The sequence below is a fragment of the Parasaccharibacter sp. TMW2.1890 genome, assembly GCF_023337645.1.
GTDB classification, from domain to species: Bacteria; Pseudomonadota; Alphaproteobacteria; order Acetobacterales; family Acetobacteraceae; genus Bombella; species Bombella apis.
Window position 1 is genome coordinate 230,687 of record NZ_NWUV01000002.1, and the last position, 114,382, is coordinate 345,068.

The 114,382-nt window shown below is 59.5% G+C and carries 110 protein-coding genes and 4 tRNA genes (1 of these 114 only partly in view); 44 read left to right on the top strand and 70 right to left on the bottom strand.

The features are described from left to right. A protein-coding gene (locus tag CPA54_RS05795) for a hypothetical protein (RefSeq protein ID WP_249085812.1) crosses the window boundary here: on the bottom strand, positions 1–1,223 show its start. The gene continues 1,531 nt to the left of window position 1, outside the view; the window shows 1,223 of its 2,754 coding nt (coding positions 1–1,223); it begins with the start codon at positions 1,221–1,223; its stop codon lies off the left edge, out of view. Between the two features lie 126 nt (positions 1,224–1,349). Then, positions 1,350–1,592 carry a hypothetical protein gene (locus CPA54_RS05800; RefSeq protein ID WP_081562777.1) on the bottom strand — a complete coding sequence of 81 codons (243 nt, stop codon included), beginning with the start codon at positions 1,590–1,592 and terminating at the stop codon, positions 1,350–1,352. Between the two features lie 214 nt (positions 1,593–1,806). On the opposite strand from CPA54_RS05800, the gene fliE reads away from it, so the two are divergent. The 5 genes from fliE to CPA54_RS05825 all read left to right on the top strand — a co-directional run bounded on the left by fliE (position 1,807) and on the right by CPA54_RS05825 (position 6,298). Continuing rightward, complete coding sequence (gene fliE, locus CPA54_RS05805) at positions 1,807–2,163, top strand: flagellar hook-basal body complex protein FliE (RefSeq protein WP_043558205.1); 357 nt, start codon at positions 1,807–1,809, stop codon at positions 2,161–2,163. A 29-nt stretch (positions 2,164–2,192) separates the two neighbouring features. Beyond that, complete coding sequence (locus tag CPA54_RS05810) at positions 2,193–2,468, top strand: EscS/YscS/HrcS family type III secretion system export apparatus protein (protein ID WP_043558202.1); 276 nt, start codon at positions 2,193–2,195, stop codon at positions 2,466–2,468. Continuing rightward, on the top strand, positions 2,469–3,314 hold the full coding sequence (locus CPA54_RS05815; RefSeq protein ID WP_227449682.1) for a flagellar biosynthetic protein FliR: 846 nt from the start codon (positions 2,469–2,471) through the stop codon (positions 3,312–3,314). 6 nt (positions 3,315–3,320) lie between these two features. Next, positions 3,321–4,427, top strand: a complete 1,107-nt coding sequence (locus CPA54_RS05820) for a flagellar biosynthesis protein FlhB (protein ID WP_081562778.1) — start codon at positions 3,321–3,323, stop codon at positions 4,425–4,427. 113 nt (positions 4,428–4,540) lie between these two features. Further along, entirely contained in the window at positions 4,541–6,298 is a 1,758-nt protein-coding gene (locus tag CPA54_RS05825) for a flagellar hook-basal body complex protein (protein WP_043558197.1), read from the top strand. 82 nt (positions 6,299–6,380) lie between these two features. On the opposite strand, the gene CPA54_RS05830 is transcribed toward CPA54_RS05825, so the two are convergent. Both CPA54_RS05830 and CPA54_RS05835 read right to left on the bottom strand, forming a co-directional pair. Beyond that, a complete protein-coding gene (locus CPA54_RS05830; protein ID WP_154981157.1) occupies positions 6,381–7,091 on the bottom strand; it encodes a MucR family transcriptional regulator in 711 nt (236 codons plus the stop codon). Positions 7,092–7,426: 335 nt separating this feature from the next. Then, positions 7,427–7,687 (bottom strand): hypothetical protein, encoded by a 261-nt coding sequence (locus CPA54_RS05835; protein ID WP_143539915.1) that lies wholly within the window; start codon positions 7,685–7,687, stop codon positions 7,427–7,429. Between the two features lie 332 nt (positions 7,688–8,019). Here CPA54_RS05835 and CPA54_RS05840 point away from each other — a divergent pair, with 332 nt between their 5' ends. Then, positions 8,020–8,442, top strand: a complete 423-nt coding sequence (locus CPA54_RS05840; protein ID WP_043558192.1) for a hypothetical protein — start codon at positions 8,020–8,022, stop codon at positions 8,440–8,442. A gap of 12 nt (positions 8,443–8,454) precedes the next feature. Then, entirely contained in the window at positions 8,455–9,609 is a 1,155-nt protein-coding gene (gene glf, locus CPA54_RS05845; RefSeq protein ID WP_043558188.1) for a UDP-galactopyranose mutase, read from the top strand. Between the two features lie 16 nt (positions 9,610–9,625). Here the strand turns inward: glf and CPA54_RS05850 are convergent, their stop codons facing one another. The 9 genes from CPA54_RS05850 to CPA54_RS05890 all read right to left on the bottom strand — a co-directional run bounded on the left by CPA54_RS05850 (position 9,626) and on the right by CPA54_RS05890 (position 18,736). Further along, entirely contained in the window at positions 9,626–9,979 is a 354-nt protein-coding gene (locus CPA54_RS05850; RefSeq protein ID WP_052348933.1) for a flagellar biosynthesis regulator FlaF, read from the bottom strand. Positions 9,980–10,081: 102 nt separating this feature from the next. Then, positions 10,082–10,807: a flagellar hook assembly protein FlgD gene (locus CPA54_RS05855; protein WP_086431291.1), complete on the bottom strand. Its 726-nt coding sequence runs from the start codon at positions 10,805–10,807 to the stop codon at positions 10,082–10,084. A gap of 27 nt (positions 10,808–10,834) precedes the next feature. After that, positions 10,835–12,772, bottom strand: a complete 1,938-nt coding sequence (locus tag CPA54_RS05860) for a hypothetical protein (protein ID WP_249085814.1) — start codon at positions 12,770–12,772, stop codon at positions 10,835–10,837. 36 nt (positions 12,773–12,808) lie between these two features. Then, a complete protein-coding gene (gene motA / locus CPA54_RS05865) occupies positions 12,809–13,669 on the bottom strand; it encodes a flagellar motor stator protein MotA (RefSeq protein ID WP_043558177.1) in 861 nt (286 codons plus the stop codon). A 60-nt stretch (positions 13,670–13,729) separates the two neighbouring features. Continuing rightward, the gene (locus tag CPA54_RS05870; protein WP_143539865.1) at positions 13,730–14,932 is read right to left on the bottom strand and encodes a flagellar motor protein MotB; all 1,203 of its coding nucleotides are present in this window, start codon (positions 14,930–14,932) and stop codon (positions 13,730–13,732) included. A 63-nt stretch (positions 14,933–14,995) separates the two neighbouring features. Then, entirely contained in the window at positions 14,996–15,778 is a 783-nt protein-coding gene (locus CPA54_RS05875; protein WP_227449683.1) for a hypothetical protein, read from the bottom strand. 180 nt (positions 15,779–15,958) lie between these two features. Continuing rightward, a complete protein-coding gene (locus CPA54_RS05880) occupies positions 15,959–16,417 on the bottom strand; it encodes a hypothetical protein (protein WP_043558171.1) in 459 nt (152 codons plus the stop codon). A 19-nt stretch (positions 16,418–16,436) separates the two neighbouring features. After that, the gene (gene fliI, locus CPA54_RS05885) at positions 16,437–17,822 is read right to left on the bottom strand and encodes a flagellar protein export ATPase FliI (protein WP_052348932.1); all 1,386 of its coding nucleotides are present in this window, start codon (positions 17,820–17,822) and stop codon (positions 16,437–16,439) included. 101 nt (positions 17,823–17,923) lie between these two features. Further along, on the bottom strand, positions 17,924–18,736 hold the full coding sequence (locus CPA54_RS05890; RefSeq protein ID WP_249085815.1) for a DUF1217 domain-containing protein: 813 nt from the start codon (positions 18,734–18,736) through the stop codon (positions 17,924–17,926). Positions 18,737–18,953: 217 nt separating this feature from the next. On the opposite strand from CPA54_RS05890, the gene CPA54_RS05895 reads away from it, so the two are divergent. Both CPA54_RS05895 and CPA54_RS05900 read left to right on the top strand, forming a co-directional pair. Then, positions 18,954–19,679 (top strand): glycosyltransferase family 25 protein, encoded by a 726-nt coding sequence (locus CPA54_RS05895; RefSeq protein WP_043558168.1) that lies wholly within the window; start codon positions 18,954–18,956, stop codon positions 19,677–19,679. 5 nt (positions 19,680–19,684) lie between these two features. Continuing rightward, positions 19,685–20,173, top strand: a complete 489-nt coding sequence (locus tag CPA54_RS05900) for a hypothetical protein (RefSeq protein WP_086431294.1) — start codon at positions 19,685–19,687, stop codon at positions 20,171–20,173. 30 nt (positions 20,174–20,203) lie between these two features. On the opposite strand, the gene CPA54_RS05905 is transcribed toward CPA54_RS05900, so the two are convergent. From CPA54_RS05905 to CPA54_RS05915, 3 genes are read right to left on the bottom strand one after another with little or no spacing between them, the layout of a single operon-like run. Then, entirely contained in the window at positions 20,204–20,683 is a 480-nt protein-coding gene (locus CPA54_RS05905) for a hypothetical protein (protein ID WP_143539866.1), read from the bottom strand. Further along, positions 20,680–21,066, bottom strand: a complete 387-nt coding sequence (locus tag CPA54_RS05910; protein WP_081562786.1) for a rod-binding protein — start codon at positions 21,064–21,066, stop codon at positions 20,680–20,682. The genes CPA54_RS05905 and CPA54_RS05910 overlap by 4 nt, the downstream gene beginning before the upstream one ends. A gap of 56 nt (positions 21,067–21,122) precedes the next feature. Further along, entirely contained in the window at positions 21,123–22,226 is a 1,104-nt protein-coding gene (locus CPA54_RS05915) for a flagellar basal body P-ring protein FlgI (RefSeq protein ID WP_052348903.1), read from the bottom strand. Positions 22,227–22,412: 186 nt separating this feature from the next. Between CPA54_RS05915 and CPA54_RS05920 the strand changes: the two genes are divergently transcribed. Beyond that, positions 22,413–23,465, top strand: a complete 1,053-nt coding sequence (locus tag CPA54_RS05920) for a transglycosylase SLT domain-containing protein (protein WP_249085817.1) — start codon at positions 22,413–22,415, stop codon at positions 23,463–23,465. 21 nt (positions 23,466–23,486) lie between these two features. On the opposite strand, the gene CPA54_RS05925 is transcribed toward CPA54_RS05920, so the two are convergent. Continuing rightward, positions 23,487–24,404, bottom strand: a complete 918-nt coding sequence (locus CPA54_RS05925; protein WP_249085819.1) for a glycosyltransferase — start codon at positions 24,402–24,404, stop codon at positions 23,487–23,489. Between the two features lie 3 nt (positions 24,405–24,407). Beyond that, positions 24,408–26,039, bottom strand: a complete 1,632-nt coding sequence (locus CPA54_RS05930; protein ID WP_249085821.1) for a tetratricopeptide repeat protein — start codon at positions 26,037–26,039, stop codon at positions 24,408–24,410. A 205-nt stretch (positions 26,040–26,244) separates the two neighbouring features. Between CPA54_RS05930 and flhA the strand changes: the two genes are divergently transcribed. After that, the gene (flhA, locus tag CPA54_RS05935; protein WP_081847639.1) at positions 26,245–28,446 is read left to right on the top strand and encodes a flagellar biosynthesis protein FlhA; all 2,202 of its coding nucleotides are present in this window, start codon (positions 26,245–26,247) and stop codon (positions 28,444–28,446) included. A gap of 44 nt (positions 28,447–28,490) precedes the next feature. Then, positions 28,491–29,303, top strand: coding sequence for a hypothetical protein (locus tag CPA54_RS05940; RefSeq protein WP_043558159.1), 813 nt, complete (start codon positions 28,491–28,493; stop codon positions 29,301–29,303). 12 nt (positions 29,304–29,315) lie between these two features. Here CPA54_RS05940 and fliP read toward each other — a convergent pair whose 3' ends face one another. The 12 genes from fliP to flgG all read right to left on the bottom strand — a co-directional run bounded on the left by fliP (position 29,316) and on the right by flgG (position 38,925). Further along, complete coding sequence (fliP, locus tag CPA54_RS05945; RefSeq protein ID WP_086431366.1) at positions 29,316–30,098, bottom strand: flagellar type III secretion system pore protein FliP; 783 nt, start codon at positions 30,096–30,098, stop codon at positions 29,316–29,318. Positions 30,099–30,181: 83 nt separating this feature from the next. Then, positions 30,182–30,580: a hypothetical protein gene (locus CPA54_RS05950; protein ID WP_143539868.1), complete on the bottom strand. Its 399-nt coding sequence runs from the start codon at positions 30,578–30,580 to the stop codon at positions 30,182–30,184. Further along, the gene (fliN, locus tag CPA54_RS05955; RefSeq protein WP_227431519.1) at positions 30,577–30,963 is read right to left on the bottom strand and encodes a flagellar motor switch protein FliN; all 387 of its coding nucleotides are present in this window, start codon (positions 30,961–30,963) and stop codon (positions 30,577–30,579) included. The genes CPA54_RS05950 and fliN overlap by 4 nt, the downstream gene beginning before the upstream one ends. 2 nt (positions 30,964–30,965) lie before the next feature. Further along, positions 30,966–31,727 carry a hypothetical protein gene (locus CPA54_RS05960; RefSeq protein WP_043558152.1) on the bottom strand — a complete coding sequence of 254 codons (762 nt, stop codon included), beginning with the start codon at positions 31,725–31,727 and terminating at the stop codon, positions 30,966–30,968. A gap of 5 nt (positions 31,728–31,732) precedes the next feature. Next, complete coding sequence (locus tag CPA54_RS05965) at positions 31,733–32,821, bottom strand: flagellar motor switch protein FliG (RefSeq protein ID WP_181005179.1); 1,089 nt, start codon at positions 32,819–32,821, stop codon at positions 31,733–31,735. 12 nt (positions 32,822–32,833) lie between these two features. Next, positions 32,834–34,468 (bottom strand): flagellar basal-body MS-ring/collar protein FliF, encoded by a 1,635-nt coding sequence (gene fliF, locus CPA54_RS05970; protein WP_227449685.1) that lies wholly within the window; start codon positions 34,466–34,468, stop codon positions 32,834–32,836. 178 nt (positions 34,469–34,646) lie between these two features. Then, a complete protein-coding gene (locus CPA54_RS05975) occupies positions 34,647–35,030 on the bottom strand; it encodes a hypothetical protein (RefSeq protein WP_227449686.1) in 384 nt (127 codons plus the stop codon). A 10-nt stretch (positions 35,031–35,040) separates the two neighbouring features. Next, the gene (locus CPA54_RS05980) at positions 35,041–35,658 is read right to left on the bottom strand and encodes a MotE family protein (protein ID WP_249085823.1); all 618 of its coding nucleotides are present in this window, start codon (positions 35,656–35,658) and stop codon (positions 35,041–35,043) included. Further along, entirely contained in the window at positions 35,658–36,188 is a 531-nt protein-coding gene (locus CPA54_RS05985; protein WP_249085825.1) for a polymer-forming cytoskeletal protein, read from the bottom strand. The genes CPA54_RS05980 and CPA54_RS05985 overlap by 1 nt, the downstream gene beginning before the upstream one ends. Before the next feature lie 126 nt (positions 36,189–36,314). After that, positions 36,315–37,031: a flagellar basal body L-ring protein FlgH gene (flgH, locus tag CPA54_RS05990; protein ID WP_227449687.1), complete on the bottom strand. Its 717-nt coding sequence runs from the start codon at positions 37,029–37,031 to the stop codon at positions 36,315–36,317. Positions 37,032–37,057: 26 nt separating this feature from the next. Next, complete coding sequence (gene flgA / locus CPA54_RS05995; RefSeq protein ID WP_052348899.1) at positions 37,058–38,125, bottom strand: flagellar basal body P-ring formation chaperone FlgA; 1,068 nt, start codon at positions 38,123–38,125, stop codon at positions 37,058–37,060. Positions 38,126–38,136: 11 nt separating this feature from the next. Then, positions 38,137–38,925 carry a flagellar basal-body rod protein FlgG gene (gene flgG / locus CPA54_RS06000; protein ID WP_043558144.1) on the bottom strand — a complete coding sequence of 263 codons (789 nt, stop codon included), beginning with the start codon at positions 38,923–38,925 and terminating at the stop codon, positions 38,137–38,139. Between the two features lie 256 nt (positions 38,926–39,181). Here flgG and flgF point away from each other — a divergent pair, with 256 nt between their 5' ends. The 8 genes from flgF (at position 39,182) to CPA54_RS06040 (ending at position 47,629) form a co-directional block, all read left to right on the top strand. Next, positions 39,182–39,937, top strand: a complete 756-nt coding sequence (gene flgF, locus CPA54_RS06005) for a flagellar basal-body rod protein FlgF (RefSeq protein WP_249085828.1) — start codon at positions 39,182–39,184, stop codon at positions 39,935–39,937. 162 nt (positions 39,938–40,099) lie between these two features. After that, positions 40,100–41,647: a flagellar hook-associated protein FlgK gene (gene flgK, locus CPA54_RS06010; RefSeq protein WP_103765255.1), complete on the top strand. Its 1,548-nt coding sequence runs from the start codon at positions 40,100–40,102 to the stop codon at positions 41,645–41,647. Positions 41,648–41,747: 100 nt separating this feature from the next. Continuing rightward, positions 41,748–42,833, top strand: a complete 1,086-nt coding sequence (locus CPA54_RS06015) for a hypothetical protein (protein WP_043558137.1) — start codon at positions 41,748–41,750, stop codon at positions 42,831–42,833. A 225-nt stretch (positions 42,834–43,058) separates the two neighbouring features. Next, positions 43,059–44,033: a thiamine pyrophosphate-dependent dehydrogenase E1 component subunit alpha gene (locus tag CPA54_RS06020; RefSeq protein WP_249085831.1), complete on the top strand. Its 975-nt coding sequence runs from the start codon at positions 43,059–43,061 to the stop codon at positions 44,031–44,033. 26 nt (positions 44,034–44,059) lie between these two features. Beyond that, a complete protein-coding gene (locus CPA54_RS06025) occupies positions 44,060–45,064 on the top strand; it encodes an alpha-ketoacid dehydrogenase subunit beta (protein WP_043558134.1) in 1,005 nt (334 codons plus the stop codon). Between the two features lie 39 nt (positions 45,065–45,103). Further along, positions 45,104–45,535, top strand: a complete 432-nt coding sequence (locus CPA54_RS06030) for a heme-binding protein (protein ID WP_043558496.1) — start codon at positions 45,104–45,106, stop codon at positions 45,533–45,535. A 210-nt stretch (positions 45,536–45,745) separates the two neighbouring features. After that, on the top strand, positions 45,746–46,624 hold the full coding sequence (locus CPA54_RS06035; protein ID WP_249085832.1) for a glycosyltransferase: 879 nt from the start codon (positions 45,746–45,748) through the stop codon (positions 46,622–46,624). 51 nt (positions 46,625–46,675) lie between these two features. Then, complete coding sequence (locus CPA54_RS06040) at positions 46,676–47,629, top strand: glycosyltransferase (RefSeq protein WP_249085834.1); 954 nt, start codon at positions 46,676–46,678, stop codon at positions 47,627–47,629. Positions 47,630–47,714: 85 nt separating this feature from the next. Here CPA54_RS06040 and CPA54_RS06045 read toward each other — a convergent pair whose 3' ends face one another. From CPA54_RS06045 to CPA54_RS06065, 5 genes are all read right to left on the bottom strand, one after another. Further along, positions 47,715–48,677: a flagellin gene (locus CPA54_RS06045; protein WP_249085835.1), complete on the bottom strand. Its 963-nt coding sequence runs from the start codon at positions 48,675–48,677 to the stop codon at positions 47,715–47,717. Positions 48,678–48,807: 130 nt separating this feature from the next. Beyond that, complete coding sequence (locus tag CPA54_RS06050) at positions 48,808–49,371, bottom strand: hypothetical protein (RefSeq protein WP_043558125.1); 564 nt, start codon at positions 49,369–49,371, stop codon at positions 48,808–48,810. After that, positions 49,355–50,587: a flagellar motor switch protein FliM gene (fliM, locus tag CPA54_RS06055; protein WP_052348898.1), complete on the bottom strand. Its 1,233-nt coding sequence runs from the start codon at positions 50,585–50,587 to the stop codon at positions 49,355–49,357. The genes CPA54_RS06050 and fliM overlap by 17 nt, the downstream gene beginning before the upstream one ends. A 16-nt stretch (positions 50,588–50,603) precedes the next feature. Further along, positions 50,604–51,128, bottom strand: a complete 525-nt coding sequence (locus CPA54_RS06060) for a flagellar basal body-associated FliL family protein (RefSeq protein WP_081562799.1) — start codon at positions 51,126–51,128, stop codon at positions 50,604–50,606. A gap of 17 nt (positions 51,129–51,145) precedes the next feature. After that, entirely contained in the window at positions 51,146–51,961 is an 816-nt protein-coding gene (locus tag CPA54_RS06065) for a response regulator transcription factor (protein WP_052348896.1), read from the bottom strand. Between the two features lie 293 nt (positions 51,962–52,254). On the opposite strand from CPA54_RS06065, the gene CPA54_RS06070 reads away from it, so the two are divergent. The 3 genes from CPA54_RS06070 (at position 52,255) to CPA54_RS06080 (ending at position 55,015) form a co-directional block, all read left to right on the top strand. Next, complete coding sequence (locus CPA54_RS06070) at positions 52,255–52,842, top strand: NAD(P)H-dependent oxidoreductase (protein ID WP_043558122.1); 588 nt, start codon at positions 52,255–52,257, stop codon at positions 52,840–52,842. 46 nt (positions 52,843–52,888) lie between these two features. Beyond that, positions 52,889–53,845, top strand: coding sequence for an AraC family transcriptional regulator (locus CPA54_RS06075; protein WP_249085837.1), 957 nt, complete (start codon positions 52,889–52,891; stop codon positions 53,843–53,845). A gap of 102 nt (positions 53,846–53,947) precedes the next feature. Beyond that, on the top strand, positions 53,948–55,015 hold the full coding sequence (locus tag CPA54_RS06080; RefSeq protein WP_249085839.1) for an NAD(P)-dependent alcohol dehydrogenase: 1,068 nt from the start codon (positions 53,948–53,950) through the stop codon (positions 55,013–55,015). A gap of 43 nt (positions 55,016–55,058) precedes the next feature. Here CPA54_RS06080 and CPA54_RS06085 read toward each other — a convergent pair whose 3' ends face one another. Then, positions 55,059–57,617, bottom strand: a complete 2,559-nt coding sequence (locus tag CPA54_RS06085; RefSeq protein ID WP_408902146.1) for an excinuclease ABC subunit A — start codon at positions 57,615–57,617, stop codon at positions 55,059–55,061. 161 nt (positions 57,618–57,778) lie between these two features. Between CPA54_RS06085 and CPA54_RS06090 the strand changes: the two genes are divergently transcribed. Next, complete coding sequence (locus CPA54_RS06090; protein WP_249085841.1) at positions 57,779–59,686, top strand: P-loop NTPase fold protein; 1,908 nt, start codon at positions 57,779–57,781, stop codon at positions 59,684–59,686. Between the two features lie 68 nt (positions 59,687–59,754). Here the strand turns inward: CPA54_RS06090 and CPA54_RS06095 are convergent. Then, positions 59,755–59,840 (bottom strand) — tRNA-Tyr (locus CPA54_RS06095). 75 nt (positions 59,841–59,915) lie between these two features. Between CPA54_RS06095 and rlmB the strand changes: the two genes are divergently transcribed. Then, the gene (rlmB, locus tag CPA54_RS06100; protein ID WP_249085843.1) at positions 59,916–60,719 is read left to right on the top strand and encodes a 23S rRNA (guanosine(2251)-2'-O)-methyltransferase RlmB; all 804 of its coding nucleotides are present in this window, start codon (positions 59,916–59,918) and stop codon (positions 60,717–60,719) included. 72 nt (positions 60,720–60,791) lie between these two features. Here rlmB and CPA54_RS06105 read toward each other — a convergent pair whose 3' ends face one another. Then, positions 60,792–61,877: an alkene reductase gene (locus CPA54_RS06105; protein WP_249085845.1), complete on the bottom strand. Its 1,086-nt coding sequence runs from the start codon at positions 61,875–61,877 to the stop codon at positions 60,792–60,794. A 154-nt stretch (positions 61,878–62,031) separates the two neighbouring features. On the opposite strand from CPA54_RS06105, the gene CPA54_RS06110 reads away from it, so the two are divergent. Continuing rightward, entirely contained in the window at positions 62,032–62,358 is a 327-nt protein-coding gene (locus CPA54_RS06110; protein WP_249085847.1) for a helix-turn-helix transcriptional regulator, read from the top strand. Positions 62,359–62,381: 23 nt separating this feature from the next. Here CPA54_RS06110 and CPA54_RS06115 read toward each other — a convergent pair whose 3' ends face one another. Then, on the bottom strand, positions 62,382–62,807 hold the full coding sequence (locus tag CPA54_RS06115; protein ID WP_232086369.1) for a DUF6476 family protein: 426 nt from the start codon (positions 62,805–62,807) through the stop codon (positions 62,382–62,384). Here CPA54_RS06115 and CPA54_RS06120 point away from each other — a divergent pair. Continuing rightward, positions 62,791–63,792 carry an RluA family pseudouridine synthase gene (locus CPA54_RS06120; RefSeq protein WP_081562808.1) on the top strand — a complete coding sequence of 334 codons (1,002 nt, stop codon included), beginning with the start codon at positions 62,791–62,793 and terminating at the stop codon, positions 63,790–63,792. The two genes, CPA54_RS06115 and CPA54_RS06120, sit on opposite strands and share 17 nt — an antisense overlap. A 227-nt stretch (positions 63,793–64,019) precedes the next feature. Further along, a complete protein-coding gene (gene rpoH / locus CPA54_RS06125) occupies positions 64,020–64,943 on the top strand; it encodes an RNA polymerase sigma factor RpoH (RefSeq protein WP_043558106.1) in 924 nt (307 codons plus the stop codon). Between the two features lie 152 nt (positions 64,944–65,095). On the opposite strand, the gene CPA54_RS06130 is transcribed toward rpoH, so the two are convergent. Both CPA54_RS06130 and gap read right to left on the bottom strand, forming a co-directional pair. Beyond that, positions 65,096–66,289 (bottom strand): phosphoglycerate kinase, encoded by a 1,194-nt coding sequence (locus tag CPA54_RS06130; RefSeq protein ID WP_043558103.1) that lies wholly within the window; start codon positions 66,287–66,289, stop codon positions 65,096–65,098. A gap of 2 nt (positions 66,290–66,291) precedes the next feature. Further along, positions 66,292–67,314 (bottom strand): type I glyceraldehyde-3-phosphate dehydrogenase, encoded by a 1,023-nt coding sequence (gene gap / locus CPA54_RS06135; RefSeq protein ID WP_103765262.1) that lies wholly within the window; start codon positions 67,312–67,314, stop codon positions 66,292–66,294. Between the two features lie 143 nt (positions 67,315–67,457). On the opposite strand from gap, the gene CPA54_RS06140 reads away from it, so the two are divergent. Then, positions 67,458–67,931: a hypothetical protein gene (locus tag CPA54_RS06140; protein WP_249085849.1), complete on the top strand. Its 474-nt coding sequence runs from the start codon at positions 67,458–67,460 to the stop codon at positions 67,929–67,931. Continuing rightward, the gene (locus CPA54_RS06145; RefSeq protein ID WP_043558094.1) at positions 67,921–69,471 is read left to right on the top strand and encodes a glycosyltransferase family 2 protein; all 1,551 of its coding nucleotides are present in this window, start codon (positions 67,921–67,923) and stop codon (positions 69,469–69,471) included. The genes CPA54_RS06140 and CPA54_RS06145 overlap by 11 nt, the downstream gene beginning before the upstream one ends. Positions 69,472–69,492: 21 nt before the next feature. Here the strand turns inward: CPA54_RS06145 and CPA54_RS06150 are convergent, their stop codons facing one another. The 6 genes from CPA54_RS06150 to hpnH form a co-directional block, all read right to left on the bottom strand. Further along, entirely contained in the window at positions 69,493–70,473 is a 981-nt protein-coding gene (locus tag CPA54_RS06150; RefSeq protein WP_143539921.1) for a hypothetical protein, read from the bottom strand. Positions 70,474–70,645: 172 nt separating this feature from the next. Then, complete coding sequence (locus CPA54_RS06155) at positions 70,646–71,008, bottom strand: arsenate reductase (protein WP_043558089.1); 363 nt, start codon at positions 71,006–71,008, stop codon at positions 70,646–70,648. Between the two features lie 93 nt (positions 71,009–71,101). Beyond that, a tRNA-Thr gene (locus CPA54_RS06160) sits at positions 71,102–71,176 on the bottom strand. Between the two features lie 56 nt (positions 71,177–71,232). Next, positions 71,233–71,646 (bottom strand): RNA polymerase-binding protein DksA, encoded by a 414-nt coding sequence (dksA, locus tag CPA54_RS06165; protein ID WP_043558086.1) that lies wholly within the window; start codon positions 71,644–71,646, stop codon positions 71,233–71,235. A gap of 286 nt (positions 71,647–71,932) precedes the next feature. Further along, on the bottom strand, positions 71,933–73,225 hold the full coding sequence (locus tag CPA54_RS06170) for a hemolysin family protein (RefSeq protein ID WP_043558084.1): 1,293 nt from the start codon (positions 73,223–73,225) through the stop codon (positions 71,933–71,935). Positions 73,226–73,299: 74 nt separating this feature from the next. Beyond that, positions 73,300–74,499 carry an adenosyl-hopene transferase HpnH gene (hpnH, locus tag CPA54_RS06175; protein WP_043558082.1) on the bottom strand — a complete coding sequence of 400 codons (1,200 nt, stop codon included), beginning with the start codon at positions 74,497–74,499 and terminating at the stop codon, positions 73,300–73,302. A 357-nt stretch (positions 74,500–74,856) separates the two neighbouring features. Here hpnH and CPA54_RS06180 point away from each other — a divergent pair, with 357 nt between their 5' ends. From CPA54_RS06180 to hpnK, 4 genes are all read left to right on the top strand, one after another. Next, positions 74,857–75,513 carry an ABC transporter substrate-binding protein gene (locus CPA54_RS06180; protein ID WP_181005180.1) on the top strand — a complete coding sequence of 219 codons (657 nt, stop codon included), beginning with the start codon at positions 74,857–74,859 and terminating at the stop codon, positions 75,511–75,513. 172 nt (positions 75,514–75,685) lie between these two features. Next, positions 75,686–76,861, top strand: coding sequence for a bacteriohopanetetrol glucosamine biosynthesis glycosyltransferase HpnI (gene hpnI / locus CPA54_RS06185; protein ID WP_249085851.1), 1,176 nt, complete (start codon positions 75,686–75,688; stop codon positions 76,859–76,861). 83 nt (positions 76,862–76,944) lie between these two features. Continuing rightward, positions 76,945–78,369, top strand: coding sequence for a hopanoid biosynthesis associated radical SAM protein HpnJ (hpnJ, locus tag CPA54_RS06190; protein ID WP_043558074.1), 1,425 nt, complete (start codon positions 76,945–76,947; stop codon positions 78,367–78,369). A 158-nt stretch (positions 78,370–78,527) separates the two neighbouring features. Next, positions 78,528–79,364 (top strand): hopanoid biosynthesis-associated protein HpnK, encoded by an 837-nt coding sequence (gene hpnK, locus CPA54_RS06195; RefSeq protein WP_043558072.1) that lies wholly within the window; start codon positions 78,528–78,530, stop codon positions 79,362–79,364. Positions 79,365–79,445: 81 nt separating this feature from the next. Here hpnK and CPA54_RS06200 read toward each other — a convergent pair whose 3' ends face one another. After that, on the bottom strand, positions 79,446–80,432 hold the full coding sequence (locus tag CPA54_RS06200) for an adenosine kinase (RefSeq protein ID WP_043558069.1): 987 nt from the start codon (positions 80,430–80,432) through the stop codon (positions 79,446–79,448). Positions 80,433–80,683: 251 nt separating this feature from the next. Here CPA54_RS06200 and CPA54_RS06205 point away from each other — a divergent pair, with 251 nt between their 5' ends. Beyond that, on the top strand, positions 80,684–81,184 hold the full coding sequence (locus tag CPA54_RS06205; RefSeq protein ID WP_043558067.1) for a polymer-forming cytoskeletal protein: 501 nt from the start codon (positions 80,684–80,686) through the stop codon (positions 81,182–81,184). Positions 81,185–81,278: 94 nt separating this feature from the next. Here CPA54_RS06205 and CPA54_RS06210 read toward each other — a convergent pair whose 3' ends face one another. The 6 genes from CPA54_RS06210 to tsaE form a co-directional block, all read right to left on the bottom strand. Next, complete coding sequence (locus tag CPA54_RS06210; protein WP_192848392.1) at positions 81,279–81,965, bottom strand: GcrA family cell cycle regulator; 687 nt, start codon at positions 81,963–81,965, stop codon at positions 81,279–81,281. Positions 81,966–82,111: 146 nt separating this feature from the next. After that, complete coding sequence (gene rnd / locus CPA54_RS06215; protein ID WP_081562814.1) at positions 82,112–83,302, bottom strand: ribonuclease D; 1,191 nt, start codon at positions 83,300–83,302, stop codon at positions 82,112–82,114. A 121-nt stretch (positions 83,303–83,423) separates the two neighbouring features. After that, positions 83,424–83,753, bottom strand: coding sequence for a thioredoxin TrxA (trxA, locus tag CPA54_RS06220; RefSeq protein WP_043558061.1), 330 nt, complete (start codon positions 83,751–83,753; stop codon positions 83,424–83,426). Between the two features lie 243 nt (positions 83,754–83,996). Next, the gene (gene addA, locus CPA54_RS06225) at positions 83,997–87,710 is read right to left on the bottom strand and encodes a double-strand break repair helicase AddA (RefSeq protein ID WP_249085853.1); all 3,714 of its coding nucleotides are present in this window, start codon (positions 87,708–87,710) and stop codon (positions 83,997–83,999) included. Positions 87,711–87,712: 2 nt separating this feature from the next. Further along, on the bottom strand, positions 87,713–90,784 hold the full coding sequence (gene addB / locus CPA54_RS06230) for a double-strand break repair protein AddB (RefSeq protein ID WP_249085855.1): 3,072 nt from the start codon (positions 90,782–90,784) through the stop codon (positions 87,713–87,715). Beyond that, entirely contained in the window at positions 90,784–91,254 is a 471-nt protein-coding gene (gene tsaE, locus CPA54_RS06235) for a tRNA (adenosine(37)-N6)-threonylcarbamoyltransferase complex ATPase subunit type 1 TsaE (RefSeq protein ID WP_043558472.1), read from the bottom strand. Before tsaE ends, addB begins: the two co-directional genes overlap by 1 nt. 190 nt (positions 91,255–91,444) lie before the next feature. On the opposite strand from tsaE, the gene CPA54_RS06240 reads away from it, so the two are divergent. Next, positions 91,445–92,473, top strand: a complete 1,029-nt coding sequence (locus tag CPA54_RS06240) for an NAD(P)/FAD-dependent oxidoreductase (RefSeq protein WP_043558469.1) — start codon at positions 91,445–91,447, stop codon at positions 92,471–92,473. 87 nt (positions 92,474–92,560) lie between these two features. Here the strand turns inward: CPA54_RS06240 and CPA54_RS06245 are convergent, their stop codons facing one another. Together CPA54_RS06245 and typA are read right to left on the bottom strand one after the other, a co-directional pair. Then, on the bottom strand, positions 92,561–92,854 hold the full coding sequence (locus CPA54_RS06245; protein ID WP_043558466.1) for a putative quinol monooxygenase: 294 nt from the start codon (positions 92,852–92,854) through the stop codon (positions 92,561–92,563). A gap of 135 nt (positions 92,855–92,989) precedes the next feature. Further along, a complete protein-coding gene (gene typA, locus CPA54_RS06250; protein WP_043558056.1) occupies positions 92,990–94,810 on the bottom strand; it encodes a translational GTPase TypA in 1,821 nt (606 codons plus the stop codon). A 153-nt stretch (positions 94,811–94,963) separates the two neighbouring features. On the opposite strand from typA, the gene queF reads away from it, so the two are divergent. Continuing rightward, complete coding sequence (gene queF, locus CPA54_RS06255) at positions 94,964–95,452, top strand: preQ(1) synthase (RefSeq protein WP_043558053.1); 489 nt, start codon at positions 94,964–94,966, stop codon at positions 95,450–95,452. 9 nt (positions 95,453–95,461) lie between these two features. Here the strand turns inward: queF and CPA54_RS06260 are convergent, their stop codons facing one another. The 6 genes from CPA54_RS06260 to CPA54_RS06285 form a co-directional block, all read right to left on the bottom strand. Next, positions 95,462–96,811: an outer membrane beta-barrel protein gene (locus CPA54_RS06260; protein WP_086431320.1), complete on the bottom strand. Its 1,350-nt coding sequence runs from the start codon at positions 96,809–96,811 to the stop codon at positions 95,462–95,464. 168 nt (positions 96,812–96,979) lie between these two features. Beyond that, entirely contained in the window at positions 96,980–98,563 is a 1,584-nt protein-coding gene (locus CPA54_RS06265; RefSeq protein ID WP_249085857.1) for a carbohydrate porin, read from the bottom strand. Positions 98,564–98,764: 201 nt separating this feature from the next. Continuing rightward, complete coding sequence (locus CPA54_RS06270) at positions 98,765–100,330, bottom strand: peptide MFS transporter (RefSeq protein ID WP_081562820.1); 1,566 nt, start codon at positions 100,328–100,330, stop codon at positions 98,765–98,767. A gap of 58 nt (positions 100,331–100,388) precedes the next feature. Then, positions 100,389–100,535, bottom strand: a complete 147-nt coding sequence (locus CPA54_RS06275) for a hypothetical protein (protein WP_156878828.1) — start codon at positions 100,533–100,535, stop codon at positions 100,389–100,391. A 153-nt stretch (positions 100,536–100,688) separates the two neighbouring features. Further along, on the bottom strand, positions 100,689–101,618 hold the full coding sequence (locus CPA54_RS06280) for a DnaJ C-terminal domain-containing protein (protein ID WP_043558046.1): 930 nt from the start codon (positions 101,616–101,618) through the stop codon (positions 100,689–100,691). Further along, positions 101,618–101,776 (bottom strand): hypothetical protein, encoded by a 159-nt coding sequence (locus CPA54_RS06285; protein ID WP_166651579.1) that lies wholly within the window; start codon positions 101,774–101,776, stop codon positions 101,618–101,620. Before CPA54_RS06285 ends, CPA54_RS06280 begins: the two co-directional genes overlap by 1 nt. 119 nt (positions 101,777–101,895) lie before the next feature. Here CPA54_RS06285 and CPA54_RS06290 point away from each other — a divergent pair, with 119 nt between their 5' ends. Continuing rightward, complete coding sequence (locus CPA54_RS06290) at positions 101,896–102,858, top strand: glycosyl transferase (protein ID WP_249085859.1); 963 nt, start codon at positions 101,896–101,898, stop codon at positions 102,856–102,858. Here the strand turns inward: CPA54_RS06290 and CPA54_RS06295 are convergent. The 4 genes from CPA54_RS06295 to CPA54_RS06310 form a co-directional block, all read right to left on the bottom strand. Next, positions 102,855–104,363 carry an efflux transporter outer membrane subunit gene (locus tag CPA54_RS06295; protein WP_249085860.1) on the bottom strand — a complete coding sequence of 503 codons (1,509 nt, stop codon included), beginning with the start codon at positions 104,361–104,363 and terminating at the stop codon, positions 102,855–102,857. The two genes, CPA54_RS06290 and CPA54_RS06295, sit on opposite strands and share 4 nt — an antisense overlap. 1 nt (position 104,364) lies before the next feature. Further along, on the bottom strand, positions 104,365–105,276 hold the full coding sequence (locus tag CPA54_RS06300) for an HlyD family secretion protein (RefSeq protein WP_043558041.1): 912 nt from the start codon (positions 105,274–105,276) through the stop codon (positions 104,365–104,367). 14 nt (positions 105,277–105,290) lie between these two features. After that, positions 105,291–105,485, bottom strand: a complete 195-nt coding sequence (locus CPA54_RS06305) for a DUF1656 domain-containing protein (protein WP_043558458.1) — start codon at positions 105,483–105,485, stop codon at positions 105,291–105,293. A gap of 348 nt (positions 105,486–105,833) precedes the next feature. Beyond that, positions 105,834–106,277 (bottom strand): hypothetical protein, encoded by a 444-nt coding sequence (locus CPA54_RS06310; RefSeq protein ID WP_043558039.1) that lies wholly within the window; start codon positions 106,275–106,277, stop codon positions 105,834–105,836. Positions 106,278–106,631: 354 nt separating this feature from the next. Here CPA54_RS06310 and CPA54_RS06315 point away from each other — a divergent pair, with 354 nt between their 5' ends. The 5 genes from CPA54_RS06315 to CPA54_RS06335 all read left to right on the top strand — a co-directional run bounded on the left by CPA54_RS06315 (position 106,632) and on the right by CPA54_RS06335 (position 109,897). Continuing rightward, complete coding sequence (locus tag CPA54_RS06315) at positions 106,632–107,750, top strand: extracellular solute-binding protein (RefSeq protein ID WP_227449690.1); 1,119 nt, start codon at positions 106,632–106,634, stop codon at positions 107,748–107,750. Then, positions 107,747–108,241, top strand: a complete 495-nt coding sequence (locus CPA54_RS06320; RefSeq protein ID WP_043558037.1) for a YcgN family cysteine cluster protein — start codon at positions 107,747–107,749, stop codon at positions 108,239–108,241. Before CPA54_RS06315 ends, CPA54_RS06320 begins: the two co-directional genes overlap by 4 nt. Positions 108,242–108,248: 7 nt before the next feature. Next, a complete protein-coding gene (locus tag CPA54_RS06325; RefSeq protein WP_249085862.1) occupies positions 108,249–108,920 on the top strand; it encodes a SprT family zinc-dependent metalloprotease in 672 nt (223 codons plus the stop codon). A gap of 16 nt (positions 108,921–108,936) precedes the next feature. Beyond that, positions 108,937–109,023 (top strand) — tRNA-Leu (locus CPA54_RS06330). Between the two features lie 118 nt (positions 109,024–109,141). Further along, a complete protein-coding gene (locus CPA54_RS06335) occupies positions 109,142–109,897 on the top strand; it encodes a tetratricopeptide repeat protein (RefSeq protein WP_043558452.1) in 756 nt (251 codons plus the stop codon). Positions 109,898–109,921: 24 nt separating this feature from the next. On the opposite strand, the gene CPA54_RS06340 is transcribed toward CPA54_RS06335, so the two are convergent. From CPA54_RS06340 to rplM, 3 genes are all read right to left on the bottom strand, one after another. Then, entirely contained in the window at positions 109,922–111,007 is a 1,086-nt protein-coding gene (locus CPA54_RS06340) for a branched-chain amino acid aminotransferase (RefSeq protein ID WP_043558032.1), read from the bottom strand. 214 nt (positions 111,008–111,221) lie between these two features. After that, complete coding sequence (gene rpsI, locus CPA54_RS06345) at positions 111,222–111,725, bottom strand: 30S ribosomal protein S9 (protein WP_043558030.1); 504 nt, start codon at positions 111,723–111,725, stop codon at positions 111,222–111,224. A gap of 11 nt (positions 111,726–111,736) precedes the next feature. Continuing rightward, complete coding sequence (gene rplM, locus CPA54_RS06350; protein ID WP_043558027.1) at positions 111,737–112,207, bottom strand: 50S ribosomal protein L13; 471 nt, start codon at positions 112,205–112,207, stop codon at positions 111,737–111,739. Positions 112,208–112,562: 355 nt separating this feature from the next. Here rplM and CPA54_RS06355 point away from each other — a divergent pair, with 355 nt between their 5' ends. Beyond that, positions 112,563–114,218 (top strand): hypothetical protein, encoded by a 1,656-nt coding sequence (locus tag CPA54_RS06355; protein ID WP_249085863.1) that lies wholly within the window; start codon positions 112,563–112,565, stop codon positions 114,216–114,218. A gap of 53 nt (positions 114,219–114,271) precedes the next feature. On the opposite strand, the gene CPA54_RS06360 is transcribed toward CPA54_RS06355, so the two are convergent. Further along, a tRNA-His gene (locus tag CPA54_RS06360) sits at positions 114,272–114,347 on the bottom strand. Positions 114,348–114,382: the final 35 nt, after the last annotated feature.

Sequence of the window (114,382 nt, forward strand, 5' to 3'; positions counted from 1 at the left end):
TGACGATAACGCTCCTGCGCCTGTGGAGCGGCAAGATGTTTCAGGCCAAGCCAGTTCAGGTCCACATCACTGGCGTAAACGGCCCGGTCCATATCAGCCAGAGGGCGGTCATCAGCCCGCTGGAGCAGGTCTCCCTGCATGATGGCCCGCATGACCACCTGCGGCGGCTCATGCTGGGCAATCACCACGCCTTCCATGGAAGGCCAGACATCATAATCCCTGCCCTTGCGCAGGGAGAGCAGGCCGCCATCATCCAGTGTCGTGGTCCCCACGACCAGAGACGTGCCTGATGCCGGGTCCTTGATGGAAAAGACACGTCCCGGCCGCCGCATGGGGAACAGGAGGCCATCCCCCCGTAACCGGGGCGTGATCTCCGGCCTGTCCGTATAATCCATGCCCGGCGGTGGCTGATCCCCTAGCACCCATCCATCACTCTGCTGGGAAAGGTAAAGCTGGCGCGTATCAGGCACTGGCAGGCTGATCATTGTCAGGTCAGGCAAGGTTGTCACACCTAGGCGGCTGAACATGCCATCCCCACGCAGGGCAGAGACATCCATGGGCTGACGGGCATCCACCAGAATGATGAAGCGGTCTCCACTCTGATAAGCCGCAATGCCCATCTGCCCGGGCACGGGAATCAGAATCCTGTTGCGGGACGGCGCAGATACAGCCGGTTCGTTTCCCGCTGGCTGGGAAGGCACAGCCAGCCCCGGTTTTGCAGCATCTGCCTCACGCCCCTCCGCCTGTAAAAATTGATGAAGGGACTGATCCCTGTGCTCCGCCCTGTGATCAGCTGAAAGCGCCTCTGGAGGTGTTTTCTGCGGGGGCGCCCCACCCTGGGCAGCGCCAACACCAAGCACATGCGCCCCCCACCCCGCAGGAACCCCCTGCAAAAGCGGATCGCCTGCTTTCACATGGTCCTGCACCTGCAGGGGCGGCGGCACGGCAGGGCGCCCCCGCACCTGATGATGCGGAGAAACGGGACGGGGATGGCCATGATGGGGATTCGCCTGGGACTGCCTGTGCTCCGATGCTGGCTGAGAGTGTGACGGACCAGCTCCAGCCGAGGCCTCATCCATGAAGGGTGAAGACGTCCTGGCGGGCCCCTGCGCAGCCAGCGCCGTACCCGACAGCCACATCTGGCTGCCCACCACAGGCCCACCCAGCATGATGAGACCGGCAACACCACAGCCGGCCCTGCGCCAGATTCCATCGCCTGCCATGGCTTTAGAGACAGCCTTATGAACAGCGCATAGCATGGTGCTGCACCCCTTCATGCTCCTTGATCCGTTCCCGCATCCCCTATTTTCACGCAGAGCGGAGACCTCCCCGCATGACATGACCGGCCATCAGGCCAGAAGATTGACGAAGCTGGCCGTGGCAGAGTTTTTACGGACTCCTTTGGCACTGGGCACGACCTGACCCGTAGCATCGAACTGCATGGAGGCCTCCGCCCCATTGCTGCGCTGGGAAGAAACCTGCACACGGCCTGCCTTCTCCGACATGGCAGCTTTACGCATCTCATTGGCCTGCTGGGCTGTCTTGACCCGCATGGCTGAAGCGATTTCGGAAGCCACTGATGCGTCTGACATGATTCTTTTCTCCCTGATATTTCATTCTGCAACACTCAGATGGCCATTCTGATACCGAATACAGAAGGAAAAACAAAGCCATTTGCAGACGTATATATGAAAATAACCTTACATAAACCTTCTGTTAAAAGAAAAAACATGGCGTTATGCCGCAATGGCTATTACAAACAGGCCACCATCATACCCATGACGGAAAGGAGGCCATAACCAGCCCATGTCCCTATCCAGCATTGCCAGTTCCGCAGCACAGAGCTTCGATGCCGGGCAGGCCTATGGCCGGGCACAGCAGCTCAGCCAGACCAGCAGCCCCGCCAGCGCAGGCCCTGCCGACGAAACAGAAAGCACCGATGCCGTTTCCAGCTTCAGCCACGTGCTGGACAACGCCATCCGGGGTGCCATCAACACAGGCAAGGTCGCCGAGAGCCAGACCGCCCAGGCACTTTCCGGCAAAGGCAACATGTCCGATGTCGTCGCCTCTGTCGAAGAAGCCAAACTGACACTCCAGACGGTCACCACCCTGCGGGACCGCTTTGTCAGCGCCTATCAGGATGTCATGCGGATGTCCGTCTGACCGGCACGGCAGGAAACAGGAGGACACCCATGGGTCACGCTGTTGATGTTCAGGAGATCCTGCGTCAGACACTGCTGGTTGCTGTCAAGCTGGGAGCTCCTTCTCTTCTGGCGTCCCTCCTGGCCGGGCTCTGTGTTTCACTGTTCCAGGCCATGACACAGGTCAGTGAGGCCACGCTGTCCTTCGTGCCGAAATTCATCGCCGCCATGGCCACGCTGATCCTGACAGCTTCCTTCATGCATGCCACCATCCATGCCTATGCGGAAATGATCTTCGACCAGCTCATCAAGGCCGGGGGAGTGTGAATGCTGTCCCTCTCCGACTTTTTCGGCTCGCCTGACCTCGCTGCCCCTCACGGATCGCTGGCCGTACTGACGGGCATGTTTGCCATCATTCTCTGCCGTGTCAGTGCGGTTGTCATGCTAGCACCAGGGCTGGGTGAAAGCGGAGCACCAGCACGGGTACGGGCCGGCCTCTGCCTGGTAATCACGCTGGCGCTTCTGCCCGTCCTCCAGCAGCGCCTGGTAGCCGTGTCAGGGGAGGCCCTGCGGATGCCCGCCATGGCTCTCCGACTGATTGCCGGGGAGCTCCTCTGTGGCTTCTTCCTCGGGATGCTGGCCCGGCTGCTGACCATGTCGCTTGCCATTGCCGGGCAGATCATTGCCGTCTTCACCGGCATGGCCAGTGTCATCCAGACAGACAGCCAGCTTGGGGCCTCCAGCACAGCCGTCAGCCACATGACAAGCGCTCTGGCGCCCATCATTCTCTTTTCCACCGGTCTGTACGCCCTGCCCCTGCTGGCGCTGTCCGGTTCCTACACGCTTTTCCCGGCGGGGCATGTCACAGCCATGATCGTCGGAGACATGGCCACCGACATGACACGGGCTGTCAGCACCAGCTTTCTCATTGCCATGCAGCTGGCAGCCCCCTATCTGCTGTTGGGCACCCTCTGGCCAGCCATGCTGGGCGTGCTGAACCGCCTCATGCCCTCCATACAGGTCTATTCCCTGGCCATTCCGGCCCAGATTCTGGGAGGCATCCTGCTCCTGGCCCTGCTGATCCAGATTCTGACAGGCACATGGGCCGAAAAGATGCAGCTCCACCTCTCCACCCTGCCAGGTCTCATCGCTCCCGCCAGTCCTCCGGTCTGACCTCCCATGGCGGAAGAGAATGGCAGTGGCGGTGGTGAAAAGTCACAAGCCCCAACAGAAAAGCGCCTCCAGAAAGCCCGTGAGGAAGGCAATGTTGCCCAGTCCAAGGAACTGCTGATCCTTGTGGCCCTGGGGACGTTTCTCCTCGTATTCGCCCTGAGCATTCCGGCCTCGGCACGCCAGTTCATGCATGAGATGAACGGCCTTCTTCTCAATTTCGGCCTTGTCCCCAACGACCCGGCTGCCCTGTATGGTTTCACCCTCCACGCCATCATGGCGGGCCTGCACCTCATCGCCCCGCTCATGGGCACAGGGGCCTGCGCCATCCTGATGGGCGGCGTGCTCCAGACAGGGTTCCTCTTCCGCCCCGCCGCCCTGAAGCCGGATATCAGCCGTCTTTCTCCCCTGAAAGGCATCAAGCGGATTGTCGGCCTCAATAATCTGATCGAGCTGCTCAAGACCATTGCCAAGATCACCGTATTCAGCCTGATTCTCTACAAGGTTGCCCTTCAGACCGTGTCTCTGGCCCCACAGACAGAACGATGGACAACCTGGCAGCTCGTCAACGCCATGAAGTCATGGTTCATCTATGCAGGTTTCATGGTGCTGGCCATACAGTGCATCATCACCGGGCTGGATGAGGTCTGGTCCCGCTATCACCGCTTTTCCAAACTGCGGATGAGCCTTCAGGACATCAAGGATGAGATGAAGCAGAGCGAGGGTGACCCGCAGATGAAAGCCCGCCTCCGGCAGCTCCGGCTGAGCCGCTCCCGCCGCCACATGAAAAAAGCCGTGCAGGAAGCCACGGTCATCGTGGTCAACCCGACCCATTATGCAGTTGCCATACGCTATGACCAGCATGACGGGACGGCTCCGCAGATCGTTGCCAAGGGAACGGACGAACTGGCATTCCGCATCCGTGACATCGCCCGGGAGGCGAAGATTCCTGTCATGTCCAACCCGCCACTGGCACGGGCCCTGCATGCCTTGCCGCTGGACAGTGAAATCCCCGAAGAATTCTGGAAACCTGTCGCCACCATCATTGCCTACGTCGTACGGCTCAAAACCCCTGGTGCCCGTGCAGCACGCCCTGCAGAAGCAGGCCCTTCCTGACTTTAACAGCCTGTTCATGAAATAAGCAGGTTATATTTGCTTTTATAAAAAGCGTTTTCTAGGGTTTGCCTACAAATAGCCTTAATCATCAGGTCACAGACAAGGATAGAATCATGTCCGGTGTGTTCAATGCACTTACGACGGCTGTCAGCGGCATCAATGCCCAGTCAGACGCCTTTACCAACCTGAGCAACAACATCGCCAACAGCCAGACCGTCGGCTACAAGGCCGACACGACATCCTTTGCCGACTTCGTGGCCGGCAACATCACCGGCAATTCCGCCTCGCAGGCGGAATCCAACACTGTCCAGGCCATTACTGTCCAGCATGTCGACAATTCCGGCACGGCCACCAGCAGCACCAATGGTCTGGCCATGGACATTTCCGGCAGTGGGATGTTCGTCACCTCCAAGCCGACAGGCGCCGGGACGGCCAATGCCGGTGTCACCAACTTCTCCGAACAGAAATTCTACACGAGGAATGGCGACTTCCAGCAGGACAAGAAAGGCTATCTGGTCAACACATCAGGCTATTACCTTGATGGCTACATGGCAGATTCCACCGGTACGCTGAACAATACCCTCACACCCATCAATGTCAGCAACATCGGCTTCAAGCCCACGGCCACAACAACCATGACACTGAATGCGGCCGTCGGGAAGCTGCCGGCCGATTCCACAAACTACACGCCGCAGAGCTATACCACCGCTCCCACCACGACATACGACTCCAGCTCCAATCCACACAAGATCGCCGTGCAATGGCAGGAGAGCGACACCAATCCGCTCATCTGGACCGTCTCTGCCTATGATGCTGATGGCAACGGGACCGTCTCTCCGAACAGCTACCAGGTCGCTTTCGACCATTCCGGCTCCCTGGCCTCCATCACCGACATGCAGACAGGCAAGGCCGTTGGCTCCACCACGGCGGGATCCGCTGCGGAAATCCCCGTCACCGCCCATTACGCCAACAATGAAGAGCAGACCATGACGCTCTCTCTCGGCACGATTGGCGGAACCAGCGGTACGACCATGGTGACATCCAACAATTCGGCTGCAACCAACCAGGCCAACCCCCTCACCCTTTCCGGCACGAAACTCACCATGCCGGCCACCACGCTCGGCACCACCACCGACAGCCGACAGAGCTACATGAGCTCCCCCTTGACGGTGAGCAGCACGGACAAGAACGGCACGGCCACCAACACGCCTGTTGCCGTGAAATGGACACAGACAGCCGCCTCCCCGCCCACATGGTCCGTGCAGGCTGTAAATCCCTATGACGGCTCCGCCTCCTCTGCCGTGCAGATGGACAAAGCCCATTCCGTCATCTTCAACAAGGATGGCACGATGCAGAGCTTTGATGGCCAGCCTGTCAGCAAGGGCAGCCCGGTCACGGCAAATCTGACCATCAATGGCAGCAGCTACAGCCTGGACCTTTCCAACGCTTCTCTGACAACCGGCACTTCCACCGGAGCCGATACCAGTGCCCTGAGCAACGACAGCATCACCTCCGGGACCTACAAGGGTGCGGAGATTGAAAGCGATGGTTCTGTCATGGCGCAGTTCGACAACGGTTACAGCCAGCTGATCGGCAAGGTGGCTCTGACGAATTTCAACAACGTCAACGGGCTTCAGGCCGTCGATGGTCAGGCCTATCTGGCCACGGCACGGTCTGGCACACCCAAGACCGGTTTTGTTGGCGAAAATGGAACGGGCTCACTCGCCGTCGGGTATGTGGAATCCTCCACAACAAACCTGACAGGCGATCTTTCTGCCCTCATCGTGGCGCAGGAAGCCTACAGCGCCAATACGAAAACCGTCACGACGGCAGACAATCTGCTCCAGCAGACCATCGCCATGAAGCAGTAACATCTGCAAGACTTCACACAGGAAAAGGGCGCAGAGGGTTCATCCCCCTGCGCCCTTTCTGCATGGCCTTGGCGTGGCATCCTCATGCCTTGATGCGGGAGCGGCCTTTCTTCTTGCGGTCATAATGGCCAAGACCGGTCCTGGAGGCCTCCAGCTTCTTCATGGCCGAATAGCTCTCACAGGCCATGGGATAATCCGGGGACAGCCCCCAATAGACACGATAGCCATCCGGACTCTGGCGATGCTGCCGCTCGATATGGCGCTTCAGCATGCTGAAGGCCCCACCACAATGCAGACAGATGATCTCGTCACTGAAAATGGATTCTTCCGGGGCACAGTAAGGTTCATCACGGCTTGCGATCCACTGGCCGGGCTTTTCTTTCACTTCCGGGGACATGCCCTGCACGAAATGACCACCAAACCCGTTCACACCGTGGCCTTCATGCTGTGCAGCCAGAGCGGAAAAACCGGCGAAAGAATGGCTGCCTTCCCGCTTCTCCGACGCCAGCCCTGCCTCCATCTTGCGGGCAATGATGGCAATCTCATCTGCGGCACTGGCCATGTCATGGATGATACCGACATCTGCAAGGCCAGAAAGGACATTCAGCACGGCACCCGCCCGGTCCGGATAATGGTGGGACAGTTCCAGCAAGGTTTCTGTCATCCCACGCAGACGCTCTGCCTGCCCAACAATATCGCTTAATGTCTGGGAAGGAGAAAACTCCTGCTGAAACCGTGACAGCAGGCGCCCAATCCCTTTTTCAATAAACGTACTGGCTGGTTGTGATGTCATATCCCACTCCCTTCTCCGGCCTATTCCTTAACGCCACATTAAATGATTGTTGCAGCCTTGCCTACAAGACCTTTCATAAGGCCATCACATTAATAAGATCAATACGATCCTATTTCAAACAGACAATGCCCATCAATCGGACAGTCATGACCATACTGCCGGAAAAAGCCAAAAAAATGGCCATATGAACATTTTCCGAAAATGGCCTTTAAAAAAATAAGACCTGCCGGAACAATCCCCCGGCAGGTCTCCCCGTAACAGATTGAAAAAAGTAGCCTCCCATGACCATTCACCCCCAAACAGGGATGATGCCACTCACAAAGGCAAATACAAGGTCATCCCCCCATGCCATCCACACTGAAGGCCACCATGCCTGCCAGCCCCAGCCCAGCATCCAGAGCCCGCTCATAAAGGCCCCTGTCCTGCTCATACCCTGCAACACACATGGCCGGAGGGCCGCAGCGTCTCAGCCTTCTGCCCTGCCGGTCAGCTGAATCCACCATGCTCCCTTCAGCAAGCGCACGTATATCGGCAAGAAAATCCTTCATACGTCCCTCGGTTTCCGCAGGACAGGAAGAACCAGCTATACGAGGCATCAGGTAATCCTTCTCCAAAGTTTTGTCATGGCAGACCTTGTCCTCATATCACGTTGCCAAGAACACGGTACATAGGTCGATCATGTCACAGAAATCAGCAAAACCAGCCAGAAGTCTTTGCGTGCAAAGATAACCGGAGCGCTCATATACATTACTATCGTTAAATATATATTAAACAGCACTCACAGTAAGCATCACATAACCATCACAAAAGGCCAGAACAAAAATAACACCATGATTTCCCAGCATTTAATACTTTCTAAGCTATCATGACATGAGAAGGTCATAGACTGGCTGCCAGCAAAGTGGCCACATGATGCAGGAACCGTGAGATGACCCGTTTGCACTGTCCATCCATTGCCATCATTCTTCTTGCCCTGGCCGGCGGGGGCATCCTGCCTGCCAGAGCCCAGGGATTCTACGGCGGCAGTGAATACCTGCTCAGCCCGCCCCCTCCTCCACCGCCGCCCACCGGGGAATTCACCCATCTGCCACCGCCCCCACCGCCACCGCCATCCTTTTCCGGCACATGGCAGCAGGACCAGTACCGCCAGCAGGGCATACCGGCACCGTGGGCAGCGCCGCTCTGGGGAACGTACCAGACACCCCGTTACTCCCGCCAGAATGGCTGGGACGAACCCGGCTTCATGCCATGGAACACCTACATCCAGACCCAGGCCCCCTATCCCGGCCTGCCCTATCCGCCAGCCCCACCAAGCCGGAGCTGCATAGACCAGAACTGTACTGGCCCCTGAGACCAGCCTGCCATGCATTTCTGTATCGTCGGTGCCGGATTCAGCGGGGCGGTCACGGCCCGTCATCTGGCTGAGCGAGGCCACCGCATCACTGTCATTGATGAACGCCCACACAATGGTGGCAACTGCCATACAGCCCGGGACCCGCAGACGGGCATCATGCTTCACCATTATGGGCCCCATATCTTCCATACCGCACAGGAAACGGTCTGGCAGTATGTGCAGCGCTTCGGACGGTTTGCCCCCTACATCAATCGGGTCAAGGCCATCAGCCAGGGGCGGGTTTACACCCTTCCCATCACCCTGCTGACCATCAACCAGTTTTTCGGCAAGACCATGCAGCCCGCAGAAGCCCGGGAATTCATCCGGCAGCAGGCCGTGCAGGACATGGCTTCACCCCGCAATTTCGAGGAGCAGGCCCTGCACATGATCGGCCCTGCCCTCTATGAGGCCTTCTTCAAAGGTTACACGACCAAACAGTGGGGCCTGCCCCCGGCGAACCTTCCCGCCGCCATCCTGAAGAGACTGCCGGTACGCTTCAATTACGATGACAACTATTTCAGTCATCCCTATCAGGGCATTCCGGTGGAAGGCTATACCACCCTGATCGAAACGATTCTCACCCATCCCCGCATCACCGTACGGCTGAACACGTCTTTCGAAACATTCCAGTCCTGCAACAGCATGGACCATACACTCTATACTGGCCCGCTGGACCGCTATTTCAGCTTCTGCCATGGCCGTCTTGGCTATCGCACGCTGAATTTTGAACGGATCGATGCGAAAGGTGACTATCAGGGGACGGCGGTCATCAATTACTGCGACGAATCCATCCCCTATACCCGCATCAGCGAGCACAAGCACTTCGCCCCTTGGGAGGCCGCACGCTTCAGCAGGACAGTCTGCTTCCGTGAATATAGCCGCCTGGCCGGGCCGGAAGATGCCCCCTATTACCCCATAAGGCTGGCAGGCGAGACAGCCATGCTGGACCGCTATGTCCGCACGGCCATGACTGCCCGAAACGTCTCTTTCCTCGGGCGGCTAGGGACCTACCGTTATCTGGACATGGATGTCACCATTGGTGAGGCTCTTGCGGCCTGCCAGATCATGGACGACCATCTCGCCGAGGGCAGGCCACTGCCAGTCTTTTTCACCAATCCGCTCTGAAGGGCGGGAAGGCGTTTCAGCCCTCCTGAATGGCCATTTCCAGCCCGTCCAGCACGTTGCGGGCTGTCTCTATGAGGGGAGCAAGGCTGAGCGTGGGGTCCAGCATGGCCCGTATGCCATACTTCTGGGCCTGATCGGCCATCCGGGCAAAAAGAAGCCTGTCTTCCGTCTCGACCATGCCAGCTTCCACCGCATTGGCACGCTGGATGAGCGACCAGAGACGCTGATTCTTCGCGATGACCTGATTCCGCGTGATGACATCCGTCTCATGGGCCACGCTTTCCAGCATGGCAATCAGCCTGCGGAAACATTCCGCATCCGCTTCCCTGTCCGACAGAGACGAACTGGCCGCCATACGATAAGCATTCATGGCGTTGTTCTGATACATGCTCCCTCACAACCTCCCATTCCATCCGGCAGGCAGCCAATACGTCGTGGCTGCCTGCCCTGTTCATGCATCATCAGGCGTGGTTCAGCTTGTGGCCTGCACGCTGGAGAGCGGAACCTCAGCCCCACCCATCATGACATTCATGCCCGTGCTGGTCTTCTTCATCCCCGTGACCGTGCCACGCACGGTAAAGGGCACGTCAGCCGTATTGCCCCGGCTGTCCACACTCTTCACCGCCACGCTATAGGCCCCATCACTGAGGGTCGTGCCATTGTCGTCCTTGCCATCCCAGTTCCAGGATGTCTGGCCGCCATCCGCCCGCACCACGTCGTGATAGACCACCTGCCCGGCACTGTTGGCCACGGAAATGCCAACCATCTGGCCCGCTCCTGCCTGGAAGGACAGACCAGCCGAACCGGACTGCAGGGGCAGCGTGGACCCGGAAGCACTGACCTGCCGCCCGACCAGCCCCTTGTCCTGCGTCAACTGGGCTGTCTCATTCAGAGAAATGAGGGTGTTGAGGTTGCTGTTTGTCTGGACCTGCTGCTCCACACTGGAGAACTGCGCCAACTGGGCTGCCATGTTCTCCGTATTCATCGGGCTGCTGGGGTCCTGATGCTTCAGCTGGGCTGTCAGAAGGGTCAGGAAGTTGTTTTCATTCTTTGCCATCGAGGCAAAGGCACCTTCCGTGGTCCCTGCGGATGACCCGCTCTGCCCGGCGCCGGAGAGGGACGCTGCCCCACTGCGGGCGGCGCTGTCTGTCGCCTGCTGCAAGGCCAGAAGATTGTTGGAAGACAGTGAATTCACCATGTGGTTCTCCTTCCGAGATGATGCATGTCAGACTGAAATATTGAGATGGCCCATCCGTGCGGGCCTGACCGTGGCGGGGGTGACGGCGCTCTCCTCTGCCTGAAGAGACGGTTCCTGCCGGGCTGGAACAGGCACATCATCTCCCGAGCGGGAGCGCTGTTCCTGGGAGCTGCCGCCTTGCCCTCCAGAGAAAAAGGCACCGGCCTGCTGCCCTGAAGACTGATGCCCCCCCTGCCACTGATGCTGCGGCATGTTCTGCTCCTGGCCTCCGGCCATATGGCCGGCATCGGCAGGCAGGACATCAATCTTCATCAGGCTGGCATGAAGGCCTGCCTCATCCAGCTCTCTGGCCAGAACATGATGTGTTTTCTGAAGGGCCTCGGTCGTGCCATCATCCTGGCCCTGCAAGGAAAGGGCCGACAGACCTGCTGCGGAGCGGTCCAGCTGCACATGAACCGGCGTTGAATCCGCTGTCATGACGGTCATGGTCAGCGTCCCGGCCTGCCCGGCAGTCGCCCGCCCTGCCAGCACACCAGCTGCGGAACCACCTGTCTGAAGGGCAGAAAGACCTGTTTCTGCAGCGGCCTGCCGTGCTTCATGCGATGTCACGCCCGCTGTCACGCCACGGGTTTCCGGCTGGATGATGTGCCCCTCGGAGGATGTCACAAGGCCAGCGAAGGACGACAGGCTGCCCTGCACCTCCTGCCCGCCATCCCCACCAGAGCCTCCCGTCACCCCGGCACTCTCATGCCCGGGCATGTCCTGCCCCTCACCGGAAGCGCCCTGGTCGCCATGACCAGCAGAAAACGCCTCCGATTCTCCAGACGAAGCCTTCACCATAAGGCTGAACAGACTGTCTGTTGTCTGGCCCTCAGGCCCGCTGCGCAAATCCCCCTGCCGGGAGGCAGTCACCGTGTTTCCTGCCATGGAAGACGGACCGGACAGGACACCCGCCATGCCGGACTGGAAATTCATCGCCTGCACAGCCGACAGTGCCCTGTCTTTCGGGCCCTGTGTGGCGGCATTCACCATTGTGGGAACCTGTGTGGACTGCCGGGCCAGCAGGGCTGCATCCATCATCCGTCCGGCGGCAGCATGACGGGACGACACGTCATCACGCACCCCGGTATCCTGCCCATGAGAAGACGCCGTATCACCGGACCTGCTGACGAGGCGCATCAGATCCGATGTCGAAACCATGGCAGAACTTCCAGCAGTGCCCGCCGCAGCAGAAGCCTGGGAAAGATGCTCCATGGATGAGAAAGAGGAAATGGCTGTGGCACTGGCCGTAGCATGAGCTGACGCCATGGAAGCCTCACCACCAGCCGGAACCGTACCCAGCCCCGCAAGCGCTGCCACTCCGGCATCACTCCGCCCGCCGGTCATCTGCCCAAGGCTGGAAGACGGCATGGCCGTGGCCGTCCCACCACCCGCCGGGCCAGACTGGGGCTGTCCCGCTTCCATCGTGACCATAGACACCTGAGGGGACGCCATGAGCGCTGCCAGAGACAGACTCTGCGTGGCCAGCCCCTCTGGCGCTACCCCATCATGGGACGACTGATCCCCTGTCATCTGCCGGTCAGCATGAGGCGCTGCCTTTGCGGATGTATCGGCCTTCTGCGACCCGTCCGCTCCGTCCCCCCTGTCGGCGGGAGAAGAAGCCGTCTGATCATCGTGAGCCCCGGCGGCCGGAGCAGATGACCTGCCCTGCGACCTGTCTCCACGATCTGTCCCATCCGTCCCGCCTGTATGAGGGGCGGCCGCCTTGGGCTGGTCCTGATCAGAAGACGGCACATCCGCCCCGTCATGATCGGACGGTGTCTGCCCTGCCAGAACTCCGGCAAAGCCTTTCCCGCCCGATGAAGAGCGCACGGCGCCCCTCCCAGCGGACATGGCCGCCGAAGACCGGCTGCCACCAGCAGAAGGCAGGGGAAGGCTGGAGAGTGAAGGACGGGGCATTACCATGGCGTTCTCACATTCATTCAGGCAGCATCATGTCTGTCAGGTCAGCTCACTCAACATGCTGTCGACTTCTGCAAAGCCGGGCATGAATTCTTCCGGGATGTCCTTGCGGCCAATCTCGATGCACACCTGCGGCGGCTGCCCCTGCAGGTACGCCACCAGCACGGTGCGGATCGTTTCATAATAACGATTGTCCATCTTCACGATGGCCTGCATCCGCGAGGCCAGCGGCCCGACCACACCATAGGCCAGCAGCACCCCGAGAAAGGTTCCCACAAGGGCACCGGCAATCATTTCCCCCAGCACGGCAGGCGGCTTGCTGATGGCAGCCATGGTCTTCACCACACCCAGCACGGCCGCCACAATGCCAAGAGCAGGCAGGGCATCGGAAATGCCGGAAAGTGATTCGGCAACGTGAAGATCCTCATGCAGGTTCTTCTTCAGCTCCCTGCCCATGATCTCGTCCAGCTGGTGGCTTTCATCCAGATTCATGCTGATGAGCCGCAGGTAGTCGCAGATCATGTCACGGGTCTTCTCATCCTGCTTGATGCGTGGAGACGTGGCAAAAATGCTGCTTTCCTGCGGCTCTTCAAAATCGTTTTCCAGAGAGGCGATGCCTTTCATGTTGGCCTGCCGCAGCAGGCGGTACATGAGGGCCAGAAGGTCCATGTAGCTCTGCTGACTGTGCCGGGGGCCTTTCACGACCAGCATCAGGTAGCCGAAAACCGACTTCAGCGCTGCCATGCTGTTGCTCATGACAAACACGCCCACGGCAGCCCCCAGGATGGTCAGCAGCTCAAACGGCATGGATGCCAGAAGCGGAGCCAGTGCCCCGCCCGAAGCCGCAAAGGAACCAAACACGCAGAGCAACGCAAAAATCAGCCCACCGATATACAGCATCCTATTGTTCCCCTCTCAAAACGGCTCTGACATCATGACCTATCATCTCTTCCTGCCTGTTCATCGTGCTGCCCCCTGCGGGGGGGCCTGCTGTGTACCGGCCTGAAAGGATGCCGGCAGCGGATGCAGACGATGGATGAGCAGAACAATCCGCCGGTTCTCCGGTGCCTCCGGGTGGGCGGGGTTGGCCAGACTGCGGTCCGCACGCCCTTCCACGCTCCTTATCCGCCGGTCTGGATAACCCGCCCGGACCAGAAGCTCCCTCACACGGTCGGCCCGCATCTCGGAGAGTGTCCAGTTGGACAGGCCATGTGGATTGACCTGCCGCAGATGGTACGGAACACCATCCGTCTCCCCGATGATGGAGATATCTTCCGGCAGGCTGCCAAGCCAGGAACCGATCTGCCCGAGCAGGGCCATGCCTTCCCTGTTGGGCATGGTCTCGCCATTATCGAACATCGGCCTGTGGGCCGTATCCTGCACCTCGATGCGGATTTCATCCGCCCCCATCCTGAAGCCGAGATTATCCTTCAGCTCATTCAGTCCGGCCTGATGGGCCAGGCTGGCCTTCAGCCCTTCCACGGTCTGACGGAGATGGGCATCCTCCTGGGCGGCCTGATGCAGACCTGCCGCCACGCCTTCCGTACCAGCTTCATGGCTGCTCTCATGGTCGGCAGAAGCCCCGGTGGACTGAGCAGCAGAGGCTGGTCCCCCGGCACTGCCATCAGCAGCGGCATTGCCCTGGCCAACCTGGCCAACATTCTCTGCCGCCCCACTCTTCGGCCCTCCGAGAGGAATGATCTCGGGACGGCCGACACTGGCTTCATCCTCATCCGGACGGTCCGCCATACCGGGCGGAAGGATGCTGACGCCACTGGCGGTCAGGATACCCTCACTTGCCCGGCCGCCTCTTGAGCCCTGATCCTCTGGGTGAGTCTCCGAGGAATCCGGCTTCGGCGGCGGCTCATGATCGGAATTGTGCACCGTACGCAGGGAGGAAGGTGCCGAAAGGGGCGAGGTTTCCAGCAGCGCCTGGTCTGATGTCGCCTTGCCCGTCCTGTCCGCCATCGGATTGAAGAACAGGGCAATGCCACGCTTCTGCTCATCCGTGGTGATGTTCAGCAGCCACATGAGAAGGAAGAATGCCATCATGGCTGTCATGAAGTCGGCATAAGCGACCTTCCAGGCACCGCCATGATGCCCTGCCTCCACAACCTCTTCCCGCTTGATGATGATGGGTCGGGCATTCTTCCGGTCAGCCATGGCAGCACCACCACGCCCCCGGGCCACCCATCACCGGCAGGCCACCAACGGTCCTGGCCATCATCAACGGCCCCTGTTATGGGCGATGCCCACACGTACGGACGGCATGCCGGAGAAAGACGCCGTGCCGGTGTGGGTCAACTCAATGGACGTATCCAGCCAGACCTCTCCACCAATCTCCCGCCAGCGTTTGCAGAACGTGTAATCTTCACTGAGATAGGTACCGCTCTCGGTATCCACGCTGCCCTCGAACAGGGCAAACCGTCGGCCATCCTCACCCTCGGGGGCATCAATGCGCCTGTATTCCAGCTCGGGATAGGCCTTGATCATGCGGCTGACCGCATGACGGCTGATCATCATGAATCCCGTCCCGGCATAGGCGGTCTGCAACAGCGGGCCACGTTCATAGGTCTCATGCATGGCCGCCGTCTCGCCCACATAACGCAAAGAGGCTGTCTGCTGGCGTTCCCCGGCAAGAATGTTGTGTTTTGTTTCTTCGTCCCAGAACCGCTCACGCAGTGGGTACATCCCGGCCACCACATCTTTCCCTGTTTCAAACAGACGTGTCGGGGCATTGGCGGGGAAGCTGATGTCAGCATCGACAAAAAGGATGTGCGAACAGTCTGACCGGAAATAGAAATTGGAAAGCAGTGTATTGCGTGCCCGTGTCACGAGGGCATCATCACCGACATGCATGACCGTCATGGGGATGCTCTGACCGCTGGAGGCATAACCGATGACGGACAGCATGTAGCCTGTCGTCACCATCCCGCCAAAGCAGGGCGTCGCCAGCATGATCTTGCCTGAAGGCGTGGTCCCCATCTGCATCGTTGCGATTCCCTCCATGAAGTATGCCCATGCGAAAAGGACATGAAAAAATAAGTTTAATCATGGAAATACCGCAGCGAATTGTTGAGTCTCAAGGATTTTATAAGGAATAATATTAAATGATTGCCAAAACCACGCCCATGTAATCCTGATGGAACCAGATGGAAGCCTTTTCGTCATGGGAAGGAAATGTTCTGTTTACAGTTCCAGCTCTTCCAACATCTTCTGATGCTGCGCCCGTTCATCAAGAGCCACCTGTTCCTGCTGTCGCAGCCTGTCTGCCTGCTCCAGCCTGTCCTGCCGCAGCAGGCCATCCGTCGCCTCCTGTGCACGCACGCAGTCCATCACCCGGCCACGGGCTGCAGTACTTACCGCCCTGGCATTGTCCAGCGCCTGTTCCAGACGGTCCATCTCTTCCTGTGCGATGGGCAGCCAGTACCGGTATCCGTTCCACAGGGTCAGGTCCTGCGCTTCTTCCTCCCGGGCCTGACTGACAAGAATCCGGTTCTCCTGCATCTGGGCCTTCAGCTCGCTTATGCTGTTCTCAAGGCGTTTTTCCTCGGCCAGACAGTGGGCCAGCTCTGTACGGGCCAAAGTCGTGTTACGCTTCTGGAGGGTAAGCAGAGATGTCAGGGCCTTGAGCCGTGCCGGTTTCATGACGTTCCCTCCTCACACGTCAGGCGGGGTGCGCTTCTACACGCTCACCCTGTGAGAGAAGCTCCCGCAGACCGGCAAAAGAGTCCTCAAGGGAGACACGCTCCGTCTTTTTCTGGATGAGGAATTCTTCCAGCTGGGGGCCAAGCTGTACGGCCAGATCGGCTTCCGGATCATTCCCAGCCTTGTAGGCGCCCAGCCGGACAAGGTCCCGCACCTCATCCCACTGGGACAGAAGACGCCGTGCCCGGACTGTCAGCTCATTTTCACTCTCGCTGTTGCAACCCGGTACGGAACGGGACAATGACCGCAGAACATTGATGGCCGGATACCGGCCCGATTCAGCAATGGAGCGTTCCAGCACCACATGACCATCAAGAATCCCCCGTACCGTGTCCGTCACCGGTTCGTTCTGGTCATCCCCTTCCACGAGAACGGAGAAGAAAGCCGTCATCTGGCCTGCCTGGCCCTGTTCATCCAATGCACCGGGGCCAGCACGCTCCAGCAGGCGAGGCAGAGTTGCAAACACGCTGGGCGGATAACCACGGGTAGCAGGCACCTCTCCGGCTGAAAGACCTATCTCCCGCAGGGCCTGACAGAAGCGGGTCACACTGTCCATCAACAGCAGGACGGACTTGCCCTGATTGCGGAAATGCTCCGCCACGGCCATGGCGCTATAGGCAGCCTCCCGCCGCATGAGGGCGGAACTGTCCGAAGTAGCGACAACAAGCACGGACTTGGCCAACCCCTCCGGCCCCAGGTCATCCTCCATGAACTCCCGGACTTCCCGGCCCCGTTCCCCCACGAGAGAAATGACCGTGACATCGCAGGCCGTCTCCCGGGCCAGCATCCCCATGAGCGTGGATTTGCCCACACCGGAGCCCGCAAAAAGCCCCAGGCGCTGCCCCTGCCGACAGGTCGTGAAGAGGTTCAGGGCCTTGATTCCCAGATCAATCCTTGCCCCCAGCCGGGCCCGTCCGGCGGCTTCCGGCGGGCGGGCATGACGCTGCTGCCGGGCTGCCGATGGCAGAAGAGGCCCTCTACCGTCCAGCGGCTGCCCCATCGGGTCCACAACACGGCCAATCCATGATTCATTGACCGCCAGCCCGCCAGACAGACCCTGCCGCCCCTGGCCGTGAAGTTCATGAAAGACCGGACAGCCGGCCCCGATTCCTTCTATGGATTCGTAGGTCATCGCCAGTGCCTGACCATGGCGGAAGGCAATGATTTCCGCCAGAATGTCCCGGCCATCCAGCGTCCTGATGCGTATCTGGTCCCCTACGGCCGTAAAGGACGCCAGACCATCCACCGTCACGCACAAGCCAGAGACATCCACCACATGCCCGGTCAGCTCCCCTATGGGGGCATCCTCCGCAGCGGGGCGGATGGTCCCTGTCAGGGTCTCCATGAGATCCTTCTGCCGGGCAAGCTGGACGGAGAGCATCACATGGCGTTCCCGCACGGCCCGGCACTGGATTTCAATATCCGGCAGGGTGAGGGCTCCGGGCATCAGAAGAGACCGGAGGACGAAGTCCCGCCATCACCGCTACCCCCAAACAGGGCGAGGATGCCGTCTCCACCATCATCCCCACCAAAAAGATCGATCATGCTGGCCGGCTTGTCATCACTGTTATAGCTGGGGTGAATCTGCAACTGCGTCAGGTACCGTTCGGCATAGCGCTGGACATTCTCCGGCTGCGAGAAGGTCTTCATGTCAACCTTGTTGCTGATGATGCGCTTCTGCTGGTCGAAATCCAGAGCCCCGAACTGGTCCGGATCATACCCGCTGACAACCTCTGCCACACGCAGCAGGGTCGGGTCCGCCATGAGGTCATCCACCGTCTTGATCTTGCCGGACTGCATCCTCCGGGTGAAATAGAGCGCATCCCCCACGCCATTCTTCTGCTGGGCATCGCTTGTCTCGTACTGGCGCTGCTCGTAGGCACTCACCGTCGATGCCATCATGTCTGAAGTAAAAGGCGTTGCACTGGCCGTGCCATGCCCCGCCCCCATGCTGGCGAAGGCATCAGCAAAAGCCAGCCAGCTGGCATTCCGGGAGGTCTGGGCCAGAGAAGAGGAGGAGGTGGGGTCCTGCGTCAGCAGGGCCTTTTCCACAGCCTGCTGCCCGCTGAGGGAACTGAGATTATAGGCCTTCAGCACCACCTGATTGGCAGAGTAGTTGCTCATGAGCTGCTTGGCCGTGGTGATGGATGGTGCCTTGTCCTGGAAGTCCGACACCATGCGTTTGGCCGTAGTGTCGCCCTTCACGCTGTCAGCTGCTGTCTGGACCTCATTTTTCTGGGCCATAAGAAACTGTGCCACGGGTGAAATGCCACCAAGCCCCATAAGCCGCCTCCTCCATAAAACCATAAGGCTGGCACGACATCTGCCAGCATCTGGCCTCACATTAAAACACGAATGATTAATGCAAGGATAAAATGATCATGTTTTAACCATAACAGATATGGCATGACCTGGAAACATGCCATATCTTCGCAACACGACATGAAACAGGCCTGTCATGACAAGAAGGATATTCATGAAACATTACGTCATCAGCCTCGCCCGAACACCAGACCGGCTTGAGAGGTTCCGGCGGGTCAACCGGCATGGCCCTGACATCACTCATGCGCCCGGCATTGATGGCAAAACGCTGGACAAACAGGATGCCATACAGGCCGGCCTTCTGGCACAGGACTGCCACTTCACGGCCGGAGCCATTGGCTCGGGGCTGACCCATGTTGCCCTGTGGGGAACAGTCGCCCAGAGCGGAGAGCCTGCCAACATCTTTGAAGATGACGCTTTTCTCTGCCAGAATTTTGAACAGAAGAGCCAGCAGATCATCCAACAGCTGCCGGAAGACTGGGAGATCATCCTGTGGGGACAGAATTCGGATGCCCCTCTCCATTATGAGGTTCTGCCGGGGCAGACAGACTGTTTCGCCTATTTCAACCAGGATGATGTTCGCTGCGGCATTGAGGAATTCCGGCACCAGACGGTCGAGACACTTCCTTTCCGCCTGAAGCAGGCCTTTGGCATCTGTGGTTACGCCCTGTCTCCCCGTGGGGCCGTCTCCCTCATGAAACGCTGCCTGCCCATGACCACACTGCCCATCAATTACCCTTCACTGGGCAACAGGACCCTGATGAGCACCAGTGTCGACCATCTCATGAACCGCCATTATGCCGACATGAAGGCCTATTGCTGTGTGCCGCCCCTGGTTCTGACGGACAATCAGACAGCCAAAAGCCTGAACCGGGAGTGACAACCATGGCCCTGACCATCCCCTCACCCTCTGCCATGGCGAGACATGCCTGCACGGCCCTGCTCGGCCTGGCTCTGGCTGGCTGCGTACGACCGGCCGCCCCCTATCTGGAGAAAGGCAGCCTGCTCAGCCATGCCGGATTTGTCGCCCACCCGGCCAACACGACCGCCCGTTTTGCCCTCATGAACAGCCTGCCACCTGGTAGCCTGACCTACCGCATGGCCCCGAGCGGGCAGCGCATCTACCTCTATGCTGACCCACTGGCCTGTGGCTGTGTGTATATGGGGGATGAAACCGCCTATGGCACCCTTCAGGCCCACATGCAGGCCATCATGCAGCGCAAACACGCCCATCATCCACCGCAGGACCCGCCCCTGCCCGCCATGACGGCTGAAAATTACCGGGATACAACCTCATGGGACTGGACCGTCTGGAGCCCGGCCGCAGACCCGGACAACAACCAGCCACGCCACATGATCGGCGGATACTGGTAAAAGAGACGCAACGGGCCTTTGGCCCGTTGCTCAGGCCCGGTCATTCAGTGAAAGTGACCCGCAGGACGTATCAGATCCCACCTCGCCCGTCCGGCCATAGCCATGACGGTTGGCCTCCACCGCACTTTCAATGAGCAGCTTCATCACGGCCTCCTGCGTGACAAGAGCCTGCTGCAACAGCTCCCCATTCTGGGCAGCAATTTCAGTAAAACGCCTCTGCACCTGCCGAAAGGCAGGAGAAAGATTCTCCACCCGTACATCATGCTTCCGTGCCCTGGCCACAAGGGCTGTCAGCTCTTCCATGGTCGCTGTCTTTTCAGGCAGAAGTGCTGCAGCAGCTGACACGTCATTATCCTGAAGAAAGCGGTTTTCCTGCGCCATGATGTCCGCGGCCCGGGCAAAACTGCCCATCAGATGGGGCAGGAAAGAGCCGTCCAGTTCATCCTCGTCCCGTCTGGAAAAATGCCCGGCAAGCCGACGTGCGGCTTTGCCAAGCCTCTGCAATGTCACGGTCTGTATCCTCCTGTCCTGTTGCTGGGATGTATGCTGCTGGCCTGGGCGGCCTGCTCCTGCATGGCCTTCATCCGGCCATAAACCTGATGGGCAATCCCTATCCCCCCGCTACGGGCAACCTCCTTGCCCAGTTCCAGCACCTGCATGGAGCGGAACTGCTTCTCGGCATTGCCTCCCCCAAAGGGCGCTGCGGAATTGTCCACCGTATCGAACATGGGCTGAAGCATTTCTCCCAGCGCCATGGCCTCAAAATCCCGGGCCGTTTTACGGACCCTGTTTTCATCCTGCGGAGACATGGGATGGCTCCGGTCTGCCTGCTTTCCGGCAGACGGGGCCGCCACATGCGCAGACGCCGCATGTGAGACTGACGAAATACTCATGAACCGGTATTTTCTCCTGTAAAAGACAGACAGTCAGACTGGATTCATCCCTGCGATCAGCGCACTTCCAGCTCAGCCTGCAAGGCACCGTCCGCCTTGATGGCCTGGAGAATACTGATCATGTCTCTGGGGCCAACCCCAAGGGCATTCAGGCCCGTTACAAGATTGGCCAGGGAGGGGCCATCAGAGAGAATGCCCATCCTGTGTTCACGATCGGTCGTGGCATTGATCTGCGTCCTGGGCACGACAGCAGTCTGCCCTGCACCAAAGGCGTTGGGCTGGACAACTTCAGGGCTGTTGGTCACCTGCACGGTCAGGTTCCCCTGGGCAATGGCCACCGTGGTGATACGGACATTATCCCCGATGACGATGGTCCCAGCGGCTTCATCCACGATGACCTTGGCCATCGTGTCCGGCGTGACGGTCAGATCCCCGATCTCATACAGGGCCTCGGAGACGTTGCGCCCGGCCAGGTTGACGGCCACCGTCCTGGGATCATCCACCCGGGCTGTCCCCCGGCCCATGTGCCGGTTGATGACATCGGCAATGCGAACCGCCGTCGTGTAATTCGAATTCTTGAGAGACAGATGGATCACCCCACCAGCCCCCAGCAGAACGGGCACTTCCCGCTCCACCACGGCACCATTGGCGATGTGCCCACTGGTTGGCACATTACGGGTGGCGACGGCCCCCGGCCCTCTGGCCGTGAAGGCGTTCGTCACCAGCGACCCCTGCGCCACGGCATAAACCTCACCATCTGCAGCCTGAAGAGGCGTCACGATCAGCGTACCGCCTGTCAGGCTCTGGGCATCACCCACGGCAGAAACCGTTACGTCAATCCGGCTGCCACCATGCGAGAACGGCGGCAGACTGGCTGTCACCATGACAGCGGCCGTGTTGTGTGTCTGCAGCTGGATGGCCTTGTCCCGGATATTGACACCAAGACGGTTGAGCATGCCGACCAGGGTTTCACGGGTAAAAAGCGTATTGGTCAGCCGGTCCCCGGTGCCGTTCAGACCGACAACAAGCCCATAACCGACGAGCTGGTTGTCCCGGATTCCTTCATAATCCACAATATCCTTGATACGGACCGCAGAGGCATGGGCTGAGCCACCCGAAAACATGCCAGACAGCACGCATCCGAAGATCGCCAGCATCATACAGCGACAGGCAGGCCGAATCCCATCCAGACTTCGGGACAGCCAGGCGCAACAGCTCTTCAAAAACATCAAGCATAGTCTCCTACGCTCCAACTTAACCTTATATATGGATTATACAAGGAAAATTATTTAATGGTATTCCTTGGTTACCCTGAAAGTCCGTCAAAAGAAAGCCTTGAGAGACCCATGACCTCCATCTTTCAGCATGACAAACCCGGGCGCTGGCTCCACCTCGCCCTCTGGCGGGTCCCGGGGCTTCTTCTGGGCATGTTCCTGACCCCGCCTGCCATGGCCCAGATTTCACTCCCCCCCATGGACCCCACCCAGTCCCGCCTCTGCCGCACTGCCACGGAGCAGGTAGAACGGGCCCTGCGACTGCCGGATGGTTTCCTTTCGGCCATCAGCCGGGTGGAAACAGGCCGCCCGGATGGCAATGGCACCCTCACCCCATGGCCATGGAGCATCAATGTTGCCGGGACAGGTCACTATTATGCCTCACGCCAGGAAGCGGTAGAGGCTGTAAAAGCCTTCCAGCAGCAGGGCATACAGTCCATTGATGTCGGCTGCCTTCAGGTCAATCTCCTCCACCATCCAACAGCCTTCCCCTCTCTGGATACAGCCTTCGACCCCTACAGCAATGCCCGCTATGCTGGCCTGTTTCTCCAGAAAATGAAGGACCAGACCGGCAGCTGGCCACGGGCCGCTGCTGCTTATCATTCACAGACAGGCACCCTGGGCACGACCTACCTGCAACAGGTTCTCCAGCAATGGGCCACACCGCTGGACACGCCTCTGCCACACCCCCCTCTTTCCACATCGCCACATCCCGCTGTGGCGGCTGTCATGACTGGCGATCATTCTGGCGCTGGTCAGAACCACCCGGTGCAGACGACCAGGCCGTACCGGCCCTTCGTCATCAGGCCGGCATCAGCCTCCCCATCAGGGACCGGCATAACCCACGCCACTACAGGGCCCGCCAGTTTTCTGGCCGCTCTCCGCCATCGGGAAACAACACGCCCCCTGCCCCCTGTGGCGCAGCCTGCTGCTGCGGCCACACCGGGACAGGCTCCCTCACAGGGGCATCGTCCTTTCCGTCCCTTCCGGGGTTATTTCCGCCCTGCCATGCCCCCACCACCGCACCAGCGAATGAAAAGCTCACAGAATGGCCGGAGTCTTGCCGCCTACCGGGCCATGCCCGTCCACGCTGCCAGCAATGTCCCTTACGCCACGGCCTACTGACCATTCCGACAGAAGTGGCCCTCAGCGTCTGATATGACCAAGCAGCTCCACCATCACCTGTGACAGGCTGGCAAAGCCCTCCTGAAGCTGTGCCACCTGCCGGGACAGCTGCCCAAGCTGGGAACGCCCCAGATGATTCCCCTGGATGAAACCGGCCTGCATCTGTCTCAGGCGGTCTCCCCCCTGCATGGCCTTCCGGATGATGTCGTTCTTGTAGGCCAGCACGTAATCATGGGTCACCTCATGCTGGCTGGCATCATTGGCGTCACCAGTCGCAAGACGGTGATGGTATGAACAAAGGCACTCTTCCAGAATCCCGACCTCACCCGCCATCATGACACGCAGGAAGAGATCGTGGTCCTCGACGTAATCCAGCCGCGTTTCCACTCCACCCGCCACCGCCAGGGCCGCCCGGCGGAACAGGAAGGTGATCGGCATGATGACATACATGTGGGAGAGATACAGGCCGTAATCCACCAGCGAGCCACTCTTGCGGCCAAACTGGTCCGTCTTCCTATCCGTGATGATCCGTCCATCCTCGATACGTTCATACACGTCATAATTGCTGGTCGTGACACCAGCATAGAAACCCGTCCCGTCCCGCTCCAGAAAGGCGACCGTCTCTGCCAGGAAAGAAGACTCCAGCGTGTCATCATCATCATGGATGAGAATATAAGGCTCGTCGGACACGGCCAAGGCAAGGGCCAGTGCCTTGCTGCGTCCGACAGACCGGGGCAGGTCCACGCAGGAAAGGCGCTCCCCCCATGATGGGCCACACTCTGCAACGCAGGCCCGCAGGGCGGCCATGTCTCCCCCGTCATTGATGATATGGATACGGAAGTCCTGAAAGCTCTGCGCCCTCAGTGTTTCCAGAGCCCGACGCAGAAAAACGGGACGGTTTTTCGTGCGCAGCAGGATGGCTACCTTATAAGATGACATGGCTCAGCCCTCCGCAATCCGCCGTCTCAGGGAGACGGCCACATCCTTCAGAACAGGGGCAAGAGACAGCTCCTGCGCCCGGAAAATATGCATGGTCGGGTACCACGGGGTGCGGTCACCTTCATCACCCCACCGCCAGCAGGCATCCCATCGACTGACCAGCCAGACTTCCCGGCCCAGTGCCCCAGCCAGATGCAGCGGGGCCGTATCAACGGAAATGACAAGGTCCAGACTTTCCATCAGGGCAGCCGTATCCGCCATGTCCTGCACGTGTCCCATCAGATCATGCACGACCGCTCCCTGCCTCTCCACTGGCTCCAGCTCTCCCCGCCGGTCGCCATACTGAAGGCTGAACAGATCAGCCTCCACCGGCCCGAGGGCCTCCATCATCTCCGCAAAGCTGCTGGAACGCCGCCTGTCTGCAGCCACATCCTGTGCGCTGGACCGAGAATCCCCTGCCCAGACGAGCCCTACACGCAGGCGCCGCCCGGCGGGGCTGTGCCCCCCTGCCCGGCCACCCTGTGCCACGGCCTGCTCCACAAGTCGGGCAAAATGCTCCCGCCGCCGCACCGGAACTTCCAGATAGGGACTGAAAGCCGGAATATCAGCCACGTGCCTGAGATGACAGAGATAGGGAAGGTCCGGTATCGGGCAGGAAAAATCATACTCTGCCACGCGCTCCGGATGGTCCAGAAGCTCCGTGATAAGACAGACCTGCACCATGGGGTAGCTTTCCCTCAGCAGCCGGGCCAACGATGGCAGAACGGCCAGCGTGACCCGCCCTGCCCGGCGGACGATCTCCGGCAGGAAGCGGATGAACTGGATCGTATCGCCAAGCCCCTGCTCCTGATAGAAAAGAAGGTGGCGCCCTTCCAGCGGAACATCGTTCGTCAGTCTGGGCAGGTCCTGATAGAACCAGCAGTTCAGGCTCGGAATACGGGGCACACGCCTTACATAGCGGGCAAAGCCCTCCTCATACTCACCGGCTTTCAACAGGGCGATGGCATAGCCGAAGGAAACAGCCTCATGCCGGGAGGACAGCTCCATTCCCCGGCGATAATAGGCCAGGGCATCCCGGGAGCGGTTCAGCCGTCCCAGAGCGCAACCCATGTTGTTGTACAGCGAGACGGAGGGCGGTCCATCCGCAAGCCAGGCCAACAGCACCTGCTCAGCCTGATCCGCCAGCCCCGCCTCCAGCAGGGCCATTGAAAGATGCTCCCCGACAAGCACCCGATGTTCTGGCAGAGTCCGGGCAACATCCATGAAGAGGGCCATGGCCTCTTCCCGTTCGCCCGCCACCATGAGCGCCCCTGCCAGAAAAATCTTCACCTCGCCCCGCATGGAGGCCATGGCGGGTTCCGCCTCCGGCATCAAAAGCAGAGCCTTGCGGAAGACGGCAATCACCACCTCATGCCGAGGGGTGAAACGGACAAGAAAAAGGCCCGCCGCAAGAATGAGCGCCACATCCTGCGTCCCCTGGGCAATCTGTATGGCCAGACTGACAGCCTGGTCTCCCTCACCACGGGCAACAAGCTGCTGGCAGCAGGCTGTCACTTCCTGCGGGGTCAGCGCAGTCTGACCAGCCTCATGACTGCCATCTTCCACCCTGCCATGCTGCTCTGCTCCTGCCATCATGCTGCCTTTCTTCATGCCTTGAACCATCAATGACCTGACAGGTCATGTTCATGGCAAAACAACATGTCCCCATAAACCTTGATGGGCAAGACTTTAATGGCTAAATTGCAAACTCATAGATAACAGGCCTTAATAAACCTTGTTGCCACCTTCCCTACCCGTCACCCAAGCCGGGGAAGGCAGCACATCATCAGTCAGGATGACAATGCCCGCTCCTTCTTCTTCCCCGCAACGGTCAGGTTCTCCCGCCCCCAAGGCGGCTCCCGGTGCAGGGGGAGCTGGCGGACTGGGCGGAAGGCTGGGCACGCTGATACGGAACCCGGCAGACCTCTTCACACCCAACGGAGCGGCCTCCCGTCTTGCCGCCCGCCTGCCCGGCACCGACATCCTGCTGGCGCTGGGCGTGATCCTGCTCATCTCCATCCTCATCGTACCGCTCCCCACGCTGATCCTGGATGTCGGGCTTTCACTGTCCATCACCTCATCCGTGCTGATCCTCATGGTGGCGCTGTTTCTGGAACGGCCTCTGGACTTCACGTCTTTCCCCACATTGCTGCTGCTGACGACCATGTTCCGTCTCTCGCTGGAAGTGGCGACAACACGGCTCATCCTCAGCCATGGCAATGAAGGTGCCTATGCAGCCGGGCATGTTGTCGCCTCCTTTGGCGGCTTTCTCATGGGCAATGATGTGGTGATCGGCGGGATCGTCTTCTGCATCCTGCTGGTGGTGAACTTCATGGTCATCACCAAGGGGTCGGGCCGCATTGCGGAGGTCTCGGCCCGCTTCTTCCTCGATGCCATGCCCGGCAAACAGATGGCCATTGATGCCGACCTCGCCTCAGGGGCCATCAATGAGCGTGGTGCCCGCTCCAAACGCAAGGAACTGGAAGAGGAAAGCTCCTTCTACGGAGCCATGGATGGTGCTGCCAAATTTGTCCGCAATGATGCCATTGCCGGAATCCTCATCACCGCCATCAACATTCTGGGCGGTCTGACCATCGGCGTGCTGCGCCATGGCATGCCCATCAGTGAGGCGGCACAGACCTTCACCACCCTGACCATCGGTGATGGTCTCGTCTCCCAGATTCCCGCCCTGCTGGTCTCGCTGGCCGCCGGTATCGTCGTCACGAAGGGCGGTACGGATGGCTCGGCAGACGTAACACTTTTCCGCCAGCTGGCGGGCAATGCCAAGCCGCTGGCCATTGCGGCCACCCTGTCAGCCCTGTTTGCCGTCATGCCCGGCCTGCCGGCTTTCCCCTTCCTCATGATTGCCGCCGTGGCCGGGATCGGGGCGTGGATCCGCTACAGGACTCCCCGGCAGGATGAAGGTGAGGAAGCCCTCACCCAGCCCGCCGCTCCCACCACGCAACCCATTTCCGACCTTCTGAAAATCGACCTCCTGCGGCTGGAAATCGGTTATGGCCTGCTCCCGCTGGCCAGCGGGGACAATGCCCAGATCACCAAACAGATCAAGGCCCTGCGCCGCAAGATGGCAGCGGACATGGGCTTCATTACGCCATCCGTGCGGATTCAGGACAACATCCAGCTGCCGACGGACCGTTACGTCATCAAGCTCAAGGAAATCGACATTGCCTCGGGTGAGGTCAGGCCCAACCACCTGCTGGCCATATGCCCGTCCCACAAGAATGGGCAGGCCCCCCTGCCGGGTGAGAAGACAACCGAACCCTCCTTCAACCTGCCTGCCATATGGATTGATCCCGACCTGAAGAAACAGGCCACAGACCAGGGATACACAGTGGTGGACCCGGTCACTGTCATCATCACCCACCTGACGGAATCCATCAGCCAGAATCTGGGCGATCTGCTGACCTATGCCGCCACGCAGTCCCTGCTGGATGATCTGCCACAGGAAGAGCAGAAGCTCGTCAACGACCTCATCCCCTCACAGGTGTCCCTCAGCACGGTCCAGCGTGTTCTCCAGTCCCTGTTGCAGGAGCGCATCTCCATCCGTGACCTGCCCACCATTCTTGAAAGCATACAGGAAGGCCACGCCCTGGCCGCCAAGGGCATCAAGGCCCTGACAGCCCATGTCCGCATCCGCCTCGCCCGACAGATATGCAACAGCTATGTCGGGCCCTCTGGCTGCATTTCCATGATCACCCTCTCTGCAGACTGGGAGAGCAACATCCTCAACAACACGGTCGGACAGGGGGATGACCGCACGCTGGCCATGCCCCCAGCCATGCTGGACCGCTTCGTCACGGCCCTGCGCCGTGCCTTCGACCAGACAGCCACGCTGGGGGAAATGCCCGTCATTGTCACGACCTCCGCCACACGGGATTCCGTGCGTATGATCGTGGACCGAATCCGCCCTTCGGTTGCCGTCATGGCACAGGCGGAAATCTATCCCCGGACCCGCATCCGTACCGTCGCCACAGTGAACTGACTGGCCCCGACAGACTGAAACCCCTCCAACACCGGACCTGACCCATGACCAGCTTTTCCTCCACCCAGACATCTCCCCAGCATCACACCGCCACAGGTGCTTCCGGCATGGCTGGCGGAGATGTCGCCCTGCCCGCCAATGCCCTGAGCATACCGGAGATTCTGGCGTGGCATTCCATCCCGCAGGAACTGATCAATGCCATGGCAGGCAGCAGCCTGGCGGCAGGGCTGGAACGTGTGATCAACTTTTCCCCTTTCCCGCTACGGCTGGGCGTGCCCATGGCACTGGGCGGGGCCTCTGGCTCTGGCAAGTCCCTGACACTGGCCAAACTGGCCGCCCGCTATGCCCGACAGGCCCGGCAGTCCGGCGGGAGGATCAGACGGCCGCTCGTCCTGGCCTGCGACAGCACGCCGGGCAGCTACATCAAGCTGGCCTCCATCCTGCGAGGCTGCGACATTGATCTGATGAAAGCCTATGGCGGCATCAACCCCCGCTTCATCGACAGCTACAACCGCATCATTCTGGTAGATCTGCCGGGGCTCTGCGTCTATTCCCCCAAGGCCATGAGCGAAATGAAGGATGTCGTGGCCCGTACGGAGGCCAGCCTGTCTCTCGTCATCCCCGCAGGGATGGACCCGGAGGAAAGCACGGATATTGCCGCCGCCTTCCTGCAATGTGGTGCAAAATCAATGATCGCCAGCCGCATGGAACAGTCCGGACGGATCGGCAGCATCATCACCGCCGCCGCCTGCGGCCTGCCACTGACCTATGGCAGCTATTCCGGCAGCATCAATGAAGGCTTTACCCAGCTGACACCGACCATTCTGGCCCGCAGACTTCTGGTCCTGCCGGGGTGAAAGGTGGCAGGGCTACCCCCCGCCAAAGCTACGGACCAGCCCGCCCGACACCATCTGGAACCCATCCACCAGTACAAAGAAAATCAGCTTGAAAGGCAGGGAAATGGTCGGGGGTGGCAGCATCATCATCCCCAGGCTCATCAGCACACTGGACGTGACAAGGTCGATCACCAGAAACGGCAGATAGAGCAGGAAGCCCATCTCGAACCCACGGCTCAGCTCACCGACCATGAAGGCCGGAACAATGACCCGCCATGGTGGAGCCGGAGCAGCTGCTCCATTGGCTGGTGCAGGCTGGGGCTTCAGCCCTGCCAAATGGTAAAAGATGGCCACGTCATTCGGACGGGCATTATGGACCATGAAATCACGGAACGGCTCAGCCGCCGCCTGGAGACCTGCCATCTCCTCCACCCGACCGTCCATCAGGGGTTCAATACCCTGCTGCCATGAGCGCTCCAGCGTCGGCTGCATGACAAACAGGGTCAGGATCAGCGCAAGGGCCACCAGAACCATGTTGGGCGGTGTCCCCTGCGCCCCGATGGCGCTCCGCAACAATGAGAGCGTGATGATGATACGGGTGAAGGCCGTCATCATCACCAGCAGGCTTGGTGCCAGGGACAGAAACGCCACAAGGGCCGTCAGCTGGATCAGACGGCTTGTTGTTCCGGCCTCACCAATTCCACCCCCCTTGCCCATATCCAGCGTGATGGACTGGGCTGTGGCCGAATGGGAAAGTACACACAGCAGCGTTATGCCAGCAGCCAGACAGCACAGCCCCACCGCTCCCAGAACCATGGCGCGCCGCAGGCGTTTCCAGCAGGCTGACATGTCTGCCACCATTCCGGTACCCGAACGGCCTTTCATGATACGATCTGCCCTCATGTCATTTCCTGCCTCTCTTCCGCCACCTGTCCGCACTGTTTCGCCGGCATGGAGGCAGCACCGGCCCCCAGCCAGCCCACGCACAGGTCGGACGGCCCACCTGTCAGAATGATGGCTGTTGCCTGCCGCCCCTCTGCATCCCTGACAGCCACAGAAAAAAGGGTCCGCTTGCCACCGAGCGGTATGGCGTCCTGCACCTTCAGGGCACGATCTTTCAGGCCCTCATCCCGCAACAGGGCTGGCATCCGGTGTTTCAGCCGCCGCAGGCACCAGGGCGTGACAAAGATCAGCCCCACGACCAGCAGAAGAGCCAGAAGCGGATTCATGTGCAGGCCCGTGACAGCCTGCATCATGGCATCCGAGCCGTGCCTCTCTCCCACAGAAGGTGCCATCATGTACTGGCAGAGGAGGACATGATCTCCGTCATCGTCACGGCAATGTTGTCATCCTCAATGATGGTGATCTCGCCACGGGCGATCAGCCTGTCATTGGCGTAGATATCGATGGAAGACCCAAGCTTGCGGTTCAGCGGCACAACGGCACCACGGCCAAGACGGACCAGGTCCCGCACGGGCATCTTCACATCTCCCACCACAGCGGTGATCTTGACCGGGACATCCAGAATCGCTTCCCGCTCCCGTTCCCTGTCCTGCCGACCATCATGCTGGGTGGCGCCCTCCTCCGGCACCTCCGAGGAGAAATCGGCCAGATCGACCTCCGGCGTACTGGTCTGCTGTGTTTCTGGTGCTGTCTCCGGCGTGTTCATATCCTCTGCCATCGTCACTCTCCTTCATGCTGTGCTGTCTGTTCACCCTGAGGCTGGTCGGTAGCGGGATCAGCCTCAGGGGCCGGTGGACGGGTCAGGGCCACCATGGCATCGGCCACCCGCTGGCGGACCGTTTCCGCCCATTTTCCCTGGTCCAGAACAATCCGTGTCCTGTCTGCGGCAATCGTGAGATGCCCGGCCTGCTGCGCCGCCTCCACATGCAGGGAGACGGCCGCCATCCCGGACAGGGCGTGGCGCAGAGAGGCCTCATCCGCCGCAGCGCAGGTCAGACTGACCGGACCACTACAGTGCCGGACCAAGGCCGCCGCATCCTCTGCCAGGTCCCGCCCCAGTGTTGTCCGGGACAGATCGCCCGCCACCAGCTCTTCCACCGTCTGGCACACACCCTGCACGAAGAGATCGGCCATCCGGCTCACGATGTCATGGCGCCGGTTTTCCTCCTCCTCCATGAAAGCAAGCACCTGCTTCACAGAAGCGGCCATCTGGCTGGAAAGCTGCTGCCCGGCTGACATTTCCCCCTGCTCATGGCCCTGCTGCCAGGCCTCCTGCTTCAGTCTTTCCAGCTCATCAGGATGCAGCGTGACAACCGGCTCTGGAGCCGGGCTTTCATCTGCCGCATCCTCGTCAGCCACCGGCTCCGCTCCAGCGGCCAGAGACGGGTCATGAGCGGCAAAATCTTCCAGGCTTTCACTGAAGGCCTGACTTCCAGACCGGGAAGACGCCTGCGCTGCCCTATGCTGCACATCCTGTCCCATTGGCGTCACTCAATGATCTCATCGTCAGAAGAAGAAGGTGAAATATCGATCTCGCCATCATTGGCCATGGTCTTGATGAGCGTGATCAGCTCCATCTGGGCTGCTTCGGCGTCCCGCAGACGCACGGCACCCAGCCCCCGGATTTCATCCTCCAGCAAACCCGCCGCACGTTTGGAAACACAACCGAAGAAGAGCTGCCGGATGCTCTCGTTGCTGCCCTTGAGAGCCAGGGGCAGCCTGCTCTTGGCCTCACCATCACGATTGATGGCTGCCATGACACGCATCATGTCATCCGGTGTCAGACGCTTGATGTCATCGAAGGTGAATTTCAGCTTGTTCACCTTCTCCATGTCTTCCTCGCTCCGGCGGCCAAGATGCTCTGTCAGCATGGCCTCGGTCTTGCGGTCGAAATTGTTGTAGACCTCCGCCACGAAAGCATAGCTGTCCCGCTTCGTGGAGCGGCCAAAGGCGGTGATGAACTCCTTGCGCAGGGTTGTCTCCAGGCTCTCAAGCACATCCTTGCTCACCGGGCTCATATGCAGGATGCGCATGATGACATCCGTAGCAAAATCTTCCGGGAAGAGAGACAGGACACGGGCGACATGCGCCGGTGAGATGTAACTGAGAATGACGGCCACTGTCTGTGGCTGCTCGTTGCGCAGATAGTTTGCCAGAGCGGTCTCCGGCATGTTGCCCATTTTTGCCCAGACGCTGCGCCCGGAGGGCCCCCTGATATCCTCCATGATCTTCTCGACCATTTCGGCAGGGAGGGCCTTCTTCAGATAATCTTCCGTTGTTTCGTAACTGCCGACGAAACCCTCTGCACTGGCGAATTTCTGCGAAAATTCATTGCAGACAGCCTCCACCACGGAAGCCTTGACCAACCCCAGGGAAGACATTGCCCGTGAAATGTCACGCACCTCATCCTCCTGGAGTGACCGGAAAATGCGGGCGGAATGTTCCTGCCCTATGGCGAGCATCAGGATGGCGGCCTTCCGGCTGCCACTCATCCCGGCCGTCAGGCTGGACGGGACCATGCCGGATGATGACGCTTCATTGCCTGCTGTCTCAGCGGAGATGTCCTGTTCTGCCATGATTGCGTCTCCTCAGCCTTCTGCTGTCTGCTTGGGGGGCTCCGGTTCTGCCAGCCAGTTGCGGACGACAGCGATGGCATCATCAGGATTTTCTTCAACACGCTGCGTCACACGGGCCAGAGCCTCACGGCGCATTTCCCCTTCCACACCGTCCACACTGATGCGATCACTCCGGCCTGCCTCACCACCTTCAGCAGAGCTGCCATCAGCTGCAGCTTCGGCCCCGGCAACAGCCCCTTCTGCCCCGGCCCCTTTGCGGGCACGCCGCAGGATGGGCCCAAGCAGCATGGCCGCCGCCCCCAGAAGAAGAAGAATGGGAACAATCCATTCCGCCAGATAAATGATCATCTCCCGGGTGAAGAAAGGCGTATCCTGATGAGGCATATCTGCCCCACCATCCACACGGAACGGCATGGACACCACATTGACCTCATCCCCGCGGGTCTTGTCATACCCGATGGCCGTCTGCACGAGCTGGGTCAGACGTTTGACCTCAGCTTCATCCAGCGGTTTCCACGAAGGTTTGCCAGCCTGGTCTGTCGTGACGGTCCCATCGACCATGACAGCGAGACTGATGCGAGAGACACGGGGCCGGGTCTGGTTGATGACACGGGTCCGTTTGCCGATCTCATAATTGTTTGTTTCGTCCGTCCGCTCTTCGCTGGAGCCAGTACGATTGTTCTGCCCTGCATTGGCATTGGGCAGATTGTTGCCAACGCTGGTGTTCTGGTTCGCCTCGCTGTTGGCGCTCTTGTCCGTGCTTGTGCTCTGGGAACGCAGGACCTGCTGGTTGGGATCGTAGGATTCATCCGTTTCATGGATGATGTCCGTATTCATTGTCACGGCAGCACGGGCCCGCACATGACCCAGGCCCAGCGTGGGGGTCAGGATATCTTCCACCGCCTGGGCAAGGCGCTGCTCTTCGGAATGACGCTGCTTCTCCAGCGAGGATTCCTGCCCTGCCAGACTGTCTGGGTCCCCCGGACGGGCCAGAACATCGCCCCGTGTGTCGACAATGGAAATCCCATGCGTGCGCAGCCCCGGTACGGCAGCTGATACCAGATTCTGGATGGCCGCAATGGCATCCTCGGACACAGCACCAGAGCGGCCAACATCCAGAATGACACTAGCCTGCGAAGGATTCGTCTCCGTAGAAAACAGGTCCCTATGTGGCAGGACAAGGTGGACCCGCACATTCCGCACACCATGGATCAGACGGATGGAACGCTCCAGCTCACCTTCCAGCGCTCTGGTCTCATCAATGCCCTGTTCAAACTGGGTACTGGTCAGCGTGCCGCTCTTGTCGAACAGTTCATAGCCAACGGCCCCTCCCCCGGGCAGACCAGCCTTGGCCAGCAGAAGACGGGCCTGGGCCACATCATTCCCCGGAACATAAAGGCTGCGACCATCCGGCCCTGTTGTCGTGGGGATGTGAGCCTTGGCCAGATCATCCACCATCTCCGCCGCTTCATTCAGCTCCAGGTCCCCATAGAGCAGCGCCATGGGTTCTGACCGGTTGTGAAAGGCGATCACGCCGAGAGAGAGCAGCAGCAGCACGCCGACAACCCCGAGGGCCACAAGCCGCATGCGGCCCAGACTCTTCAGCCCTTCCATGATATTTGGCAAACGGAGCTTATCAAACTGCATATGAAGGGTATCTACCTGCTGCTTTCACCCCGGACGTCAGACATGCTGGTTCCGGTCATTCACCATACTCTGCCCTGCTCGGAAGAGGACAACCGACCGGCCATCAATTAACCTTGAGAAGAGCGTGTGTAAAGCCAATAACAAGGTTAATTGATGGCCCTATTTCATAACAATTTCATCATGGTGCATAATACTGGCTGGAGGGAGGAACTTTAGCTTCCGGCATCATGAGGCGGTTGGCATTCTGCTGGGTCGTCAGGCCACGGGGACCTTCATAGACTTCATGGGCCATGTTCGGGGTCAACTCAGGACGGGCCCAGCAATCCACGCCATTCCAGCTCTGGGTGCAGTAAGGCTGTGGAGGCAGAACACGTTCCGGTGGATTGCACCAGTCTTCCCCCTCCTCCAGATAACCGGCCTGGCAGTCCCGCCCTGTCAGCTTGCTGGCAATATAATCCGGGGCACAGGCTGACAGTCCCGCAAGAACAGGCAACAGAACCAGCATGTGCCGCCACGGGACCTGAACGGGAAAAGACCGCCTCATCATTCGTTTCTCTTTCATGCCAGCCCCATTACTGCCGCGAGGGCAACAGGGGCCCGTGCTGGGACATGGTCTCGTAGTGCAGATGTTCCACTGACGTATCAGCCGGCACATCATCCTGCCCGGTCGGAAGAACCACACCAGAGCCCCCCAGTGCCACGGGAACGGACAGAACAGCATGATGGAAATGCCGCACTCCCCCCAGATATTGCGACACCAGATTGACCCGGTCCGGCGACATGTGAGCCATGATGCCAGAGAGCTTGCGGATATTCATGGAAGCTGCGATGGCGATCAGCACGTGCGGGTCCATCACGTTGAAAACCGCTGCGGCCTCACGGGGGCGCATGGCCTCATAAATGCCCACCAGCCGGGCTGCTGCCTCCTGCGGGACAAGCTTGTGATTGTCCACATGGTCCGACAGTACAGCCATGGACTGGTTCAGCAGATGGAAGCGCATTTCCAGCGCCTTGCGGGCAGACCCCAGAATGCGCTGCTGCTCCTGCATCTGCTGGGCCATACCCTCATCAGGCATGGCCACGTCCTCCGCCACAGCCGCAGGACAGCCAACCTGCACCCCGCAAAACAGGGCAAGCGACAGAAAGACGGCGAACCAGCCGTCATGCTGATGGAAGCATCTCCTGAGCATCAGCCCCCCAGCGGAATGTCGGCATCCTGATCAGCCTCGCTGATGTCCGGCGTCTGGGCCGGCCAATGCAGGTCTGGCTCATCATCTCCAGCCGGGATATTGGCCTGTGGCGTGGCAGAACTGGTGCTGTTCGTTCTGCTGGAACCACTGCCGGAAGCAGAGCCCCCAGCCCCGCCCTTGCGGGACACGGAAATGCGTACATCCCCTTCAAAACAGGCATCTTCGTGAATGGCGCAGCCAGTCGGGCTGCCCATCTCGATCACACAGTCCGAAATACGGGCCCCGGCACCGGCAGAAAGCCGTGGCGTCGTGAAGGTCACCCCGGACACGCTGCCATCAATGACGATGGAGTCCGCCTCCACCTGACCATCTTTCATCACGCCTGTCTCCGTGACACAGAGATGCCCGGCCTGAAGCTCGACATTTTCCACCTCACCGGCGATGGTCAGCACACCCTCCAGCGTACCGCAGAGATGGTCGATGACCAGGCCGCCAGGAATGAAGCCTTCCGGCTGTTTTGAATCAGACATTCACTACCCCCTCACTTTTACACCGCCACAATGGCCATCGTAGCACAGACACCACAAGGATATTTTCAAGATAAAATCTTCATAACCTGAAAACATTCAATGTTCAAACCATGCTTCCATGACAACTCAGAATGGAAGAACACTGTCCAGCACTTTCTGCCCATAACGGGGCTGCTGATACTGCGAGAGCTGCCCCCGTCCGCCATAGGAAATCCGGGCCTCCGCAATGCGGTCATGTGTGACGATGTTGTCTTCCGAAATATCCTGCGGCCGCACAACACCACTGACCATGATCTGCCTCAGCTCGCCATTCACCCTGACCTCCTGCCGTGCGACGACGACAAAATTGCCATTGGGCAGAACCTGCGTGATGACACCTGCCAGCGTCAGCGTGACCGTATCGATACGCCTGATGGTCCCGGCCCCGTTATTGGAGCTGGAACTGTTGGTCTGAAGGGCATCAGCACTGGTCAGATGGGAGATGAAGCGGCCCTTGAAGCCGAAAAAACTTGGAATCCCGAAAGCCTCGGCACCACTGCCGGAGGCTGTCGTGTTATTGGTCACGTTGGCCGTATCTGCCACCTGGATTTTCACTGTCAGAAGGTCACCCGCCTGCGCAGCCCGCTGGTCCTTGAAGAACGCCCGACTACCCGGCCGCCAGAGGCTGCCCACTTCAGTCGGCGGAGCCTGAAGGGGCGGGGTTGGCATCGTCACGGGGCGGTAATCCGGGGCCAGGGTGGGGTCGGCCGTCCGTGTCATGCGGGGTGGATGTCCCAGCTCACTGAGCGTACCAGCGCCCATGCAGCCTGCCAGCCCGGCCAGGACCACAACGAGCCCCGCCATGCAGACACTCCTGTGAAGAAGATGGATCATGGATGGCTCCCGTCACCAAGCATCAGGCTGTTGATTCCCAGACGTTTCACTTCCTCCGAATCCGGCGGAATGGCTGTGGAAGAGGCATCAACCCGCACCTCGCCCGAAGCCGTGACCTTACCGATGAGGACCATCCGGCTTCCCAGATTCAGGGCATGGACGAACTGCCCGCTTCCACCATCCTCCAGCGCCCGGCCTGTGGCTGTCAGCCGGATGCCGGTGCTGTTGTAGCTGAGCAGGACAGGGTCCCCCCGATGCACGAGCACGGCCCGCCGCAGGTCCGTACCCTGCACGGGCTGTCCGGCCCCGACAGTGCGGACAAGTGCCATGCCGATCATCCGCTCCGGCTCCGGCAGAGAACGGGCAAGCGGTGGCACCGTACCTGAAAAAGCGGGGTCGATATGCATGTCGTCCGGCTGGATGATGTGACCGGACGGCAGGGCATGGTCATACACCATCACCGGCTGCACGGGACGGATGCTGCCCCGCAGCGGAAACCTGTCCGCCCCGGCGTCTCCTGCTGCATGAGCAGGCTGTACAGTTGCCGAGAAAAGACCGGTCTTATGATCCCAGTTCAGATTCAGGAGGGTTGCCGGGTCCTGTTCATTCTCACCGGCAACGAGAGGAGTAAAGCTGGTGACATCCACCACGACACTGCCCGTCTCACCATCCTGCGAAATGGCTTTGCGGACAAGAGCAGCATATTCGTCCCGGCCCAGCACATGCCCGGCCCGGGTCAGCGACAGACTGGTGGATGATGACTGGTCATCCCAGTCCACACCGTACTGGTCCGCCAGTGCAATGAGCTGACTGCCCCCGATGGTGATGGTCTTGCCCGGCGCAGGAGCCGGGCCAAGCAGCCGGTCCTGTCCGGCATCCAGCCCATCAAAAACATCGGACAGATAGACCGATGCACCATGCACCACACCGGAAGGTCGCAGAGTCGCCGCCATGGCCGTACTGGCAGCGGGCTCTCCAGCCAGCACAAACCCGACCGCCAGCCAGAAGCAGGCTGGCAGGAAGCTACGCCCGGTACCCCGGTATCCAATGCCAAGAAGTGCCATGCCGCCCGCCTTCAGCGCAGGTTGGTCAGGGTCTGGAGCATCTCATCAGAGGCGGTGATGCTTTTGCTGTTCATCTCATAGGCACGCTGCGCCGTGATGAGATCCGTGATTTCCGTCACCGCATTGACGGCTGATTCCTCGACAAACCCCTGACGGATGGTCCCGAAACCTGTTGTCTCCGGGTTGCCGATGATCGGGTCACCCGAGGACGTGGTCTCCGTAAACAGGTTCTGCCCCATGGCTGCCAGACCATTCTCGTTCTGGAAGGTCGTCAGCTGGATCTGCCCGGCCACCTGGGAGTTGGGCTGACCGGAGAGCGTGTACTGCACCTGCCCGGTCTGATCGATGGTGATGTTTTCGGCATTGTTCGGGATGGAGATGTTCGGTGTCAGCGGGTACCCGTCTGCCGTCACGATCGTACCATCCTGCGAGAGGGAGAATGTCCCGTCGCGGGTATAGGCATATTCCCCGTTGGGCAGCAGGATGCGAAAATAACCGCGGCCTTCCACGGCGAGGTCCAGCGCATTGCCGGTCTGGGACAGGGTTCCCTGCTCGTTGATGCGGTAAATGGCCGCCGTACGCACACCAAGCCCCACCTGAGCCCCGGCAGGCACACGGTACCCCGTGTCGGAACTCATCGTCCCGACACGACGCAGGTCCTGATAGATGAGGTCCTGGAATTCAGCCCGGCGGCGCTTGTACCCGGTTGTCGTCATGTTGGCGATGTTGTGGGAGATGGTCTCCACATTGGTGGACTGGGCCTGCATGCCCGTTGATGCAACATCCAATGATCTCAGCATAAATGAACATCCTCACGACTTGCCACAACCCACGCTCCCAGAAACGCAAGGCCACCCTGATGATGGCAGGCACCGAAACATTTTGACTGTGCCCTCCCATAAACCGACACGAAAAACATTATCAAGGTTAATTATCAGAATATGATATGAATTGAGCCGTTTGTTAATGTTCAAGCCCTATATTCTCTTCCAATAACCATGAACAAATGACATTATAACAAAACCTACCATGATATAGCCTTGAGGACAGTCTCCCATGGATGTGACCGGTTATCTCGCCCTTTCACGCATTGATGCGCTGACACGGGGGCTTGAGGTTACGGCCAACAATCTGGCCAACAGCAGCACGGATGGCTTCAAGGAACAGCGGGTTCTTTTCTCCGACTATCTGTCCCACCAGAAGGGCGATCAGCTGGCCAATGGCGAGAAGACGCTCTCCTACAACCAGGACAGATCCACCTATCTGGACACGCTACAGGGTGAGCTGCGCCAGACGGGAAATCCGCTGGACCTCGCCATAAACGGGCCGGGCTATTTCATGGTCCGCAGCCAGCAGGGAATCCGGCTGACCCGCAACGGCCAGTTCCACCGCAGTGAAGATGGCACTCTTGTCGATTCCCTGGGCAATGCCCTGCTGGACGACCAGCGCCAGCCCATTACCCTGACCCCTGATGATCAGGTGCTGCCCCTTGGCATCGGCTCTGATGGCATCATCTCGACAGAAAAAGGTGACATCACCCGCCTCGGCCTCTCGACAGTCGATAACCCCAATACACTCCATGCTGAGGGGAACCATCTTTTCAGGCCAGCCAACGAGAATGACCTCCGGGCCGTTCCTGCCCAGGAAATCCGGCAGGGAATGCTGGAATCCAGCAATGTGAACCCCGTGGAGGAAACCACGGCGATGATAAAAACCCAGCGGGAATATGATCTCAACTTCCAGCTGCTCCAGACCGAATTCACCCGCCGTCTGAACGCCATCGACAAGATTGCGACGGAAGTCACAGCCTAGCTGTTTTTGATCCAGATCAAGGACAAATCATCAAATACAGGCTTTCCATTTAACTTCCTGTAAACTCATGACCTTAGGATGGCCTTAGGGTGAGGTCGCCGGACCGTCATCCAGACCTGTCTGGCCTCGGCCAGTCCCTCATTCCGGAGAAAGACTGAAACCATGGATCTTGGCCTGTCCCTCAATATCGCCACGTCCGGCCTCAAGACGATTGAGAACGAACTCTCAACAGCCTCCAACAATGTCACGAACGCATCCACCCCGGGCTATGTGTCAGAGACTGCCAACACATCCTCGACGGTCGTCTCCGGCACTGGAGTCGGTGCGACTTCAGCGGCCAACCAGCTGAACATTTCCCAGCCTCTTCAGGATGCGCTCTACCAGCAGAATGCCCGTGTCTCCGGCCTGACGGCCACCAGCAACTCCCTTGCGGCCGTTTCTGCCGTACAGGGAACGACGACAGGCTCTGATGGAGCCAATACCATCGGCACGCTGACCAACAACCTCCAGAATGTCAGTACGGCCTTCATCAGCCTCTCCAACACACCGCAGAACAGTGCTTCGCAGCAGGGCGTGGTCTCGGCTGCGCAGACCCTTGTCAGCAACATCCATACCCTCTCTTCGGTCTATCAGGCCCAGCGCCAGGGCGCACAGGATGCCATCACCAGCACGGTCTCCGGCATCAATACGGACCTGACAACCATTGGCCAGATCTCACAGCAGATCATGCTGGCACGCAGCTCCCACGCTGACACGGCAGACCTCGCCAACAAGCGCCTGGAAGCCATGCAGAGCCTTTCCAGCAAGCTGGGTGTTACCTTTACCGAAAAACCGAATGGCGACATGCTGGTCAGCACGCAGGACGGCACACGCCTGCCAACCCGCCCGGATCAGGCCGGATTGCCCAACGGACAGTTCCAGGCGCCCACGGCAACATGGCCCCTCTCCACGAAGTCCCCTGCCACACTGACACCAAGCATGTATCACGCCACCGATGGCAGCGATCAGGGTGTTGCCGGTATCATGTTGGCCGGAAAAGACATCACCTCCCACCTGACCGATGGCACGCTGGGTGCCAACCTGACCCTGCGGGACCAGAGCTATCCACAGATGCAGGCGCAGCTCGATTCCTTCTCATACACGCTGATAAACCGCTTCAAGGCGGCCGGAGTGCCCCTCTTCACCAATGGCGGGACGCAGCCCCTCTCCAGCGATCCGACCAAAACAGCACCAGCAGGGCTGGTCGGGCTCTCCTCCAGGATTGCCGTCTCCACGGACTATCAGCAGACTCCGTCCCTGCTGACAGCCAACAGCGATGGTGGACAGACCAGCGCCCTCGCCAATGCCGTGCTGAACAAAGCCATGGGCAGCGCCAGCGCCAGCACATCCGGCTCCCTGGCGGCACCCTCCACCTCTCTCGGGCCAGATGGCACACAGGCCACGGGCTATGACGGCACGCAAGGGCTTACACAGCTGGCAACCTCCCTCACCAGCAGCCAGGCCGGGGTGATCAGCCAGAACAGCAGTGACCTCTCCACGGCAACATCCATCAAGACATCCCTCACGACAAAGGTTGCCGATGTCTCTGGTGTGGATGTCAACAGCCAGATGTCCGCCATCGTGTCCCTGAAAAACTCTTACGCAGCCAATGCCAAGGTCGTCTCCATGGTGCAGTCCATGTTCAGCACGCTGCTGGATGCCGTCCACTGACGGACTGCCCCCACATGGCAGCCTGCCCGGCAATGAAACCGGGCAGGCCCTACCCTGACCTGCCCCCCTCACCCTACAGACCATCACAGGAGTGCCACCCATGAGCATGAATGTCAGCCAATATGGCGCCGCCGGTGCAAACCTGATCCTCAACACAGGCATCAGACAGATTGAATCCGAGCAGACAGACATTGCGTGGCAGACCTCACAGGGGACGACATCGTCCAGCATTTCCGGGTTGGGCAGTGACCGGCAGACCATCCTGTCCCTCAGCCCGAAACTGGCCGAGCTGACGGGCTATCAGAGCAACCTGTCTTCGGTACAGAACCGCCTCTCTCTCAGCTCCACAGCCCTCAAGCAGGTCACTGATCTGGCACAGTCCCTCAACTCCCAACTGCTGAGCATGCTCTCCTCTGAGGGCGGAGAAAAAGCATCCACCACAACCGCAGCTGACAGCGCCCGGACAGGGCTGGGCAGCCTGGGAACGATCCTCAACACATCCGATGGCAGCAGCTTCATCTTTGCTGGACAGAACACATCCACAGCGCCCGTCACCTCCCCCTCAACACTGAATGACAGCACGCTGGCCCATACCATCTCCCAGATCGTTTCCGGCCTGAAGGACGGCAACAGCGGGACAGTCTTCAGCCAGGCCACCGCCGCCAGTGCGGACAACAGTGCCAGCATGAGCGTCTTCTCTCAGGCTCTGTCACAACCTGCCGAACAGGCAGGGGCTCTTCAGGCTTCCGCCATCATCGGGCCGGACGGCTCCACCGTCCAGACCGGCCCGGTCGCCACGCAGGGCGGGCAGGCCAGCAGCACGTCCACCGGCTCCCCCATCCGGGACCTCATGCGGGACATGATGATCATGACGTCCATGAAGGGAATGGACACGACCACACCCGGCTTCACCAATCTCGTCCGCCAGCTGCATACCTCACTGGGAACAACAGCCAACCAGCTCATCGACATGAACACCAGCGTCGGCGTGACGCAGAACACCCTGACACGCCAGCAGGGCATCTATTCCAGCCTTCAGCTGATGGTGAAAGAACAGCTCTCCAACGGCCTGAACGTCAATCTGGCCGAGGTGGCCACACGCTCCTCGGACCTCAGCCTCCAGCTGAAGGCCTCCTTCTCGCTCATCGCCGACATGAAGAACATGTCTCTGGCGGACTATCTCTGACCGTACCTTCCAGCACGATACCAGCCTGATGACGGGCCGTCTTCCACCGGGAGGCGGCCCGTTCTTTATCCCAGCCTGTACGGAATGCCCCTCCATTTATGGAAAATAAGGCAAGCTTTGCGCAGGATCCTTCTACCGCTGCGCCATGATGAAACCCTAGAAAAAGACTGTAACACCAGACCAGACGAGGCGTTGAACCGCATCAAGGTCACTATGGAGACAGTCATGCAACATACTGGAAAAACAGACATATCCCATGACATCCTTCTGTCCGCCTACCGGCGCATGAAGACGATCCGTACGTTCGAGAACCGTCTGCATGAGGACTTCAAGGCTGGCATCGTCCCGGGCTTCACCCATCTCTATGCGGGACAGGAAGCAGTAGCCGTCGGCATTTGCAGCCATCTGACCGATCAGGACCAGATCGCCAGCACCCATCGTGGCCACGGCCACTGCATCGCCAAAGGTGTCGATGTCATGGCCATGATGAAGGAAATTCACGGGCGGCAGGGCGGCATCTGCAAGGGCAAGGGCGGCTCCATGCACATTGCCGACCTGAGCAAGGGCATGCTGGGGGCCAATGGCATCCTTGGGGCCGGGGCTCCACTGGCCTGTGGTGCCGCCCTCGCCGACAGGCTGGAGGGCAAGGGCCATGTTGCCGTCGTCTTCGGTGGTGATGGCGGCGTGAATGAAGGAGCCGTGCTAGAGAGCATGAATCTGGCCAGCGTCTGGAAGCTGCCCCTGATGTTCGTCGTGGAGAACAACGGTTATGCCCAGTCCACACCACAGCACAGGACAACCTCCGTCAGCAGCTATGAGGACCGGGCCAGAGGCTTCGGCATGCCTGCCGTCACGGTGGACGGGCTGGATTTCTTCGCCGTCTACCGTGCTGCCGGGGAGCTTATCGCCAGAATGCGGGCCAGAGGCGGACCTGTTCTTCTGGAATGCCGGACCGTCCGTTTCTACGGCCATTTTGAGGGAGATACCCAGCGTTACCGCCCTGCCGGAGACGTGAAGAACGCCTGGGAGGAACGGGACTGCCTGCGCCGCTTCGCCCAGACATCAGGCCTCAGCCCGGCGGAACTGGAAGCAGTGGACCGGGACGTGGAGCAGCTGGTCGATGCTTCCGTGCAGGAAGCCCTCAAGGCCCCGCACCCTGCCCTGAATGAACTCCATGACGGCGTGTACGTCTCCTGTTGAACCCATCATCTGAAGGAAAATCTGTCATGACCAGACATGTCTCGCTGAAATCAGCCATCAACGAAGCTCTGGATCAGGAAATGGCCAGAGACCCGAAACTGCTCATCTTCGGGCAGGACACCGCCGGTGGTGTCGATGCTGGGGGAGAAACGGATACATGGGGTGGCGTGCTTGGTGTCACCAGGGGGCTCTATACCCGCTATGGTGACCGAGTGATTGATGCGCCCCCCACCGAGATGGCCTATGTCGGGGCTGCCGTCGGGGCCGCCCTCTCCGGCTTCCCCGTCGTGGCGGAAGTCCCGTTCATCGACTTCATGGGGGTCTGCTTCGACCAGCTGCTGAACCAGGCTGCCAAGATGCGCTACATGTTCGGCGGCACGGCCGAAATCCCGCTTGTCGTCCGCACGATGGTCGGGGCAGGCATCAATGGTGCGGCGCAGCACTCCCAGATGCTGACGGCCATGTTCACCCACATTCCGGGCCTGAAGGTCGTCTGCCCCAGCACGCCGCATGATGCCAAGGGGCTGATGATCGAGGCCATCCGGGACCGGGGCCCCGTGATCTTCTGCGAGCCGAAATATCTCTATGAGACGACCGGCCCCGTTGCCGAGGCTCCTTACGCCATTCCCTTCGGGCAGGCCCATCTCGCCAGGGAAGGACATGACGTCTCCATCGTCACCTACGGGCCCATGGTCCCCCGGGCACTGGAGGCCGCCACCCGGCTGGCGGAAACGGGAATCGAAGCCGATGTCATCGACCTGCGGACTCTCTCCCCGCTGGACATTGCCACGGTCCTGAAGTCCGTACAGAAAACAGGTCGGCTTGTAGCGGCTGATGAGGCCCATCCCCGCTGCAACATGGCCACCGACATCGTGGCGCAGGTCACCGGGCAGTGCTTCACCAGCCTGAAAGCCGCCCCGCAGATGGTCAGTGCCCCACACACGCCCGTGCCCTTCTCGCCCGTGCTGGAGAAAGCCTACATCCCCGGTGCGGAGCAGATCATGGCCGCCGTGACCCGGATCATGGCATGAACAGGCATGGGAACAGTCAAAAGCAAGGAGTCCTCAGAAATGACTACCAGACACCATGTCTCACAGGCCACCATCACCTGTGAGGCCGCCAACAGCCTCGTGCAGGCTGTCCTCAAAGAAGGAGCTGCACAGAAGATTCCCGTTTCTGTCGCCATCATGGATGCAGGCGGGCATCTCCAGGCCTTTGCCCGCCATGATGGAACAGCCTTCCTGACGGTCGAGATCGCCATCGACAAAGCATGGACGGCCTGCTCCTTCGGTCAGCCGACCCATGTCTGGAACCAGCTCGTGCAGAACCCCCACATGGCCCCCCTCGCCAGCAGACCCCACCTTGTGGCCGTAGGCGGTGGATGCCCCATTTTTGCCGGGGGGCAGCTGATCGGCGGCATTGGCGTCTCCGGCGGTACCTACGAGCAGGACCGGGACCTGGCTGAAAAGGCCCTGAACAGTCTGGGATTCGAGGTCGCCTGAAAACCACTTCCATCCCTGCCAGACAGGCCATCTCTCCAACCGGAGGGATGGCCTGTCTGCCTGTTGCACGGCCAGGACAGCCCAAACCATCACAACGGCCTCTTTTCTCCCTCATGCATATTGGTTAATAAATAACTTACAAACTTTCTTTAAGAAAATCAGAATGTTCATGGACGTACAATCACTTTCAGCGGATCGGACGGCCCTTTCATGAAGGCCCACCTCACTGTTGCGACGGGCTTGGATGAAAACAACCTCATTCCTGCTCTGGTCACCATACAGTCCACCATCAGCAATGCGCAGGACAAGTCCCGCCTGTCTTTTGCCCTCTTCCATACGGGACTCGATGACCATGTGAAACAGCTGGTAAAAGGGCTGCTCAACTCGTATGGCGTCGCTTTCTCCCTCATCAACATGCCCGGCATCCTTTCCGGCTTCACCTACAAAGACACCATCTGCACCCACCGTCTTTATCCCCTGCTCATTCCCCAATATTTCACATCACGAAATTTCGTACTCAGCATCGGGGCAGGTTCACTCATCCGGGGGGACATTCTGTCCCTTCTGTCCGATTTCCCTACCGGAGCAAAGATCGGGGCTGTCCGCTGCATGTATCATGCCCTCATGGACCAGCCCGACTCCGGGCCTGTCAGGTCGGAGCACCATTTCAGCCGCAACCTGCTTCTCTTCAACCGGCAGGCCATCTCCCCGGAGGAAGGGCAGGCCTGCATCCAGCTGCTGGACGAAGAATGGCCGGGACGGGACGAAACCATCCTTAACTACCTCTTCCGCCACGCACTGCACCTGTTCCCGCAGTCATGGAATCTCCAGATGCCGCTCTTCCAGCAGCCGGATGAGGCCTTCATCCCTTCCATACGGACAGCCATTACCTCCGCCCGCAACAACATGAACCTCGGCCAGTTCGCCAGCCATCTCGACCCTAATGACATGACAGCAGCCCTGGAGCAGACCAACATCCACGCCCGGGATTACAGAAAGATCGCAGCCTCCCTCATGCGTCAGATACAGGACAGGATGCCACCTCTCCTCTTCGACCCCATATGGACCGCCTTGCAGAACATTACATGATCCCTGCCACTGTCCGACCCATCCCCTGACGCACGCAAGTTGTCCCACATCATGCAGACCATTCCCATCGTCATGTCGCTGAATCAGGCGTATGTCGTCCCCGCCATCGCCACGATACGGTCCGTTCTCAACTCGATATCCGACAGGAACCGCATAGAATTCGTCATCTTCCACAAGGAGCTCTCACCAGCTGCCATCAGGATCATGACCACTCTGGTGAACGATTCGGGGAGACGGATCACCTTCATCAACGTGCAGGAGCATTTTGCAGGCCATAACCTGAAAAAAGAAGAAATGTACCATGCACTGCTCATACCGGGACTGATGGCAGGGCATGATTTTGTCTTTTTCCTTGATGCCGACATGATCGTGACGGGCGATCTGCTGTCTCTCATCCACGCCATGCCCGCAGACAAGAAAATAGGGGCTGTCCGCTGCTTCTTCCGCAACACCATCCTGCCTCCCAACGTACCCCGCCCCCTGCATGATCAGACACTCAGGACTGGCCTGAAGGACACAAGCCGGTATTTCAATGCCGGTCTCATGCTCTTCAACATGAAAGCCATAAGACCAGAGGATGGCAGACGCTGCCTCCAGCTCATCTCCCGCAGGTGGAAGGGCCATGCCGAAAGCATCCTCAATGTCGTTTTCCATGATTCCGTGCAGTTTTTTTCAGTCCGCTGGAATTACGCCATGACGCACATCGCCAAGGATGTTGTCCCCTTCCAGCCGGAGATACGGAAAGATGTCGAAGAGAGCAGACTGGACATCCAGGTCCAGCATTTCCTTTTCCTCTCCAAGCCGTGGCTACCCAAGGCCGAGCACGCCCTCTTCCTGAAGGAAGGAGACTGCCCGGAATTCAGATACCATGTGCAGAATTACAAAAACGCTCTGGCTGCCGTCATGAAGGATATTTCTCATGTGGCACCCCGCCTTCTGTGCGGGGCCTCATGGGAGATGACGGAACGCCATCTGGACCCCGAGGAGAAAGCCCTTCTGGCATAAAAAAACGCCACCGTAAAAATACGGTGGCGTCTGGCACATGGTCGCCCGAAGGCTCCGGCCCAACAACAGGGCCGGATACTTCCCCTTACTGGAACAGGGACAGAATGTTCTGGGACTGACCGTTGGCGATGGAGAGGGACTTGATGCCCAGGGACTGCTTGGTCTGCAGGGATGTCAGCTTGGCAGACTCGGCAGACATGTCAGCATCCGTCAGAGCGCCGGAAGCAGCTGTCAGGGAGTCGGAAGACTTCTGACCATAGGAGCTCATGGAGTCGATGGTCTGCTGGTTGGAACCGAGATCAGACGTGACGTTCGTCATGGCAACGATGGCCTTCTGAACACGCCCGATCATGTCGGCAACAGCCTTCTTCGGATCGCTGGAGCTGTCAGCCAGGGAAGCACCCGTGGCGCTGGCGTTCAGGAAGACGTTGGAGGTCGGGTCAGAACCGGCCACACCATTCGTTGTCAGGCCCAGAACGTCGGTCAGGGTCGCACCCTTGGCACCTGTCGTGGCGGAAACGAGGGCGCCATAGCCGCTCAGTGTCTGTGTATCACCCTGGAGACCCGTAACGAAGGTCAGGCTGCTGGCCGTGATGCCCAGACCATCAGCTGTACCACCTGTCGTACCACCAGCCAGCAGGTTGATCCCCTTGGTCGTGGCGTTACGGGCGATGGTGTCAATGCTCTTCATGTAACCTGTCAGCTCCTTGTCGAGCTGGCCGAGGGAAGAAGAGTTGCCCAGGTTGTTACCGACAGTGGTCACAGCGTTCTGGACGTTCTGAAGGATGTTGATGATGCTGTTGGCAGCAGAGTTTGTGGAGCTGACAATCTGGGAAGCGTAGCTCAGGCCATCATTGACAGCGCTCTGGCCGGCAATGTCACCACCGATCTGGGAGGAAATGCCAAAAGCAGCCGGATTGTCGGAAGCATTGGCGACCTTCTTGCCGGTGGAGACGGCATTTTCCGTCTTGGCCAGATCGCCCTGTGTGGTGTTCAGTGTTTCCAGAGCAACCATGGAAGACTGGTTGGTATTGATGGAAAGACTCATGGTCTTCTCTCCTTGCACATCTGTATAGAAAACAACGAACTCATCGTTGACAGATGGATAGAAACACAGAACCCTTACATGTTTCTTACAGAGGACATTTCAAAATGACAGGCATGGAAAAATACCTGTCTTAACCATCGGCCTCATTCTGCCTCATATAAGGCCTTGGGCTACGCAGGCGGCCCGGAACCGGCATGACAATCTCATCGGAGAAATGCGGGGCAGAATCGCCCTCAGCCGGGGCAGGCCCAGCGGCGGCCCTGCTCTGTTCCAGCGCCTTCTTCTGCATTTCCAGCTGTTCTTCCAGCTGTTGCAGCATGGCCTGTGCCGACTCCACGGCCTGGTTCAACCCGGCCTCCTGCTTTTCCGACCGCTCCAGAACACCAGAAAGCGAATCGGCAGTCTCCTGCGTCATCTTCTGCTGGTCCATCAGGTCCTCTTCAGCATTGCGGGCACGCTCCAGCAGGACAGACAGGCGCCTGTCCCCCTGGGTGACCTCATGCCGGACCCGCTCGAACATATGGTTCATCTGTTCTGTCGAAGCATCAAGCGTGGCCACCATCTCATTCAGTGCCGTATAGGAATCCCGGATGACCCCAAGCCGCCGGACAATGAGACGGGAGCTGACAATCCCGGCTATCAGGACGACCATCAGAAGAATCTCGATGATGAGCTGGCTATTTTTCAGAAGCATGATGTCCCCTCTGCTCTGCTGACTGCTGATCCACCGAAGCAGAACCAAGAGACGCCAGCAGTTCCGGCGTCAGATCTTCCTCCAGCGGGATGAGGCGCTGGTCTATCCGAACAGCCTGCATCCGATGCAGCCGCCCCAGCGTGCCCTCAAAAATTGGCGTTCCGTCACATTCCATCCGCACACGATGCGGCGCTTCGCCCTTGCTGGGCAGATGGAGGACACTACCTTCCTTCAGCTCCAGAATCTGGGAAAGCGGGAAAGACGCCGTCTCAAACACGGTGGAAACGGTCACGCTCGTTTCCATGATTTCGGAAATGAGATGATTCTCCCATATGGAGTCATTGCCGAAATTGTCCCCCATGAACTGCTGGGAGAGTTTCTCTCTTACCGGTTCCAGCGTGGCATAGGGAATGACGATATCCATGTCCCCGCTCCTGTCGCCCATATCAATATGGAAGCGGGCCGCAATGGCCGCATTGGAGGGCCGGGCAATCACCGCCAGGCTGGAGCTGATCTCCAGCCGCTCGAAAGAGAGATCCACCTTGCCCACTGGCGCAAAAGCCTCGGAGAGATCCGCCAGCGTAATGACAATCAACTTCTCTATGAGGGCTCTCTCCAGAGCAGTGTGGGGCCGATTCTCTATGATCTTGGGTCCACCACCGCGCTCTCCGCCCATCAGGATGTCCACGATGGAATAAGACAGCGACGAATCCACAACAACCAGACCATAATTGCGCCACTGCTCTGCCCGGAAGACGGAAAACAGGGAGGAAGACGGCACTTCTCCCATATAGTCCCCAAAACGCAGGGACCGCATGTTCTCCATGGTGATGTCGACATTGTCGTTGGTAAAACCACGCAGGGTCGAAGAAAGGAAACGCACCAGCCGGTCAAACACGTTCTCCAGCATGGGCATACGCTCATAGGCCACAAAACCGGCCTTGATGATGCGCTCCATCCCGCTCTCTTCCCGCATGGCAGAACCGGAAAATGCATTGCCGAGCATGGCATCAATGGCAGACTGGTCCAGCGCATGGCCATCCGCCTCACCATCATCCCCCCCATGCGCAGCGACCCCGGAGGAGGATGTTCCTTCCTCTTCCGGGGCTTCAGTCCGTGCAGCATTGTCTTCTGTATCCGGGCCGGGCTGTTCCGCTCCCTGCCCTTCTGTCAGGTCAGGCTGGTCAGCCTGTGCCTGCTCCTCTTCATCCGCCATTGGGTCCAAATCCACCTTACTGGGTTAGAAGTTCCGTAATGTAAATGTTCGTGACATTCAGCGGGGCAAACGCCACACGCAGGCGCCTCAGCAGGGCCTCACGCAGGCGATAGAAGCCACTGCCATGCAGGTCCTGCGGGCGGCTTTCGTGCAGATAGGTCTGGAAAATGTCCTGCACCTCGGGAATACGCCCCTGAAGAGCTGCCAGTGTCTCAGCTCCCTCCACCTCGACACTGGCTGTCATCTTTACATAGACCGTCCGCCCGGCCCCGTTATCCAGATTGGCCGTGGCAGAGGGAACCGACAGAAGGAGGCGATGTGAGCCCGCCTCCCCGCCTTCCGCTGCGGCAACCTTGGGGGCAGGCTTCCCGCCACCGCCGAATGGTGGAAGATGGGCCTGCCAGGCACCCACGCCCCCACCTATCAGCAGCAGAGGCACGGCAGCCATGATGGCCATTTTCTTCCTGGACATGCCCTTCCTGCCATCAGCCGAAGCGGCTGTACCATCACCTCCGGCGTCTGGACTGGTCTCATCACTCATGACGCTGCGCTCCGTTATCAGTCCTGATGAACCGGCTGTCTGGCGGCTTTCTCCACAGTGCGACGGCTTTCCGCCTCGCCTGCCATGGCTGTCACACCCAGACCCGCCGATACGGGCATGCTGGCCTCACGGATGGCCTGCTGGACAGGGTTGCACTCATCCTCGGCACGGGCACCCAGCGGCAGGAAGGCTTCCTCATTCAGCCGATACCCCATGCCCCAGCTCGTGATGAAGGGCTTCTGGATACCTCTTGCCCGCAGCTTCTGACGGATGCGGCAGACCATGACATCGATGGTCTTGCTGATGGGCTTCTCCCGCCCGGCATACAGGGTGGACAGGATGGCGGCCTTGTTCAGCAGGCTACCCCGACGACGCACCATGAGGGACATGATGTCATATTCACCCTGTGTCAGCGGCAGGAGGTCATCATCCACCAGCACCTCACGGGTGTCTTCCTTCACCGTCAGACGGCCGACCGTGATGATCTGGCTGGTCACGCCATGATCCATGACACGCCGGACAATCGCCTTCAGCCGGGCCAGCAGTTCTACCGGCCCTACCGTGATGGGCACGCAGTCATCAGCACCAGCGGCAAGGGCCTCGGCCACGTTGTGGGCTGTCAGATTCCGGGCAATGACCAGAATCGGCAGGCTGAAGCGGTTGTTGCGAATCGTTCTGATCAGAAGCGGATCCGGGTTGGTCTGCTGGATGACGGCCACATCGGACTGATCATTGCGCAGGGCGCTCAGCACGCCTTCCCTGCCAGAAATGCGCAGAAAGATTCCTCCTTCAGAAACCGCTTCAGAAAGAGTGGAGCAAGGCCGTCCGTCCATATTCTTTGGACTATCACCAACGCAGATCAACCTCATGGAAGTTTTCCTTTTCTTCATCGTTTCGTACTCCTCATTATCAAGACATAATGCTAACGCGACATTAAAATATCCTTCCATCTTTTAAATGCAATCAAAATATTCCTTTAAATTCGTTAAAATGCTGCCACAAAGCCCATGAGATTATGGCAATTCCATGTCCTTTTACAAAGCACTAAAGGCCATTTTCTCCCCTTGACACCAGCGGTTCCGATTAATGAACTGGACATCTTCACAACCCTCATGAAAGTCCCCCAATGACCCACATCCACCTCATCAACGGGGCGAAACCTTTTGCCCACTCTGCCGGAAAACTGAACCAGACCCTCCAGAATCTTGCCGCAACCTGCCTTCAGGAACACGGTTTGTCCGTCAGCCAGACCGTCATTGATGAAGGCTATGATGTCGAAAGCGAGATCCGGGCGATCCAGAAAGCGGACATCGTCATCTACCAGTTTCCGGGATGGTGGATGGGCACGCCGTGGCCTCTGAAAAAATATATGGATGAGGTTTTCACACAGGCACATGGCCTTTTTTACAGCAATGATGGCCGCAGCCGACACGATCCCTCAAAGCGTTATGGCTCTGGTGGCCTGCTACAGGGCAAACGCTTCATGGTATCCACCACGTGGAATGCCCCACTTGAAGCCTTCGAAGACAGGGACCAGTTCTTCGGCGGCGGTGGTATTGATGCCGTGCTTTTCCCGTTCTATCGGGCCCATGCCTTTCTCGGCATGGACCGCCTGCCCACCTTTCTGGCAACGGATGTCATGAAGAACCCGGATGTCCCAGCCATGGAGGCTGCCTACCGGCGGCATATCGAGCAGGTCATCATCATGGCCTGACCGGCTCCACGGGTCAGGAACAACCGGCACAGAGAAAGACTGCACCATGCCACAGGACCGACTCGCCGCCCTCCAGGCGGCTGTCAGCCGCCACTGCCCGGAAAAAGTCACCCATACGGCTTTCGACTTCCTGACCCTCTATCGCACCGGGACCGTGACCGATCCCGTTCTGGTCGTTTACGAACCCCGCATCTACATCGTCGTGCAGGGGCAGAAAATCCTTCACCTCCATGACCAGCCCCTGCCCTATGGAGAAGGCGAGTATCTGATCTCCACACTGGACCTGCCCGTTTCCGGCCAGATCACCAGGGCCTCGGCGGAAAGACCCTATCTGGCCCTGTGCATCAGCTTCTCCTCCACGGAGATGAAGCAGCTCCTCCGGGAGAGCCAGTCCGCCCTCAGCCGTCAGACCCGGAAACTGGCCCTCCGAAAAGAGAACAGCTCTCCCATATCCGCCATGGGCGTAAGCCGGATCACCGACGACCTGCTGGATGCCCTGCTGCGCCTGGTAGGGCTGCTCGCCCGGAATAGCGATCAGAAATTTCTGGCGCAGCTCTACAAGAAGGAGCTCCTCTATCTCTTTCTTCATGGCCAACAAGGCCATGTCCTTCAGGAAACGGCGCACCTCCAGAGTGACCTCTCCCGCATCAACAGGGCCATCATCCATCTGCGCCACCATTTTCAGGAACGGTTCGAGATCGGCACGCTGGTGAAGATCGCCGGGATGGGCCAGTCCAGCTTCTACAAACGCTTCGGAGAGCTGACAGGCATGACGCCCGTCCAGTACCGCACGAAGCTGCGCCTGCAGGAAGCACGCCGCCTCATGGTGCATGAAGAGATGAGCGCTGCCAGCGCAGGCTTTCAGGTAGGATATGACAGTCCCTCCCAGTTCAGCCGTGAGTACAGGAAAACCTTCGCCCGCCCGCCCCAGGCCGACCTCCAGCACATCCGCCGCATGGGCGTGGATGCCTATACGGCCCAGCATGAAGATGTGTGGTTCTGAAGCAGACCTGCCATCCCTCCTGAAAGATTGAACAGAAGGTTAACGTTCCATAGGCTCGCAGCTGGCCCGTTCAATCGCCGCTCTTCAGGGAAGGATGATCCCATGCGCACCATTGGCTTTGCCTGCACCTCTGCCGAGGCCCCTCTCGCCCCCCTCCATTTTGACCGCCGCAATCCCCGCCCCAATGACGTGGTGATGGAGGTCCTCTATTGCGGGGTCTGTCACTCCGACCTGCACTGGGTGCGCAATGACTGGGGCCATACGCCCTATCCGGCCATTCCCGGCCACGAGATCATCGGCCGCGTGCTGGAGGTCGGCCCGGAGGTGACCCGCCACAAGGCCGGGGACATCGTTGCCGTCGGCTGCATGGTGGACAGCTGCATGACATGTGACCAGTGCCGCAAAGGTGAGGAACAGTATTGCCGGGAGGACAGGAAATATCCCATCGGCATGAATGGGGTCTATGGTGGCATTGATGCCGTGGACGGAACTCCCAACATGGGCGGCTATTCCAAGCACCTCGTCGCCCGGCAGGAATTCGTCCTGAAAGTGCCAGCAGGGCTGGATGCCTCCAGGGCGGCACCGCTGCTCTGTGCTGGCATCACCACATGGTCCCCCCTGCGGACATGGCGTACCGGGCCCGGATCACGGGTTGCCGTCATCGGCCTTGGCGGGCTGGGCCAGATGGCCGTGAAGCTGGCTTCCGCACTCGGGGCGGAAGTCACCGTCCTTTCACGCAGCGGGAAGAAAAAACAGGAAGCCCTCGCCCTGGGGGCAGACAGCTTCCTCGCCTCTGGCGATGAAAAGGCCATGCAGGAAGCGGCCAGCCGTTTTGACCTCATCATCGACACCATACCGGTGGAGCATGACATCAACCCCTACCTGTCCCTGCTGGATGTGGACGGCACGATCTCCCTTGTCGGGCAGGTCGGCCCCATACCGGCACTCTCAACCCTGCCGCTGGTCTATGGCCGCCGCAACATCACCAGCTCGCTCGCCGGAGGCATCCGTGAAACGCAGGAGCTTCTGGACTTCTGTGCCCGCAAAAACATCCTGCCCGACACGAAGACCATCGCCATGCAGGACATCAACGAGGCCTTCCGCCAGCTGGAACAGGGCGACACGCACTACCGCTTCGTGATCGACATGACCACACTGAAGACCGACTGACCGACCACCCCCGCCGGGACCGAACCCCGGCGGGGCCACCCCGTCACGCTCCGGCCAGCACCTCCCGCAGATACGGCCCTGTCCGGCTTTCAGGGTTCCTGACCACCTCCCCCGGCGGGCCGGAGGCAATGATCTTCCCGCCCTTCTCCCCACTACCGGGGCCAATGTCGATCACCCAGTCACTCGCCGCCGCCACACGCATGTTATGTTCGGTCACAACCACGCTGTGCCCCTGCTCCACCAATGTCTGGAGCTGGCCCAGCAGCCTGTCCGTATCAGAGGGATGCAGGCCGGTCGTGGGTTCATCCAGAACATACAGCATGGGGGCGGGCCGCCGCTTCTGCAGTTCCGTTGCCAGCTTGAGCCGCTGCGCCTCACCGCCGGACAGTTCCGGTGCAGGCTGGCCAAGACGGAGATAGCCAAGGCCGGACTGCTCCAGCGTTTCCAGCCCGCGGGCCAGTGCCCCTTCTCCAGCAAAGAAGGTACAGGCCTCCTCAACGGTCATGGCCAGAACGTCGGCAATGTTCTTCTCCCGCAGCGTGATGGCCAGCACCTCATCCCTGTAGCGTGCCCCGTGACAGACCGGACAGGGAGCCTCCACACCGGGCATGAAGAGAAGACCGACCGAGACCGTCCCCAGCCCCTCACAATGCGGGCACCGTCCCTTGGCCACATTGAAGCTGAAGCAGCTTTCATCCAGCTTCGCCCTGCGGGCGGCTTCCGTTGCGGCGAAGAGCCTGCGTATCTGGTCAAAAATGCCCGTATAGGTCGCCAGATTGGAGCGTGACGTCCGCCCGATGGGCTTCTGCGTGATGATGGCCAGACGCCGGACATGCTCCAGCCCTGCCACGATACGCCCTTCCGGCTGGGCCTCCACGGCCTCGTCCGCCAGAGGCGTGGTGTCGTCACCATCCTGCGGTTCGTCCGCTTCCTCGACCTTCTGGCCCAGCGCACGCCCCAGAAGGCTTACCAGAGCCTGACTGACCAGACTGGACTTGCCGGAACCGGAAACACCCGTCACGCTCACCAGAACACCCAGTGGCAGCTTCAGGGACAGGTCCTTCATGTTCCGCCATGTGATGCCCTCAAGCTGGAGCCACCGCTCCACCTGTCGGCCGGGACCACGCTCCAGAGGCGGCGGGGCAAAGAGATAAGGCCTTGTGCGGGAGGCCTCCACCTGCCGCAGGCCATCCGGCGGGCCACTGTAAAGAACCTGCCCGCCATGGCTGCCCGCACCGGGACCAATATCCACCAGCCAGTCCGCCCGCCGCATGACGACAGGATCATGCTCCACGACCAGCAGGGAGTTTCCGGCCCGGGGCAGACGGGCCAGCACGTTCAGCAGGGCCTCGATATCCGCCGGATGCAGTCCGGCGGCGGGTTCATCCAGCACGTAGGCCACGCCAAACAGGGCGGAATGGACCTGCGTCCCCAGCCGCAGACGCTGATATTCGCCGGGGGAAAGACTGTCCACGGTCCGGTCCGTCTGAAGATAGCCCAGCCCCAGCTCCAGCAGTATCTCCAGCCGCCGGAGCAGGGCCGTGCCGATTTCCTCAATCACACGCCCCTGCGCATCATCCCGCCGCTCTCCTGCCAGCTGGTCTTTCAGCACGGCATGAAGCCGTTCCAGCGGCAGGTGAGACAGGGCCGCAATATCCTGCCCCGCAAACGTCACGGCCAAGGCTTCAGGCTTCAGACGGGCACCGTGACAGACCGGGCAGCGTGTCGCCTGCATGAAGGTCGCCGCACGGGCACGCATCTTCGCACTCTTTGAGCCGTGAAAACTCTGCATCACATGGCGGCGTGCGCTGGCGAAGGTGCCCTGATAGGTCGCCGGCTCTCCCCGCTTCATGGCCGCCTGACTCTCGGCATAGTTCAGACCCCGGTAGATCGGTTCTGTCGGGGTTTCATCCGTGTACAGAATCCAGTCCCGTGTTTCCCTGGGCAGGTCCTGCCACGGCGTGTCCAGATCGACCCCACGCATCATGAGGATGTCCCGCAGGTTCTGCCCCTGCCACGCACCGGGCCATGCGGCCACGGCCTTTTCCCGCAGGGTCAGCGTCGGGTCGGGCACCATCTTTTCTTCCACGACGTCATAGAGCCATCCCGTGCCCTGACAGCGTGAACAGGCCCCCTGCGGCGTATTGGCGGAGAAATCGTCACTCTCCAGCATGGGCGCACCAGCCGGATACGTCCCTGCCCGGGAATAGAGCATACGCAGCAGATTGGAGAGGGTCGTCACGCTGCCCACGGATGACCGGCTGCTCGTGCCCGCCTGCTGCTGAAGGGCGATGACGGGCGGCAGCCCTTCGATGCTGCGGATTTTCGGTGGAGGCAGCTGATGGAACAGCCGCCGTGCATAGGGAGCGACCGTCTCCAGATACCGCCGCTGCGCCTCGGCATAGAGCGTCCCGAACGCCAGGGACGACTTGCCCGACCCGGACACACCGGTAAACACCACCAGACAGCCCCGTGGAACCTCCAGCGAGACATCCTTCAGGTTATGCTCCTGTGCGCCTTCCACACGAATCATGCCGTGCGGCTCCGATCCATGACTTTGCAGGGAACTGACATGATGATCTGATGATGATGTTCCGGCCATGACAGCCTCCCGACCGTTCGTTAGCAGAGTGGCAAGATTAGCATATCTTACACCGGCCTCATGCCTGCAAAATGACGCCCAGCTTCGTGCCTGGACATCTTTTTTCTCCTACCTTCGGCACAAAAAGGTAAAGTTTACACTGTTAAGGAATACCTCACCGAATGACTGACGATTACGAATGGGCTGGTCCGAATGCCAACATAGCCAAGGTGCTTGATAAATACTGTTACGGAGCCAGCAGACCTCCCTTCGCACTTATGCTGGATGGCGCATGGGGCTGTGGCAAAACGTGGTTCATAAAACGCTTTTTTGAAGAAAAGAAAAAAAACCGCATATCAGACAAAGAACTGGGCATGATCTATGTATCCCTTTACGGGATTCAGGACGCCGAAGAAATTACCAAAGCCATCTATGCGGCCATGCATCCCATACTGGGAGGCAAGATAGGAGAGCTTGGAAAAGTCGTTTTCAAAGGACTTCTGAAAAGCACACTGAAGATTGACCTTCATCATCTGGAAAACGGAAAGGCTGACCTGTCAGCTGTTCTGGGGATTCCGGACAATACAGGAAACAAAGACAGGATATTCAGAAACCGCATTCTCGTCTTCGATGACGTGGAACGTGCAAAAATGCCCGTATCCGACATATTGGCCCTCGTACAGCCTTTGGTGGAATCCCACGAAGACCGTGTCATTCTTGTTGCCAATGAGAAAGACATTGCTGCTGATAGTGAGGTAGAGAGAGACCGATATGACCGTGTAAAAGAGAAAACTATCTATCTTTCTTTACACCTGACGCCTGACATAGAAAGAACATTCAAAAAATTCATTACAGAAAATAAAAAAAGTATACTTATTTCATTCATTGAAAAAAATAAGGAATACATTTACGATTTAATTATCAAATCTTCCTGCAACAATTTAAGAGTTATTGATTTTTTTAAAACATTTGGAGAAGACCTCTTAGAATACACATATAAAGAAATTGATAATATAGTATGCGCTAGAAATATACTAAATGTTCTATCTATTCTTTACGGTGTTATTATAGAAAATTCCATAAATAAAAATACATTTGATGATCTTCATCATATAATGTTGTTCGATTTTAATGAAAAATTTGCAAAAGATATATTTTCTGACGAATATTATGAAAATATCAAAGAAAAACACTCAAAAATAAGAGAAAAACCTTATTTTCCTATGATGAAAGATCAACAAAATACAGTTCGCATTATGTATCAATTCATAAAAAATGGCATATTAAATCCTGATGAACGCTCATATCTCTCAAATATCATATCAAATGAAATTTACATTCCAGCCTATAAGAAAATACATTCTTATCAGCAATACGATAAAAATGAGTACAACAAATTATTAAAGGAATTTTTAGAAGAATTTCATGAATTAAATGTACAAGATGACTACGAATTAATTAAAATGTGTGATATTTACCTTATGTTGGCACGCCTTAACATTTCACCATTCAATGAAGAACCAATCAGTACACTAGAAACATATATAAAGAGACACTTCAAAAAACGCCTCTTTAATCAAGAAAAAGATATAGAAGCCTATGTTGACAGAATTTTTCTTAACGAACACAGCCACAGTCTAATGTATATCGAAAGAGGTAGTGAATCTTTTAAGGAGATACTACTTTTCTTCTCAAAAGAAAAGAATCATTTCATCAAAATTAATGTAGAAAATTATGTAAAATATAAAATTAAAAAAGAAAAAGCGTTAGAACTTCTTGGTATGATAAAATATAATAACTACAACTACCTTACAGAAAATCCCTTTCTTAATAAAATAGACCCATCATATTTCTTAGAAATTCTTAATGACCTTATTGGTTATAGTAGAGACATGGCATTTTCAACACTAAACCACCGTTTCAAACAGTCCCAGAATACGTCAAACCCTCTTCATCCCGAAAAAGAATGGTTTGAACAACTACATCAAAAACTAATAGAACTGATAAACCACAAACATACACACCCGCTACACCGAGAAACACTGAAACGTGATGCGCTAACCCTCTATGACCGGATAAAAACAACCTAAAAAAGGTAAATATCCTCATCCATGACAGTATGAGGCCAGTTAACCAAATTTTTCAGGAAAAAACCACCTGGTGGAGGGGGTTGGATTCGAACCAACGTAGGCGTACGCCAGCGGATTTACAGTCCGCCCCCTTTAGCCACTCGGGCACCCCTCCGAACTCAGGATGTGCGTGTGATAATATGCATTTACTGCTATGTCAATGCGAGCCAGAAAGATTATACAAAGACTTATGGCTAGAAAATCATCCTCCCGCCGTGTGGCCCTGCCCGAGGCGCAGAATCTCTCCCGCAACCGCTCCCGCCGCAGCACGACCCGGCACGGTGCCCCCGCCACGGGCAAGGGCTACTGGATCTACGGCCAGCACGCCGTGGAGGCCGCCCTGCTCAACCCTGCACGGGTCATCTACAGCCTTCTGGCGACAAAGGAAGCCGCCGACTCCCTGCCCGAGACGGCCCATCAGCCCCGCATCGTCAGCCGGGAAGAGCTGGATGCCCTCTGCGGGAAAGACGCCGTACATCAGGGCGTCTGCCTGAATGTCGAACCACTGGAAAATCCCGCCCTCGTGGATGTCATCGACCGCCCCGGCCCCATTCTGGTGCTGGACCAGGTCACGGACCCCCGCAACATCGGGGCCATCCTGCGCTCGGCCGCCGCCTTCGGGGCCGCTGCCCTTCTGGTGCAGGACCGCCATACACCTGATGAAACCGGCACCATGGCCAAGGCGGCCTCCGGCGGGCTGGATGTCGTGCCCATCATCCGGGAGACCAACATTTCCCGTGCCCTACAGGGCCTTCAAAAAGCCGGGTTCTGGGTCGTGGGGCTGGATGCAGGCGGCACAAGGCTGGACCGCAACCAGCTCGGCGACCGCCGTGTGGCTCTGGTTCTGGGGGCCGAAGGGGCCGGCCTGCGCCGCCTGACACGGGAAACCTGCGATGAAATCGCCTCCATCCACATGTCCGGCCCGATGGAGAGCCTGAACGTCTCCAACGCCTCCGCCGTTGCCCTGTACGAGCTGACCCGCCCGCTGGACTGATCCCAGACACAAAAACGGGGTGGGACCGGATAACCCGGTCACCCCCCCGCTCTCAAGCGATACTATCGGCCATCACTTAGCGAACGGATAGTCCGTATAGCCCTTGGCTCCAATCGGGCCATACCATGTCGCCATGTCATCATCCTGAAGCGGCAGATCGTCCTTCAGGCGGCGCACGAGGTCCGGGTTGGCAATATAGGCACGACCAAAGCTTATGGCGTCAGCCCTGCCATCCGCCACGGCCTTCAGGGCCTCATCCCGTGTATATTCCTGATTCAGCACCAGTGGACGGGTAAAGACCTTGCGGATTTCCGGTGACAATTTCGGCTGTTCCGTAGCCCCAGCAAATGTGAAGGTGCTGGACGGGTTGGACTCACGGAGTTCCAACCACGCCACGCCCAGATCATTCAGCATCTTTGCCGCCGGGATGAAGACGGCCTCCGGGTTGCTATCAATCGTGCCCTGCACTTCCCCATTCGGAGAAAGACGGACGCCGACATGTTCGGCCCCAACTTCCTTGATGACAGCTTCCGTCACCTCACGCAGCAGGCGCAGACGATTCTCAACAGACCCGCCGTAAGCGTCCGTCCGGTGATTAGTGCTGTCCCGCAGGAACTCATCCAGCAGATAGCCATTGGCAGAATGAATCTGCACACCATCAAAACCGGCCTTCATCGCATTGCGGGCCGCATGGGCATAGCTTTCCACAATCCCCGGAATCTCATCCAGACGCAGCGCACGGGCTTCCTCATAAGGGGCCTTGCCCTCATAAGTATGAATATGCCCCGGTGCCGTTGAGGGAGACGGTGCCACTGGCTGCTCGCCTGTAACGGAGGAATGAACCATCCGCCCCATGTGCCAGAGCTGGCAGACAATCTTGCCGCCCTTTTCATGCACGGCATCGGTAACGGCCTTCCAGCCCTTCACCTGCTCCTCATTCCAGATACCCGTGGCATAGGCCCAGCCAAGCCCCTGACGGGAAATGCCCACCGCCTCGGAGATGATCAGACCGGCACTGGCCCGCTGAGCGTAGTACTCTGCCATGATGGGTGTCGGTACGGCATCTTTGCCTGCCCGTGCCCGTGTGAGCGGTGCCATGACGACACGGTTGGCCGCCTTGATGGACCCGAAGGAGATGGGATCGAAAAGTGTTGGCATGGTGTTTTCTCCTGAAAAACATGACCAGACGGGAGACAGGGACACATGGTGTCACCGCCCGTTCTTCTCAAACGCTAACACTTCCTTTTTGTTCTATCAACATAGAACAATGAAACCTTGACAAACAGCCCCCCGACTCCCGATACACGATCTCATGGCTGCGCTGTATCATCACCCCGCCCCGGAAGACATCACCCTCCTGCCCCTTCTGCGGGCCGTGGCGGACCCTGTCCGCCTGGGCATCATCTGCCACCTGCACGGCCTGAAGGAAGCCAACTGCACGACCCTTCTGCGTGGCAGGCCAAAATCAAGCATGTCGCACCATTTTCAGGTCCTGCGGGAGGCCGGCATCCTGCACACCCGTGTGGAAGGGGTCCAGCACCGCAACACGCTTCGTCTTGACGTGCTGGAGGACCGCTTCCCCGGCCTGATGGTCTCCATCCTGCGGGAATGTCCGGCAGAGTTTCCAGAGAAAGACTGACCCTCCAACGAGGGCCGTCCCCATCAATGAGCGGCAGGCCCCGTCAGGTCCAATTCCGCCACAAGGCGGGCCTGCTCCGGCTGCCAGAGCAGGATGCGGGCATCGCCCTGCCCTGTCTTGAGCGTGACGGCCAGAAGGCCATCAGGGCGGGCCGTGACGGCCATGACCTGCTCATCCGCCTGCCTGGGCAGTTTCAGCAGGGCTGGCCCTGCCAGAGAAGCAGGCCCTGCCGCTGCCCGTGAAAGCTCGGAAGCCGCCGGAGCGGGTGAAGCCGAAGAGTGGTTCATCATCCGATGAATGATGATTCCCACCAGCAGGACCGTCCCCAGAATGATCATCACCCCCATGATGATGACAGCCGCCACCAGAGCCCTGGGCGTGCGTGGCGGGTTCGACTCGCTGTTTTGTCCCGGCTCGACTAGATTGGGGGCCATGTCCGACTCACTCATCTCCGATTCTCTCCCTGCGGATGCGCCCGCTCTCTTCTCATTCACCATCACGCCCGAGCAGACAGGGCAGCGGGCCGACCGTATGCTGGCAGACGCCATCGGTACCCTCTCCCGCTCCCGTGTCAAAGCCCTGATTGAGACGGGCCACCTTACCTGCAACGGCACCCCCCGGCGAGACCCCGCCTTCGCCCTGCGGGAGGGAATGACGCTGGAGCTGCGCCTGCCCCCGCCAGAACCGGCCCGCCCGCAGGCCGAAAGCATCCCGCTGGACATTCTGTTTGAGGACAGGGACCTCATCGTGCTGGACAAACCAGCCGGGCTGGTCGTCCACCCCGCCCCCGGCAATGAAACAGGTACACTCGTCAATGCCCTTCTTGGCCATTGCGGGCCGGACTTTGAAGGGATTGGCGGGGAAAAACGCCCCGGCATCGTCCATCGGCTGGACAAGGACACATCCGGCGTGATGGTCGTTGCAAAAACCCCCCTCGCCCATGAAGCCCTGTCCGAAGCCTTTGCGACCCGTACGATGGAACGGGCCTATCTCGCCCTGGCGTGGGGTCTCCTTCCGCCTTCAGGCGAGTTTGAAGGGGCGATCGGACGGGATAAGCGGGACCGCAAGCGCATGGCCGTCGTCCCTAATGGCGGCAAACACGCCTTGACACGCTTCACGACGAAAGAAACTTTTCATGCGGGGGTATCGCTCGTGGAGTGCCGGCTGGCCACGGGACGGACGCATCAGATCCGTGTCCACCTGTCCCATAATGGCCACCCCCTGCTGGGCGACCCGGTCTATCTGCGTCGTGTCCCGGCAGCGGCCCGCAAACTGCCCGTGAACGTGCGCCATCAGGCTCTCGACTTCCCCCGTCAGGCCCTTCATGCCGCCACTCTGGGTTTTACCCACCCACGAACAAAGGAAGAACTGCTTTTTTCCGCCCCTCTCCCTGATGATCTCCAGACCCTGATTGAAGCTCTCTCGGAAGGGTGAAGCACCTGACTTTTTATTAAGTTTGACTCTCGGCAGGAATCAATTAAAGAATAATAGGACGAAAAAAGTCCTATAAAGAATGGACATGTCTCTATTGCCTTATTTGCGATGGAGATACGGCCTGACCGGCGTTAAGATGCAGGCGCTGGTCTCATCGTTCCTGTAAGGGATAGGCTGGTATGATCTGCCCGCCTCTTCCCCAGTCGGGTGCAAGGAGTCGAAGTCGCATGAAGTCTCCCTCAACTCTTCCCGCCATCGGCCCGGAGACCAACCTTTCCCGTTATCTTCAGGAAATCCGGCGGTTCCCCCTTCTCACCTCCGAGCAGGAACTCGCTCTTGCCCGCCGCTGGCGTGACAAACACGACAGCACGGCGGCTCATGAACTGGTAACATCCCACCTGCGCCTTGTTGCCAAGATTGCCATGAGTTACCGGGGCTATGGCCTGCCTGTCAGCGAACTGATCAGCGAGGGCAATATCGGCATGATGCAGGCTGTCCGCCGTTTTGACCCGGAGCGAGGCTTCCGGCTGGCGACCTATGCCATGTGGTGGATCAGGGCAGCCATTCAGGAGTACATCCTGCACAGCTGGTCTCTGGTGAAAATGGGCACGACCGCTGCCCAGAAGAAGCTCTTCTTCAACCTCCGTCGCCTGAAAGGGCAGATGCAGGCTTATGAGGAAGGCGACCTGCAGCCAGAGCAGATTGATCATATTGCCAAAACACTGGGCGTGCCGGAGCAGGATGTCATCTCCATGAACCGCCGCCTTACGGCACCTGACCACAGCCTGAACGCCCCGCTCCGTGCAGATGGCGAGCAGGAATGGCAGGACTGGCTTGTGGACCAGAACGAGAATCAGGAAGATACACTGGCCGAAAGCGAGGACATGAGCGGGCGCAAGGCTCTGCTTGCCGAAGCCATGCAGACGCTCAATGACCGTGAGCGCCACATTCTGACAGAACGCCGCCTGAAGGAAGACCCCTCCACGCTGGAAGAACTCTCCCATCATTACGGTGTCTCCCGTGAGCGCATCCGTCAGATTGAAGCCCGTGCCATGGAAAAATTGCAGAAAGCCATGGCCTCCGCCGTCAAGGAACGCCGCAGGGAACAGGGCTTCTCCGAAGAAGAGGTGGCCGAAAAAGTCAAAGCCTGATCCCCACCTCCTCCTTCAGAACTGCACTGAACAGAACGCAGCGGGGCCATACCCTGGCTGCGTTTTTTCATGCAACAGGAAGAAACAGTAGACACAAAAAAGGCGGCGTCCCGAAGGACACCGCCTCTTCCGTAAAACCAGCGAAACCGATCTTACTTGGCGCGCAGCACCTCAACACCCGGAAGGGTCTTACCCTCCAGCCATTCGAGGAAGGCACCGCCAGCCGTGGAGACATAGCTCATACGGTCAGCCACGCCAGCGTGACGCAGGGCAGAAACGGTGTCACCACCGCCAGCCACTGTCAGCAGCTTGCCTTCTTCGGTCAGCTTGGCAGCGGCACGGGCCACTTCCACGGTTGCCTTGTCGAAAGGCTCGATCTCGAAAGCACCCAGCGGACCGTTCCAGACAAGAGTCTTCAGGTCAGCAAGATGTTTGGAGATCAGCTCAGCTGTCTTCGGGCCAGCATCAAGGATCATGGTGTCTTCCGGCACCTTGTCCACCGGCACAACCTCGGAGGCGGCACCTGCCTTGAACTCACGGGCCACGACGGCATCCACCGGCAGGACCAGCTTGCAGCCTTTTTCCTTGGCGCGGGCGGCAATCTTGCGAGCCGTCTCATGCATGTCGGATTCCTGGAGGGACTTGCCAACCTTCACGCCTTCAGCAGCGAGGAAGGTGTTGGCCATGGCCCCACCAATGAACAGAACATCCACCTTGTCCAGCACGTTGCCAATCAGGTCCAGCTTCGTGGAAATCTTGGACCCGCCAATCACGGCGCCGACAGGGCGCTTCGGGCTTTCCAGCGCAGCGGAAAGAGCCTTCAGCTCAGCTTCCATCAGGCGACCAGCATAGGCCGGCAGCAGATGGGCCACGCCCTCTGTGGAAGCATGGGCACGGTGGGCAGCAGAGAAAGCATCATCCACATAGATGTCCCCGTTGGCAGCCAGTGCCTTGGAGAATTCGGGATCGTTCTTCTCTTCCTCAGCGTGGAAACGTGTATTCTCCAGCAGGAGAACCCCGCCATCCTTCAGCGCATCCACAGCCTCTTTGGCCTTGGGGCCCACGCAGTCCGCAGCGAAGGCGACCGGGCGGCCAAGCAGCTCACCCAGACGTTTGCCAACCGGTGCCAGCGACATCTCGGGAACGACCTTGCCCTTGGGCCGGTCGAAGTGGCTGAGAAGGATGACCTTGGCCCCCTTCTCAGTCAGCTCACGGATGGTCGGCAGCACACGCTCGATACGGGTCGTATCGGTAATGGCACCCTCATGCATGGGGACATTCAGGTCAGCGCGGAGAAGTACGCGTTTGCCACGTACCTCCGCCTTATCAAGCGTGCGAAAAGCCATGATCAGAGTTTCCCGAACAGAGATGCCGTGTCGGACATACGGTTGGAGAAGCCCCACTCATTGTCGTACCAGGCACAGATACGGACCAGCTCACCACCATCAACCAGCGCTGTCTGCGTGGCATCAAAGGTGGAGGAGAACGGAACGTGGTTGAAGTCGTGGCTCACCAGCGGCTCCGTGTTGTAGCCGAGGATGCCCTTCAGGCGGCCTTCGGAAGCCTCACGGATGGCCTCGTTGACCTCCTCGACGGAGGACGGCTTGCGCTTCGGCACGAAGTCCAGGGAGACGAGGGAGACGTTCGGCGTCGGCACGCGGATGGCCGTGCCGTCCAGCTTGCCCTTGAGCTGCGGCAGAACCAGACCAACGGCACGGGCAGCACCCGTGGATGTCGGAATGATGTTGACAGCAGCGGCACGGGCACGACGGGGATCCTTGTGCAGCGTGTCGATGGTGCGCTGGTCACCTGTGTAGGAGTGGACGGTCACCATGTAACCACGCTCGATGCCGAACTTTTCATCCAGCACGGAAGCAACCGGGGAGAGACAGTTCGTCGTGCAGGAAGCGTTGGAGACGATCTGCATGCCCGGCTTCAGGGCGTCGTTGTTCACGCCGTACACGATCGTGGCGTCAGCATCCTTGCCCGGAGCAGAAACCAGCACATGCTTGGCACCGGCCTTCAGCAGGGCAGAAGCCTTGTCACGGGCCGTGAAGAGGCCTGTGCATTCCATGGCCACATCAACACCCTGGAGCGGAATCTCTTCCGGGTTGCGCTGGGCTGTCACCTTGATCGGACCGATGGTGCGGCCCTGGTGGGTCTTGATGAGCAGATCACCATTGACGACCTCGACCTCAGCCGGCAGACGACCATGAACGGTATCGTACTTCAGAAGGTGAGCGTTGGCCTCCACGGAACCGAGATCGTTGATCAGAACCGGCTCGACGTCAGTGCGCCCGCTTTCGATGATGCCACGAAGAACCAGACGCCCGATACGTCCGAACCCGTTGATTGCAATTTTAACGGCCATTGGTCGCTTCCTCCGTAATTGGTAGCTAAAGGACTCCTTATCCATAGCACCACTGCCAGAGAGCAACAGAGGGAAAATGAAGTTTTTGAAGCAGCCCTGCTTCCCTCTTGCGTCATGCCCGGCTTCCTGTAACCTGTTGCTTTATGATGGCTCTCTCTGTCCCCCGCTCTCTTCTGCGATTCCGCTCCACTGCCCTGCTTCTGCTGACGGCGTCCCTCTGCGGCTGCAATCCCATCGATCAACGCACGTTCGATGCGCAGGCTGGCAGGCCTCCCAAAACGGCCACCCCGGCCCTGCCTGCTCCCGCCCCGGAAAAACCGGCCTTTCTCCAGATTGCTGGCGGCACGCCAGAACGGGATTACGGGCCAGCGGTGGAGAAAGCCACCAAACTTGCACTGGGCCGCAAGAGCAACATCCTGTTCATCATCCAGGGCATGGCTCCCATGCAGCAGACGCCTGAGGCCGAGAGGCAGTCCCTCCAGCAGCTGACAGAGACGCTCGTCAACCCGGTCGCCAGCCATGTTCTGGCAGCCGGTGCCCGCCCCATCCAGCTGGAGATGAAAGTCGGCTCCAGCCCGACCGTCCAGAACAACATGGTCCGTATTTATGTCCGATAGGCACCCCCGTCTCACATGTGCCGTCCTTCTCAAGCAGGCAGACCATACCCTGCCGGGGTGGCTGGCATGGCACCTGGCCCTCGGGATTGAGCATATCGCCATCATTGATGCTGGCGCTTTTGATAATGTGCGGCAGATTGTCCAGAGTCTCCAGCAGGACTGGCCCCTCTCATGGCACCCGGTGGAGCTCCGGGAAGAGCTGAGCCCGGAAGGACGGCGCCTTGAGCTGACCCGGCAGGCCATCACCCACCTCCGGCAGATCACCCAGAACATGCCTCGGGACGTCCAGGAGGAAGCGGAGGGCGACACCATTCCCGTGGAGGACTGGATCATCATTCTGGATGCGGATGAATATCTGTCTCCTACCCGCGAACTGGCACGCCTGTTCCCCCCATCCACGGATGAAATCGCTGCCATGGCCATACATTGGCGGATTTATGGCAGCGCCGGGCATGTTCAGCCTCCTCCGGGGCATGTGGTGGCCAACCATCTCTGGCACGCCATGCCCTCTTTTGCCGATCACCGGTTCGTCCGGCTCATGGCCCGGCTGGACCAGCTGCCCACCCCAGCCAGACTGACCGATGCGCATATGCTGGGCCTGCTGCCAGAGCAGATCATCCGGGCGGATGGAGAGCCCTACCAGCCCGACAGGGAAACCCTTCCAGAAAAACCCTGGGCCGGTGGCTGCATCCAGCATTACATCTGCGCACTGGCCCATGGTGAAGACGAACTGCCTCCACCCATGCGGGCCCACTACAACCGCAACGAGCAGGTCACCCCTCCACAGGAACGTGACCTCCGGGCCATGCGCGTGCTCTCCAACCGGATGCGGGAAAGCGCACTGAAGGCGGGGCTCTCCCGTTTGCAGAAGCTCGTGGAGCCGCAGCTTGAAGAAGCACGTCTGCACTATCAGGAAGATGCCACAGCACTGGGCATCCGGGACCTTGTGCAGCACGGAACCTTCCAGTACGAGCGGATACGCCCCTCCACCCAGAGTGGCCTGCTGCTGAACAACCAGTTTTCAGCCCGCTATGAAGCCGGACAGACCGTCCTTCTCCGCTTCCCTGAGGGCAGACTCCTGACGGGGGACCAGTCGAACCACCACGAACCACTCATCGGGTTCTGGCTGAAGAGCACTCCGCATCTTCTCACTCTCCATGAGCAGGACAGGTCATCCTTCACACTTGGAGATGCACCCTGCCCGTTTGGCATGGCCAGCCTGCGCATCACCTTCAACACACAGAGGCAGGCCATCCATCTGCCACACGAAACAGGCCATGCCAACATGCCGCTGGAGCTGGTACCGACCAGCACAGCGCCTGCCTGCCTCTTCACACCGCTACCCCCCGTTGATGAGCCGGAGGGCCTGAGCGTGCACGGGCTGCTCACATGGCTTGCCGGGCACCCCGGCCTTCCACCACATGACCTGGCACGGGCACTGCTTCTGCTATCTCCGGATTCTGCTCAACATTTGCACAATCTGGCTCCCATGCTGGGGGAATTTCTTCCATTACGGCCCCGGCCTGAATTCCTGCCCTGAGGCCCCACAGGAAAGGGGGGCTCAGCCCCCCTGAAAAAGATGGTGCAGGCCCCACAGGCTGGCTGCAACCAGCCCCCCGCCGAGACACAGCCCTGCCAGAAACAGAAAAAGTGGTGATGGGGAACTGGTCTCCCCGGGACGCTCTGCCAGGGCAGCAAGACTGGCCCGCAAGGCTGCCAGCTCTTCCTGATGTGCCCGCTCTTCATCCTGATGCTGCCGCACCACGCTGCTCTGCTGCCTTATGAAGGTCGCCGCCTCCACAGTCGTCCGGAAAAAACAGTCGACCATATGCGGCAGAATGGCAGAAGGCAGCCCATCATCTGCTGCGGCGTCATAGACCAGAACACGATAGGCCGGACAGTGCAGCAGCGCCTTCATGAACATGGCGGACTCCGTCTCCACCGCCTGTGCACCGGCAATGACCAGAAAAACGATATCCTCTTCCACCCCATGCAGAGACTGGCCTGCTGCCCCATCACCCTGCACGGCACGGAATGTCACGTTCCGTTCTGTCCAGAAACCACCAAGGGCCTGCTCCATGCTCTTCAGCCGGTCCACCCCGACACCAATACCCAGCAGCAGCATCCGCGCCCCTTCACGGGTTGGAAAGCTGCGCCGCTGGGGCGGCGTCCCTCGCAGAAACTGCAACAGCTCTTCCCGCTGCCTGTCGGCCTTCTCTTCTGCATCCCGCCCGACGGCCAGAACCTCAAAACGGGGCATGACCTGTCCCTGATGCAGATGCGCCCTCAACAGGCCGCAGACACGCACACGTTCTCCCGCATGAAGCCCGTCTCCCTCCAGCAGGGAAGGGGAGATGTCCAGCAGAATGGCCGTGCCCGTCTTTTCATCCAGCAGGGGCGTACTTTCCCGACGGCGCCAATGGTCCGGCCGCACCTCCCCAATCACCCCTCTGACAGTAACGGGCATCTGCCAGTCTTCAAAACGGGCGCATATCTCCGAAAGGCGGCGTCGGAACAGGAGCTGTACCTGCTCGGGCGCCATGACAGGAAAACCCTTTTCCGGCCTCACCGAAGGAGCCACAGAGGACCGCCGTGAAAACACCTCCATAACTGCACCTCCTTCTCAAAAATAAAGGCCCCGAAACTGGAGCCTTCTCTATCATCTCATGAACGGAACGGCGAAGAGCCTTCCCTGCATGCCTGAAAAACCATGGTCAGGCTGTCGGAGCGAACAGCCCTTCATAAAGCTCGGGCCGGAATCCCACCGTAACGGTCTTTCCGCTCTCAAGCACGGGGCGACGCACCAGGGTTGGATGCTCCAGCATCAGCGCCACGGCACGGGCTTGTGTCAGGTCCTGCTTCTGTGCCTCATCAAGACGGCGAAATGTCAGGCTGGACCGATTGAGCAGCTTCTCCCACCCTACAGCTTCAACCCAACCTTCCAGCAGGGCAGCTGTCAGCCCGTCCTTGCGAACATCATGATAGCGGACGGGAATCCCCCGGTCCTCGAGCCACTTCATGGCCTTCTTCACCGTAGAACAGGTCTTGATCCCGTACAGGACAACCGTATCAACCATAATGACCGTGCCTCTCCAGCAAGGAAACAGAAGACATCATATTATCAGGAAAAAACAGGAGACAGATAAGAGGCTTCATCAAAAACTGAAGAATGGTGCTGCTGGCGAGGATTGAACTCGCGACCTCTCCCTTACCAAGGGAGTGCTCTACCACTGAGCTACAGCAGCACTGCTGTCCCATGGCGGGTTAACTAACCTGTTCGCCCCCGCCATGCAACCCCTAATCAGTCGTCCCGATAAATCTTTTCGTGCCGCTCGTGCCGTTCCTGCGCCTCCAGCGACAGGGTGGCAATCGGACGGGCCTCCAGACGCTGGAGCCCTATCGGCTCACCCGTTTCCTCACAGTAACCGTAAGAACCATCCTCAATCCGGGCCAGAGCCATGTCGATCTTGATGATGAGTTTGCGGGCACGGTCCCGGGTCCGCAGCTCGAAAGCCCGGTCCGTCTCCACGGTGGCACGGTCTGTCAGATCAGCCTCACGTATCCCACCCTCGGAAAGGCTGGCCAGAGTTTCCCCCGCCTCCTTGAGAAGGTCCATCCGCCAATGCAGCAGCTTCTGCCGGAAATAGGCAAGCTGCCGTTCATTCATGAACTCTTCATCATCGGAAGGGCGATAGTCAGGTGAAAGCGTGATCATGCAGAACTCCCTCTCGCAGAGCTTCCCTCACCTCACCGCTCCAAAGCGAGACGGGCAGAGAAGTCGGATGCCCGGGTTATATCGACCCCACCAGATAACGCCAAGACAGAGAACCGCTTTTTTTTAAATGGATACTCCCTGTCACCCCCAGAATATTGGCAGATTCCTCCTTCCCCTATTTTATGAAATATAATTCACAAGAGATATTCATTGTGAATTTACAAAAATTATACTTGTAATTTAATCCATATTAACTGATTTTCCCCAGCATATTAAGGGGGATTTTTCAGTTCTTCGCCAAGGCCCAACGGCTGGCCCGGACCCGCAGAACACGCCGCCGCTCCATTTCCAGCACCTCAAAAAGCCAGCCAGAGAAAACCACCTTGTCCCCCTTGGCAGGCACCCGACGCAACAGGGCCATGAGAGCCCCTCCCAGAGTATGATAACGGCCATCATCCGGTGGTACGGCGATATCCAGACGGACACAGACATCATCAATCGGCATGGTGCCATCAAGGATATATTCCTCCTTGCCACCGGATTCAGAATTTTTCTGTGCGGCCACGTCCAGCGCCTCATCACCAATAATGGCCTCGAACACATCAGAGGGGGTCACGATCCCTTCGAAAGAGCCATACTCATCAAAGACAAACACGATCCCGAGGGAAATCCCCTTGAGGCGCTCGATCATCCCCTGTGCGGTCAGACTGTCCGGAATGGCAGGCGGGGTCCGCAATACAGCGTCCACGGACAGGGGCAGACCCAGCAGAAGCCTGTCCATCACATCCTTGGCCAGCATGACACCGACAGGATGGTCCACATCACCATCACAGACCACAATGCGCCCGTAAGATGACTGGCGCAGTTTCCTGGCCAGTGTTTCCTCATCAGCATTGCGATCGACCCAGAACAGCTCGTTGCGGGGAGTCATGATGGCCCGGACGGGGCGATCCGCCAGACGGAGCAGACGCTCGATGATGGCCCGCTCCTCCGTTTCCAGTATTCCGGCCTGCATCCCCTCCTGGAGGACAGCCTTCAGCTCTTCCTCCGTCACCGTCACACGGGGCATGGAGCCGAGGCCGATCAGCCGCAGGACCATGTCCGTCGTTTTGCTCAGCAGCCAGACGACCGGCCTCGTACACCAGGCCAGCACCACCAGGGTGGATGAAAGATGGATGGCAATGGTTTCCGGGCGCCGCAGGGCTATCTGCTTCGGCACAAGCTCACCAAAGACGAGCATGGCAAAAGTGATCGCCGCCACGACACTGATGATGGCCAGCTCCCCCGCAAAAGGCTGTGGAATGGCCAGATGTTCAAAAAAATGCTGAACTCCCTCCTCCAGCTGGCTGCCCCCGAAGGCACCTTCCAGAATGGAGACAAGGGTCATGCCGATCTGCACTGTCGGCAGGAAATTCTGAGGGTTTTCAGCCAGCTTCAACGCCCGCTCCGCACCGGCAACCTTTTTCTGTGCCAGATTGGAGAGCCGGGCCCGCTTGGCCGAAATAAGCGCAAGCTCCCCCGTGGCGAAAACGCCATTAAGGAAAATCAGAAGAACAATTGTCAGGACAGGAATCATCATGAGGCCATCCTGCCCTGATCTGCCCCATGCCACAAGGACAGACGGGACAGTCAGGGCAGGAAGACAGGGCGGCCTTACTTGGCAGCCGGAGCAGCCGGGCCTTCCATACGGCCATTGATGCGGACACGCGGCCCACGGGCCGGCTTCTTGCCGCTTTTGGCTTCTTCGCCTTCGATACGCTCGAGCTGGCGGGCCACTTCATCATCGTAGCCATAAGAGGCCGGACGCTGGTTGGCCAGAGAGATTTCCGGAGCCATCGGCTTTTCCGTCTCCGGCCCCTGAAGAGCCACCTTGATGAAATGCAGCGGGCGGCGGACCGCGTCCATCACGGCCGTGGACTCGTACCCGGAATGGACCATGCAGTCGGCGCATTTTTCATAAGCACCTGTGCCGTACTGGTCCCAGGCCGTGTCGTCCATCAGCTCCTTGAAGGTCTTGGCATAGCCTTCACCCAGCAGGTAGCAGGGGCGCTGCCAGCCAAACACGGTACGCAGCGGCTTGCCCCACGGCGTGCAGTGATAGGTCTCGTTCCCGGCCAGGAAGTTCAGGAACAGCGGGGACTGCGTGAACCGCCATTTGTGGCCCTTGCCAAGGCGGAAGATGTCACGGAACAGCGTCTTGGTCTTCTGGCGGTTCAGGAAGTGTTCCTGATCCGGCGCACGCTCATAGGCGTAACCCGGAGCCGTCATCACGCCATCCACGCCCAGTTTCATGACCTCATCAAAAAAGGCAGCCACACGCTCGGGCTTCACACCATCAAAAAGGGTGCAGTTGATGGAAACACGGAAGCCCTTGGACTTGGCAAGCTTGATGGCCTTGACCGCACGCTCGTACACGCCTTCCTGACAGACGGACGAATCGTGCATCTGCTGGTCACCGTCCAGATGGACATCCCATGAGAAGAAAGGAGACGGCTTGTAGTCGTCGATCTTCTTCTCCAGCAGAAGGGCGTTGGTGCAGAGATAGACATACTTCTTGCGGGCCACCAGACCTTCAATGATCTGCGGCATCTCCTTGTGCAGCAGCGGCTCGCCACCGGCCACGGCGATCACAGGGGCGCCCGCCTCGGTATCAGCATCCATGCACTCCTGATAGCTCATGCGCTGATTGAGGATCTTTGCGGGGTAATCAATCTTGCCACAACCTGCGCAAGCCAGATTGCAGCGGAACAGCGGCTCAAGCATCAGCACCAGCGGATAGCGCTTGCGTCCTGTCAGGTGCTGCTTGAGAACGTACCGTCCAACTCGGACAGCCTGCATCAATGGTACGGCCATTATAATCCTCTGATCATTCTCTCCATCGGGGCTGCATCACGGTATCAGGACACCCGTGCCCAGCCATGGAACATCCCTCCATGACCGGGACCCACCACGAAACCTGCCGGTTCCTTCGCAGAAGCAGCCGGGAATTGCAAGCACAAGAGAGGCTCCCTCCCCTGGTTGCCACAGGCTCCCGGCACCACATGCACCCGCTATAACGCCGACAGACTCGTTCATTCAATGATAATGCGCTATACTGCCGCCCCGACTGTAGCAGATTCACCACAGTGACGCGGCATCCTACAGGGACCCCGTGCCAAGAGTCTCATGGCCTCTTGCATGGACAGGAACATAGGAGGAAAGAACATGCACATGAAACGTTGTCTTATGTTTTCCATCAGCATGATGGCCTTGCTGGCAGGCGTCCCCGCCGCCATCGCCCCTATCTCCGCCCATGCGGCCGGGCGCACCCCCGCCGCCGCCCCGGCAGGGGCAGCCACACCACAGGCCCCGATCAGTGGCCTCTACAAAGCACTTGAGCAGTCCGAACAGTCCGGGGCTGGCATCGGCAAGCGCAGCGCCATGATCGCCCCGCTGGTTGACCAGGCCTTCGACATGGATGCCATCCTCAAGCGTTCGGTCGGCCTGCATTATGACCAGCTCTCCGCTGATGAACGCAGTGCCCTCATCAATGCTTTCAAACGGTTCACCGTGGCCCGCTATGCCTCCACGTTCAAGCCTGGGACGAATGCCGTTTTCACTGTCAGCCAGACTACGGAAGAAGATGGACGCACCATCGTCCACACGACCATCGGCAACAGGAATGACTCCGCCGAATCAGCCACACCCATTGACTATGTGATGGTCAAAGGCCCGAATGGCTGGCGCATCGTGGACATCCTGCTGGATGGCCATATCAGCCAGGTTGCCGCCCAGCGTTCCGACTTCAAGACCATTTTCAGCCAGAGTGGCGCCAATGGCCTGGCTCGTACGCTGACAAAGAAAGCGGATGATTTTCTACAAGACTAAAACCGGATTGCATGGCTTTTTCCTTTCCAGCTCTCTCTGACAACGTATCAGGCCATCAGAAACGTCATGACATGGCTGGCAGAGCTGTTCTGCCAGCCAGGCAGACGACCATGATGCCCCTCTGCGGAGCTCTTCCACACCAGTTCCATCATTCCTGCGGACACTCCTGCTGATGCCCTCACTGCTTGCGATCGCCTCTGCCGTAAGCGGCATCTTTTCACTGGCTGGGCATCTCCAGGGGGCCATCGGCACCGGGCTGCTGCACCGTTTCCGCCGGACAGCCCATATTCCCGATGAAACATTGAGCCCCCTGCACCATGATGGCACCCTGCCAGCCGTAACCATCATGAAACCCCTTCACGGGGACGAGCCGCTGCTGGAAGAGGCTCTGGAAAGTTTCTTCAAGCAGGATTATCCGGCGCCCCATCAGATCGTCTTCGGCCTTCAGGATGAACACGACCCGGCACTGGCCGTCGTCCGGCGCCTCCAGAAGCGCTACCCCGAACGGGACATATCTGTCGTCATCGACCAGACAGAGCACGGCCCCAACCGCAAGGTGGGCAATCTCATCAACATGTTTCCTGCCTGTAAACATGATGTCCTGATCATTTCTGATTCCGACATCCATGTCAGCGCAGACTACACGGCCAGCATCGTACGGGCACTCCAGCAAGACGGCGTGCAGCTTGCCACAACCCTCTATGCAGGCCTGCCCGCCAGCAATACGCTCGTCCGCAAGCTGGGGGCATGTGGCATAAATACAAACTTCCTTCCCGGTGTCATGATGTCCCGCCTCATGGGGCGGCAGGACTGCCTGGGGGCCACCATGGCCCTGCGGCGCAAGCATCTGGAAGACATCGGCGGACTGGAAGCTCTTGTCCAGCATGTGGCTGATGACGCCGTGCTGGGGCAGCTCATCCGCCACAATGGCGGCAGAATTGCCCTGGCACCCACCATCTGCCAGACAACCGTTGCCGAAACGGGCCTGGGGGCCCTCTTCCAGCATGAACTGCGCTGGGGACGGACTGTCCGCAGTGTGGAGCCTGTCGGTTATGGTCTTTCCGCCCTCCAGCTGCCGCTCTTCTGGGGCAGTCTCTGTGTCCTTTTTGCACCAGCCCGGTTTTTTTCCTGGGCACTGCTGGGCGGGGGGCTGCTCTGCCGCAGTGCCATGACGTGCCACATCGGACGGCTGACAAACTGCGCCATGCCCGGCCTTTTCCCCCATCTCATCTTCCGGGACTGGCTGTCGGCCGCTGTCATGGTTGGCAGCGCCCGTGGCACGCAGGTGACCTGGCGGGGGCAGTCGCTGCACATCTCCCGTGGCAAAAAACTTCCGAAGTCCCTATAACAAGCTCAATTAACCTTGTGTGCCCCTTTTCCCGTCAACGAAACCGGCGTTGACAGGCCCGACATTATCAGGAGTGTCCGTTCATGTTGAGAACACTGTTTCTGCAGCCCCCATCTTTTGATGGCTTTGATGGCGGTGCTGGCTCACGCTACCAGGCAAAGCGGGAAATCCGCTCCTTCTGGTACCCCACGTGGCTGGCCCAGCCTGCAGCAATGGTGCCTGGCTCACGCCTGATCGACGCTCCCCCGGCCAAGATGGGCATGGGCCCCATCCTTGAGGATGTGAAGAATCGTGATCTGGTGATCATGCACACCTCCACGCCGTCCTTCCCGTCTGACGTCCGTGTGGCCAAGATGCTGAAGGAAACCAACCCGAAGCTGAAGATCGGCATGGTCGGAGCCAAGGTGGCTGTCCAGCCTGACGAAAGCCTTGCACAGGGCAGCCCGATCGACTTCGTGGCCCGCAATGAATTCGACTTCACCATCAAGGAAATTGCCGAAGGCAAGCCCCTTGCCGAGGTGGATGGCATCACATGGCGCAATGAGAATGGTGAGATCATCACCAACAAGGACCGCGCCATGATTGAAGACATGGACAGCCTGCCTTTCGTGACGGAAGTGTACAAGCGTGACCTGAGAATTGAAGATTACTTCATCGGTTACCTGAAACACCCGTACATCTCCATTTACACGGGCCGTGGGTGCAAGTCCCGCTGCACCTTCTGCCTCTGGCCGCAGACAGTGGGCGGGCATCGCTACCGCACACGCAGCCCGGAGCATGTGGCAGCCGAGATCAGGCTTGCCATGAAATATTTCCCGCAGGTGAAGGAATTCTTCTTTGATGATGACACCTTCACCGATGACCTGCCCCGTGCCGAGGCCATCGCCCGGGAGCTTGGCAAGCTGGGCGTGACGTGGTCCTGCAATGCCAAGGCCAATGTGCCTTACGACACGCTGAAGGTGCTGCGGGACAATGGGCTGCGCCTGCTTCTTGTCGGGTATGAAAGCGGCAACCAGCAGATCCTGCACAACATCAAGAAGGGCATGCGCATCGAAACGGCCCGTGAATTCACGAAAAACTGCCACAAGCTGGGCATCAAGATTCACGGAACATTCATCGTTGGCCTGCCGGGTGAGACAAAAGAAACCATTCGTGAGACCATCGAATATGCCAAGGAGATTGACCCGCACACCATGCAGGTGTCTCTGGCAGCTCCCTATCCGGGGACCTTCCTGCACAAGCAGGCCTCTGAAAATGGCTGGCTGAATGAAGACGAAGCTGAGCTGATTGATGAGAACGGCGTGCAGATCGCCCCGCTGCATTACCCGCATCTCTCCCATACGGAAATCTTCAAGAGCGTGGAAACATTCTACAAGGAGTTCTACTTCCGCCCCTCCAAGATTTTCGCCATCGTCAAGGAAATGATTACGGACCCACAGATGCTCAAACGCCGCCTGCGTGAGGGTGTGGAATTCTTCCAGTTCCTCCGTCAGCGTCACTCCTCCTGACACTGGCCTGAAGCGACTGAACAGGGAAAAGGCGGCCTCACCAGAGGCCGCCTTTTTCATGACATGCCCTGACATTCACATAAGAGCCTGATTGAGGCATCATGCGGGCCCACTGCCACACAGGGCCACCCTCTCACCTTCCTCCCACGAGCCAGACCATGACAGTTTCCTCCCCCCGCCGCGTCATTTTCTCTGCTGATGATTTCGGCATGAGCGTGGAAGTCAATGAAGCAATCGAGGAAGCCCACCGCAACGGTCTCCTCAGCACAGCCAGCCTCATGGTGGCCGCCCCTGCCTTTGAGGATGCCCTGCGGCGGGCAAAAAGACTGCCCAACCTGCGGTTGGGGCTTCATCTGGTCGTCATTGAAGGGGATTCCCTGCTGCACCTCCCCATCATTACGGACCAGAAGGGCTGGTTTGGCAGCAATCAGCTACAGCTGGGCCTCCAGTATTTTTTCTCGCCCACCACACGTGCTGCCCTGAAAAAGGAAATCCATGCCCAGTTTGAGCAGTTCGCCCGTACAGGCCTGCAACTGGATCATGCCAATGCCCACAAACACATGCACCTGCACCCAACCATCGGGCAGATGATGATCCAGACGGGCAGAACCTACGGACTGCGAGCCATCCGCACTCCCATGGAACCTGCCGGCCCACTGGGGGAAACGCCCAGCCTTGGCGACCAGGCCCTGGAGCAGTGGACCCGTGTCCTGCGCCACCAGATTCGCCGCGCTGGCATGAAAACCAATGATTCCTGCTTTGGCCTGCGCTGGTCCGGCCATATGACACCAGAACGCATCCACAGACTGATCCCACAACTGCCATCTGGTATCAGTGAAATCTATTTTCATCCGGCAAAAGGCCAGAACAGCCAGATGGCAAGCCTCATGCCCGGCTATCAGCCCGAACAGGAACTCGCCACACTCACGAGCCCTGCGACAAGAGAGCTGCTCGCTGCCCACAACATACAGACCACCACATGGGGTGCTCTCTGACCCTCCCCATCCACAACCTGCAAAAGAGGCCAGCCCTCGAACCGCAGGGCTGGCCCTTTCTCTATCCCGGCTGCATGAGCCTCAGGCTTTCAGGGCGAAGCCTTCATCAGGGCGGCCTCCAAGACGGGCAATGACATGGCCTGCGGCCTCATTCCCCAGCGTGGCGCACTCCACCAGAGACCGCTTCCGGCCATATCCAGCCAGAAAGCCAGCAGCGAAAGCATCCCCGGCCCCCGTCGTATCAACAACCTTCACAGGCTTTGTCGGAACATCATGCCGTGTAGCACCAGCCTGCACGACAGCCCCTTTCTCACCCCGTGTCACGACACCCAGCGCCACATCCCCAGAGAGAGCCTTCAGGGCCTCATCAAAATCTTCCGTCTCGTAAAGGGCCAGGATTTCCCCTTCATTGGCAAACAGGATATCAACCGATTCCGACACAAAAGAACGGAACGCCGCCTGATGACGCTGGATGCAGAACGCATCTGAGAGTGTCAGGGCCACTTTGCGCCCCGCCTCATGGGCCAGACGGGCAGCCTGATAGAACGCCTCCTGCGCCTGCGGACGATCGAACAGATACCCCTCCAGATAGGTGATGGCCGAGCCAGACACGACATCGGCCATCACATCCTGCGGGGTGAACTCCACACAGGCGCCCAGATAGGTGAACATGGTACGCTGACCATCCGGCGTAATCAGCACAATGCAACGGGCCGTCGGGATTCCCTCTTCCCCGGCGAGCGGAACAGACGGAAAGGCAATGCCCTGCGCCTTCATGTCAGCCGTGAACTCTTCACCAGCCCTGTCAGCAGCTACCTTGCCCAGATAGGCCGTTTTCGTTCCCATACGGGCAGCCACAACGGCACTGTTGGCAGCCGAGCCCCCACCGGCCACCTGCTCGACACGAATACGCTGTTCGATCCGTGCCATCGTGGGGGCATCAATCAGGGTCATGCTGCCCGGAGTGGCACCAAACTCGGCCAGCATCTCGCTGCTGACGGTGGCCAGCACATCCACAATGGCATTGCCAATGCAGAGAAGGTCATATCTGGGAGCAGTGGAAGACATAAATGGCGACTTTCTTTCGTTTTCAGGCGATCAGCCTGATACCATAACGCCCGTGGCGGGCATATCAATGCCTCTTTGCCACCCGGCATTGACAGGTTATGAAAAAGCCCCCTTTACTGGTCCCGCCACCTGGCCAGAAACATCTTCTGGCTCTATCCGGGTCGTACACCTGCTGGAACGGTGTTCCGGCATCATGTTTCAACCGCTCTGCCGTGATGCAGCCCACTCCAACCACCCGACCAAAGGAAATCATGTCTCTTCCCACGCCTCCCTCCCCCATGCCCGGTTCTGCGCCCCGCCAACGGGCTTCCTCCAGCCGCTTCAGTGGTCAGGACAAAGGCGGCTACACCGATAATGCCCGTACGCTGGTTGTCCATAATGGCATCACCATCCGTGGTACTGTCGAAAACATCGAACGCCTCATCATTGAAGGCACGCTTGAGGTAGACCACCTCACCGTCAAGGAGCTCGCCGTCGCCCCAGACGGCTGCTTCCGTGGCAAGGTCGAGGCAGGAAGTGCAGAAGTCTCCGGTACGCTGGAGGGCGAACTGACCGTTCGCAACACACTCACCATCCGGGCCAGCGGGCGCCTGCTTGGCGATGCGGAATGCCGTCGCCTGCAGGTGGAAGAAGGCGGGCAGATCACCGGCAAGCTGGGCATGATCACCGCACCACTGCCTGGCACGAAAGACCATCCCCACAACCACCCCCATGAAACGGCCGAGGCCCCAGCAGGCAAGCTCAAGGGCTGACCTGCCCCCTCATCATCTGGAAACGGAAAAGGCTGCCATTCCTGCACGGGATGGCAGCCTTTTTCATGACAGCCCGCAAGCCGCAGTCACGCTCTCAGTGACGACGATCCCGAATCTTCACATAAGCAATGGCAGCATGTTCCGCACAATAAGGCTTGCCGGGCAGTGGTGTGGCACCGCAGAAATGGAAGTCTGGCGTGCCGGGATCTCCGAGAGGCCACTGGCATGTCGGCCCCTGCCGCAAGGTGCGATCGATCGTATCACGCACACGCCGCGGCGGAGCCACCTTACGCTGGGCGACCGGCGCTGCCGGACGTGCCGCTGGCTCGGCTGCTTTGGGATTTTCAGCAGGAGCCGCTGCAGCTGCTTTCGGAGCTGATGCCTTGGCTGGCTTTTCGGCTCCGGCCGGTCTGTCCGCCTTGACACTGGCTGGTTTTGCCGGCTCCTCCGCAGCAGCAGGAGACACTTTCACCACCTTGGGAGCCGCAGCCTTTTTCTTCTCCGCAGGCTTGGCAGGCGCTGCGGAGGCGGCCTTCTCCTCCACAGCCTCAGATGTGGCCTCGGCCTTGCGGGTCCGGGTACGTGCCGGTTTGGCAGAGCCCTCCGCCGCGGCCTTGTTACGGATGGGAGACGGACGAGGCGGCAACCCAAGGCGATGAGCCTTGCCAACGACCGCATTCTTCGTAATAGAAAGCTGACGGCCAATCTCAGCCGTTGAGAGACCCTGCTCCCAAAGCTCCTTGAGCCGCGCGATCAGCTCATCTGTCCATTCCATAGCCATCCACGTTTTCTCCACTCGTTCCCACAGCACACAGCCATGGCGGTCTCCCACCATGCTTAGCAGAAACCGGGCCAACCCAAAACCGGCCCCATCTCCTCACCTGCCGTGTGGCTCATCCACCAGCGCAGTTTCCGGGCAACAGGGCTTCATCCCCTGTCCACGACCTGCAACTGGCCTTTACTGACAAACAGAACCTTCTCCCCCCGGAGCAGGGCCTGCGCCTCATGCCCGAACAGTTCGGCCCGCCATCCTTTGAGAACCGGCAGGTCCGTCTCCCCCTGCGCCAGACGCTCCAGCTCATCCGAGGAGGCAATCAGCCGGGCTGCCACGCGCCCTTCCTCACTCCGGGCCGTAAGAAGAACCTTGAGCAGAGCCAGCACACCGGAAGGCGCACGGGGCCGCTCCGCCTTGCGTTTGTGCGGCAGTTCCGGCCGCTCGCTCTCCGGGCACTGCTCCCCCCGCTGTACGGCAGCCAGCAGATCACGCCCCAGATCACTTCTGGCAAAATCAGCCGTGACACCACGGATCCGTGCCAACGTCCCGCTATCATGCGGACGGGCCACGGCAATCTCCAGCAGGCTTTCATCACGAATGATTCGCTGGCGGGGCATATCCGCCTGCTGGGCCGCTTCTTCCCGCCATGCAGCCACCTCCCGCAGGACAGCCAGTACCTTCCTGTTGCCTGTGCGGGGTTTCAGCTTCATCCAGAGCCCTCTGGGATCCGGCCGGAAGAGGCTGACTTCCCCCAAAGCCGCAAGCTCATCCTTCACCCAGGGCAGGCGGCCCTGTTCCTCCAGCTGGCCCAACAGCTTTTCATAAATGACCCGCAGATGGGTCACATCCGCACTGGCGTAGGCGATCTGCGCCTTTGAAAGAGGCCGGGCTGCCCAGTCGCTGAAACGGTGTGACTTGTCGATGCCCTGGCCTGTCATGGCAGACACGAGATTGTCATACCCGACCTGCTCACCAAACCCGGCCACCATGGCCGCTACCTGCGTATCAAACACATTGACGGGCAGCTGGTCGAATAAATGGAGGAAAATCTCAAGGTCCTGCCGGGCAGCATGAAAAACCTTCACGCACGCAGGCTCTGCCAGAAGAGCCGCCAAGGGAGACAGGTCAATGCCCGGCACACAGGCATCAATCAGGGCAACATCCTCACAACCACCAAGCTGGACAAGGCACAGGCGGGGCCAGTAGGTTCTTTCCCGTACAAACTCCGTATCCACCGTCACGAACGGTTCGTGACGCAGCTTCTCACAGAGGGATGCTACCCCAGCCGAGGTAGTGATCATGACAGGGGCAGGAAAATCAGGCTTTTTTGACATGGCGGCCATTCTACACCGTCTGCCGGAAACTGACCATCTCCCTCATGCGCTCCCCCTTTATGAAAACGGCCCGGCAGCAGGGTAACCCCTGCCATCCGGGCCTCATGCCATCCGCCATGGCAAAACGGCATCAATCGATATGGGCCTCCAGCCATGCCTTGAGCTGGCTCTTCGGCAGGGCGCCCATCTGCTGGGCAACCGGCTTGCCCGCCTTGAAGAGGATCATCGTCGGAATGCTGCGCACACCGAAGGTCGTCGGGGTCTCCGGGTTGGAGTCGATATCCACCTTTGCCACCGTGACACGGCCCTTGTAATCCCTGCCGATCTCATCCAGCGCCGGGGCAATCATACGGCAGGGACCGCACCATTCTGCCCAGAAATCCACCAGAACAAATCCCTCAGCCTTCAGGACATCCGCCTCAAAGCTCTGATCCGTCACAGCTACTGTATGCTCGCTCATGATATGATCCTTCCCCACACAAACACGATCTCACCTGTAGTGTCTCTGCCATAGATCAGACGCAGTGACCAGCAGCACACCCCACCATGACCGGGGCCTCATACGCCCTCATGAAATCATGACTTCTCCGGTACTGTTACCTTCGCAGATGGACCATCTACTTGAGAAACAGGTATTGCCGTGCAGCGTAATATGTTTTCTCTATGATAAACAGAGGGTAACAGACATCATGCCATGCCCCGGTCATCGGGGGAGGTTTTCCTGTGCATCCAGCAGAGACTCCGGCAGCGCCGTCACGGCAGGCCCATCCACCCAGACAATGAAACACCGCACGGGACAATGGGGATACAGCCCCTGCATGACACGCCGGTAGCTGGCCATCTGCCCCAGATAGGCCGATGGTACACGCTCCGGCCGGGATGGGGGGCGGCCCGTCTTGTAATCGCAGAGCCAGACCGTCTGTCCATCAAAGCGGAAGCGGTCCACCTGCCCCAGCACGACCCGACCCGACCCGTCCCCCGGGCGGCCCAGCGTACCGGACACACCCTGCTCGGCCCGGCTCCCCGGCCCGAAAAGCGGCGCAAGAACATCCATCTCCACGACAGAAACCACATGCCCTGCCAGACTGGTCACGTCCTCCTCCGCCAACCCCGGCATGGTATGCCGCAGCCATGCTTCGGCCTTCAGCCGCCGCTCTGATGCGGGCAGGTCCGGCAGGAACTGGAGCAGCCTGTGGACCAGCGTCCCCCGCTCCATGGCATCCTGACGGCGACGGGCCGGCTGTGGAATGACCAGCCCCTCCCGCATGATCTCCAAAGGGGACCGGGCCGCAGGCAATGGCCCATAGGCCGCCGCTTCCGGTCGGCTTGGGGCCAGAGGACGGGCCAGGGCATCCTCATGGGGGGCAGGGGTCACCTGCCAGTCCGGTGCCTGTCCCATCCAGGCAGGCAGAGCAGGCCGGACCGGCGCCGCATCGGGACGTATCCCCGCTACTGCCGAAGCCATGACGGGCATCTCCAGCACAAGACTTTCCCCCTCCCAGTCTCCTGCGAAAGGTTCATCCTTCACCGTCAATCCCATCCGGAAGAGACTCTCCAGATCATCATGCCCATCCCCGGAAGAACCGACAGCCTCCTCTCCCAGTTGCTCTTTCAGACGGTTCATGCCAGCCAGACAATGATCATACCAACAGCTCTGACTGCTGTTCTTCTTGGGCTTCCAGCCACAGATGAGCAGCGCATCACTGGCACGTGTCAGGGCCACGTAGAGCAGACGGTTCTTCTCCTCCTTCTGGCGGGCCTGCTGGTGTGCCAGAAGCTCCCGTGTCCGCTCCGTCCCCATCTTGACCTGTGGTATCCAGAGCGGCCCATGTAACGCATCATCCGCAAGGCCACCCTCCGGCATATCGGCATCCAGCTCTGTCCAGAGCAGAGGGTCAGGCCGGCCAGCCGTACCTGTCATATCAGGCAGAATGACCAGACGGGCCTGCAACCCCTTGGACCGATGGACCGTCATGATGCGCACGGCATCAATCTCGGCCTCCACCTCACGCTTGCTCTCCACCGTACTGGCACGCAGCCAGTGCAGGAAACCCTGGAGGGATGGCGGATGCTGGGTTTCATATGTCAGGGCGACCGTCAACAGTTCATCCACCGGTTCGGCAGCTTCAGCACCAAGACGGGCCAGAAGGCGGGTCCGTCCCCCCTGCACACCCAGCGCCTGCATGAGAATCTCGTAGGGTGAATCATAATCCACACGTTTGTAGAGGGCCTGCAACCGCTCCCATGCCGCCCGCCATTCCGGCCGCTCCTCATGCCGCCGGGCCAGAAGACTCCAGAGCGGCATCCCGCCCCGCCCCAGCTCACGCCGCTGCCCATCCGCCGTGGCTAGGGCCATGAGAGACTCATCACTCAACCCACCAAGGGGGGATGTCAGCACGCTGGCCAGACTGAGATCATCCTGCGGCAGAAGCAGCGCATCACAGAGGGTCATCAGGTCCTGCACGGCTGGCTGCTCCACCAGCCCGCTGCTGATGAAGCTGGCCACCGGCACATCCCGTGCCTTCAGGGCCCGAATCAGCGCCCGCAGGAAGGCGGAGCGCTTGGGCACCAGAATCATCACCTCTCCGGCCTTCAGCGGGGCCGTGTCCGACTGGAGCGGACGGCCGATCTGCGCCCGTATATGCGTGGCCAGCGCATCGGCCAGACGCTGCTGGGTGCTACGCTGATCCTCGTTCTTCTCCGGCGCACGCCATGGATCAGGCACTTCTCCGGCTGTCCCATCCACAGGTACCAGAGGCCACAGCTCCACACGCCCCCCACCACCGGACCGGGCCGAACGGTGGATGAGCCTGCCATCTTCCCCCGGCTCCCGCAGGCCGTCCCGTGCAGCCTCTCCCGCAAAAACGGCATCAACAAATTTCAGAACCGGCGAGAGGGACCGGAACGACACATTGAGCTGAGGTTCCTCCCAGAGAAGACCGGCATTCTTCACATGGCGAGCGAATTCCTGCCGCCATTTGTGGAACTGTTCCGGCTCTGCGCCCTGGAAACTGTAGATGGACTGCTTGAAATCCCCCACCGCAAAGATGGTCCGGGGACGGGGCATGTCCTCCCGCACGCCGGAACCAGAGAAAAAATCTGTCGTCAGGGCCCCGGCAATTTCCCATTGCAGGCCGGAATTGTCCTGCACCTCATCCAGCAGAAGATGGTCTATACCGCCATCCAGCTTGTACAGCACCCATGCTGCCCCCGGCTCCCGCAGGACAGCCCTCGTCCGGGCGATCAGATCATTATAATCGACCGTGCCACGGTTTCTTTTCTCATCGGCAAAACGCCCCATGACCGGCAGGGCAAGGGACAGAAAAGCCGTGTTGATCTCCAGAAGCCGCTGGATACGGATACGCTCCTGCATCTCCTGCTGGCGTCTGGCTTCATCCAGAAGACGCTGTACCAAATCAGGGGCCGCCTTGCGGGCCTTGGCCCCCAGATGGCGGCTCATGTCCATGACCCCGCCTTTCTGCTTGAACAGGAGCGACAGCAGGAAGGCATCATCCCGCTCGGCAGGATTGTCACACTCCAGCCATCTCAGGAACGTTTCGAACTTTTCCCTTTTGGAAGGCGCCAGCTGCGGCAAAGCTGCCTGAATGTCCGCCCGCCATGCCGCTTCATCTTCCAGCTGGCAGGCTTCGACCTTCAGAACCTCTGAAAACTCGCTCCCTACATCAAGAAGCCCCTGATAGGCCTCTTGCACCCGCTCCGGCCACATCTCCCAAAGCCGCAACAGGGGCTGAAGCAGACCTGACTGAGCATTGAACTGCCCAAGCAGGCCCATCAGCCTGTCAAAACCGGTCAGGCCTGCCAGAACCTGCACAGGGTCCTGATTCTGCGCCAGACTGTCCTCCAGCGCACGGCGAAGGGCCATCTGTCCGTCCGCCTCTTCCATCAGGACGAAATGCGGGTCCAGCTCTGCCTCCAGTGGGAAGCGCCGCAGAAGGGACTGGCAGAAGGCATGAATGGTTTCAATCTGCAAACCGCCCGGCGCATCCAGCACTTTCAGGAACAGCCCACGGGCACACTCCCGCGTAGCAGCCGTGTTGGGCACATCCAGTGCAGTCAGTGCCTCTCCCAGTCTTTCATCTGAAAGAGACACCCAGCGACCGAGATGGCTTTGCAGACGATGCGCCATCTCAGCGGCAGCGGCTTTCGTATAGGTCAGGCACAGGATGCGGGAAGGCTCCGACCCGTCCAGAAGGACAGGCTGCCCATCCTCACCAATCTGTTCCAGTGGCAGCATGAGACGTAACAGCCGGTCAATCAGCAGCTTTGTCTTCCCCGACCCTGCCGAGGCCGACACAAAGACGGAAGCCATGGGATTCGAGGCCTTTTTCTGTGCCGTATTGGCCTCTTTCAGGGCCCGCTGATGGTTATCCTGTCCCTGTGATGCAAGCTGGATCATTCTTAATCGTCTCCTGCCAGACGCCATTCCGCCACACGGGCAAGCTGGGTGTAATCGCTGTAACGGTGCTCTTTCCCTGCCCATGGCTGAGACCGGTAAGGCCGGGATGGATCGTCATAATCCGTCAGAAGAGTCCGCAGCTGCTCAAGAGCCGGGCCAACCAGATCACCCAGCGTCACTTTTGCGTTCACGGCGGGAATGACCTCTTCCTTGCCGGGTTCCTCTCCGCCGCTCAGTTTCCAATAGGCCAACGCGTCCGTTTCCACGGCAGGCAGGCCTTCGAAAGCACCCTCCTTCAGAAAGGCAGCCTCCAGCACCAGCTGGGATGACCAGCCTGCGATCACCTCGTTGCTTTCAGGGGGTGTTCCTGTCTTGTAATCAAGGATGCGCCCCGTGGTGTCCTCCTGCCCCGGCGTATTCCACAGATCAATCCGGTCGGCCCGTCCTGTAATATGGAAATCACCACCCGGCAGGCCCCGTAGCGTATATGCCAGAGAGACCTCTGTGTGAGACGTACAGTTCAACCGCCCTACACGACGCCACTCCTCCTGCGCCAGTACCCAGTCGGCAATACGATGCAGGCGAGGCCGCCACCAGCTGGCAAGAGCCGGATTCACCAGGTCCTCATCAAGGGCATCATCAAAATGACGGTGCAGAATCTGTGCCGCATGGGCCGGCCATGTACCGGGATGCTCCCTGATCATGCGCTCCAGAGCCGTATGGACGATCTTCCCGTAATCGGCGTGTTCCGCCCCTTCTTCCAGCGGGGCCAGAACCTTCAGCCCCAGCACATGACGGGCATAGATGGTGTAGGGGTCCAGCTTGAGCGTATCCAGCTGGGTAATGCTCAGCCGCCGGGGGCGCAGAGACAGGGGAGGCCGTGGCTCGGGGGGAGCTACGGGCTTTGCCTCCCCGGCAGGCATGTCCAGCATGGTCTGCCACGCCAGTGCCGGGTGAACGGGAAGCGTGATCTGCCTCCCTTCCAGAAACGCTGAAAGGCGCATCAGCCACCGGGCCGGGACGGCGGGTGACCCTTCCCGCCGCTGGGCATTGGACAGGATGACCTGCTCCGACGACAGGGCAGCAGATACAAAGTCATGCGCCTGTGCACCAATCCGCCGCTCCGGTGACGGCAGGCCGACACGCTGGCGCATCGGGCGGCTCATCCACGGGCCGGATTCCGCTGCGGGAGGCCAGCTGCCTTCATTCAGCCCTCCCAGAATGACGGTATCAAAAGCCAGCAGGCGGGCTTCCAGCACGCCATAGATGGAGATTCGGGGATGGGCGAGTTCCACACCCCCCTGGTAGCCCCGCAGCCCTGTCAAAGTCTTGCCCGCCATGCTGGCCGTCAGAAACCCCTCCAGTGCTCTCAGGGGCTGGGGTGGCAAGTCCCCCGTATGGCTCATCAGCTCCACGAAATGCCGGGACAGGGCCCCGCCATCTTCCCCCAGCCAGAGGCGGGACCCAGGGCGGGGCTGGTCAGCCTCGTACCCCTCACCCTCCACCGCTGCGAGCTGTTCGGCTGTCTCCAGAAGGGCAGCCAGAAGCTCTGGCACACGAGCGGTTGACTCCAGCCCCAGCAGGGGCCTGAACGCTTCTTCCATCCTGTCCAGAAATATTGCGAGGCGTTCCGGGCTGTCTGGTGCATCAGCCTGATAGCCATTATCCGTCTGCTGCGCCTCCTGCAAAGCCTCAAGAGCATGGCGCAGTCCATCCAGCCCCGGCTGGGGAGCCGGCCCCCGTAGCAGCCGCCTTTCCAGAAGGCGGGCACTGGCCCGGGCACGGCCGGGACTCCCCCCCAGAGCTGCCAGCGGATGCTTGAGAACGGACAGCAATGCCACCGGGCTGAACCGGGCCGTCACGGCCTGGGCGATCAGCCGCAGGAATACGGCCGCAGGGGTACGGACCAGCGGCTCTCCTGCACTATCATCCGCATGGATACCAAAACGCAGAAGCTCCGCCCGGACACGGTCGGCCAAACCACGATCCGGCGTCACAAGAGCACCGGAACGCCCCGGCTGGCTGGCCACGTCCCGCAGGATCAGGGCAATGGCCTGCGCTTCCTGCTGCGAATCCGCTGCTGGCAGCAGACTGATGCCAGAAGGACGGACATCACCCACCGGCTGCCCCCAGCAGGCAATGCCTGCCTCTGGCAACATGACATGCTGGAAAAGATTTTCCCGCTCCGGCCGCAGCGGATATCCCCATATGGCAATATCCGCCCGATTTATCCCGGCCCGGGACAGGAATTCACGAAACAGGGCCTGTGGATGGGTGGGAAGAAGCTGGTTCCACCACTCATCCTCCATGCCGCAATCCAGCCCCTGAAAGACCACCATGCCTCGTGGCAGGGCCGCCACAGCCTCCAGCGCCGTGGCCACCCCGGCAGACCCATCCACAAAGCCTACGGCCCAGAGCGGATAATCCGGCGGCATATCCGCCCAGAGGCGGGCCTGCGCCTCAATCAGGGCGACCTGACGGGCTATGATGTTGCTACGCTCTTCCTCCCGTAGAATGGCAGGCCATGCTTCCGTGACGATCCGAAGGAACTCCAGCGTCTTCTGCCAGTGTCCGGCAAAATCATCAGCCACGGCTTTCGGCAGGGCTTCATATAAGTCCACACCATTCCGCTCGGCATCATCCATCAGCTCTGCCAGAGCCTGCGCCAGCGGCCAGACCCGGTCGATCGTACCGCCGTCCCGGCCTGATACGGTCGTGAAAAAAGGTGCCGCCAGAATCAGCCGGGCCAGAATGGCCAGCCGGAAAACCGGCCCCACAGAAGGCGGAACAGTCTCATCAACCGTCATGGGAAACAGGCTCTGCTGCTCCACATCTCCCAGAGCCACGATGGCAGGCAGCAGGGCCGGACGGCCATCCAGAACCCGCAGGAAGGCTTCCATCAAGGCACGGGCCACACGGCGGCCAGGCACCAGAATCGTGCCATTGTCACCACCGCTGCGCCCGTCCGGGCCAGCCTCCACCCCCACACGCTCCAGCCAGTTCTGCACGACCGTATCCAGAAACGGACAGGATGCCGGAATGGTTGCAATATTGAGCGGATGTGCCTGTCCCATCAGCCTCTCCTCCCTTCAGAAAAAGAGGACAGGGCCTTCAACCGTTCCTCCGGCCAGCCATGCAGGGTCACGATGCGGGCCTCCTCGCCGGTCCCCTGCGCAAATGTCAGATGCAGGGCCCCGGCTGGCAGCATATCCTCAGCACGATCGGGCCACTCCACCAGCATGATGCTTTCACAGGCATCATCCCATGAGAGTTCATAAAGTTCATCCGGCCCGGAAAGTCGCCAGAGGTCATAATGGAACACCGTTCCGGCTTTCGTCTCGTAAGGCTGGACAAGCGCAAAGGTCGGGCTGGGGACCTCCAGAGCCTCATCACCAGCCATATGGCGGATCAGTGCCCGGGCAAACGTACTTTTGCCGGCTCCCATCTCACCCTGAAGGGCCAAACAGTCCCCCTGTCGCACCATGTCCGCAAGATGCCGTGCCAGAAGCACTGTCTGCTGCTGAGAAGAAAGATGCACGTCCATCAGACACAACGCCCCGTATCGCTACCCGTAACAGGCGCCAGCATTGCTGAAGCCTCCCCCGGACACAAGAGGGAGCCCCACAACCCCCGGCCGTTTCTCTCAGCAGAACCAGCCAATGGGGCCTGTTCCGGGCTCACATGGCCAAACAAACCTCTACTCGAGCGGCAAAAAAATGCTTATGAATACCAGCATGACACATGCAGCTTCTTCCCACACGACAGATGTCGCCATCATTGGCGCAGGCCCCACGGCACTTTTTGCCGCCTTTGAATGCCGGATGTTACGCTTGGACTGCATCCTGACGGATGTTCTGGACAGTGTGGGCGGGCAATGTGCGGCCCTGTACCCGGAAAAACCGATCTACGACATTCCGGCCCATCCCTCCATCACCGGAGGTGACCTGATTGCCGCCCTTGAAGAGCAGATCGCTCCCTTCAACGTGCCCCGCCTTCTCGGCAGCCGGGTCAGCCATCTGGAAGGTGGGCCGGGGGCCTTCACCCTGAAGAATGAGCGTGGCGATACTATCCATGCCAAGGCCATCATCATCGCTGCCGGTGCTGGTGCCTTCGGGCCAAACCGCCCTCCGCTGGACGGGCTGGACGCTTATGAGCGCAGCGGGGCCGTGCAGTATTATGTGAAAAAACGGGCCGACTTCACCGGCAAGCGCATCGTCGTGGCTGGGGGCGGAGATTCTGCGCTGGACTGGGCCCTCTCCCTCTCCGACATTGCCGAAAAAGTCTATCTCGTCCACCGGCGGGACCGCTTCCGTGGGGCACCGGAGACACTGGCGCAGATCGAGGCCAAGATCACCGCCGGGGCCATCGAAAAAGCCGTTCCCTACCAGCTGCACGGCCTGAAGGGCGAAAACGGCCAGCTGACCCATGTGGACCTCATCGCCATGGATGACACGGTCCGCTCTCTGGAAGCGGACGTGCTGCTGCCTTTCTACGGTCTCTCAACCGACCTTGGCCCGGTGGCCGCATGGGGGCTGGAGACACAGCGCAGCACCATCCCCGTGAATCCCGCCACCATGCAGACCAGTCTGGAAGGCATCTTCGCCATTGGCGACGTGGCCCAGTATCCCGGCAAGATGAAGCTGATCCTTCAGGGCTTCTCGGAGGGAGCCGTGGCCGCCCATGCGGCCCACCATGTCGCCCATCCTGACAAGGCCCTGCGCTTTGAACATTCCACAAGCCGGGGCCAGCCGGGCACGCCCTGATACGGCTCCCCCACCCACCGCCCATGAAAAAAGCAGGTGCCCTATGACGGGACACCTGCTTTTTTTCGTCTGCCGGATGGTCCCCGTTCAGGCAACGCCCTTCAGGAACACGACCCTGGAGGCACCACCTTCAACAAGGGTTTCGATGGCCTTGTTGAACACACGGCCATGCTCGGTCCCCATATGGGCCTTGAAGGCCGCCTCATCCCGGTAGCTTTCCTCGACATGGAACAGGTCCGGCTCATCTTCCAGCGTGTACACCACGAACCGCACGCAACCCGGTTCGGCCCGCACGTTCTCGGCCAGAGCCGTCAGCAGGCTGGCCACCTTCTCCCGGTGGCCGGGCAGGGCTTTCATGGTCGCATAGAGACTCTTGGTCATGACATTTTCCCTTCTTCCCTTGTGAAGCCCCGCCATCATGCCACAGAGGGGCAGACATCTGATACAGCCTGACATGGAAAAAGGCCGGAGCAGACGCCCCGGCCTTTTTCATGACCCAAAACGGAAGTCCGGGCCTCAGCCCTTCGCACCACGGGCGGCACGCTTGCGCTCGTGCGGGTCCAGATAACGCTTGCGCAGACGGATGGCAGACGGCGTGACCTCCACCAGCTCGTCATCCTCGATGTAGGCAATGGCCTGCTCGAGGCTCATCTTGCGGGGCGGAACCAGCACGACGGCATCATCCTTGCCGGAGGCACGCATGTTCGTGAGCTTCTTCTCACGCACGGCGTTCACTTCCAGATCATTCTCACGGGAATGCTCACCGAGGATCATGCCGGTGTAGATCTTCTCACCCGCATCCACGAAGAGCGTCCCACGATCCTGAAGGGAGAAAAGCGCATACGGAGTCGTCGCACCATCCTCGGCAGAGATCAGGGAGCCGTTGCGGCGGCCTTCAATCGCACCAGCATGCGGCTGGTAGGAGTGGAAGAGACGGTTCATCAGACCGGACCCGCGGGTATCGGTCAGGAACTCGCCGTGATAGCCGATCAGACCACGGGAGGGGATCATGAAGGTCAGGCGGACCTTGTCACCGCCGGACTGACGCATGTCCTGCATCACACCCTTGCGCAGGGACATCTTCTCCACGACCACGCCGGAATAAGGCTCGTCCACATCGATGACGACTTCCTCGAACGGCTCTTCCTGCTCACCCGTTTCCGGATTCTCACGGAACAGCACACGGGGACGGCCGATGGTCAGCTCGAACCCCTCACGGCGCATGTTCTCGATCAGCACGCCCAGCTGAAGCTCACCACGGCCGGCAACCTCGAAAGCCTCGCTTTCCGGGCTGTCCGTCACCTTGATGGCCACGTTGCCTTCCGTCTCCTTGAAGAGACGGTCACGGATCTGGCGGGACGTCACCTTCTTGCCCTCACGACCACCCAGCGGACCATCATTGATGCGGAAGGTCATGGAAAGGGTCGGCGGGTCGATCGGTGTGGAGGGCAGCGGCTCCTCGATGGACGGCTCGGCCAGCGTGTCGGGAATGGTGGCCTCGGAGAGACCGGCAATGGCCACGATGTCACCCGCTTCGGCTTCCTCGACGGGCACACGGTCCAGACCACGGAAGGACAGCAGCTTGGTGATGCGGCCTGTCTCGACCACGCTGCCATCAGCCCGCAGGGCACGGATGGGCATGTTCACCTTCGCACGGCCCTGCTCGATGCGGCCTGTCAGGATACGGCCAAGGAAGTTGTCGCTCTCCAGAATGGTGGAGACCATGGCGAACGGCTTGTCCTTATCCAAGCCCGGGCTGGGCACATGCTTCAGGACGAGGTCGAACAGCGGGTGCAGGTTCTCACGGGGGCCTTCCAGCTCCGTATCCGCCCAGCCCTGGCGGCCGGACGCATACAGCATCGGGAAGTCCAGCTGCTCGTCATTGGCACCGAGAGCGGCGAAGAGGTCGAACACCTCGTCATGCACCTCGTCCGGGCGGGCGTCGCCACGGTCCACCTTGTTGACGACAACCATCGGGCGCAGACCACGGGCCAGGGCCTTGCCCAGCACGAACTTGGTCTGCGGCAGGGCACCTTCGGCGGCATCCACCAGAATCACGGCCCCATCGACCATGCTCAGGATGCGCTCCACCTCACCACCGAAGTCGGCATGGCCCGGGGTGTCGATGATGTTGATACGGGTGTTCTTCCACACGACGGAAGTACATTTGGCCAGGATGGTGATCCCGCGCTCACGCTCGAGATCATTGCTGTCCATCGCACGCTCGGTGACGGCCTGATTCTCACGGAAGGTGCCGGACTGCTGGAGCAGCTGATCCACGAGTGTTGTTTTCCCATGATCGACATGGGCAATAATGGCAATGTTACGGATGTCCATGGACGATCTTTCAGGAAGTGACAGATTGGGACAGAATGGTGCCCTTACTGCACCGAAACTGATTTTTTTGCAAATCCGAACCGTGTATCAAGCCATGCAGCATCGTATTTCATGCCTTCATCTTTCTCATTCCAGCAGAAAAGGAGCCGTTTCATGACCACCCATCCCCCCAAAGGCCCCACCGCCCCCGGCACGGAAAGCCTCAGCCAGCTTGGCCGACAGACCGTACAGCCGGAGTCGCCTGAAACCGCCGAGCTGGAGCGTGTCCCGGCTCCCCATAAAGGGCGGCGTTATGTTGTCCGTTTCACCGCTCCGGAATTCACCTCCCTTTGCCCGGTGACGGGACAGCCGGACTTTGCCCATATCGTCATCGACTACATCCCACGGGACTGGATCGTGGAGAGCAAGTCCCTCAAGCTCTACCTCACCAGTTTCCGCAATCACGGAGCCTTCCATGAAGACTGCTCGGTAACCATCGCCACACGCCTTGTCGAACTGCTGGACCCGGAATGGCTGCGCATCGGGGCCTACTGGTACCCTCGTGGCGGGATGCCGATCGACGTCTTCTGGCAGACAGGCCCCGCCCCGGACGATGTCTGGATTCCCGCACAGGATGTGCCCGGATACCGGGGGCGTGGCTGAAATTCCCCCTCAGAAACCGAGCGTCACGTCTCCGCCAATCAGAATACGGTTCTGATGCCGGAAATCCGCAAAAGGCCGGGTGTTGTTCAACGAACGGTCAAACCGGATTTCCGGACGGATCTGAAGCAGCTTGACATGATGGCCGATATTTGGCCGCCACACGGCATTGAAGGACAGGTCGCCATACGTCGTTGCCGGGGCGCTGTAGGTCCGGGCGGGCAGGCCGAGCAGTGACCGGCCATAGCCTGTGTCCTCCGGGTACTGCACGACAAACTGGCCCGTGCTGTCCCGATAGACTTCCGCCCGGGCATTGAAGGTCAGGGTGGATGTTGCCGCATAGGCTCCCCAGATGACGCCGCTCCATGTATTGGCATCCAGCCCCTCATCATGAACCTGCGTGGCCTCGGCTGTCAGGCTCCATTTGGGGTTGATCTGCCATGTGGCGTTGAGGTCGTTCCAGAAACGCTGCGCCTCATGCGCCCTGTGGCTGCCCAGCGCACGGCGGGGGTCTTCCGGCCCGACACGCAGCAGATAGGTCAGGGACAGGGCACCTCCTGCCAGCTGGCTGGCATTGAAGCCCACATAACCGGCCGGTTCGCCATTGTTGTTGCCCCGGCCAAATGATTTCTGGTTCCCGGCATCCATCCCGAACAGAACAGCGTAATGCGAATTCAGGTGCCACTGCCCATAGAAGCCGACATGCTCGAACGGATTGGAATACTGCGCCGTATAGGACATGGTGTAGAAGGCCCGCCCTGCCGGATTCAGCACCTCCACCCCCATGGGGGAGGACAGGATGCCCAGCTGCATGTCCAGCCCGTCTTTCGTCAGCCACGGCATATGCAGGGCGATGTTGGCCTGAATGGGGGTAAGCTGGTAGCGATGATGATCCAGCCAGCGGTCTGAAATCCCCGTGATGACGTAAGCTCTGGCATCAGAACCATAAAGCATCTGGATGTTCGCCCCCAGCCCGTAACCGTCACCAATCGGGTCAACGGGTTTGGTGATGGTCAGGGCGACCTGATTGAGCATCCCCGTATCACTGTGGGACTGGAGAAGCTGACCGAAATTCATGCCATTTCCAGGATGGCCGGTATTGGCCATGGCCCCGCCCTCAATCTGGAGACCGACATCAATGTCGGAAAACCAGCTCTTCCCGGCCGGTGCGGCAGGCTGGACAGCACTGGGAGCCGCCACCGGGGCGGGTGATGGAGCTGCCGGAGCGGGAGAAGAGGACGTGCCGGCCAGCGTGGCCTGAACGGGCCCCCCCTGCTCGCTGGGAGCGGCCTGTGCGCCTTCCAGCCATGACACAGCTCCACCGCACACCCCGACCACCAGAAGATACTGCCAATACCGCATTGAGCCACCCCACCTATTGTTCCGGTATCGTAAGTATATCCACCTTCTGAAAAGCGGGACAATATCCAGAACAGACAGAATGGGATGAAAAGTGATATTCTGCTGCCGAAAATGAAAAAAGGCCGTCCCAAAGACGACCTTTTGTGACCTGCAGCAGGCGGGATGACCTCAGAAAGAAATGGCTGATTCCAGATCAATCAGCATGGCATCCTTGTACCGTTTCAGAGCACCGGGGCTCCAGAGATACTGCAAGCCGGGCCGCAGCAGCAGCCAGCGTGTGGGCCAGTATCCATAATTGAGTTCGATGGCTTCTTCCGAATGCGGAGCATACAGCCCGGCACCCCGGCCCGTGTGCTGGAGATGCTCGATCCAGTGTGTGACCTTCGGATTGGCCCAAAGGGCCTTCATGCCAAGGCTGATTGTATCATTGGGGCGGCTGGCGAACGTTCCCTTCCGGGTAATACCCGCCGTCACAAAATAGGGCGCAATGGCCGTGCGGGGATCGCCCCATGTGAAGGAGGCAAAAAACGCCGTTCCCCGGTGCGGGTCCGCTCCATCCCGCTGCAACATGCGGTCAAACTGGAACCACCCACCAAACCGGCCCCTCACCTTGGAGACGGGCGCATCCTGCGCCGCAGAAGCCGGAATGTAATATGTTCCCATCTGGCCATAGACGTTCTTGACCTCGGACGTGTCCCAATAGCCGCCGATCTTCACGTTCGTCTGTAACGGGCCGCTATAATCATCCGTCCCGCCCCGATGCCAGCCCAGCTGGAACGGCAGATAGGTACCTGTCGCCCCGTGCAGGTTCATCTTCCAGCCATTCCGCACGCCGGTGATCGTCGGGTCCACACTGTAAGCCCCGAACTGCACCAGATAATGGTCATTCCCCGCCGGATAGAGCTTGATCCACGCACCGGGATGGGCCGTCGGATAGAAGCCGTAACCCGAATTCATGGCAATGGACTGCGGCATCCCGCAGATGCCGTTGTTCTGGAACTGGCAGTACAGGTTGGCCCCCCAATAGGTGGAAGACTGCTCGAAGTCATTCTCCGTGTTGATCTCACCAACCTCGGTATGTACGTACTTGTTCCAGTGCATTTCCCAGCTGAGGCGGCCAAGGCGCATGGTCTCACCGGCCCCGTAAATTTCCATCGGGCTGTCAACAGCCGGCAACGTGTTTCCCAGCCCGGCCCCCTGACGGGCCAGTGTCAGGAAGTGCAGTGTGCCCGCATTGAAGGCAACGCCCAGTAGCTTCTTCAGGTTGAAATCCAGAGACAGGGCCTCTTCATCCGCATAGCGGACCGCACGGGATTTCCCCCCGAACGGATTGCCTGCGGTGTCCTGAAAGTAACGCCCGCCGATCGTCACGCCATGATCGGCCAGCCAGCTCCGTGCGCCCCAGGGGTCACCAAAAAACCCATCCTGATTGGCAAAATCGTGCCAGCTGTTGGGGAAAAGCCCCTTCTGCTTCTCTGGTGAAGCCTGCTCACTGGCCCCGCGGGAGAAGACGTCACCCGGGATCGGGAGAGGCACGGACCCGAAAGCACGCTGCTCATCCCTTGCAGGCGCACCGTAATTCCGCTCCTTCAACAGCTCATCCCTCTGGGCCGTCGTGATCTCCCCACCTGCTGCCGCTTTCTCCTTCACGGCAGCCGGCCCGGCAGCATCCTGCGCAAAAACGGCATGGGCTCCCAGCATCCAAGCGACACCTACTGCTGCTGTACCAGCCTTTTGCCACATTCCACGCATAGATTAGCCTTCATAGCCGTTGATCAGGACAGGAACCTGAAGGCCAGATGCGCCATGGCAGCCTTCAGCACGACAATGCCAGACAGGCCACAAGCGGCACTGCGGCAAAGGATGACACCGTCCCTTTATATAAATTTTATCGCTGACTTCCAGTGGTGAAATCTGTCTATACCAGATCAGTCGTCATCCACCTCTTCAAGTTCATGTGACCGTTGCCGGTTTATTTACCGTCCAGCTACGATGCTGTTGCCCGAGGCGGCGGGTCAGCGGCAGAAGCAGGGCCAGCACAACACACAGCCCCACACACCCCAGAAACAGTTCCCGGAACAGGGCAGCATAACCCGCCAGGCTGCCCCCACCATCGGCCGGAACACTGGCGAGATCAGCCACCAGGCTCCCCAGATACATGCCGACCCCCCAGAGCAGGAACAGGGCCCCCATCAGCACTGCGCTGACACGGGCCGGGGCATAACGGGCCACAATGGCCAACCCAAGACCGATGGTCAGCAGCTCCCCGAGGGACATGGTGCCATACCCGGCCACCATGACCCACGGCGAAACAAGCCCCGTGCTATGGCCAGCGGCCAACCACCAGATGCAAAAAGCCAGAGCGACCAAGCCATAACCGAGCAGTATCTTGATGGCGGGTGAAGCATCCTGCCCCCTACCCGCATGACGACGGTACAGCCATGCCAGCAGCGGGCTGAACAGCATGACAGCGATCGGATTGAGCGCCTGGAACTGGCCTGCCGACATGGTGAACAGCCGCCATGACCCCAGCTGGTACACGCCAGAGACATCCCGCATGGCAAACAGTGTCAGGGAGGTCTGCATCTGCTGGTAGAAGATCTGGTAGGCCATTGTCTGAGCACAGAGGATGTAGGTCAGCAGCAGACCGGGCCGTTCACCGTCCTTCGCCCGCACATAAAGCCAGACCCAGAGCAGAAGAAGCCCCACCCCTGCCAGAATGATGCAGAGCTGGACCAGCGCCGGGCTGTACAGCACCCATGTGCAAAATCCCCAGACCACCAGCAGGGCCAGCAGGATTCCAGCGCCCAGCGCCCCTTTCAGCACGGGAGTGGAAAGACGCTCCACCAGAGGAACAGGCATGGAGGATGGCCCATGCCGCCGGACTGCCTCAACCGCCCGTGCGGCAAGAAACCGCCGCATACGCCCGGCCCGCACTGCATAATAGCCAAGCCCGACCAGCAGCCCCCCGGCACAGGCCAGAAAGGCCACAGCCGCCCCATAGCGCTGCTGGAGCCACGGCATCAGCAGCATGGAGACGGTCGACCCAACATTGATGGCCATATAGTAGAGTGTGAAAGCGGCATCCAGTGCCGTGCCATCCCCGGCGTAAATGCGCCGAACGAGCGTCCCCGCATTGGGTTTGAACAACCCGTTGGAGAGGGCAATCAGTGTCAGGGCCGGAAGGAAAACAGCCTGACTGCCAAGAGACATGGCCAGAAGACCATATCCGGCTGTCAGCCCGAAGGCCCCCACCAGCATGGTGGGTCTTGTCCCGAGGCACTGATCCCCCAGAAGCCCCCCCAAAACAGGAAGACTGTAGATGAAAAATCCCAGTCCCCCCTGCATGAGGTTAACGTCATGATCCCGCATGTGCAGCTGGGTGACCATGAAAACGGTCAGGACAGCCTGCATGCCGTAATAACCGAAACGCTCCCACAGCTCGATGGCCATGACGACAGCAAAAGCCTGCCGCCGTGCGACAAAAAAGGACGCCGCAGAATGTTGCTGATCGGTCATGAGGGCACGCTACTCCGTTACGGGAAGGACACTGGCTCCCTCCTCACTAGCGCAAAAATCAGCCCCCTGCGAGGTGGAACCCATCCACGTGGGCAATCCCCACCAGGCCCAGCACACACAGGGCCACAACAAACACGATGGCCACCAATGCTCCCAGAACGCTGGACTGTCTGACACGCAGCCAGAAAGACATCCCCCAGACCATGGCTAACCCGTCCTTTCCCCGCCACTCCCAACCCCTTGCAGGGCCATCACCAACACACCAGAGGCAGGCCCTTCACATCCCAAAGCGGGACAGAGGGCCTGCCTTCCTTTTTCACCACCCTGCCACACACCACACTCCAGCAGGGACTGGCCCTCAGCTCTCCGTTTTCTCCTCGGCTTCACGCCGCACGAGGGCTTCCAGCTCCGGCGAAATGGTCCCCAGCACAACACGCAGGGTCACCAGCAGATTTCCCGCCTCATGCCGTTTATCCGCCGCAATACCACGACCAGTCAAACGCAGGACCGTGCCACTGTCAGAATGTGGCTTGACCTTCAGCGCCACCGTTCCACCCGGGGTACGGACATGCACCTTGCCACCCAGAATGGCCGTATGGAGGTCAACATCCTGCGTGACACGCAAATTCCGCCCCTCACGCCTGTAATAAGGGTCTTCCGCCACATGAATCTTCAGCAGCACATCCCCGGCAGGGCCGGGCCGACCATCCATGCCGGGCTGCCCCGGCTGACCTTTCCCCCTAAGACGAAGCGTCTTGCCATCCTCGATGCCCGCAGGAATGGTGACGGACACCTCACGCCCTCCACCAAGGCTGACATCACGCCGGGTACCAAGAGCACATTCCTCCATGCTGATACGCAGCTCGCCATGCAGGTCCTCGCCCCGCCGGGGACGGGCAGACCGGAAACCACCGCCCCCACCACCAAAGGCACCGAAAATGTCCCCCAGATCCTCCGGATTGAAACCACCGCCCGAGAAACCGCCAAATCCGCCAAAGCCACCACCTGGGCCACCGGCCCCGGCACCGCCACCAAAACCGCCCCCGCCAAAGGGACCCCTCATCTGGCCATCCGCATCGATCTCGCCACGATCGAACTGGGCGCGCTTCTCCTCGTCACCGACAATCTCGTACGCCTTGCCAATCTCCTTGAAGCGCTCCTCCGCCTTGGTATCACCGGGGTTGCGGTCGGGGTGATACTGCTTGACCAGCCGACGGTAGGCGCTGCGGATTTCCTTCTCCGACGCTGTACTGCTTACGCCAAGAACCTTATATGGGTCAGTCGCCATTACTGTCCTGTATCCTCCAGATCCGTATCATCCAGCAGGTCGATCAGCACGGCCAGAACCCTGCTTCTGGAATAGCCAGCAGCTTCCGCCTCCCTGATGAGGGTCTGCACCCGGGGGCGCAGGAAATCGGCGGCTGACTGTACTGGTGTGCCTGTCATGGAAAAAACCTTTCTTTCCCAAAGAAGTGGTGTGCCTGTAAGGTAAGGTCAATAGAGAATGAATTTTTGCCCGTGCATTTCCCGACACTTTCCCAGACCTTGCCGAAAGACAGTTCTTCATGCTGCATGCTGACAGCCCCTCCCCTGCCAACCTTTCCCGCCGCCTCATCATTACAGGCAGCGACAGCCGTTATTTTCCCCTGCTTCAGGAGCTGGTCGCTTCCATCCGCCGCTTCCCGGAGCTGGCCGGGCTGCCGGTCGCCTGCATTGATGGCGGGCTGAAGCGGAAACAGGTCACATGGCTGGAGCAGAATGGCATCACTGTCCGTACCCCGAGAGCCTTTCCTCATGTCTCACGATGGGCCATGCGCAGGCGCCCCAATCTGGCCATCGAACTCTCCAAGATGTGGCTGGACCAGCTCTTCCCGGAGCATGACACGCTGGTATGGATCGATGCAGATGCCTGGGTGCAGGACTGTCAGGCCGTGGAGCTTCTCTTCCAGGCCGCCGAGCAGACGCCGCACGCTCTGGCCATCACGCCGGAACTCTTCCTGCACAAGCCGCTGTTCCGGCTGCGCTGGCTGCCCTTCGGCCTCGTGCAGCTCCGCACCATCCTGTACAAGAATTCCCGTCTGGCCCGGCTGCCCCGGGCGATATGCCGTCATATCGGCGTGCGCCCCACCCTCAATGCCGGTGTTTTCGCCCTCTCCCGCACGGCTCCGCACTGGCCCCGGCTCCGCCACTGGCAGGAAGAAGCCCTGCGGCACGGCAAGATATTCAGCTCCGGCCAGCTCGCCATGGCCCTGACAAGCTATCACGATGGCTACGCCACCGCCCTGATGCCTGCCGGATGCAACTATCTGGGACCGTGGCAGATCGACTCACGAACGGGCCTGCTCTGCGAGGTCACTTTTCCGCACCGCCCTGTCGGCATCGTCCATCTCGCCGGGCACGACGCCATGCGGCTGGACCCGACCGTGACGATGGACGTGCCCGACCGGGCAGGAGGAACACAGGCCCTCAATCTGCGGTTCAGCACGATGCAGGCTTACCGGGACACCCGCCAGCCAGATATGACCTAACGGCTGAAGGCCCGCAGGATCATGTCCTTGCTCTCATGCTGTTCCACCTTCAGGGTGGTGTTGGAAAGTTCCCGCCCCTGCCAACCGGCACCGAAAGCAATGTAGAGCGAGATGGCATCATCCATGCGCTTGCCAGTAGCCGACACGGCGGCCACCCGGCGGGACAGGTAGGTCTGCTGGGAGTTGAGAACATCCAGATAGCCCGTCAGCCCGGCGGCATAGAGCTTGCGGGCACGGGACAGGGCCAGACCGGCCTGCGTGGCGGCCTCCCGTTCTTCCCGCACCAGCTCGCTGTCCTGATGCCAGTCATCGAGGCTGTCTTCCACTTCCCGAAAAGCATTCAGAACAGTCTGACGATATTGCAGGCGACTGGCCTCCGCCTCACTTCTGGCCTGGGCGATCTGGGCGCTGTATTTACCCCCATGCAGGATGGGCAGGGAGGCCATCATCATGACATTCCAGCTCATCCCTCCAATCTGGAACGCCTGATAGGCGGCAGAGGCATTGGGATTGAAGGTCAGCGGGATGCTGAAATTGGGATACAGATTGGAAATCGTGATTCCGATGCGGGAGACGCTCGCCGCATAGCGCCGCTCGGCCGAACGGATGTCGGGCCGGTTGGTCAGCACGGCGGAAGGCAGCATGGCCGGGAACGGGGGCAGGGTCGGGATGGGCCGCCGCTCTTCAAGATCAGGCTGTTCCTTACCGGGCATCTCACCCATCAGCACGTTGATGGCATGGATGAGCTGCTCCTGCCGCGCCCGCAAGGGGGGCAGACGAGCCAGCTCGGCATGTTCTTCCGTCCGGGACTGGGCAATGGCCAGCGTATTGCCGACGCCATTATTGAAGAGCCTCTCCACCAGCTGGGTACTGTCCCGAGCCGTGCGGATGGAATCCTCTGTCACGCTCATGCGGGTCTGGATGGTCCGCAGCTCAACATAGTCTGTCACCAGCTGGCTCAGCAGAGAGAGCAGCAGTCCCCGCCGCTCCTCGATGCTGACTTCCACCAGCCTCTTACGCTCCTGCACCTGCCGGGAAATATGGCCAAAAACATCAATCTCCCAGCTTGCCCGGGCGCCATAGGTCAGCACAGACGCATGGGGGTGATTGTTCGGGTTGCCCGGGCGCAGGGGCCAGTTGTCAACATTGATGGAGTAGCGGTTGTCTCCCCCACCCGCATTGGCATCCAGCTGGGGATACCAGTTGGCCTGTGCCTGCCGCCGGACAGACTGCTCAGCCAGAACATGCTGGGTGGCCACCTGAAGGTCGTAATTCCCTCTGATGGTCTGCTCCACCAGTCTGTCCAGAACAGGATCGTGAAACTGCGCCCACCAGTCCCGGAGGTTGGCTTCCGTCTCGGCAATTTCCTCCTTGGTGGCGGGGTGGGGCTCACTGGCAAAATGGCCCGGCACTTTCATCCTGTCCGGCCTGTATTCCGGTCCGACCATGCAGGACGTCAAGAAAAGACAGCTGCTGACAACAAGGGGAACAAACCGCATCTTCATCTCACAGGTGATCCTGCAGCCATGTCGTCAACAGCCCCCTGCCTCCGGCTTTTGCCTTCCCCACCGCCACGGTGGCTGTCATGCCTGCAGACAGAATGACCTCTGGCGGCATCTCATCAATTTCAATACGCACGGGAATACGCTGAGCCAGCCGTACCCATGTGAAGATCGGATTCACATCTGGCAGGCCGAGCCTGTCCGACATGCCGTTTGCATCATTGATGCCTCGGCCAATACTGACGACATGCCCCCGCAGGACATGACGATATCCCATGAGCTTGATACGGGCCTCATCACCAACATGCACACCATGCATCTTGGTTTCTTCAAAATAACCATAGACCCAATAGCTGTTCGCATCGATCACGGCCATGCGGGACTGTCCAGCCGTCACATAATCACCGACACGCAGATTGAGATTGGTCACGTAGCCATCCACGGCAGAATAGACCGTGGAACGCTGAAGATTGAGCAGGGCCGTATCGAGGGCAGACCGGGCTTCTTCCAGCCGTGCCCGGCGTACTTCCATCTCGGAGTCGAACACATCCTGTTCCTCACGGGACACGACGCCACCAAGCCCGCGCCGCCTCTTCGCATTCATGACGCTCAGCTTGTAATCTTCCGTCACACCCGCCAGACGGGCCCGTGCCTCATCGATCCTGAGCCTGAAACGCAGTGGATCCACCGTGAAAAGCGGATCCCCCTTATGAACGAACTGGTTGTCCACAACCGGAACAGACACGACCGTTCCCGACACTTCAGGCGTGGCCGTAACGACGTAAACACGGACACGACCATCACGTGTCCAGGGATCAAGGACATAAAGGTCCCACACGACATACCCCAGACCAATAGCCAGAGCGATGATGATCAGTGTCAGCAATGGACGTACAAGACGCCGAAACCAGTTCATACCCCCGCTCCACCTCAGACGAAAATAACCAGAAGACAGAGAACACAGACATACAGGGCAATCTCAAACAGGGCGACATGCCAGAACCAGCCCAATGCTCCGAGACGCCACAACACATAGCGCAGGGCCAGAGTCACCAGCACTGCGCAGACAGCATAAACAGCTATTGGAGAAACGAACACTCCGCAGAGGCTGACTTCCGAAAGCATCATGCGCCGCAATCCCCGAAAGAACGGGACCGGGCGGGTGATGTGTCTGATGCTTTGCTCACGTTGTTCCCTATCGCACCTGCAAAAGGCCCGGCGTCCGTCCAGACGGGCCGGACTCTGCTCCCTCCCGAAGGTACCATGCCGGGTATCCATCCAGAGGACGACACGGCACCACCGCCAGGCCATCTTCCCGTTTCAACCACAGAGGCAGAAGCAGCTCTTACCACTTCTTAACGTCAATTACAGGCGTCTGACCAGATGGAACCCACCTGGAAACAGAAAGCCCATAGCAGAAGCGGCCCCTGAAGGCCGCTTCTTTTGTCTCATATGCCTATGGAACCGACAAAATCACTTTTTCCGGCGTGTGAAGACACCTTTGGCCATACGCCATGCCTGCCCACCCGCATAACGGCCCACTGGACCACTGGCGAGACCAAGCAGGGACGTCAACGCAAAGCTCTGCTTCAGCTCATGCATCTTCCTGTCCCGCTCCATGCGGGCGCGGGCCTCTGCCAGGCCGGAATGACCAGCACGCACCGCCAGAAGCAGGAAAATGATGAAAAACAGCAGGTCTATCCCCAGTACACAGGTAGCAGACAGCAGAAGACCCAGATGGCAGACCTGCCTGAAAAAGGCCCAGAACACTCCGTGCAGGGTAATGGCTGCAAAGCCGAGAAACACGAGAGCCACGACAAGGAAGCACAGCCGGATACCGTGCCGTTTTGCACATTCCCTGAAAATTTTTCCCTGGGCAGCGAGCACTGCCTGACCAAGTTCCAGTAGACCATTCATGATACGACTGCTGCCCCTTCCAGATTCATGAAAAACACCAAGGCCCTTGCCAGAGGGAGGACAGAACACACCCCTCCACCGACCATTCCCTCACCTATAGCACTGCACGGGAAAAAGCCAAAGCACCCCATGAAGCGGCGCTACCCATCCCTCATTAAAGGTTGAATGGAAAATATTTCCTCATTTTATCAAGAAAAAAAGGCATAAAGATGTTCTGATTCTTTTTTCTTCTCCCCTCTGTAACGAAGTTTCAAGAATCATCATGTAATATCCTTTCATCTCAACCACTTCCATGCATTTATCCTGTCCATTGAATCCCACCGCCACTTCAAGTCCGTACGGTGCCGCTACGTCATGAAAACAGTCCGCCCCCGGAGCTGCCAGAAACACCCCTCACTGCCCCACACGGGGCACCGTCTGTTCCGTTCCATCATGCGGGCGGTTTGTCCTGTCAGGCAGTTCCTGGACAAAATTCATCCATCCATCGGGCGTTTGCCTGCACTCTGTCTGGCCCTCACAGCCATGGCTGGCGCAGCCCCTGTCTCCGCCATGGCGGATGCGGCCAGCACACAGACCGACCCTGCCCCACAGGACAGGACCTATTACTGGGCCATTCCAGAGCATGATCTCATCGGCCCGATACTGCGTGATTCCACCTCCATGAATCTTGCTTTCCTGAGCCGTGAAGGACGTGGACTGGACGAAATAGAACAGCAGGCCCTTGCCTATCCACAGACCGTACAGGCCATCATGCTGAACAGCACGGAATCGGCCATCGCCTGTGCACGAGCCTGGTTGCAGCCCCTCCATGCCCTGGGCCGTTGTGGTCGGCCGGCCGGTTTTTTCCGCAATGTCCTCTTCTGGGATACATCCCGCATCACCACCCCACCACATTGGCCAACATTGTGGGATGTTGCCCGCTATCCCGGACAGCGAGCCTTCTTCCGGGGCCCCCGCATGACGCTGGAGATTGCCCTGCTGGCTGATGGCGTCCCCCCCAACCAGGTCTACGCCCAGCTCTCCACCCCGGCAGGGATCGACCGGGCCTTCCACAAGCTCAACCAGCTGCGGCCCTATATAATCTGGTGGCGCTCTCCCTCCGAGGCCTACCATATCCTCCAGAAACAGGCCGTGCTGATGGGAATCACCCCCGGCGCCATCATTCTCTCTCCCAAGGCAAGAAACACACTGGTGCGACCTTATCAGGCAGAGATGGGCAACGTTCTGTACAGTCCCGCCATGTGGGCAATTCCGGCGACACTGCCCACTGAGCAGGCCAACGAAATCCGCACCCTCCTGCTGAAGAACCCACCACACCTGCCCTATCCTCCTTCCCCCATTCCTGCCGAATCACTTGAAATCAGCGACGGTTTCTGGGCAACACATGAACTGCTGCTGAGTGAGCGCTTTAACGCATGGCTCACCCACACTCCTCTTTCCAGGCCCCTGACGACAGAACAGACCACACGATGACAGATCACCTTCCCTTCTGGCGAACCACTTCCCTTCAGGACATGACAGCCAGCCAATGGGAATCTCTCTGTGACGGCTGTGGCCGCTGTTGCCTGAACAAGCTGCGGGACGAAGACACCGATGAGATCATCTGGACGGACGTTTCCTGCCGTCTCCTTGATACCCAGACATGCCGCTGCACCGACTATGAGCGACGCCAGAAAAAAATTCCGGACTGCATCTCCCTGACCCCGGCCCTGCTGGACGACATCGACTGGCTGCCCCCGAGCTGCGCCTATCGCCTCCTGCGGGACGGGTTCGACCTGCCGGAATGGCATCCCCTTCGCAGTGGAACGGACGACACCGTGCTGAAGGCCGGCGCCTCGGCCAGTGGCCGCTGCATCAGCGAACGCCGGGCCGGCCTGCTGGAAAACCACATCGCCGACTGGCCCGGTACCTGGCCGGAGGGCGCCCCACCCTGCGTTGCGCTCCGTCAGAATGGCAACAGCTGACACTCCCGTGCTTCTTCCACCCGTTCTCTGGCGTATGTCCTCCCGGGCCCGGCGGATCATTCTCCGTCTGGACCTCCGCCGACGGGCCATTGTCATCACCCTCCCTGCTGGAGCCACCCGCCAACAGGGGCTGCGCTTCCTCCAGAGCCAGTCACAATGGCTGGCACAGGCCATGGCAGACCTCCCTCCTCCGGCAGTCGATCAGGGCCAGATATGGCTGGAGGGGCAGGCCATTCCCATCCTCCCCACCATAATACTGGATGGCCGTACACGCCTGACAGACAAAGGGCTGCATGTGGGCCACCCTCCCGAAGAACATGCCCGCCATCTGCTCTCCTTTCTGAAGCGCCGTGCCGAAAGCCTGTTCCCGCCCCTCTTCCGGCAACAGAGCCTCCGTATGGAGGCCTCACCAGCAAAATTCAGCCTGCGGGATGTCAAAAGCCGCTGGGGCAGCTGCACAAGGCAAGGGCGCATCATGCTCAGCTGGCGGCTCATCATGGCTCCGCCGGACATCTACACCTACGTGATGGTGCATGAGCTCGCCCATCTGCGCCATTTCAACCATGGGCCGGCCTTCTGGGTGCTTGTGGACCAATACGCCCCGGGCGGACAGCCGGGGCGCAAAAAAGCTGAAAAATGGCTTTCACAGAATGGTGCTCATCTGCTGGCCATGATATAAAATGCCCGCTTCCTCTGCGCGCTTGGCGGAATGGTAGACGCACGAGACTTAAAATCTCGAGTTCGGTCAGAACGTGCGGGTTCAAGTCCCGCAGCGCGCACCAGAGGCGCCTTTTCTGCCCGGTACCATTGCCTTTCCATGCAGCCCGGCTCTATCTTCCTGCAAAAGATTATCAGTTTGATCCCAAGGCCTGGCACCCGTCCAGCAAAGTAAGGAACGCCATGGTATTCGCCCGATTCCGTCGCTTCTTCAGCCGTTCTTCCGCCCATCCGCAAGAGCCCGACCTGCCGGACAATCTTGCAGAAATCTACCAGAAGGCACGGAACGGCCATGTACTGGAGCAGGTTCTCTGGGGGAAAGCCCTGCTGGACAGCGAGTATGTCCCCCGGGATGTGGACAAAGCACGGGAGTGGTTCACCATTGCGGCTTCTGCCAGTTATGGCCCGGCCCACAACATGCTGGGCCGCTGTTCACAGTTCGGCTGGGGGTGCCCGCTGGATCTGACAGAAGCTGTCCGCCATTACAGCCGGGCTGCGCAGCTGGATGACCTGTGGGGCATCTACAATCTCGGCATCTGCCACATGCGGGGCTTGGGAGTGCAGGCAGACCGGCGAACCGCCTTCCTTCTCTTCCGTCGGGCAGCTCTGCGAGGCCATGCGAAATCCATGAACCTGCTGGCCCGTTTCATTGAGGAGGGATGGGAGACCCCCGCCAATCCCCTTGCCGCTCTGGAATGGTATCAGCGCTCTGCTGACGGAGGCGATTACCGGGGGCAGCATAATTATGCTACCGCCTTGATGGGTATGGGGCAGCCGGAAGATGCTCTGCGCTACTGGCGCATGGCCGTAAAGGACGCCACGCCAGATATTCTTCAGGCCATGCAGCGGGAGCTGGAAAGGCCCGGAGCCCCACAGGACCCGGACCTCATGGAAACACTCAGGCAGCGGCTGAAAACAGTCCTGCCGGGCGATGACTGACAACACCCGGCCTGCGCTCTTCCCTCACAGGGAAACGGTATGAACCCAGCCGAACGGGTCCGCTTCCTCACCACGCTGGAGAGCGCACAGGGCGTTGCGCAGCTTCATGGTAACCGGCCCAGCCGTTTTTCCATCACCAAACGCCACGGAGCCAGCATCCCGGCGGAATTCACCAATCGGTGAAATGACTGCCGCCGTGCCGCAGGCAAAGGCCTCCGTGATCTCACCAGCAGCGGCAGCCCTGAAGACATCATCTATGGCCAGAGGCTCCTCAACCATGGTCAGGCCCATCCTGCGGCCCAGCTTGAGGATGCTGTCCCTCGTGATGCCTCGCAAAATCGTCCCACCAAGCGGTGGTGTGACCACACTGCCATCCTTGCGGACGAACATGACGTTCATGCCGCCCATTTCATCAATGAAGCGACGTTCCTTCGCATCAAGGAACAGCACCTGGCTACAGCCATGGTCCGCCGCCTCCTGCTGGGGCAGCAGACTGGCTGCGTAATTGCCCCCACATTTGGCCTCACCCGTGCCACCGGGAGCCGCCCGTGTATACTGCTCCGACACCCAGACCGGGATGCTGCCATTACCACTGAAATACCCCCCTACAGGGCTGGCCAGCACGACGAACAGATATTCATTGGCCCGTTTCACGCCAAGAAACACTTCATTGGAGATCATGAACGGCCGCAGATAGAGGCTCTGCTCCGGATTGGTGGGCACCCAGTCATGGTCCACCTTCAGCAGGGCCTTGATGGACCCGAGGAAGAGCTCCTCCGGCAGCTCGGCCATGGAAAGGCGGCGGGCTGACGCCGCAAACCGGGCAGCATTGGCCTCCGGCCGGAACAGCGTAACAGCCCCCCCCTTGCCACGATAGGCTTTCAGCCCCTCGAAAATCTCCTGCCCATAATGCAGGACGGTCGATGCCGGGTCGATCTGCAAAGGCTGACGAGGAATAATTCTGGCGTCATGCCAGCCCTTTTCATCCGTATAACGGATGACGGCCATATGGTCCGTAAAGACACGCCCGAACTTTGGGTCCACCATCAGGGCCTGCCGCTGCTCGGCTGATGTAGGGGTCTCTGTCCGTTCAATGCTGAACTCTGCCATGATGCTTCCTGCCTTCCCGGTCGGTTCAAAGATGTCACATTTCGGAATTTATGTGCTGTTCCGTCAAGAGACTAATATATGGAATACTATGTCTTTCAAGACCATATTTTTGAAACTTTATTTCATGAATGCCAGACATGCACCATAAAAAAACCCCCACCCGGCAGGGTGAGGGTTTTTCCGGCGCAGGCCAGTTTTCCGTATGGCTGAAAGATCAGCGCTTGGAGAACTGGAAGGAACGGCGGGCCTTGGCCTTACCGTACTTCTTACGCTCGACGACACGGCTGTCACGCGTCAGGAAGCCAGCCATCTTCAGCACACCACGCAGCTCCGGCTCGTAGTGGGTCAGGGCACGGGAGATACCGTGACGGACCGCACCAGCCTGACCGGAAAGACCACCGCCAGTGACCGTGCAATACACGTCAAACTGGTTGTAGCGATCTGTCAGCAGGAAGGGCTGGGTGATCAGCATGCGCAGCACGGGGCGTGCGAAATAATTCGTGACCGGGCGGCCGTTGACGGTGATCTCACCCTTGCCAGGCTTGATCCACACACGGGCGACGGCGTCCTTACGGCGGCCCGTTGCGTAGGAACGGCCCTGCGCATCACGCTTGGCTTCATAGACGGGAGCTGCATTGGCAACAGCAGGAGCCGCATTGGCCAGGTCCTGCAAAGTGCCGGTAAGCTCGGCGGCGGGGCGCTCTTGAGTTTCTGACATGATGACAGGCCTTACTGACGTTTCAAGGTATTCTTGCGGTTCAGGGAAGCAACGTCCAGCTTGACGGGCTTCTGACCCTCATGCGGGTGCTCCGTGCCGGCATAGACGTACAGGTGCTTCATCTGGGCGCGCTGGAGCGGACCACGGGTGATCATGCGCTCGACAGCCTTCTCCACGACCTGACCGGGGTTCTTGCCCTCGAGACGCTGAGTGATGGTGCGCTCCTTGATACCACCCGGATGGCCGGTGTGGTAATGGAAGAGCTTCTGGCCGACCTTGTTGCCTGTCAGGGCGATCTTCTCGGCGTTGATGACGACAACCGCATCACCGCAATCAACATGCGGGGTGTACTGCGGCTTGTGCTTGCCGCGCAGACGGTTGGCAATGATGGTGGCGAGACGGCCCAGAACCAGCCCTTCGGCATCGATCAGGATCCAGTTTCTCGTCACCTCCGCGGGTTTCAGCGAAAGTGTGGTCTTCATGACGTATCATTTCCAGTTTGAGATGCCACGGACAATGCGGCATCAGGAAAAGGACTGCCCCGACGATGCCGGCTCCGTAAGAGGCCAGACACCCTGAAAGCCGGAAACAGATTCAGGATGTGGGCGTTATTGCGGGAGACGGGAAAAAGGTCAAGCCCTTTAATTCTGGATCATTGCGCCACAAGCGGCAGAGAACAGCCATTTTTTATGATGTGGTATTAAAATACCGCAAAATAATCCCTTCTTTCTGCCTCCTTCCGGCAGCAGACAGCTCCATCCCCATTTGCTCATGCCTCTGCCAAAGGGTATTGTGCCGGTTCGCATATCAAGAGTGCCCAAGTGAGGTAAGTGCAGCATGCAACGGTTACGGCTTCCCCTCTGTCTGGCCCTCCTCATCATGATTCTGGGGGGACTGGGCATCTACCGCGAGGCCGGAATCCGTCTTTCCCACGCACTGGACCGGTTCCGGGCTGCCCTGCCTGCCGGGGCGGACTTTCATTACAGCGAGGTCCGGCCCGCATTCCTGCTTGGCGGGGTGACCCTGTATGATGTGTCGTTCCATTATCAGGCGACAGATTTCCACGCCCGGCGTGTCCGTTTCGGCTACCCCAAGCTGCTTTCCAGCGGAACCCTGAGACTGGCCAGCCTCCTGCTGGATTCACCCAGCTATACCGACCAGACACACCACATCACAGCAGACGAAGCGTCGTTCCATCACCTCCATATCCCCTCCTCGGCAGAAACGCTGCATGAAGGTCATGGCGAAGCGGACAGCATGCGCTCCCTGGCAGCCATCATGTCGTTTGAACCGGAAGACGTGACAGCCCTGCGCTTTGAACAGATGCAGCTGACAAAACTGCGTGTCTCACCATCAGAAAACGCCCCGCCCATTGCGGCTGGCTCCGCAGTTGCACGCCCGTTCACCATAAAAACACTGTCGGCTGACAACCTGATCGTTGAAGGCTACGGGCAGGGACTCCGTGTCCATACACTCATGAACGGCCTGTCCCTCTCCGTTTCCCTCCCCGGCGGCAAAAACAGCCTCTTCCCGCCAGTATTGCAGCAGATCCTCCTGCCCGGGAACACGGACGCCACGCCCGGGGCCGAATCTCCCATGGAACTGAATCTGGCCCTCCAGCATCTGGAAGCAAGAGAAGGTTACATCCAGTGGCTGAAGCGCCCCTTCCAGCATGCAGGCAACCCGGCAGAAACATTCTGGCAGGACCCGGCAGCAACCCTGTGGGAAAAGCCTGGCAAACTGGAAATCAATGGCCTGTCCCTTCTCTTCAGCCGGACAGACCTGCGACGGACCCTCATCCTCACCCATCTGGCAGGCGAGCGGCGGGCCGGAGAGAATGATGATCTCCGCACGGAGGGAGACCTGTCCGGCCTGACGACCCGGCTCTCGCCACCCCCCTCACTGCTGGCCTCTCCCGTGGCTCTGCCGACGGATTACCACATCATTGCCACCTCCCGGAAAAGGATGGGGGAATGGGACGAGACCCTCCAGCTCCGTACCCTTTTTGGCAAGGACAGCCCCGCCCTGATGTCCGTGGTCTTCAGTCTGCCTGACATCAATCCATTCCATCTGGGCGATGACAGCGTGTCACGCTTCCTCCAGGCTGGGCAATGCCTGGGGACAGAGCTGACCGTGCAGGGGCTGGACATCTTCTCCTATTACGGCATCCTGACCCACCAGGCTGAAGCCTCCTCCGAAACGGACAAACCAGCCGATGGAACGGGCACTGCCAAACCCACACTGGAGTCTCCAAAAGGCTCCATGATGGCCGAACAGGGGTATGTCGTTACACCCCGCTTCAATGTTCTGGCCCTCCAGAAACCCATTCTGGCCCCTGTACTGGATTTCCTGCTGGCACCCGAACGGCGGACCCTCACCTTCAAGACCGGGCCGCTCTCTCTGGAAGAACTGGCCCATATCCCGAGCGACAGCAGCGACACGGCCAAATTCGACCGGCTGCATGTACTGAGTGTCACAACGCAGGACCAGTAAAGGCTCAGGAGAGCCTGCCTGCGTCACTCTACATCACGTTTCAGGGGAAATGCTGGGGCGAATGACGGGATTCGAACCCGCGACCACCGGTACCACAAACCGGCGCTCTACCAACTGAGCTACATCCGCCACACAGCGACCTGACATTTATTAAATCCTGCTTC

Coding starts and splice junctions, on each gene's coding strand:
- CPA54_RS05800 (WP_081562777.1), bottom strand. CDS start 1,592: ATGTCAGACGCATCAGTGGCTTCCGAAATCGCTTCAGCCATGCGGGTC.
- fliE (WP_043558205.1), top strand. CDS start 1,807: ATGTCCCTATCCAGCATTGCCAGTTCCGCAGCACAGAGCTTCGATGCC.
- CPA54_RS05810 (WP_043558202.1), top strand. CDS start 2,193: ATGGGTCACGCTGTTGATGTTCAGGAGATCCTGCGTCAGACACTGCTG.
- CPA54_RS05815 (WP_227449682.1), top strand. CDS start 2,469: ATGCTGTCCCTCTCCGACTTTTTCGGCTCGCCTGACCTCGCTGCCCCT.
- CPA54_RS05820 (WP_081562778.1), top strand. CDS start 3,321: ATGGCGGAAGAGAATGGCAGTGGCGGTGGTGAAAAGTCACAAGCCCCA.
- CPA54_RS05825 (WP_043558197.1), top strand. CDS start 4,541: ATGTCCGGTGTGTTCAATGCACTTACGACGGCTGTCAGCGGCATCAAT.
- CPA54_RS05830 (WP_154981157.1), bottom strand. CDS start 7,091: ATGACATCACAACCAGCCAGTACGTTTATTGAAAAAGGGATTGGGCGC.
- CPA54_RS05835 (WP_143539915.1), bottom strand. CDS start 7,687: ATGCCTCGTATAGCTGGTTCTTCCTGTCCTGCGGAAACCGAGGGACGT.
- CPA54_RS05840 (WP_043558192.1), top strand. CDS start 8,020: ATGACCCGTTTGCACTGTCCATCCATTGCCATCATTCTTCTTGCCCTG.
- glf (WP_043558188.1), top strand. CDS start 8,455: ATGCATTTCTGTATCGTCGGTGCCGGATTCAGCGGGGCGGTCACGGCC.
- CPA54_RS05850 (WP_052348933.1), bottom strand. CDS start 9,979: ATGAATGCTTATCGTATGGCGGCCAGTTCGTCTCTGTCGGACAGGGAA.
- CPA54_RS05855 (WP_086431291.1), bottom strand. CDS start 10,807: ATGGTGAATTCACTGTCTTCCAACAATCTTCTGGCCTTGCAGCAGGCG.
- CPA54_RS05860 (WP_249085814.1), bottom strand. CDS start 12,772: ATGGTAATGCCCCGTCCTTCACTCTCCAGCCTTCCCCTGCCTTCTGCT.
- motA (WP_043558177.1), bottom strand. CDS start 13,669: ATGCTGTATATCGGTGGGCTGATTTTTGCGTTGCTCTGCGTGTTTGGT.
- CPA54_RS05870 (WP_143539865.1), bottom strand. CDS start 14,932: ATGGCTGACCGGAAGAATGCCCGACCCATCATCATCAAGCGGGAAGAG.
- CPA54_RS05875 (WP_227449683.1), bottom strand. CDS start 15,778: ATGGAGGGAATCGCAACGATGCAGATGGGGACCACGCCTTCAGGCAAG.
- CPA54_RS05880 (WP_043558171.1), bottom strand. CDS start 16,417: ATGAAACCGGCACGGCTCAAGGCCCTGACATCTCTGCTTACCCTCCAG.
- fliI (WP_052348932.1), bottom strand. CDS start 17,822: ATGGAGACCCTGACAGGGACCATCCGCCCCGCTGCGGAGGATGCCCCC.
- CPA54_RS05895 (WP_043558168.1), top strand. CDS start 18,954: ATGAAACATTACGTCATCAGCCTCGCCCGAACACCAGACCGGCTTGAG.
- CPA54_RS05900 (WP_086431294.1), top strand. CDS start 19,685: ATGGCCCTGACCATCCCCTCACCCTCTGCCATGGCGAGACATGCCTGC.
- CPA54_RS05910 (WP_081562786.1), bottom strand. CDS start 21,066: ATGAGTATTTCGTCAGTCTCACATGCGGCGTCTGCGCATGTGGCGGCC.
- CPA54_RS05915 (WP_052348903.1), bottom strand. CDS start 22,226: ATGATGCTGGCGATCTTCGGATGCGTGCTGTCTGGCATGTTTTCGGGT.
- CPA54_RS05920 (WP_249085817.1), top strand. CDS start 22,413: ATGACCTCCATCTTTCAGCATGACAAACCCGGGCGCTGGCTCCACCTC.
- CPA54_RS05925 (WP_249085819.1), bottom strand. CDS start 24,404: ATGTCATCTTATAAGGTAGCCATCCTGCTGCGCACGAAAAACCGTCCC.
- CPA54_RS05930 (WP_249085821.1), bottom strand. CDS start 26,039: ATGATGGCAGGAGCAGAGCAGCATGGCAGGGTGGAAGATGGCAGTCAT.
- flhA (WP_081847639.1), top strand. CDS start 26,245: ATGCCCGCTCCTTCTTCTTCCCCGCAACGGTCAGGTTCTCCCGCCCCC.
- CPA54_RS05940 (WP_043558159.1), top strand. CDS start 28,491: ATGACCAGCTTTTCCTCCACCCAGACATCTCCCCAGCATCACACCGCC.
- fliP (WP_086431366.1), bottom strand. CDS start 30,098: ATGGTTCTGGGAGCGGTGGGGCTGTGCTGTCTGGCTGCTGGCATAACG.
- CPA54_RS05950 (WP_143539868.1), bottom strand. CDS start 30,580: ATGATGGCACCTTCTGTGGGAGAGAGGCACGGCTCGGATGCCATGATG.
- fliN (WP_227431519.1), bottom strand. CDS start 30,963: ATGGCAGAGGATATGAACACGCCGGAGACAGCACCAGAAACACAGCAG.
- CPA54_RS05960 (WP_043558152.1), bottom strand. CDS start 31,727: ATGGGACAGGATGTGCAGCATAGGGCAGCGCAGGCGTCTTCCCGGTCT.
- CPA54_RS05965 (WP_181005179.1), bottom strand. CDS start 32,821: ATGGCAGAACAGGACATCTCCGCTGAGACAGCAGGCAATGAAGCGTCA.
- fliF (WP_227449685.1), bottom strand. CDS start 34,468: ATGCAGTTTGATAAGCTCCGTTTGCCAAATATCATGGAAGGGCTGAAG.
- CPA54_RS05975 (WP_227449686.1), bottom strand. CDS start 35,030: ATGAAAGAGAAACGAATGATGAGGCGGTCTTTTCCCGTTCAGGTCCCG.
- CPA54_RS05980 (WP_249085823.1), bottom strand. CDS start 35,658: ATGCTCAGGAGATGCTTCCATCAGCATGACGGCTGGTTCGCCGTCTTT.
- CPA54_RS05985 (WP_249085825.1), bottom strand. CDS start 36,188: ATGTCTGATTCAAAACAGCCGGAAGGCTTCATTCCTGGCGGCCTGGTC.
- flgH (WP_227449687.1), bottom strand. CDS start 37,031: ATGGCGGGGCTCGTTGTGGTCCTGGCCGGGCTGGCAGGCTGCATGGGC.
- flgA (WP_052348899.1), bottom strand. CDS start 38,125: ATGGCACTTCTTGGCATTGGATACCGGGGTACCGGGCGTAGCTTCCTG.
- flgG (WP_043558144.1), bottom strand. CDS start 38,925: ATGCTGAGATCATTGGATGTTGCATCAACGGGCATGCAGGCCCAGTCC.
- flgF (WP_249085828.1), top strand. CDS start 39,182: ATGGATGTGACCGGTTATCTCGCCCTTTCACGCATTGATGCGCTGACA.
- flgK (WP_103765255.1), top strand. CDS start 40,100: ATGGATCTTGGCCTGTCCCTCAATATCGCCACGTCCGGCCTCAAGACG.
- CPA54_RS06015 (WP_043558137.1), top strand. CDS start 41,748: ATGAGCATGAATGTCAGCCAATATGGCGCCGCCGGTGCAAACCTGATC.
- CPA54_RS06020 (WP_249085831.1), top strand. CDS start 43,059: ATGCAACATACTGGAAAAACAGACATATCCCATGACATCCTTCTGTCC.
- CPA54_RS06025 (WP_043558134.1), top strand. CDS start 44,060: ATGACCAGACATGTCTCGCTGAAATCAGCCATCAACGAAGCTCTGGAT.
- CPA54_RS06030 (WP_043558496.1), top strand. CDS start 45,104: ATGACTACCAGACACCATGTCTCACAGGCCACCATCACCTGTGAGGCC.
- CPA54_RS06035 (WP_249085832.1), top strand. CDS start 45,746: ATGAAGGCCCACCTCACTGTTGCGACGGGCTTGGATGAAAACAACCTC.
- CPA54_RS06040 (WP_249085834.1), top strand. CDS start 46,676: ATGCAGACCATTCCCATCGTCATGTCGCTGAATCAGGCGTATGTCGTC.
- CPA54_RS06045 (WP_249085835.1), bottom strand. CDS start 48,677: ATGAGTCTTTCCATCAATACCAACCAGTCTTCCATGGTTGCTCTGGAA.
- CPA54_RS06050 (WP_043558125.1), bottom strand. CDS start 49,371: ATGCTTCTGAAAAATAGCCAGCTCATCATCGAGATTCTTCTGATGGTC.
- fliM (WP_052348898.1), bottom strand. CDS start 50,587: ATGGCGGATGAAGAGGAGCAGGCACAGGCTGACCAGCCTGACCTGACA.
- CPA54_RS06060 (WP_081562799.1), bottom strand. CDS start 51,128: ATGAGTGATGAGACCAGTCCAGACGCCGGAGGTGATGGTACAGCCGCT.
- CPA54_RS06065 (WP_052348896.1), bottom strand. CDS start 51,961: ATGGACGGACGGCCTTGCTCCACTCTTTCTGAAGCGGTTTCTGAAGGA.
- CPA54_RS06070 (WP_043558122.1), top strand. CDS start 52,255: ATGACCCACATCCACCTCATCAACGGGGCGAAACCTTTTGCCCACTCT.
- CPA54_RS06075 (WP_249085837.1), top strand. CDS start 52,889: ATGCCACAGGACCGACTCGCCGCCCTCCAGGCGGCTGTCAGCCGCCAC.
- CPA54_RS06080 (WP_249085839.1), top strand. CDS start 53,948: ATGCGCACCATTGGCTTTGCCTGCACCTCTGCCGAGGCCCCTCTCGCC.
- CPA54_RS06085 (WP_408902146.1), bottom strand. CDS start 57,617: ATGGCCGGAACATCATCATCAGATCATCATGTCAGTTCCCTGCAAAGT.
- CPA54_RS06090 (WP_249085841.1), top strand. CDS start 57,779: ATGACTGACGATTACGAATGGGCTGGTCCGAATGCCAACATAGCCAAG.
- rlmB (WP_249085843.1), top strand. CDS start 59,916: ATGGCTAGAAAATCATCCTCCCGCCGTGTGGCCCTGCCCGAGGCGCAG.
- CPA54_RS06105 (WP_249085845.1), bottom strand. CDS start 61,877: ATGCCAACACTTTTCGATCCCATCTCCTTCGGGTCCATCAAGGCGGCC.
- CPA54_RS06110 (WP_249085847.1), top strand. CDS start 62,032: ATGGCTGCGCTGTATCATCACCCCGCCCCGGAAGACATCACCCTCCTG.
- CPA54_RS06120 (WP_081562808.1), top strand. CDS start 62,791: ATGTCCGACTCACTCATCTCCGATTCTCTCCCTGCGGATGCGCCCGCT.
- CPA54_RS06115 (WP_232086369.1), bottom strand. CDS start 62,807: ATGAGTGAGTCGGACATGGCCCCCAATCTAGTCGAGCCGGGACAAAAC.
- rpoH (WP_043558106.1), top strand. CDS start 64,020: ATGAAGTCTCCCTCAACTCTTCCCGCCATCGGCCCGGAGACCAACCTT.
- CPA54_RS06130 (WP_043558103.1), bottom strand. CDS start 66,289: ATGGCTTTTCGCACGCTTGATAAGGCGGAGGTACGTGGCAAACGCGTA.
- gap (WP_103765262.1), bottom strand. CDS start 67,314: ATGGCCGTTAAAATTGCAATCAACGGGTTCGGACGTATCGGGCGTCTG.
- CPA54_RS06140 (WP_249085849.1), top strand. CDS start 67,458: ATGATGGCTCTCTCTGTCCCCCGCTCTCTTCTGCGATTCCGCTCCACT.
- CPA54_RS06145 (WP_043558094.1), top strand. CDS start 67,921: ATGTCCGATAGGCACCCCCGTCTCACATGTGCCGTCCTTCTCAAGCAG.
- CPA54_RS06150 (WP_143539921.1), bottom strand. CDS start 70,473: ATGGCGCCCGAGCAGGTACAGCTCCTGTTCCGACGCCGCCTTTCGGAG.
- CPA54_RS06155 (WP_043558089.1), bottom strand. CDS start 71,008: ATGGTTGATACGGTTGTCCTGTACGGGATCAAGACCTGTTCTACGGTG.
- dksA (WP_043558086.1), bottom strand. CDS start 71,646: ATGATCACGCTTTCACCTGACTATCGCCCTTCCGATGATGAAGAGTTC.
- CPA54_RS06170 (WP_043558084.1), bottom strand. CDS start 73,225: ATGATGATTCCTGTCCTGACAATTGTTCTTCTGATTTTCCTTAATGGC.
- hpnH (WP_043558082.1), bottom strand. CDS start 74,499: ATGGCCGTACCATTGATGCAGGCTGTCCGAGTTGGACGGTACGTTCTC.
- CPA54_RS06180 (WP_181005180.1), top strand. CDS start 74,857: ATGAAACGTTGTCTTATGTTTTCCATCAGCATGATGGCCTTGCTGGCA.
- hpnI (WP_249085851.1), top strand. CDS start 75,686: ATGCCCTCACTGCTTGCGATCGCCTCTGCCGTAAGCGGCATCTTTTCA.
- hpnJ (WP_043558074.1), top strand. CDS start 76,945: ATGTTGAGAACACTGTTTCTGCAGCCCCCATCTTTTGATGGCTTTGAT.
- hpnK (WP_043558072.1), top strand. CDS start 78,528: ATGACAGTTTCCTCCCCCCGCCGCGTCATTTTCTCTGCTGATGATTTC.
- CPA54_RS06200 (WP_043558069.1), bottom strand. CDS start 80,432: ATGTCTTCCACTGCTCCCAGATATGACCTTCTCTGCATTGGCAATGCC.
- CPA54_RS06205 (WP_043558067.1), top strand. CDS start 80,684: ATGTCTCTTCCCACGCCTCCCTCCCCCATGCCCGGTTCTGCGCCCCGC.
- CPA54_RS06210 (WP_192848392.1), bottom strand. CDS start 81,965: ATGGCTATGGAATGGACAGATGAGCTGATCGCGCGGCTCAAGGAGCTT.
- rnd (WP_081562814.1), bottom strand. CDS start 83,302: ATGGCCGCCATGTCAAAAAAGCCTGATTTTCCTGCCCCTGTCATGATC.
- trxA (WP_043558061.1), bottom strand. CDS start 83,753: ATGAGCGAGCATACAGTAGCTGTGACGGATCAGAGCTTTGAGGCGGAT.
- addA (WP_249085853.1), bottom strand. CDS start 87,710: ATGATCCAGCTTGCATCACAGGGACAGGATAACCATCAGCGGGCCCTG.
- addB (WP_249085855.1), bottom strand. CDS start 90,784: ATGGGACAGGCACATCCGCTCAATATTGCAACCATTCCGGCATCCTGT.
- tsaE (WP_043558472.1), bottom strand. CDS start 91,254: ATGGACGTGCATCTTTCTTCTCAGCAGCAGACAGTGCTTCTGGCACGG.
- CPA54_RS06240 (WP_043558469.1), top strand. CDS start 91,445: ATGACACATGCAGCTTCTTCCCACACGACAGATGTCGCCATCATTGGC.
- CPA54_RS06245 (WP_043558466.1), bottom strand. CDS start 92,854: ATGACCAAGAGTCTCTATGCGACCATGAAAGCCCTGCCCGGCCACCGG.
- typA (WP_043558056.1), bottom strand. CDS start 94,810: ATGGACATCCGTAACATTGCCATTATTGCCCATGTCGATCATGGGAAA.
- queF (WP_043558053.1), top strand. CDS start 94,964: ATGACCACCCATCCCCCCAAAGGCCCCACCGCCCCCGGCACGGAAAGC.
- CPA54_RS06260 (WP_086431320.1), bottom strand. CDS start 96,811: ATGCGGTATTGGCAGTATCTTCTGGTGGTCGGGGTGTGCGGTGGAGCT.
- CPA54_RS06265 (WP_249085857.1), bottom strand. CDS start 98,563: ATGCGTGGAATGTGGCAAAAGGCTGGTACAGCAGCAGTAGGTGTCGCT.
- CPA54_RS06270 (WP_081562820.1), bottom strand. CDS start 100,330: ATGACCGATCAGCAACATTCTGCGGCGTCCTTTTTTGTCGCACGGCGG.
- CPA54_RS06275 (WP_156878828.1), bottom strand. CDS start 100,535: ATGGTCTGGGGGATGTCTTTCTGGCTGCGTGTCAGACAGTCCAGCGTT.
- CPA54_RS06280 (WP_043558046.1), bottom strand. CDS start 101,618: ATGGCGACTGACCCATATAAGGTTCTTGGCGTAAGCAGTACAGCGTCG.
- CPA54_RS06285 (WP_166651579.1), bottom strand. CDS start 101,776: ATGACAGGCACACCAGTACAGTCAGCCGCCGATTTCCTGCGCCCCCGG.
- CPA54_RS06290 (WP_249085859.1), top strand. CDS start 101,896: ATGCTGCATGCTGACAGCCCCTCCCCTGCCAACCTTTCCCGCCGCCTC.
- CPA54_RS06295 (WP_249085860.1), bottom strand. CDS start 104,363: ATGAAGATGCGGTTTGTTCCCCTTGTTGTCAGCAGCTGTCTTTTCTTG.
- CPA54_RS06300 (WP_043558041.1), bottom strand. CDS start 105,276: ATGAACTGGTTTCGGCGTCTTGTACGTCCATTGCTGACACTGATCATC.
- CPA54_RS06305 (WP_043558458.1), bottom strand. CDS start 105,485: ATGCTTTCGGAAGTCAGCCTCTGCGGAGTGTTCGTTTCTCCAATAGCT.
- CPA54_RS06310 (WP_043558039.1), bottom strand. CDS start 106,277: ATGAATGGTCTACTGGAACTTGGTCAGGCAGTGCTCGCTGCCCAGGGA.
- CPA54_RS06315 (WP_227449690.1), top strand. CDS start 106,632: ATGAAAACAGTCCGCCCCCGGAGCTGCCAGAAACACCCCTCACTGCCC.
- CPA54_RS06320 (WP_043558037.1), top strand. CDS start 107,747: ATGACAGATCACCTTCCCTTCTGGCGAACCACTTCCCTTCAGGACATG.
- CPA54_RS06335 (WP_043558452.1), top strand. CDS start 109,142: ATGGTATTCGCCCGATTCCGTCGCTTCTTCAGCCGTTCTTCCGCCCAT.
- CPA54_RS06340 (WP_043558032.1), bottom strand. CDS start 111,007: ATGGCAGAGTTCAGCATTGAACGGACAGAGACCCCTACATCAGCCGAG.
- rpsI (WP_043558030.1), bottom strand. CDS start 111,725: ATGTCAGAAACTCAAGAGCGCCCCGCCGCCGAGCTTACCGGCACTTTG.
- rplM (WP_043558027.1), bottom strand. CDS start 112,207: ATGAAGACCACACTTTCGCTGAAACCCGCGGAGGTGACGAGAAACTGG.
- CPA54_RS06355 (WP_249085863.1), top strand. CDS start 112,563: ATGCAACGGTTACGGCTTCCCCTCTGTCTGGCCCTCCTCATCATGATT.